The 115,343-nt window shown below is 42.8% G+C and carries 91 protein-coding genes, 1 other RNA gene, 1 pseudogene, 1 riboswitch and 1 other annotated feature (2 of these 95 only partly in view); of the genes and pseudogenes, 82 read left to right on the top strand and 11 right to left on the bottom strand.

All coding sequences use genetic code 11. The features are described from left to right. The 8 genes from flgF to DXB73_RS01810 all read left to right on the top strand — a co-directional run. Window positions 1-134, top strand: partial view of a flagellar basal-body rod protein FlgF gene (gene flgF / locus DXB73_RS01840; RefSeq protein WP_022024229.1) — the end only. It extends 640 nt beyond the left edge of the window; 134 of the gene's 774 nt are visible here — the last part of the coding sequence; its start codon lies beyond the left edge, outside the window; the stop codon is at window positions 132-134. 95 nt (window positions 135-229) lie between these two features. After that, complete coding sequence (gene flgG / locus DXB73_RS01835) at window positions 230-1,045, top strand: flagellar basal-body rod protein FlgG (RefSeq protein WP_022024228.1); 816 nt, start codon at window positions 230-232, stop codon at window positions 1,043-1,045. A 203-nt stretch (window positions 1,046-1,248) separates the two neighbouring features. Then, window positions 1,249-1,578: a rod-binding protein gene (locus DXB73_RS01830; protein ID WP_022024227.1), complete on the top strand. Its 330-nt coding sequence runs from the start codon at window positions 1,249-1,251 to the stop codon at window positions 1,576-1,578. A gap of 162 nt (window positions 1,579-1,740) precedes the next feature. After that, window positions 1,741-3,999: an ATP-dependent RecD-like DNA helicase gene (locus DXB73_RS01825; protein ID WP_118689949.1), complete on the top strand. Its 2,259-nt coding sequence runs from the start codon at window positions 1,741-1,743 to the stop codon at window positions 3,997-3,999. Further along, window positions 3,923-4,708, top strand: coding sequence for a ComF family protein (locus DXB73_RS14445; RefSeq protein WP_182448174.1), 786 nt, complete (start codon window positions 3,923-3,925; stop codon window positions 4,706-4,708). Before DXB73_RS01825 ends, DXB73_RS14445 begins: the two co-directional genes overlap by 77 nt. A gap of 12 nt (window positions 4,709-4,720) precedes the next feature. Further along, on the top strand, window positions 4,721-5,119 hold the full coding sequence (locus DXB73_RS01820) for a flagellar protein (protein ID WP_182448173.1): 399 nt from the start codon (window positions 4,721-4,723) through the stop codon (window positions 5,117-5,119). A gap of 30 nt (window positions 5,120-5,149) precedes the next feature. Beyond that, a complete protein-coding gene (locus tag DXB73_RS01815; RefSeq protein ID WP_118689948.1) occupies window positions 5,150-5,608 on the top strand; it encodes a hypothetical protein in 459 nt (152 codons plus the stop codon). Window positions 5,609-5,654: 46 nt separating this feature from the next. After that, window positions 5,655-6,020, top strand: coding sequence for a response regulator (locus DXB73_RS01810; protein ID WP_182448172.1), 366 nt, complete (start codon window positions 5,655-5,657; stop codon window positions 6,018-6,020). A gap of 109 nt (window positions 6,021-6,129) precedes the next feature. Here the strand turns inward: DXB73_RS01810 and DXB73_RS01805 are convergent, their stop codons facing one another. Next, complete coding sequence (locus tag DXB73_RS01805; protein ID WP_118689946.1) at window positions 6,130-7,410, bottom strand: putative ABC transporter permease; 1,281 nt, start codon at window positions 7,408-7,410, stop codon at window positions 6,130-6,132. 372 nt (window positions 7,411-7,782) lie between these two features. Between DXB73_RS01805 and DXB73_RS01800 the strand changes: the two genes are divergently transcribed. The 11 genes from DXB73_RS01800 (at window position 7,783) to DXB73_RS01750 (ending at window position 16,785) form a co-directional block, all read left to right on the top strand. Further along, the gene (locus tag DXB73_RS01800) at window positions 7,783-8,229 is read left to right on the top strand and encodes a MarR family transcriptional regulator (protein ID WP_118689945.1); all 447 of its coding nucleotides are present in this window, start codon (window positions 7,783-7,785) and stop codon (window positions 8,227-8,229) included. Window positions 8,230-8,263: 34 nt separating this feature from the next. After that, the gene (locus DXB73_RS01795; protein WP_118689944.1) at window positions 8,264-9,250 is read left to right on the top strand and encodes a beta-ketoacyl-ACP synthase III; all 987 of its coding nucleotides are present in this window, start codon (window positions 8,264-8,266) and stop codon (window positions 9,248-9,250) included. A 55-nt stretch (window positions 9,251-9,305) separates the two neighbouring features. After that, window positions 9,306-9,530, top strand: coding sequence for an acyl carrier protein (locus DXB73_RS01790; protein ID WP_022024218.1), 225 nt, complete (start codon window positions 9,306-9,308; stop codon window positions 9,528-9,530). Window positions 9,531-9,608: 78 nt separating this feature from the next. Continuing rightward, on the top strand, window positions 9,609-10,550 hold the full coding sequence (gene fabD, locus DXB73_RS01785) for an ACP S-malonyltransferase (protein ID WP_022024217.1): 942 nt from the start codon (window positions 9,609-9,611) through the stop codon (window positions 10,548-10,550). Window positions 10,551-10,574: 24 nt separating this feature from the next. Then, complete coding sequence (fabG, locus tag DXB73_RS01780) at window positions 10,575-11,303, top strand: 3-oxoacyl-[acyl-carrier-protein] reductase (protein ID WP_022024216.1); 729 nt, start codon at window positions 10,575-10,577, stop codon at window positions 11,301-11,303. 38 nt (window positions 11,304-11,341) lie between these two features. After that, window positions 11,342-12,583, top strand: a complete 1,242-nt coding sequence (fabF, locus tag DXB73_RS01775; RefSeq protein ID WP_118507012.1) for a beta-ketoacyl-ACP synthase II — start codon at window positions 11,342-11,344, stop codon at window positions 12,581-12,583. 46 nt (window positions 12,584-12,629) lie between these two features. Continuing rightward, window positions 12,630-13,094 carry an acetyl-CoA carboxylase biotin carboxyl carrier protein gene (accB, locus tag DXB73_RS01770; RefSeq protein ID WP_118689943.1) on the top strand — a complete coding sequence of 155 codons (465 nt, stop codon included), beginning with the start codon at window positions 12,630-12,632 and terminating at the stop codon, window positions 13,092-13,094. 135 nt (window positions 13,095-13,229) lie between these two features. Continuing rightward, window positions 13,230-13,649, top strand: a complete 420-nt coding sequence (fabZ, locus tag DXB73_RS01765) for a 3-hydroxyacyl-ACP dehydratase FabZ (RefSeq protein WP_118507023.1) — start codon at window positions 13,230-13,232, stop codon at window positions 13,647-13,649. Window positions 13,650-13,720: 71 nt separating this feature from the next. Continuing rightward, window positions 13,721-15,070 carry an acetyl-CoA carboxylase biotin carboxylase subunit gene (locus DXB73_RS01760; protein ID WP_118507010.1) on the top strand — a complete coding sequence of 450 codons (1,350 nt, stop codon included), beginning with the start codon at window positions 13,721-13,723 and terminating at the stop codon, window positions 15,068-15,070. 21 nt (window positions 15,071-15,091) lie between these two features. Further along, window positions 15,092-15,958, top strand: a complete 867-nt coding sequence (gene accD / locus DXB73_RS01755; protein ID WP_022024211.1) for an acetyl-CoA carboxylase, carboxyltransferase subunit beta — start codon at window positions 15,092-15,094, stop codon at window positions 15,956-15,958. 14 nt (window positions 15,959-15,972) lie between these two features. Further along, a complete protein-coding gene (locus DXB73_RS01750; protein ID WP_118690044.1) occupies window positions 15,973-16,785 on the top strand; it encodes an acetyl-CoA carboxylase carboxyltransferase subunit alpha in 813 nt (270 codons plus the stop codon). A 116-nt stretch (window positions 16,786-16,901) separates the two neighbouring features. On the opposite strand, the gene DXB73_RS01745 is transcribed toward DXB73_RS01750, so the two are convergent. After that, the gene (locus tag DXB73_RS01745) at window positions 16,902-17,750 is read right to left on the bottom strand and encodes a S1-like domain-containing RNA-binding protein (protein WP_022024209.1); all 849 of its coding nucleotides are present in this window, start codon (window positions 17,748-17,750) and stop codon (window positions 16,902-16,904) included. Between the two features lie 113 nt (window positions 17,751-17,863). Here DXB73_RS01745 and DXB73_RS01740 point away from each other — a divergent pair, with 113 nt between their 5' ends. From DXB73_RS01740 to DXB73_RS01650, 19 genes are all read left to right on the top strand, one after another. Next, on the top strand, window positions 17,864-18,244 hold the full coding sequence (locus tag DXB73_RS01740; RefSeq protein ID WP_022024208.1) for a RidA family protein: 381 nt from the start codon (window positions 17,864-17,866) through the stop codon (window positions 18,242-18,244). Between the two features lie 885 nt (window positions 18,245-19,129). Further along, on the top strand, window positions 19,130-20,551 hold the full coding sequence (locus DXB73_RS01735) for a C40 family peptidase (RefSeq protein ID WP_118689942.1): 1,422 nt from the start codon (window positions 19,130-19,132) through the stop codon (window positions 20,549-20,551). A 9-nt stretch (window positions 20,552-20,560) separates the two neighbouring features. Next, window positions 20,561-20,779 (top strand) — a binding site (T-box leader). A 111-nt stretch (window positions 20,780-20,890) separates the two neighbouring features. Continuing rightward, window positions 20,891-23,536, top strand: coding sequence for a valine--tRNA ligase (locus DXB73_RS01730; RefSeq protein WP_118689941.1), 2,646 nt, complete (start codon window positions 20,891-20,893; stop codon window positions 23,534-23,536). Window positions 23,537-23,726: 190 nt separating this feature from the next. Further along, complete coding sequence (locus DXB73_RS01725; protein ID WP_118689940.1) at window positions 23,727-25,124, top strand: FapA family protein; 1,398 nt, start codon at window positions 23,727-23,729, stop codon at window positions 25,122-25,124. 126 nt (window positions 25,125-25,250) lie between these two features. Continuing rightward, the gene (locus DXB73_RS14440; protein ID WP_022024613.1) at window positions 25,251-25,424 is read left to right on the top strand and encodes a hypothetical protein; all 174 of its coding nucleotides are present in this window, start codon (window positions 25,251-25,253) and stop codon (window positions 25,422-25,424) included. Then, complete coding sequence (locus DXB73_RS01720) at window positions 25,421-26,869, top strand: tetratricopeptide repeat protein (RefSeq protein ID WP_118689939.1); 1,449 nt, start codon at window positions 25,421-25,423, stop codon at window positions 26,867-26,869. The genes DXB73_RS14440 and DXB73_RS01720 overlap by 4 nt, the downstream gene beginning before the upstream one ends. A 108-nt stretch (window positions 26,870-26,977) precedes the next feature. Further along, window positions 26,978-27,316, top strand: coding sequence for an anti-sigma factor antagonist (locus DXB73_RS01715; RefSeq protein ID WP_022024615.1), 339 nt, complete (start codon window positions 26,978-26,980; stop codon window positions 27,314-27,316). A 147-nt stretch (window positions 27,317-27,463) separates the two neighbouring features. Continuing rightward, window positions 27,464-27,898 carry an anti-sigma F factor gene (spoIIAB, locus tag DXB73_RS01710; protein ID WP_022024616.1) on the top strand — a complete coding sequence of 145 codons (435 nt, stop codon included), beginning with the start codon at window positions 27,464-27,466 and terminating at the stop codon, window positions 27,896-27,898. After that, window positions 27,895-28,683, top strand: a complete 789-nt coding sequence (locus DXB73_RS01705; RefSeq protein ID WP_347474508.1) for a SigB/SigF/SigG family RNA polymerase sigma factor — start codon at window positions 27,895-27,897, stop codon at window positions 28,681-28,683. Before spoIIAB ends, DXB73_RS01705 begins: the two co-directional genes overlap by 4 nt. Window positions 28,684-28,995: 312 nt before the next feature. Then, window positions 28,996-29,619 carry a stage V sporulation protein AA gene (locus tag DXB73_RS01700; RefSeq protein WP_118689938.1) on the top strand — a complete coding sequence of 208 codons (624 nt, stop codon included), beginning with the start codon at window positions 28,996-28,998 and terminating at the stop codon, window positions 29,617-29,619. Further along, a complete protein-coding gene (locus tag DXB73_RS01695; protein WP_022024619.1) occupies window positions 29,616-30,017 on the top strand; it encodes a stage V sporulation protein AB in 402 nt (133 codons plus the stop codon). Before DXB73_RS01700 ends, DXB73_RS01695 begins: the two co-directional genes overlap by 4 nt. Window positions 30,018-30,698: 681 nt before the next feature. After that, window positions 30,699-31,199 (top strand): SpoVA/SpoVAEb family sporulation membrane protein, encoded by a 501-nt coding sequence (locus tag DXB73_RS01685; RefSeq protein ID WP_022025579.1) that lies wholly within the window; start codon window positions 30,699-30,701, stop codon window positions 31,197-31,199. Window positions 31,200-31,310: 111 nt separating this feature from the next. Then, window positions 31,311-31,937 (top strand): lactate utilization protein, encoded by a 627-nt coding sequence (locus tag DXB73_RS01680; protein WP_118689936.1) that lies wholly within the window; start codon window positions 31,311-31,313, stop codon window positions 31,935-31,937. A 211-nt stretch (window positions 31,938-32,148) separates the two neighbouring features. After that, window positions 32,149-34,554 (top strand): CotH kinase family protein, encoded by a 2,406-nt coding sequence (locus DXB73_RS01675; protein WP_182448171.1) that lies wholly within the window; start codon window positions 32,149-32,151, stop codon window positions 34,552-34,554. Between the two features lie 270 nt (window positions 34,555-34,824). Next, complete coding sequence (locus DXB73_RS01670) at window positions 34,825-36,588, top strand: C-GCAxxG-C-C family (seleno)protein (protein WP_118689934.1); 1,764 nt, start codon at window positions 34,825-34,827, stop codon at window positions 36,586-36,588. A 172-nt stretch (window positions 36,589-36,760) separates the two neighbouring features. Beyond that, entirely contained in the window at window positions 36,761-39,013 is a 2,253-nt protein-coding gene (gene pflB, locus DXB73_RS01665) for a formate C-acetyltransferase (RefSeq protein ID WP_118507000.1), read from the top strand. Between the two features lie 184 nt (window positions 39,014-39,197). Then, window positions 39,198-39,929, top strand: coding sequence for a pyruvate formate-lyase-activating protein (gene pflA / locus DXB73_RS01660; RefSeq protein WP_022025574.1), 732 nt, complete (start codon window positions 39,198-39,200; stop codon window positions 39,927-39,929). A 45-nt stretch (window positions 39,930-39,974) separates the two neighbouring features. Next, complete coding sequence (locus DXB73_RS01655; protein WP_347559504.1) at window positions 39,975-40,799, top strand: DNA/RNA non-specific endonuclease; 825 nt, start codon at window positions 39,975-39,977, stop codon at window positions 40,797-40,799. Window positions 40,800-40,988: 189 nt separating this feature from the next. After that, window positions 40,989-41,076, top strand: a riboswitch (NiCo riboswitch). 115 nt (window positions 41,077-41,191) lie between these two features. Then, complete coding sequence (locus tag DXB73_RS01650) at window positions 41,192-42,094, top strand: cation diffusion facilitator family transporter (RefSeq protein WP_182448170.1); 903 nt, start codon at window positions 41,192-41,194, stop codon at window positions 42,092-42,094. Between the two features lie 123 nt (window positions 42,095-42,217). Here DXB73_RS01650 and DXB73_RS01645 read toward each other — a convergent pair whose 3' ends face one another. Beyond that, window positions 42,218-43,621 (bottom strand): PLP-dependent aminotransferase family protein, encoded by a 1,404-nt coding sequence (locus DXB73_RS01645; protein WP_118689933.1) that lies wholly within the window; start codon window positions 43,619-43,621, stop codon window positions 42,218-42,220. Window positions 43,622-43,892: 271 nt separating this feature from the next. Between DXB73_RS01645 and pdxS the strand changes: the two genes are divergently transcribed. The 4 genes from pdxS (at window position 43,893) to DXB73_RS01625 (ending at window position 50,263) form a co-directional block, all read left to right on the top strand. Continuing rightward, a complete protein-coding gene (gene pdxS / locus DXB73_RS01640; protein ID WP_022025570.1) occupies window positions 43,893-44,765 on the top strand; it encodes a pyridoxal 5'-phosphate synthase lyase subunit PdxS in 873 nt (290 codons plus the stop codon). Window positions 44,766-45,440: 675 nt separating this feature from the next. After that, window positions 45,441-46,013: a pyridoxal 5'-phosphate synthase glutaminase subunit PdxT gene (gene pdxT, locus DXB73_RS01635; protein WP_118689932.1), complete on the top strand. Its 573-nt coding sequence runs from the start codon at window positions 45,441-45,443 to the stop codon at window positions 46,011-46,013. Between the two features lie 117 nt (window positions 46,014-46,130). Next, window positions 46,131-46,697 carry a hypothetical protein gene (locus DXB73_RS01630; protein WP_118689931.1) on the top strand — a complete coding sequence of 189 codons (567 nt, stop codon included), beginning with the start codon at window positions 46,131-46,133 and terminating at the stop codon, window positions 46,695-46,697. Between the two features lie 263 nt (window positions 46,698-46,960). After that, the gene (locus tag DXB73_RS01625; RefSeq protein WP_182448501.1) at window positions 46,961-50,263 is read left to right on the top strand and encodes a leucine-rich repeat protein; all 3,303 of its coding nucleotides are present in this window, start codon (window positions 46,961-46,963) and stop codon (window positions 50,261-50,263) included. A 625-nt stretch (window positions 50,264-50,888) separates the two neighbouring features. Here DXB73_RS01625 and DXB73_RS01615 read toward each other — a convergent pair. Then, window positions 50,889-51,461 (bottom strand): annotated as a pseudogene (locus tag DXB73_RS01615) (IS256 family transposase); the annotation flags it as partial. Next, complete coding sequence (locus DXB73_RS01610) at window positions 51,442-51,747, bottom strand: hypothetical protein (protein WP_147354451.1); 306 nt, start codon at window positions 51,745-51,747, stop codon at window positions 51,442-51,444. The gene DXB73_RS01610 and the pseudogene DXB73_RS01615, both read right to left, overlap by 20 nt. A gap of 601 nt (window positions 51,748-52,348) precedes the next feature. Here DXB73_RS01610 and fabF (DXB73_RS01605) point away from each other — a divergent pair. The 9 genes from fabF (DXB73_RS01605) (at window position 52,349) to DXB73_RS01565 (ending at window position 64,032) form a co-directional block, all read left to right on the top strand. Then, entirely contained in the window at window positions 52,349-53,584 is a 1,236-nt protein-coding gene (gene fabF / locus DXB73_RS01605) for a beta-ketoacyl-ACP synthase II (protein ID WP_118689928.1), read from the top strand. Window positions 53,585-53,601: 17 nt separating this feature from the next. Then, entirely contained in the window at window positions 53,602-53,970 is a 369-nt protein-coding gene (locus DXB73_RS01600) for a hypothetical protein (protein WP_118689927.1), read from the top strand. Further along, a complete protein-coding gene (locus DXB73_RS01595; protein ID WP_118689926.1) occupies window positions 53,967-54,989 on the top strand; it encodes a S66 peptidase family protein in 1,023 nt (340 codons plus the stop codon). The genes DXB73_RS01600 and DXB73_RS01595 overlap by 4 nt, the downstream gene beginning before the upstream one ends. 26 nt (window positions 54,990-55,015) lie before the next feature. Then, the gene (locus DXB73_RS01590) at window positions 55,016-59,104 is read left to right on the top strand and encodes an efflux RND transporter permease subunit (protein WP_118689925.1); all 4,089 of its coding nucleotides are present in this window, start codon (window positions 55,016-55,018) and stop codon (window positions 59,102-59,104) included. A gap of 107 nt (window positions 59,105-59,211) precedes the next feature. Continuing rightward, window positions 59,212-60,270 carry a stage V sporulation protein AD gene (gene spoVAD, locus DXB73_RS01585; protein ID WP_243104700.1) on the top strand — a complete coding sequence of 353 codons (1,059 nt, stop codon included), beginning with the start codon at window positions 59,212-59,214 and terminating at the stop codon, window positions 60,268-60,270. Between the two features lie 329 nt (window positions 60,271-60,599). Next, the gene (spoVAE, locus tag DXB73_RS01580) at window positions 60,600-60,956 is read left to right on the top strand and encodes a stage V sporulation protein AE (protein ID WP_118689924.1); all 357 of its coding nucleotides are present in this window, start codon (window positions 60,600-60,602) and stop codon (window positions 60,954-60,956) included. Between the two features lie 228 nt (window positions 60,957-61,184). Further along, on the top strand, window positions 61,185-61,649 hold the full coding sequence (locus DXB73_RS01575; protein WP_118689923.1) for a DUF6465 family protein: 465 nt from the start codon (window positions 61,185-61,187) through the stop codon (window positions 61,647-61,649). Between the two features lie 314 nt (window positions 61,650-61,963). After that, window positions 61,964-62,307: a transfer-messenger RNA gene (gene ssrA, locus DXB73_RS01570) on the top strand. Window positions 62,308-62,622: 315 nt separating this feature from the next. After that, window positions 62,623-64,032 carry an amidophosphoribosyltransferase gene (locus DXB73_RS01565; protein ID WP_118689922.1) on the top strand — a complete coding sequence of 470 codons (1,410 nt, stop codon included), beginning with the start codon at window positions 62,623-62,625 and terminating at the stop codon, window positions 64,030-64,032. Window positions 64,033-64,361: 329 nt separating this feature from the next. Here DXB73_RS01565 and DXB73_RS01560 read toward each other — a convergent pair whose 3' ends face one another. Beyond that, window positions 64,362-65,441 (bottom strand): type II CAAX endopeptidase family protein, encoded by a 1,080-nt coding sequence (locus DXB73_RS01560; RefSeq protein ID WP_182448168.1) that lies wholly within the window; start codon window positions 65,439-65,441, stop codon window positions 64,362-64,364. Between the two features lie 165 nt (window positions 65,442-65,606). Here DXB73_RS01560 and DXB73_RS01555 point away from each other — a divergent pair, with 165 nt between their 5' ends. The 19 genes from DXB73_RS01555 to DXB73_RS01460 all read left to right on the top strand — a co-directional run bounded on the left by DXB73_RS01555 (window position 65,607) and on the right by DXB73_RS01460 (window position 92,012). Continuing rightward, window positions 65,607-66,194 carry a ribonuclease H family protein gene (locus tag DXB73_RS01555; RefSeq protein ID WP_022025701.1) on the top strand — a complete coding sequence of 196 codons (588 nt, stop codon included), beginning with the start codon at window positions 65,607-65,609 and terminating at the stop codon, window positions 66,192-66,194. Window positions 66,195-66,615: 421 nt separating this feature from the next. Beyond that, window positions 66,616-68,379: a Na/Pi cotransporter family protein gene (locus tag DXB73_RS01550; RefSeq protein ID WP_118689920.1), complete on the top strand. Its 1,764-nt coding sequence runs from the start codon at window positions 66,616-66,618 to the stop codon at window positions 68,377-68,379. A 29-nt stretch (window positions 68,380-68,408) separates the two neighbouring features. Continuing rightward, window positions 68,409-69,083 (top strand): response regulator transcription factor, encoded by a 675-nt coding sequence (locus tag DXB73_RS01545; RefSeq protein ID WP_118689919.1) that lies wholly within the window; start codon window positions 68,409-68,411, stop codon window positions 69,081-69,083. Window positions 69,084-69,099: 16 nt separating this feature from the next. Then, window positions 69,100-70,431 carry an ATP-binding protein gene (locus DXB73_RS01540; RefSeq protein ID WP_118689918.1) on the top strand — a complete coding sequence of 444 codons (1,332 nt, stop codon included), beginning with the start codon at window positions 69,100-69,102 and terminating at the stop codon, window positions 70,429-70,431. A 249-nt stretch (window positions 70,432-70,680) separates the two neighbouring features. Further along, on the top strand, window positions 70,681-73,098 hold the full coding sequence (leuS, locus tag DXB73_RS01535) for a leucine--tRNA ligase (protein ID WP_118689917.1): 2,418 nt from the start codon (window positions 70,681-70,683) through the stop codon (window positions 73,096-73,098). A 126-nt stretch (window positions 73,099-73,224) separates the two neighbouring features. After that, on the top strand, window positions 73,225-74,328 hold the full coding sequence (locus DXB73_RS01530) for an asparaginase domain-containing protein (protein WP_182448167.1): 1,104 nt from the start codon (window positions 73,225-73,227) through the stop codon (window positions 74,326-74,328). Window positions 74,329-75,086: 758 nt separating this feature from the next. Further along, a complete protein-coding gene (gene htpG / locus DXB73_RS01525) occupies window positions 75,087-77,171 on the top strand; it encodes a molecular chaperone HtpG (protein ID WP_118689915.1) in 2,085 nt (694 codons plus the stop codon). 337 nt (window positions 77,172-77,508) lie between these two features. Continuing rightward, window positions 77,509-79,608, top strand: coding sequence for an efflux RND transporter permease subunit (locus DXB73_RS01520; RefSeq protein WP_118689914.1), 2,100 nt, complete (start codon window positions 77,509-77,511; stop codon window positions 79,606-79,608). A gap of 79 nt (window positions 79,609-79,687) precedes the next feature. Further along, on the top strand, window positions 79,688-81,970 hold the full coding sequence (locus DXB73_RS01515; protein WP_118689913.1) for a hypothetical protein: 2,283 nt from the start codon (window positions 79,688-79,690) through the stop codon (window positions 81,968-81,970). A gap of 20 nt (window positions 81,971-81,990) precedes the next feature. Next, complete coding sequence (locus DXB73_RS01510; RefSeq protein ID WP_118689912.1) at window positions 81,991-82,611, top strand: TetR/AcrR family transcriptional regulator; 621 nt, start codon at window positions 81,991-81,993, stop codon at window positions 82,609-82,611. Between the two features lie 46 nt (window positions 82,612-82,657). Further along, entirely contained in the window at window positions 82,658-83,704 is a 1,047-nt protein-coding gene (hydE, locus tag DXB73_RS01505) for a [FeFe] hydrogenase H-cluster radical SAM maturase HydE (RefSeq protein ID WP_118689911.1), read from the top strand. Between the two features lie 105 nt (window positions 83,705-83,809). Beyond that, on the top strand, window positions 83,810-84,538 hold the full coding sequence (locus DXB73_RS01500) for a winged helix family transcriptional regulator (RefSeq protein WP_118689910.1): 729 nt from the start codon (window positions 83,810-83,812) through the stop codon (window positions 84,536-84,538). Between the two features lie 130 nt (window positions 84,539-84,668). Next, window positions 84,669-85,097, top strand: coding sequence for a response regulator (locus DXB73_RS01495; RefSeq protein ID WP_118689909.1), 429 nt, complete (start codon window positions 84,669-84,671; stop codon window positions 85,095-85,097). Between the two features lie 93 nt (window positions 85,098-85,190). Next, complete coding sequence (locus DXB73_RS01490) at window positions 85,191-85,826, top strand: histidine kinase (protein WP_118689908.1); 636 nt, start codon at window positions 85,191-85,193, stop codon at window positions 85,824-85,826. Between the two features lie 56 nt (window positions 85,827-85,882). Continuing rightward, window positions 85,883-86,680, top strand: coding sequence for a response regulator (locus DXB73_RS01485; protein WP_118689907.1), 798 nt, complete (start codon window positions 85,883-85,885; stop codon window positions 86,678-86,680). A 718-nt stretch (window positions 86,681-87,398) separates the two neighbouring features. After that, on the top strand, window positions 87,399-88,301 hold the full coding sequence (locus DXB73_RS01475; protein ID WP_118689906.1) for a sporulation initiation factor Spo0A C-terminal domain-containing protein: 903 nt from the start codon (window positions 87,399-87,401) through the stop codon (window positions 88,299-88,301). 260 nt (window positions 88,302-88,561) lie between these two features. Beyond that, window positions 88,562-89,950, top strand: coding sequence for a citrate/2-methylcitrate synthase (locus DXB73_RS01470; RefSeq protein WP_118689905.1), 1,389 nt, complete (start codon window positions 88,562-88,564; stop codon window positions 89,948-89,950). Between the two features lie 46 nt (window positions 89,951-89,996). Continuing rightward, on the top strand, window positions 89,997-91,541 hold the full coding sequence (gene putP, locus DXB73_RS01465; RefSeq protein ID WP_022026192.1) for a sodium/proline symporter PutP: 1,545 nt from the start codon (window positions 89,997-89,999) through the stop codon (window positions 91,539-91,541). Between the two features lie 84 nt (window positions 91,542-91,625). Further along, window positions 91,626-92,012 carry a hypothetical protein gene (locus DXB73_RS01460; protein WP_147354450.1) on the top strand — a complete coding sequence of 129 codons (387 nt, stop codon included), beginning with the start codon at window positions 91,626-91,628 and terminating at the stop codon, window positions 92,010-92,012. A gap of 261 nt (window positions 92,013-92,273) precedes the next feature. On the opposite strand, the gene DXB73_RS01450 is transcribed toward DXB73_RS01460, so the two are convergent. Then, a complete protein-coding gene (locus DXB73_RS01450; protein WP_118689902.1) occupies window positions 92,274-93,491 on the bottom strand; it encodes a GNAT family N-acetyltransferase in 1,218 nt (405 codons plus the stop codon). A gap of 142 nt (window positions 93,492-93,633) precedes the next feature. Between DXB73_RS01450 and DXB73_RS01445 the strand changes: the two genes are divergently transcribed. From DXB73_RS01445 to DXB73_RS01425, 5 genes are read left to right on the top strand one after another with little or no spacing between them, the layout of a single operon-like run. Beyond that, window positions 93,634-94,869, top strand: a complete 1,236-nt coding sequence (locus DXB73_RS01445) for a DUF1015 domain-containing protein (protein WP_118689901.1) — start codon at window positions 93,634-93,636, stop codon at window positions 94,867-94,869. Window positions 94,870-94,921: 52 nt separating this feature from the next. Further along, window positions 94,922-95,551 carry a DUF624 domain-containing protein gene (locus tag DXB73_RS01440; RefSeq protein WP_118689900.1) on the top strand — a complete coding sequence of 210 codons (630 nt, stop codon included), beginning with the start codon at window positions 94,922-94,924 and terminating at the stop codon, window positions 95,549-95,551. Further along, window positions 95,548-97,893, top strand: a complete 2,346-nt coding sequence (gene glgB / locus DXB73_RS01435; RefSeq protein WP_118689899.1) for a 1,4-alpha-glucan branching protein GlgB — start codon at window positions 95,548-95,550, stop codon at window positions 97,891-97,893. Before DXB73_RS01440 ends, glgB begins: the two co-directional genes overlap by 4 nt. After that, complete coding sequence (locus DXB73_RS01430; protein ID WP_118689898.1) at window positions 97,894-98,808, top strand: mechanosensitive ion channel domain-containing protein; 915 nt, start codon at window positions 97,894-97,896, stop codon at window positions 98,806-98,808. Between the two features lie 29 nt (window positions 98,809-98,837). Next, the gene (locus DXB73_RS01425) at window positions 98,838-99,779 is read left to right on the top strand and encodes a magnesium transporter CorA family protein (protein WP_022026185.1); all 942 of its coding nucleotides are present in this window, start codon (window positions 98,838-98,840) and stop codon (window positions 99,777-99,779) included. 100 nt (window positions 99,780-99,879) lie between these two features. Here DXB73_RS01425 and argH read toward each other — a convergent pair whose 3' ends face one another. The 4 genes from argH to DXB73_RS01405 all read right to left on the bottom strand — a co-directional run bounded on the left by argH (window position 99,880) and on the right by DXB73_RS01405 (window position 105,081). After that, on the bottom strand, window positions 99,880-101,256 hold the full coding sequence (argH, locus tag DXB73_RS01420; protein WP_118507901.1) for an argininosuccinate lyase: 1,377 nt from the start codon (window positions 101,254-101,256) through the stop codon (window positions 99,880-99,882). Between the two features lie 148 nt (window positions 101,257-101,404). Beyond that, entirely contained in the window at window positions 101,405-101,671 is a 267-nt protein-coding gene (locus DXB73_RS01415; RefSeq protein WP_022026183.1) for a hypothetical protein, read from the bottom strand. Window positions 101,672-101,739: 68 nt separating this feature from the next. Beyond that, the gene (locus tag DXB73_RS01410) at window positions 101,740-104,196 is read right to left on the bottom strand and encodes a UvrD-helicase domain-containing protein (protein ID WP_118689896.1); all 2,457 of its coding nucleotides are present in this window, start codon (window positions 104,194-104,196) and stop codon (window positions 101,740-101,742) included. 18 nt (window positions 104,197-104,214) lie between these two features. Further along, window positions 104,215-105,081 (bottom strand): prephenate dehydrogenase/arogenate dehydrogenase family protein, encoded by an 867-nt coding sequence (locus DXB73_RS01405; protein WP_118689895.1) that lies wholly within the window; start codon window positions 105,079-105,081, stop codon window positions 104,215-104,217. A 238-nt stretch (window positions 105,082-105,319) separates the two neighbouring features. Here DXB73_RS01405 and DXB73_RS01400 point away from each other — a divergent pair, with 238 nt between their 5' ends. From DXB73_RS01400 to DXB73_RS01370, 7 genes are all read left to right on the top strand, one after another. Further along, window positions 105,320-108,118 carry a transglycosylase domain-containing protein gene (locus DXB73_RS01400; protein WP_118689894.1) on the top strand — a complete coding sequence of 933 codons (2,799 nt, stop codon included), beginning with the start codon at window positions 105,320-105,322 and terminating at the stop codon, window positions 108,116-108,118. 31 nt (window positions 108,119-108,149) lie between these two features. Continuing rightward, the gene (locus tag DXB73_RS01395) at window positions 108,150-109,034 is read left to right on the top strand and encodes a hypothetical protein (RefSeq protein WP_118689893.1); all 885 of its coding nucleotides are present in this window, start codon (window positions 108,150-108,152) and stop codon (window positions 109,032-109,034) included. Window positions 109,035-109,298: 264 nt separating this feature from the next. Further along, window positions 109,299-109,997, top strand: coding sequence for an ABC transporter ATP-binding protein (locus tag DXB73_RS01390; RefSeq protein ID WP_022026177.1), 699 nt, complete (start codon window positions 109,299-109,301; stop codon window positions 109,995-109,997). Window positions 109,998-110,012: 15 nt separating this feature from the next. Beyond that, window positions 110,013-112,355, top strand: coding sequence for an ABC transporter permease (locus tag DXB73_RS01385; protein ID WP_118689892.1), 2,343 nt, complete (start codon window positions 110,013-110,015; stop codon window positions 112,353-112,355). Between the two features lie 101 nt (window positions 112,356-112,456). Continuing rightward, on the top strand, window positions 112,457-113,527 hold the full coding sequence (locus DXB73_RS01380; protein ID WP_182448166.1) for a HAMP domain-containing sensor histidine kinase: 1,071 nt from the start codon (window positions 112,457-112,459) through the stop codon (window positions 113,525-113,527). A 2-nt stretch (window positions 113,528-113,529) separates the two neighbouring features. Beyond that, entirely contained in the window at window positions 113,530-114,840 is a 1,311-nt protein-coding gene (locus tag DXB73_RS01375; protein WP_118689890.1) for a recombinase family protein, read from the top strand. 23 nt (window positions 114,841-114,863) lie between these two features. Further along, window positions 114,864-115,343 carry the 5' end (the start) of a DNA methylase gene (locus DXB73_RS01370; protein WP_118689889.1) on the top strand. 1,038 nt of this gene lie beyond the right edge of the window, so the window shows 480 of its 1,518 coding nt (coding positions 1-480); its start codon is at window positions 114,864-114,866; its stop codon lies beyond the right edge, outside the window.

Here is a 115,343-nt window from a genome sequence, read left to right as displayed (position 1 = left end):
AGTCTAATGTCAATGTAATATCGGAGATGGTATCAATGATCAATATTACACGTGCATATGAAGCGGGACAGAAGATGATCCAGACACAGGATTCTCTGCTTCAGAAGTCTGCAAATGAAATTGGTAAAGTATAATTATTAGGAAAGAGTTACACTGGGATGTTTGTTGGTTAATATATATGAAAATTGACTGATGAATATAAGCAGTGTGGCAGATTGGAGCGTCTATCATGATGAGATCACTTTGGACTGCTGCTTCCGGCATGAAGGCACAGCAGACCGCAATGGACAATCTTTCAAACAATCTGGCAAATATTAATACGACCGGATACAAGAAAGAAAGACTAGAGTTTCAGTCTTTGTTGTATCAGACGATACAAAAAAAGACGACAGACAATGAGGGAAATCCAAAACCGATCGGAGCACAGGTTGGACTTGGTGTTAAGGTAGCTGCGATCAGCACCGAATTTGAGCAGGGAGAACTTACACATACAGAAGGCGATTTTGACTTCGCAATCCAGGGAAACGGATTTTTTATGATCCAAATGCCGGATGGCTCTACGGCATACACAAGAAACGGTCATTTTACAATGGCTGTAAATGGTACCGGTTATCAGTTGTCAACAGCAGAAGGTTATGCGGTTTTGGATTCTGAAGGTAATCCGATTACATTTGATGGTACGACAGATGTTACTAAATTATCGTTTGACAATTATGGACGCATCATGTTACGTGGAGCGGACAACAACCCGCATTTGACCGGGGTTACTATTGGAGCAGCTCAGTTTAATAACCCTGCCGGTCTTAATAAGATCGGGGATAGTTATTTTCAGGCAACAGCGGCCTCTGGTGATGCCCGTATCGAGGGGCAGGACACAGCGTTGAGCAGAAGTGTTATTAAGAATAAATATTTAGAAGCATCCAGTGTGCAGGCGGTTGATGAGATGGTGGATATGATCGTTACTCAAAGAGCGTATGAGATGAACTCGAAGGCGATCACTGCATCGGATGAAATGTTGCAGCAGGCAAATAATCTGAGATCATAATGTTTCAGATGTAATAATATAGACGAGGATGCCGGTTTTTAAGAGCAATGCGAGGCTTTTGAAACGGTTGTTTTTGGAATTACCATGAAATGCTTTAGAAAATTGCTTCTGAGAGAATGCGAAGTTTTTGAAAAGATTCTTTCGAAAAGAGGATGAGAGATCTTTTGAAAGATTTCTTCATGGGATGATGTGAGGTGTTAACAATGAGTTCTGTATATGATATTTCATCTATGTATGACAGCTATAAGCAGTCAGTGCAGTCTGCGACCGGCTCGAAGGCGCAAAGCGCATTGAATGCAGTAAATAGTGATTCGACAGATGAAGAGTTGATGGATGCCTGCAAAGGATTTGAAACCTATTTTGTACAAAAGATCATTGAACAGGCGCGCAAAATGGTAAAAAGCGAAGAAGATGACGGTGAATATATGCAGTATTTTGGGGATACTTTGAACCAAAGCTACGCGGAGGCGATTACAGAAAGTGGTCAGGTTGGTCTTGCTAAGCAGCTATATGACTCAATGAAGCGTAACTGATCGTATATGTGATCTGTCTAAATAGAGACAATGGGGCCACTGTGTTTACAGTGGCTTTTTCAAATGGATAGGAACTGATTATTTTATTGTGAAGGGTGGCGCATAGCAAGATGCTGGTATTGTTATGCTTGGCACTGTAGGAAACTTGACGAGGAGGTTATAGTGAGCGAGCAGATTGAATGGGAAGGATATGTTGAGCGTATTACTTTTCGAAATGAAGAAAATGGATATACCGTATTATTTTTGGTAGATGCAGAGGAAGAAGAGGAAGTGTGCTGCGTAGGACAGTTTTCTTATGTTGCCGAGGGGCTGTATTTGAAAGTAACCGGCAGAGAAGTGATACATAAAAATTATGGTCCGCAGATACAGGTGGATTCGTACGAAGAAAAACAACCAAAAGACTCAGTTGCTGTTGAGAGATATTTGGGATCAGGTGCGATAAAAGGTGTTGGACCTGCACTGGCAGCACGTATTGTGAAGCGGTTTGGAGAGGACACATTTACAATTATTGAACGTGAGCCGGAACGATTGGCAGAGGTCAAAGGCATCAGTGAGAAAATGGCGATACGCATAGCAGAACAGGTTAACGATAAGCGGCAGATGCGCCAGGCAATGCTTTTCCTGCAGGATTACGGTATTAGCATGAAAATGGCTGTTAAGATATATAAATATTATGGAGATGAAATGTATGAGATCCTGAAACGCAATCCTTATCGGTTGGCGGAAGATATTCAGGGAATTGGCTTTAAGATTGCCGATGAGATTGCGCGCCAGGCTGGATTTGCTTCTGATTCGGAGTTTCGGATCAATGCAGGCATTCTGTATGCTTTGCAGCAATCCGGAACACAGGGACATTGTTATTTGCCGGAGTCTTGGCTGATCAGAGAGGCATCAGAGCTTCTATTGGTCGATGAGGGGGTTGTTTCCGATGCCTTAGAGGGGATGATGTTGGATAAAGAATTAAAGGTCTGTGAACAGGATCAAGAGCGCTGTATTTATTTGAGTACGCTGTATTATATGGAACTTAATTGTGCACGCATGCTGTTAGATCTTAATATTTCCTATGAGCTATCTGAGAAAGAACTTGCTAAAATGGTGCGAAAGGTTGAAAAGGGGCAGGAGATAGAGTTAGATGAACTACAGAAAACAGCGGTGTATCAGGCTGTTCAAAATGGTGTAACAATTATAACCGGTGGGCCGGGTACCGGTAAAACGACGACGATCAATACTATTTTACAGGTATTTGAACAGGAAGGGTTAGATATTTTGCTGGCGGCACCAACCGGACGTGCCGCAAAAAGAATGTCTGAAACGACTGGATGGGAGGCGCAGACAATACATCGGCTGCTCGAGATCAATGGTGGCGTGAGTGAAGGGGATACGCAGGGAGCAATGCATTTTGAGCGTAATGAGAAACAGCCGTTGGAAGCGGATGTTGTGATCATAGATGAGTTTTCTATGGTCGATATCTATTTGATGAATGCGCTTCTTCGTGCTATTGTTCCGGGAACGCGCCTCATCATAGTTGGCGATGTGAATCAGCTGCCATCGGTAGGACCGGGTAATGTTTTAAAAGATATGATTCAGGCGGAATTTTGTTCTGTTGTGCGGCTGCATCGGATCTTTCGACAGGCTGCAGAAAGTCAGATCGTTATGAATGCGCATCGGATCAACAGCGGCGAAGAAATCTCGCTAGAGAATGCATCGCCGGATTTTATGCATCTGGAACGAAAAGACAGTGCGTCCGTGATCAATGTGGTCGTGCAGCTTATCATGCAGAAACTCCCTCCGCATGTAGATGCTTCTCCCTATGATATTCAGGTACTTACGCCGACTAGAAAGGGAGAGTTAGGTGTGGAACATTTGAATCAGGTGCTGCAGCAATATATGAATCCGGCAGATGCTGGCAAGGTGGAGCGAGAATTTCATGGGGTGTTATTCCGTGAGAAAGATAAAGTGATGCAGATCAAGAATGATTATCAGATACGCTGGACAAAGAAAACGTCCTTGGGCGATGTATATGAAGAGGGAACCGGTGTGTTTAATGGGGATACCGGAATCATTCGGGAAATCATACCGATAGCGGAGCAGGTGGTCGTTGAATTTGAAGAGGGAAAAATGGTGGAATATGAGTATAGCCAGATGGATGAAATGGAACTGGCTTATGCAATTACGATCCATAAATCCCAAGGCAGCGAGTATCCGGCTATTGTGCTTCCGGTGCTTGGCGGTCCTAAAATGCTGTTGGGACGCAACTTGCTATACACTGCGGTGACGAGAGCAAAGAAATGTGTAACGACAGTGGGAAGCAGCAGAGTTATACAGGGGATGATCCACAATGTGAATGAGCAGAAACGCTTTTCAAGTTTATGCCAGCGCATTAAAGAAATGGAGGAAGAAGACGCTGAACTTAATCATTGATAGTCTATTGCAGATCGTGTTTCCAACGAGGTGTCCGGGGTGCGACAAGGTGTTGGCGGTTGGTGAACGGGGGTTTTGCGGCGGATGTACAGAGCAGCTTCATTTTTTGCAGGAGCCTTTGTGCCCCTATTGTGGAAAACCGATCGATCGGGATCAGATGTGCTGCGCAGATTGTAGAGCACATCCACATAGCTTTACAGCGGGGGGAGCAGTACTTTTGTATACAGGGCAAATGCAGGAGTCAATGGCGAGATTTAAGCAGGGAGGCCGAGCAGAATACGGCAAAGTATATGGAAGGTTATTATGGGATGCTAAGAGAGAATGGCTGCAGCGTATCCGAGAACCGGTGCTCGTTCCGGTGCCGGTCCATAGCAAAAGATATCGGAAACGCGGTTACAATCAGGCAGAAGAGATAGCAAAAGAAATGGCGAGATTATCCGGTCTGCCAATGCAATCGGATCTGTTAGTGCGGGTGAAACATACGGCACCACAGAAAGAACTGTCGAAACGGGAGAGAAGTCGTAATTTACAGGGGGCGTTTCGTTGCAGAGCAGACTTTAGAAAGTTGTGTTTACAAGGAAAATGTGCTATAATAATTGATGATATTTATACGACAGGAAGTACGGTAGAAGCTTGCTCGCAGACACTTTTGCAGGCAGGGTTCGATAAAGTATATTTTTTATGTGTGTGTATAGGAAAAGGTGTGTAGAGGAGGCATAACATGGACGTTAGAAATTGCAAAATGTGTGGTCATTTATTTAACTATACAAATTCACCGCTTTGCCCTCAATGCAATAAGAAGTTAGAGGAACGCTTTCAGGATGTGAAAGAATACATTCGCGAGAATCCGGGGGCAGGCATGGCAACGGTAGCAGAAGATACAGGAGTACCGGTACAGCAGTTGAAAAAATGGGTTCGTGAGGAGCGTTTGGCCTTTACCAAGGATTCCGGAATCACGATAGAATGTGAGAAATGCGGTAGACCGATATTGACCGGAAGATACTGTAAGGAATGCAAGAACGCATTATCCAACTCGTTTTCCGGTTTATATCAGACGAGCAAACCGGTTGACAAGAAGGCGAGAGATGCATCTGCAAAGATGAGATTCTTGGGTGAATAGTACAGCCATGAGTTGAGAGGGGGTCGTACTATGGAAATGGATGTGGTGAGCAAGGCCTTTGAGCAGGCGTTCGTTTCTGTGAGTCAAAAATTGTTGGGGCTGCAATTACAGAGACGGAAACAGGACAAAGAAATATTCCTGCAGCAGCCCGTACGGCAGATCATGATCTGTACGAGTGGCTATCTTCGTATGGAAATTATTTGTGATATGCCGGAGTCAATGGTATTACAGATCGTTTCAAAAATGTATGGTGGTGGTTTGCCGCCGGATGAACAGATTCCATTGTATATCAAAGAATATATTAATATTGTTTGTGGACATGGTGTATCCAGTTTGAATAATACATTAAAAAAAGTTTCGCGCTTATCAGTGCCGTTTTATCAAAGTGAGATTCGGCATGAAGATGTTATGAAGGAACAGATGGACGTTATATTTGACACAGAGATTGGGACGATGCAGGTTGAGCTGCATTATTCCGGTGTTGAATGAGGCCAGAATGTGCTTATTGCGGAAAATGTGCAGAAAGGGGATCGAAATGGATAAAATAACAATAATGGTGGTAGATGATTCACCGTTCGCTTCCAAACAGATACAGGATGTAGTAGAAGAAAATGGATATGAAGTGGTAGCCTATGCAGCTAATGGAGAGGATGGCATCAAGCTTTATGATGAGATGCATCCGGATATTGTTATCATGGATATTATTATGCCTGGCTTGGATGGATTAGAAACGGCGCAGATTTTGATGAAGAAACATCCGGGTGTAAAGATCATGATGTTAAGTTCGTTGTGTGATGCAAGTACATTAGAAGAGGTTCGGGGAATTGGATTAAAATATTTGATTCCGAAGCCATGGGAAGATGATGTGCTGTTAGCAACGCTAGAGATGTTAAGTAGATAAGTAAAATATAAGACCATAGATGAAAAAGTAATCTATGGTCTTTTTACTTTGCTGCATGGGTGCACTTTGATCAAACATTACACGACTGGCATATGACTCGTTTACTTTGCTATTTTGCATTAGGATAGATCTTTCGCATTGTTTCGTCCGGGTAGTAATGATCCATTACCTCTTCCCAATGTGCTTTTGGTTTTGGAGAATGTTCCCTGGTATCGTATCGGATCAGAGCAAGCATGCTTACTATAATATTGCAGATCATGAACACAGCAATGACAGTTGTCAATAGATATTTGGATCTATGCAATATCCGTACGATCACATGGTGCAGGATGGGATACAGATTTTTGAACCAGATGACAGCGGCAAATCCCCAGAAAAAGCAGTATAACAGGTTGATGCGGCCGCCAAGATTAAACGGAATGTGACTGTAATCCCAAAAAACTTTTCCAAAAACAATTTCAGTAAATACACTGCAGCTATATTCATAAGCACCACCTAATAGCGTCCCAAGTATGAAAAGATGCCGGTCGGACTTGCCTTTACTCTTAAACAGAAGAGTGGTCACTAAAGCGATGGCAAGCCCCCATACAATGCTGAAGGGACCCCATACCACGCTGCTGCGACTCATCCAGACACCGACAGTCAGACGACAGAATATGGTTTCTACAATATCTCCTAAGAAAGCCCCTAATATGAACAGCCAGATAAATTCAGAAAATGGCAGTTTGGTAGCAGATGTCGAAATGACTTTATCCGTTGCAGTGGCCGGATAGGCTTTTTGGATACGACGCCGTATGTGTGCGGTAAGTGTCCTTCCGAAAGATGTCTTAAATAAAAAAAGTTCCCGATTCAGTCGGATCAGAGTGGGCGATTTATGCTCTAAATGTAGTATAGTCAGGACAGAAGCCGTTATATCCATGCAGCAGATGGCGGTTAACGTCCATAAAATAATATATGTAACAAAGGTGGGGATAAATTGCCATAACCATAGGATCAGAGTATTACCCCACTGGATCGCGATATATCCAAGTATACCCCACAGTATTGAATATTGCAGACAGATGTATCCGTCCAGATTCCAACGCTTCTTAGAATAATCCCACCATTTTTTGTGTCGAACCTGTTCTAAAAGACGGCCGGTCATCCATTCGATAAAGGTGGAAATGATCGCAGATCCCAAAAACAGAAAGAAAGGGGCAGATCGAAGCTCGTATAGAAATGTGCTGAGTACAATTCCGGAAAAGCCATAGATCAGACAAAAAGGACCGGATAGAAATCCGCGATTACGGTAACATTTGTGCTTTACACTGGCAACGCTCGTTTCAATGCCCCATCCCAAAAAGGAGTAGCAAAAAAACAGAATTGCCAAATTTGTTAAGTTATAGTGCATGAATACCTCCTGCTGTAAAATGATCAATCAATATTTAATGACGCTCACTGTGTCGAAATTACAGTTATGAGACGTCATGTCAAGCGTATGTACATTATAATATAGCTGTAATGTGGGTGCAATGAGAAAAATGTTTGATTATCCAAATTGTTTCAAGAAACAAAATGTTTGGTTTTATTTATCAGAAGAAAACATATTTATATTCATGAGACGTAGTTTTATATACTTAATAAAATTATGCACATTGCACAAAAAGAAAGGGGACATATTGTTAAAAATACTGCTAATCTACAGTTGACGAAATGGGTGAAAATGGAATATACTCTTTGTGGCGTTAAAAAAGTTTGATTTACAAAATAAAAAGGGAAGAAAATGGAAAAAGAAAAATATATGATCGGTCAAGAGCTGATCGAGATATTCGAAAAGGTTTTGAAGACAGAAAATATTTCGGTCGCGCGTAAGACGGGATGCGATTTATCTATGACAGAGATACATACAGTGGCTGCCATTGGCAAAAATACACTGTACCGTATGAGTGACATTGCAGGAATACTGCACATAACGGTGGGGACGCTGACTGTCATGGTTAATAATTTAGTGAAGAAGGGGTATGTGGAGCGCTATAAAAGTGAGCAGGATCGTCGTGTTGTGAAGATCGGTCTGACCAGAAAGGGGCGTACAATATACGATGCGCATGCAGCATTTCATGAAGATTTGGTCAATGCGCTGCTCAAAGGGATAGAAACTAAAGAGGAGCAACAGACAGTACGTTGTGCCTTGAGCAATTTGTGGGATTTTATAGATAAGCAGAATAATTAACAGGATTGCTGCATGAGAGAACATGGAGGAAATAATGATAAGAACAAGAATAATGGCAACAGGTGCTTGTGTACCGGAGCAGATTATAACAAATGATGATCTGTCAAAGATTGTTGACACCAGTGATGAATGGATATCACAGAGAACCGGGATCAGAGAGAGAAGGATCTCGGCAGGGGAGAACACTTCAGCTTTGGCAATAGGAACGGCAAAACAGGTGATCGAGCGTGCAGAAATCTCACCGGAAGATGTGGATCTGATCATTGTTGCATCAGTCACTCCGGATTATGGAACACCATCTCTTGCCTGCATGGTGCAAAAAGAACTTGGTATGGTGAACGCGGTTGCATTTGACGTTGTGGCTGCGTGCAGTGGTTTTATGTTTGCACTTAGTATTGCGGATAAATATATTAAAACGGGAGTGTACCGCAACGCTGTTGTCATCGGGGCGGAGACGCTATCAAAAATCGTCAACTGGGAAGACAGAACGACTTGTGTATTGTTTGGAGATGGTGCCGGTGGTGCTTATGTGGAAGCATCCGAAGAGGGTGGCATTATCGCAGAAGAACTTGGCAGCAAAGGGGAACTTTGTGATATACTGACAGAGGGACATACGGCGTGTGACAATGCATTTAATGATGAGTCTGGCGACCATGATCCAAAGTACTATATTTATATGGATGGACGTGCAGTATTTAAGTTTGCGACCAAAAAGGTTGTGGAGAGTACTCGAAATGTGTTAGCTAAAGCTGACATAGATATGGAAGATATGGAAGATATCGCTTATGTCATACCACACCAGGCAAATGCCAGAATTATAGACGTTGTTGCTCATAAGTTGAAGATGGATGACAGTAAATTTTATAAGAACATGGAGCATTATGGAAATACTTCATCGGCAAGTGTACCTATGGCGCTGAATGAACTCAACGAAAAAGGGCTTATCCAACGGGGGGACAAAATTATTTTAACCGGATTCGGCGGTGGAATGACTTGGGGCACAATGCTGGTAGAATGGTAGAAGCATATAACTGCGCAAGCAGTATATATAAAATAAAATATAGGAGGAAATCACTATGGTATTTGAGAAAATCAGAGAAATCATTGCAGAGCAGACAGGAAAGGATGTTGAGGAAATCACATTAGAGACTAATGTAAAAGAAGACCTTGATGCAGATTCTTTGGATTTATTCCAGATCATCAATGACATCGAAGATGAGTTTGATGTATCTGTAGAGGATCCTGAGTCTATCGTAACTGTTCAGGATGCGGTTGATTTTGTAGAGAAGAACCAGAAATAAGAAGCAGAGTATTTCGGCTTTGCCGGCGCCGAGACTTTCGGTGCCGACAGAGCCGGCTTTGCAACTATGGAGGAAGACATGAAAACAGTATTTATGTTTAGTGGCCAGGGCGCACAGTATGCTGGCATGGGCAAGGATTTGTATAAAAATTATCCGGTGGCAAAAGAAATTTTTGACCGGGCAGATAATGTACTTGGTTATTCCATTAAGGATATTTGTTTTGAAGATGAACAGAAATTAGGCGAGACAGAGTTTGCGCAGCCTGCCATCCTGACAATGAGTATTGCAGCGATGAAGGTGTTGGAAGAAGAGGGAGTTCGTGCAGATATGACAGCAGGTTTGAGCCTGGGTGAATATTCTGCGTATGTTGCCAGTGAAGCAATGGACTTCGAAGAGGCGGTTGCACTGGTACAAAAAAGAGGAAAGTTCATGGCAGAAGCAGTTCCTTCAGGAGAGGGAGCAATGTATGCTATTATTGGATTAGATACAGCATTAGTAGAAGAAGCTTGTGCAGAAGCAACTGCAGAGGGCGATGGCTTAGCGGTTCCGGCTAATTACAATGCACCGGGTCAGATCGTGATCGCCGGACATGCGCAGGCAGCGAAGAGAGCTGCAGCATTGGCGAAAGAGAAAGGCGCAAAACTAACAGTGCCTCTGAAAGTCAGTGGTCCGTTCCATACGGAATTACTTCAGCCGGCAGCAGAAAAGCTTGGTCCGGAATTGGACAAGATGCACATTTCACCGATGAAAATGCCGGTCTATACAAACGTAGATGCTTCGAAAGTGGCTTCTGAACAGGATATTATCCCTATTTTGAAAAAACAGATCGTTAGTCCGGTTCGCTGGGAACAGATCATCCGTAATATGGCGGCAGAAGGTGCAGATACTTTTATCGAGCTGGGACCGGGCAAAACTTTGAATGGTTTTGTGAAACGTACTTTGAAAGGCGTTGTAAATGTGAATGTTGAGGATAGCATATCCTTGCAGAAAACCATGAATAAACTTCATGACAGTGTGTGAATCACACAGAAAGGTATGGTAAACATGTTACAGGGAAAGACAGCAGTAGTTACAGGAGCAGCGAAAGGTATTGGAAAAGCAATTGCACTTGCATTTGCGAAGGAAGGCTGCAATATTGTATTGAATTATCACAGCAGCTTAGATGATGAAACGGTACAGGAGATTGAAGCATGTGGAGTGACTTGTATGCCGGTTCAAGGCGATGTGAGTGACTTTGCCTTTGCGGCAGATATGATGAAAAAAGTCAAAAAAGAGCTTGGTTCTGTGGACATACTGGTCAACAATGCCGGTATTACAAAAGATATGTTATTAATGCGTATGACAGAAGAACAGTTTGATAGTGTTATTCAGACAAACTTGAAAGGTACGTTTAATATGATCCGACATGCCAGCAGTATCATGCTGAAGCAACGGAGTGGAGCTATCATCAACATGTCTTCCGTTGTCGGAGTTATGGGCAATGTTGGACAGGCTAACTATGCGGCATCGAAAGCCGGAATTATCGGACTGACGAAGTCAACTGCGAAAGAGTTGGCTGCACGTGGCGTGACATGTAATGCAATCGCACCGGGATTCGTGGAGACGGATATGACGGCTGCACTTTCAGAAGATCTGCAGAAGCAGATGCTGGAAACAATTCCACTTAAACGTTACGGTCAGGTGGATGATATTGCGCAAGCAGCAGTATTTTTGGCAAAAAATACGTACATTACCGGTCAGGTACTCCATGTTGATGGCGGAATGTGCATGTAACCTATAGTGATCAAGACTTGGAAAGGTATGATTTAGAGATGGATAGAAGAGTAGTAGTAACAGGTATGGGAGCGGTCACCCCGCTTGGATGTACGGTAGATACATTTTGGGAAGGATTAAAAAATGGCAAATGTGGCATTGATCTGATTCAAAAGTTCGATACGACGGATTTTAAGGTTAAGGTTGGTGCTGAAGTAAAAGACTTTGATCCGGAACTGTATATGAGTAAGAAGGATGTAAAGAGAAATGACCCATATGCTGTGTATGCACTGGCTGCAGCTGTTCAGGCATTTGATGATAGCGGATTAGATATGGAGAAAGAGGATGCGGCTAAGGTCGGTGTGATCGTAGGTTCCGGTATTGGCGGCCTGATGACAATGCAGGAGCAGGTGATTCGTTTGCACGAAAAAGGACCTTCTCGTGTGTCTCCTTTGTTTATTCCGATGACGATCAGTAATATGGCGGCTGGTAATATTGCGATCCGTTTGGGAGCTAAGGGAGTATGTGAAAATATTGTCACTGCGTGCGCAACAGGAACAAATTGCATTGGCACTGCATTTAGGGATATTAAGCATGGCTATCTGGATGCTTGTATTGCCGGCGGTGCTGAGGCGTCGATCAGTGAGATCGGTGTGGCTGGATTTACGAACTTGACAGCACTTTCTACGACGGAAGATCCAAAAGATGCCTGTAAACCGTTTGACAAAGACCGAAATGGTTTTGTCATGGGAGACGGATCCGGAATACTCATTTTGGAAGAACTGGAACATGCTAAAGCAAGAGGAGCTAAGATTTACGGTGAAATAGTAGGTTATGGCGCTACAGGAGATGCCTATCATATGACAGCACCTTGTCCGGATGGCGATGGAGCTGCGAGAGCGATAAGATTAGCAATGGATGAGGCAGGGATTACGCCGGAGCAGGTGGATTATATTAATGCACATGGAACAAGTACCCATGCTAATGATGCCGGAGAAACGGCAGCGATCAAGCTGGCATTGGGGGATGCGGCAGCAAAAGTTGCGGTCAGCTCTACCAAATCTATGACAGGACATTTGCTTGGTGCAGCAGGTGCTATCGAGGCAATTGCTTGTGTGAAAGCATTGGAGGAAGGATTCCTGCCGCCGACGATCAATTATCATACACCGGATGAAGAATGTGATCTGGATTATATTCCAAATGAGGGAAGAGTAGTACCAGAGGCACAGTATGCATTGTCTAATTCTTTGGGATTTGGCGGACACAATGGAGTTCTCTGCTTTAAGAAGTGGGATGAGTAGTGTACAGACAGTGACAACAGATGGTTAAGAAAGGGATGGTAACACAATGCAGTATGATCAGATCAAAGAGTTGATTCAGATATTTGAACACTCAGATTTAAATAATATGGAAGTAACTTTAGGAGATGCCTCCGTAAAATTAGGACGCGGTATGGCAAATGCAGTCGAGGAAAGTCCAGAAGCACAGATGGTACAGACAGCAGTAAAAGTTGAGAATCCTGTCACAGATGCAGCACCGACTACAGTCGAAACCGGGAAGACCGAGCCTGCAGCCGGAGATAAGATCGTGACAGCTCCGATCGTAGGTACGTTTTATCGAGCAAGTGCACCGGATCAACCACCTTTTGTGAAGGTGGGGGATACGATTGCAAAAGGCGATGTCGTATGTATCATAGAGGCTATGAAATTTATGAATGAAGTCATAAGCGAAGTGGATGGAACAATCACAGAAATTTTAGTGGAAGATGCACAGTTTGTTGAGTTTGGACAGGAATTATTCCGTGTGAAATAGCAATACCAATATCGGGCGATGGTCTGCTGTTAAGCAGACGTTGTGTATCGGAATCTGAAAGATATACCTGTGGATAAAAAGGGAAGACACTTGTTGAGTCCGCAGGTTTAGAAAGGAATGTAAATTAATATGGGTATGGATATCAAAGAAATTATGAGTATCATCCCACATCGTCAGCCGTTTTTGCTGATCGATCGGGTTGAAGAAATCGTGGAAGGTGAAAAAGTTATTGCGACCAAAAATGTTTCCTATAATGAACCATTTTTTGCAGGACATTTTCCGCAGGAACCGGTGATGCCGGGTGTGTTGATCGTGGAAGCAATGGCGCAGGCCGGAGCGGTAGCTATTTTGTCTATGGATGAATTTAAGGGTAAGACGGCATATTTTGGCGGCATTAAAAATGCAAAGTTCAAAAAGAAAGTTGTACCTGGAGATGTACTTCGTTTGGAAGTTTCCATTGAAAAATTAAAACGTAATGCCGGAATAGGTGTTGGAACTGCATATGTTGGTGACAAGGTTGCTGCACAGGCAGAAATTATTTTTATGATTGGCTGATAGTTCGACAGAGAGAATGGATCAAAACTCGGATAATAGATCGTAGAAATGTTGAGTGATTGGAGGAGCAGATGTTTGATAAGATATTGATCGCAAACAGAGGAGAGATTGCGGTGCGGATAATTCGTGCCTGTCGGGAAATGGGCATCAAAACAGTTGCTGTTTTTTCGGAGCCTGACAGGGAGGCATTGCATACGCAGCTTGCAGATGAAGCAGTATGTATCGGTTCTGCCAAGGCGGCAGACAGTTATATAAATATGCCAAATATCATTACGGCTGCTGTAGAGACTAAGGCGCAGGCAATTCATCCGGGATTTGGTTTTCTGTCAGAGAACAGTACATTTGCGGCAATGTGCGAAGAATGTAATATTAAGTTTATAGGTCCGGCGCCATCGGTTATTGATGCATTGGGCAATAAATCCAATGCAAGAGAAATGATGATCCGTGCCGGCGTACCGGTTATTCCGGGAAGCGATGGTGTTGTTGCTGACAGAGAGCAGGCGCACGAGGTGGCAGGAAAGCTGGGATATCCGGTTATGGTCAAGGCATCTGCCGGCGGTGGCGGCAAGGGAATCCGCATCGTGCGTACTGAAGATGAACTGGATCAGGCATTTGAGGCAGCACAAAGCGAGACGAAAGCAGCTTTTGGTGACGATCAGATGTATATGGAAAAAGTGATCGAACATGCCAGACATATTGAAGTGCAGGTGCTTGGCGATCATTTTGGTAATGTGATCCATTTGGGAGAGAGAGACTGTTCATTGCAGCGCAAAAATCAAAAAGTATTAGAAGAAGCACCGTCTCCGGTATTGTCCGAAGAGACCAGAGAAAAGATGTGTAAATCTGCGGTCCTTGCTGCAAAGGCGGCAGGATACGAAAGTGCAGGAACAATTGAATTTTTGTATGATCATTCCGGACAGTATTACTTTATGGAGATGAATACCAGAATTCAGGTGGAACATCCGATCACGGAGATGATCACGGGAGTTGATATTGTGAAAGAACAGATCCGCGTGGCAGCCGGGGAGAAGTTATCATATGAACAATCGGATATTCATATTACAGGGCATGCTATAGAATGTCGAATCAATGCGGAGAATCCGGATCGAGGATTTGCACCATGCCCGGGGCTTGTTGACTATCTGATGCTGCCAAGCGGTGGCTTAGGTATTCGTGTGGATACGGCAATTTATGAAGGATATGAAATCCCACCGTTTTATGATTCTATGATTGCAAAGGTGATCGCCCATGGCAGGGATCGAGAGGAAGCGATCGCTAAAATGAATCGGGCCCTGTATGAGTTTATTATCAATGGCATTGATACGAATATTGAATTTCAGAGCCGCATCTTAAATAACCCGGATTATTTGGCAGGACAGTTTGATACTTCGTTTTTGGAAGATAATTTATTGCAGCAGTAGTGTAATGCATGGAGGAGCAGGATGAATTTATTTGGAAAGAAAAATTATATTTCTCTGGAAAAACCGGAGACACGCAGACCGGAAAGACGGATGAAGTCCAAAGAACCGTCAATTCCGGATGGAATGTGGATCAAGTGTAATTCCTGTAAAAATATTATATACAAAAAAGAGGTGACAAAATATAAACTTTGCCCGAATTGCGAAGCACATTTTCGAATGAGTCCAAAGGAACGTATTGCGATCACCTGCGACGAGGGGACCTTTGAAGAATTTGATGCTGCGATGCATCCTAAAAATCCGATGGGATATCCGGATTATGATAAGGTGATCGAGAAAGCACAAAAAAAGGCACAGATCACCGAGGGAGTTGTTACAGGACGTTGTCAGATAGAAGGACACGACACAGTTATTGCCATTATGGACAGCCATTTTATGATGGGGAGTATGGGGTCTGTGGTTGGTGAAAAGGTAACTAGAGCAGTGGAATACGCGACAGCACACGAACTGCCGATCATTATTTTTACGACGTCCGGTGGCGCCAGAATGCAGGAGGGGATCATCTCTCTGATGCAGATGGCAAAAGTATCGGAAGCGTTGGGACGGCATGATGCAGCGGGATTATTATATGTCACAGTACTGACAGATCCGACAACTGGTGGCGTGACGGCAAGCTTTGCAATGTTAGGAGACATTATATTGGCTGAACCGAAAGCTTTGATCGGATTTGCCGGACAGCGTGTGATCCAAGGGACGATCCATCAGAAATTGCCGGAGGGATTTCAGAGGGCAGAATTTCAACTTAAAAATGGTTTTGTGGACCGCATTGTTCATCGCGAAAAAATGCGGGAAGAGTTGGGAAGGATCTTAAAACTTCATAGTCGAAAATAATGGAGGTAGGCAGCATGAGCAGCAATACGGTAAGTGATACAATGAAAACAGTATCCATAGCTAGAAATATAAAGCGTCCAACGGCAAGAGAATTTATTGATCAATTATTTGATGAATTTATGGAATTTCATGGGGATCGTTATTATGCTGATGATGGAGCGATCGTTGGAGGCATTGCATCTTTTCGGGGAGAACCGGTTACGGTGATCGGTATTCAGAAAGGGCATACTCTCGAGGAGAACGTTGCCTGTAATTTTGGTCAGCCAAATCCGGAAGGATACCGCAAAGCACTTCGATTAATGAAACAGGCAGAAAAGTTTCATCGTCCGGTCATCACGTTGATCAACACGGCGGGTGCATACTGCGGTATTGGTGCAGAAGAACGTGGACAGGGTGAGGCGATCGCGCGGAATCTTATGGAAATGTCGCGTCTTAAAACGCCGATCATCAGTATCTTTGTGGGAGAAGGCGGTAGCGGCGGTGCACTTGCACTTGCAGTTGGAGATACGGTGTGGATGCTGGAGCATGGTATGTATTCGGTGTTATCACCGGAGGGCTTTGCCAGTATATTATGGAGAGATCCTTCCAGAGTCGATGAAGCTGCAGAGCTAATGCGCATGACAGCAGATCATTTGCTGCAAAACAACGTGATAGATCGCAAATTTACAGAGTCGCCAAATGGCATCGAAAAGGATCTGCCTTACACGACAGACCAGATTGCCAAGGCGTTGGCAGAGACGTTGCCTAAATTGCAATCTACACCTGTAGAAGAGTTGCTGGAAAAACGTTATCAGCGATTCCGTCAATATGGGGAATTTGAACAATAATAATGCAAACAATAAAACCGTCCGGACATATCAAAATGATATGGACCGGGCGGCTTTTTGTATATCTTGGTGTGTCAATATATAGGTTTTATAATTGCAATAGTATTCTGTATGGCTTAGGAAAGCATACGTATACCGTTTGATTCAATCTTAATCCTGCCGGCTTTTTGGAGATGGCCAATGGCTCGCTTAAATGCATTTTTGCTCATATGAAATTCACGCTTGATGACTTCAGGATCACTTTTGTCGTGATAAGGAAGGAATCCGCCTGCCGTTTCCAGACAATCGTAGATCACTTCCGCATCTTCATTCATTTGCTCAGGAATCTTTTTGCGGACGCTTAACGTCAGTCTGCCATCTTCTAACACCTGTGCAACGCGTGCATATACCGGTTGATTGATGCGGTAGGTTTCAAAGACTTCTTTGTGTGGTAACAGAGCAGAGTACATATCATCTACAGCGATAAACACGCCAAAATTCTCGCTGATCTCATAGACGCGTCCAAATACTTCGTCGTCTTTTTGATAAGAAGAATCGCTGCGCAGTGATTCATAAACTTTCATAGAAGCACAGAGACGGTCGCTTTTATCAATATAAAGGGTGACTAATACGGCATCGCCCTCTTTGACCGGATACAATTGCTCCTTAAAAGGAAGAAACAGATCTTTACTCAATCCCCATTCCAAAAAAGCGCCGATCGGAGTTACTTCTTTTACATAGAGTCTTGCAACACCGCCTAAGGTAATATCCGGCTCTAAGGTTGTTGCAATTGGTCTGTCTTCGGAATCTTTATACACAAATACATTTAGTACATCTTTAAGCTGTGTGCCTTGTGGTACATGGGCTTTTGGAAGAAGGATCTTGTCCTGCTCAGCTCCTGTCGGGGTATTGAGGAACACACCAAAGTCGGTCTGCTTGACAACGATCAATTCTTGAAATTTTCCAAGTTCTATTTTACTGGTCATAATTATCCTCCATGAATTTAATACTTTCAGTATACTGTTATCTGCAAAAAAATGCTAGTACAATTCATTAAATAGTGTTACCATGTAAAAAATGATAATTGGAGGTTTTTATTATGGCAAATGTAATTAGTACAGATAAGGCACCTGCGGCAATTGGACCGTATTCTCAGGCAATCGAGGTCAATGGTATGATCTACACATCCGGCATGATCCCGATCGATCCTTCAACAGGGGAGTTAGTTACCGGTAGTGTGGAAGCACAGGCAGAGCAGGCAATATCTAATTTGGAAGCACTGTTAGCAGCATCCGGTTCTTCTATAGAGAAGGCTGTTAAGACGGTTGTGTTTATCAGCAACATGGATGACTTTGGAAAGATCAATGAAGTATATGCGAAACATTTCAAAGAGCCATATCCGGCACGATCCTGTGTTCAGGTTGCCAGACTGCCAAAGGACGTAGCAATCGAGATCGAGGCTGTTGCCGTTAAAAACTAACAAAACGAGCTTCCCATACCGGAAGTTATTGCTCGAACCACATATTGCTTATTATGTCGATGTTTTTATCATATTTTGCAGCCACCATACAGTGAAATCTGCCATCAAGAAACTATAGCAATTGCCTTGTTGCAATTAGTTTTTACTGTGATTTCTAAATTTTGTTGTCTCTGATGATTGATTTACATGCCTTTCGGCAACTCGAAGTCCCGGAAGCAAGGTATTCATCATTTTTGAAAGGGACTTTGCGCTCGTCGTTACTTATGTCTCGTATTTCAGAGACATTAAGTAACGTAACGTAGCGCATCGTAGCGAAAGCGTCCCGTCCAAAAATGGATGATACCTTGCTTCCGGGACATCTCAGACATACCTTCAGGCATGTATTCATCAGAGACTTAACAAAATAAGAAATCACAAAAAAACTTTGCATACTGCAGCAATTGTCTTAGTTTTTGATGGCAGAATAATTTGCTTTATCGGCTGCAAAATAGTTATTGTTTTAGTGACATAATAAGCAATATGTGGTTGTGGGAGAGTTGGGGTATGGGAAGTTTGCGTTAAGAATATGACCGGGATGTCTGTGTAAAGTGTTTTTCGGATTTATGGAAAATGGGAGAAATATGAATGTGGACTATAAGAGTAGAATGCAAATTGTAACAAAATGTAACAATTTGGGATGAGTGAAAAAGCCATCTTATCAGTGGAAGATACTGGAAATACGTGTAAATTCCATTCGTATTCTTTTGTAGAACTATTGACAAGATGAATTTAGGTTGTTATAATGACAACTGTTATGTAATAAATTTGTAATAATTATTACATGAATAAGTGCTTGAAGAAACTTAGAATAGATTACAAAGGATTGTTTACAGTTTGGAGGCTTTTATGATTAAGACACATTGGGTCAAGACAGCCGCGGTTTGTGGAACGGCACTGACACTTGCATTAGCGGCAGGTTCAGTAAGAGTAGATACGAATGCTGCAACCATGTGTAAAGAGACAGAGATGGCAGGACTTTCTCTTTCTTTGGACAAGCATTATGCAGACGTTTATAATGAAGAGGAACAGGAAGAAAATATTGATGCAACTGAGGCGCCGGCAGCGACTGCGTCACCTGTAGCAACACAGGCAGCTGTGACACCTGCAGCGACAACAGCACCAACGGCAACGCCGGTACCGACACCACATGTTACAAAACAGTTTGTCGATACAGCGATCTCCATTGCAGATGATTATGTGAATGTTCGTAAGAAACCGAATACAGATTCCAAGATCCTTGGAAAGCTGTATGAAGGATGCGCAGCAAAGGTACTGTCTAATAAGAATGGCTGGGCTAAGATTGAGTCCGGTAAGGTGACAGGTTACATTAAGAGTGAATATTTGGCAACAGGTATTAAAGCACAGAAGCTTGCTGCTAAGTATGGTAAATATTATGCGAAGGTAAAACCGGGAACCGTTACATTAAATGTTCGTACGAAGCCAAATACTTCTTCTACGATCATGACACAGATCCCGGAAGATGAAAATTATGAAGTTGTCAAGATCGGTAAGGATTGGGTTAAGATCTCTATCGATGGTGAGGATGGTTTCGTAGCGAGAGAGTTTGTTTGTCTTCATGCGAACTTCAAGAAAGCAGTATCCATTGCAGAAGAGAAGGCTGAGGCAAGAAGAAAAGCAAGAGCAGAGAAGGCAGAGCAGGAGCGTTTGGCAGCATTGGCAGCAGAGCGTGCGCGTCAGCAGTCTGCAAGCAGTTCTTCCAGTTCATCTTCAAGCTCTTCCGGCAGCTCATCTTCTAGCAATAGAAGCAGTTCATCTAGCAGAAAGAGCAGCAGTTCTGTAACAAGAAGAAGTTCTTCCAGCAGAAAGAGCAGTTCATCTAGCAGAAAGAGCAGCTCCTCCAGCAAGAAGAGCAGTTCATCTAAGAGCTATAGTTCATATACGGGAAGCGGCAATGGTTCAGAAGTTGCAAGCTATGCACAGAACTTTGTTGGTAACCCATATGTATATGGTGGATCCAGTTTGACTAGAGGAACTGATTGTTCCGGATTTACAATGAGTGTTTATGCACAGTTTGGATATAGTCTTCCACATAGTGCAGCAGCACAGTCAGGATGTGGTTCTAAGGTAAGCCTGTCGAACGTACAGCCGGGAGATTTGATCTTCTATCGTAACGGTAGTCGTATCGGTCATGTGGCAATGTATATCGGTGGTGGACGTGTAGTACACGCCAGCAACCCAAGTGATGGTATTAAGATTTCCAATATGTACTACAGAAAGCCTTGCGGCGCTCGTAGAATTATTGGTTGATCATTAGGTATAATGACGTTGAAGAAGAGGAGTACGTTTTCGGAGTTCACAGAGAGAATGGTTCATTGGCTGAAAGACCATTTGAATAGAACGAAAGCAGAAGGTAGCTTCGGAGTCATGTCTCTGAACAGATAGTAAGAGACATCGGTTCATCTCGTTATCGATGCAAGAGGTAATGTGATTTTTACATTGCGATCAAAGGTGGTACCGCGTATAATCGCCCTTTGCACTATGTGCAGAGGGCGTTTTTTACTTTATAGGAAACCTCTCGTTTCCTATAAAGCAATAAACGCTCCGCGAGGATGCAAGTGTTGTATGTTAAGAGAAAGGAAAAAGATTATGGCAAAAGAGTTGGAAAAAAATTACAATCCTGCGGATATTGAGCAGAGAACGTATGACAAGTGGATTGCAAAGAAGTATTTTCATGCGGAGGTAGATCGTGACAAGAAACCATTCACGATCGTTATGCCACCTCCAAATATCACAGGACAGCTTCATATGGGACATGCCCTGGATAATACACTGCAGGATATTTTGATCCGTTTCAAGAGAATGCAGGGATATGAGGCTCTTTGGGTACCGGGTACCGATCATGCTTCGATCGCTACAGAGGCAAAAGTTGTAGAAAAGCTGCGTGCCGAGGGAATCAGCAAAGAAGATATTGGAAGAGAAAAGTTTCTGGAGCATGTTTGGGACTGGAAGAAGCAGTACGGTGGCCGCATTGTAGAACAGCTCAAGAAGATCGGCTCTTCCTGTGATTGGGATAGAGAACGCTTTACGATGGATGAGGGATGCTCTAAGGCAGTAAAAGAAGTGTTTGTAAAGTTATATAACAAAGACTTGATCTACCGTGGAGAGCGTATCATAAACTGGTGTCCAAAATGTCTGACTTCTATTTCTGATGCAGAGGTTGAGTATGAGGATCAGGCAGGTCATTTTTGGCATTTGCGTTATAAGACAACGGACGGAACCGGTTATATTGACTTGGCGACAACGCGTCCGGAGACATTACTTGGTGATACGGCAGTAGCAGTTAATCCAAATGATGATCGTTACAAAGATATGGTGGGTAAGACTTTGGATCTTCCAATTGTACATCGTCAGATCCCAATTATCGCAGATGATTATGTTGATATGGAATTTGGTACAGGTGTTGTAAAGATCACACCGGCACATGACCCGAACGACTTTGAGGTAGGACTTCGCCATAATCTGGAAGTGATCAATGTACTGACAGATGATGCCAAGATTGTAGAAGATTATCCGAAATATGCAGGTATGGATCGTTATGAGGCAAGAAAAGCGATCGTTGCTGACTTGGAGGCAGAAGGTGCTCTTCTGAAAGTAGAAGACCATGAGCACAATGTAGGTACCTGCTATCGTTGTCATACAACTGTAGAACCACGAGTATCAAAGCAGTGGTTTGTTGCTATGAAAGACCTGGCAAAGCCGGCGATTGATGCAGTGAAGAATGGAGATACAAAGTTTGTACCAACACATTTTGAAAAGACTTATTTTCATTGGTTAGAGAATATTCGTGATTGGTGTATTTCCCGTCAGCTTTGGTGGGGACATCAGATTCCGGCATTTTACTGCGATGATTGTGGTGAAATGGTTGTTACGAAAGAAGATACCTGCAACTGTCCAAAATGCGGCAAGCCAATGAGACAGGATCCGGACACGCTGGATACTTGGTTCTCCTCCGCACTTTGGCCTTTCAGTACACTGGGATGGCCGGATAACACTGAAGAGATGGATTATTTCTATCCGACAAGCACTCTGGTAACCGGTTATGATATCATTCCATTTTGGGTTATGCGTATGATGTTCTCCGGTTTGGAGCATACCGGAAAGGTGCCGTTTGATACAGTATTGATCCACGGACTGGTAAGAGACAGTCAGGGGCGTAAGATGAGTAAATCTCTTGGCAATGGTATTGATCCTTTGGAGGTCATTGATAAGTATGGTGCAGATGCGCTTCGTTTTACTTTGGTAACCAACAATGCACCGGGTAATGATATGCGTTTCTACTGGGAGCGTGTAGAGGCAAGCCGTAACTTTGCCAATAAAGTATGGAATGCTTCTCGTTTCATCATGATGCACTTAGGCGATAATGTGATCACAGAGCCGGCAAAAGAGGATCTGGAAGTGATCGACCGTTGGATCTTGTCTGCAGCAAATCATGTGGCAGCAGATGTCACAGAGAACATGGAGAAATATGAGTTAGGTGTGGCAGTACAGAAGATTTATGACTTTGTATGGACAGAGTTCTGTGACTGGTACATCGAGCTTGTTAAGCCAAGATTATTTGCTAAGGATGAAAATCCTGCTTCTGCAAATGCAGCTTTCTGGACATTAAAGACAGTATTGATCCAGTCCTTGAAACTGCTGCACCCATATATGCCGTTTATCACAGAGGAGATCTTCTGCACATTGCAGTCAGAGGAAGAATCCATCATGATCTCCAACTGGCCGGTTTACCGCAAGGAGTGGGAAGATGAGCAGTCTGAAGCAAAGGCGGAACTCATGAAAAATCTGATCCGTGGTATCCGAAATATCCGCACGGAAATGAATGTAGCACCTTCCCGTAAGGCAGTTGTATATCTCGTAGCAGATGACGAGGCGACAGGAGCAGCTTTAGAAGAGCTGATCCCGGCATATCAGCATATGATCTCTGCATCAGAGGTTCATGTACAGGCAGACAAGACTGGTATTGAGGATAATGCAGTATCTGTTGTGATCGATAAGGCAACTGCGTATATGCCCCTTGCTGATCTGGTTGACTTTGCCAAGGAAAAAGAGCGCCTCACCAAAGAAAAGAAGAAGTTGGAGGGCGAGTTGAAGCGTGTCAATGGAATGCTTGGAAATGAGAAATTTATGAGTAAGGCACCGGAGGCAAAGGTTGCGGAAGAACGCGCAAAACTTGAAAAATACACAGCTATGATGGCGAAAGTGGAAGAGGAATTAAAAGCCTTAGAAAAGTAAGAGAAAATTCATCGTTCCCTTTCTTGTAATATAAGAATCCTTATGCTAAAATCAAAAGAGGAGGCAGTATACACATAAGTGCGTACAGCGTCCTCTTTACAAAATGATAAAATGCTTATATAGCAGCCTGTAACACGACAGGTCGTAGTAGAGTAAGGCATATCTTGTAGGGGGAAGGGGGCGTTTGACTGTGACAGATTTTCAGACAGAGAACAATCAGGAATCAATTCAGATCATGGTTGCAGAGGATCAGCTTTCCGCGAGTGTGTGGATTCAACAAGGCGAGAGTCACTACACGGCAGCATTGTTGAAAAATCGGCTCAGTGAGGCAGGCGTCACCAGTGGACTGCAGGAGGAGACAATTCAGCAGCTGGCAAACGGATTGCTGTATGATCAATGGGTTGTTGTTGCGAAGGGAACGCCTTCCGTGAATGGAGAAGATGGCTGGTATGAGTATGCCTTTCAGCGGGAAACGGATCACAAACCCAAAATATTGGAAGACGGTTCGGTGGATTACAGCCAGTATGGCAATATCCCTTCCGTAGAAGAAGGAGATGTGATTGCCGTCTATCATCCGGCGACGGAGGCGAAGGATGGTATGGATGTACATGGTAATATTCTGGTCGCCCGCAAGGGAAAGAATCTTGCCAGATTATTCGGAAAAGGTTTTGCGTGTGCTGAAGATGGATGTACCTATATCGCTAATCGCAGCGGTAAGATCGTGGAGACCATGGATAAGATCTTTATCGATCAGGAGTTTGTGGTCGAGGGTGATCTAACCAATTCCACAGGCAGTATTTGTTTCCGAGGAGATATTCGCATCCGTGGAAATGTAGGATCCGGAGTATCGGTTGTTTCGGAGAAAGGATCCATCTTGGTTGATGGATTTGTGGAAGGAGCAGATTTGCAGGCAAACCGTGATATTACCTTGAAGAATGGTATGCAGGGGAATGGAAAGGGATTTATCCGGGCAAAAGGAAATGTCAACGCGAAGTTTTTTGAGCAGTGTACGATCTGTGCGGACGGATGTGTCAATGCGAATGCGATCATGAACTGTCAGATCGAGGCAGGAGAAGATGTGGTCGTGTCCGGTAGATTTGGCAGCATCATAGGTGGTCATATCAGCGCCCAAAGGCAGATCAAGGCAACCAATATCGGAAATGTAGCTGAAGTGGAAAATCAGGTTGAAGCAGGTGTTGCGGAAAATCTTGTGACGAAGATGAATCTGCTGACGGAGTCCAAGAAAAAAGCATTGGATGAATGGGAGCGGATCGCGCAGGGGATTGAACGCATAGATACTCTGATGGAGCAGACGAAAAATGCTGCTTTGATGGAGAAGAAGCGTGTCTTAATGCGTGGTAAAATAGAAAAAGATGCAGAAATTAGTGAACTAGAGAAAAAGATACAGGCGACTGTCCTGGCAATGGAAAAGGCAAATGTGGCGAAGGTTACAGTTGACCGTTATGTGCATCCGGGAACCTGCATTTCCGTCAATGGAATGAAAACACAGGTACAAGAGCTGGAGCAGCATGTAGAATATGCCCGCAGAGGCAATGGGATCATCGTATATCATATCGATGAAGCATAGCGGGGCGTCAATGCCGGGATGACGAAAGAATTAAGAAAACATCGTAAGACATGGGCATGAGAGCAGTTTTCATGCGATGTCGAAGTTTGCGTAGAAATAGCATTGCAGTAGAGCAGGAGGTAGAGTATGATTGATTTTGAGGCAGAATTAGCAAAGTTTCAGCCGAGTCTCGATGTGGAGCAGGCAGAAGATGCAATTTATGGAAATAATACAACGGATGTTACGGATTTGCTGCAGACGATCCTAAAAGGTAAGATGGAAGGTAACAAAGCTCCGGAGGAGTGGGTGGAAGAACGATGAATTGTCCAAGATGTAATGTGGCGGTAGCCTTTACGAAAAATCGATGTGATAATTGCGGACAGGAGCTTCGAAGTTATCGCAAAACCGTAAGCTTGTCTAACAGTTTTTATAATTTGGCATTAAGCCAGGCGAAAGTGCGGGACTTATCCGGTGCGATCGTTTCCTTGAAACAGAGTCTTCAGTTCAATAAATTAAATACCAGTGCTAGAAATCTGCTGGGTTTGATCTACTATGAGGAAGGCGAGATCGTAGCTGCGCTGAGTGAATGGGTTCTTAGCAAACATTATCAGGACAAAGATAATGATGCGGAAGAGTACATTCGTGAAGTTCAGTCTAATCCGAACAAGTTGGATACGTACAATCAGACGATCAAGAAGTACAACACAGCATTGCAGGCGGCAAAGCATGGGGATGACGATATGGCGATCATCCAGCTCAAAAAGGTTGTCAATCTCAACCCGAATTTTATACGTGCAAGCCAGCTTTTGGCATTGCTTTATATGAAGACCGAGCGTCGGGATAACCGTGCGAGAGCGTATCGTTTGATGCGTGCTGCACATAAGATTGATGTGACGAATACGACAACGATCCGCTATCTGAAAGAACTCTCAGATATGAAGAATAAGTCTTCGGATCCTGTAGTGAAAGCGGTAGAAAAAGAACAGGAAAATGCGAAGAAAGCTTCAAAATTGCCAAATGTGGAGATGGATGCGTACAAGACGATCACACCATACAAAGAAGAGCGGCCATCCGTTATGCCATTTGTTAATATTATCATTGGTGTGATCATCGGTCTGGCTGTGATGTATTTTTTGGTGATCCCGCATATGCGTGCCACGCTGGCAAGTAATGCAAACAAAAACTTCAAGCAGTACAGTGAAAATCAGGCGGCAAGTGACAGCGATCTGTCCACACTAAAAGATCAAAACAAGTCTTTACAGTCTCAGGTTGAGGAACTGCAGAGCAAGATCAAGGATCTTCAGGGCGGGGATCCTACACAGGTGTCTGGTGTTCAGGAAGTGTATGATGCGTTAATTGGCGCATACGATGACTATCAGAAAAACAAAAAGGCTGATGCTGCGGATAAATTGGTGAAGATCAATGCAGACAGACTGACTTCGGACGTTGCAAAATCTTGCTATGATAAGATCAAAAAGGCAACCTATGCGACTGCGACAAAGAAGTATTTTGAAGAGGGACGTGATGCCTATAATGGCACCGGTTCGTATTCGAAGAGAGATTATGACAAGTCCATTAAGTTGTTAGAGAAGTCATTATCTTTTGATGAAAATAACACAGATGCCATTTATTTCTTGGGCCGCTGTTATCAGCAGAAATCAGATGTCGAGAAGGCAAAGAGTTATTACAACAAGATTGTAGATAACTATCCGGATTCCAAGCGTGTCAGCGAAGCGAAGAGACGTTTGCGGGAACTTGGCGAATAAATTACCAACTGGATAAAATGATAGGTTTCCCTGTCAGAGTATACGAAGGAAAGAATACTCTGGCAGGGATTTTTGCGTTTAAAAATAAGGGAAGGAAGGCGATTAATAATGGAACAAGTACATTATGAGCTGCAAGGACAAAGTTTGATCGTATATGTTACCAAGGAATTAGATCATCATGCGGTGATCGATCTGCGGGCGACCTCGGACAAGCTGATCCAGGCAGGAAATGTGAAACATATTATTTTTGATTTTTCAGATGTTGATTTTATGGATAGCTCAGGGATTGGATTGATCATGGGAAGGCATAAAAAGGTTATGTTTCTGGGAGGTAAGACAGCTGTGACAGGTGTTGGCAAGAATATTGACCGGATCTTTCGAATGTCCGGTTTGTATCAGATCGTAGAGAAGTATGTCACACCGCAGGAGGCGGTGGAAAATTTGTGAGAGGGCAAAAGTTGTTATGCAGCAGGAACGGAAGCGTCAGACAGGAGGATCAATTATAGTAAGGTGAATGAAAAAGAGAGGTAACAAATTGACAGGGGTAGTCAGTAATTAGAAGGTATAGAGTGCAGGACAGGAGGAAGATAAGGCATGAAACGGGAAATGACATTAACAATCGATAGCGATTCGGCAAATGAAGCATTTGCGCGGACAGTAGTGGCAGCGTATGTGACGAGGCTGGATCCAACGTTAGAAGAACTGGCAGATATTAAAACAGCAGTATCGGAGGCGGTAACCAACAGCATTATTCATGGTTATGGTGGAAGAGAGGGAGAGATTACGATCGTCTGCAGGATCTGCGGCAAACAGATAGAAGTTACTGTGCGCGATGAAGGCATTGGTATCGAAGATATTCCAAAGGCGATGGAACCTTTGTATACGACGAAACCGGAATGGGAACGGTCCGGAATGGGCTTTGCTTTTATGGAAGCATTCATGGATGAGCTGCAAGTGATCTCAAAATTGGGGGAGGGGACAACCATTATTATGAGTAAAGAAATTGGAAAGGCGCAGGCAGAGGAATGAATCGCAATATGGACACGTTAGAACTGCTGAAAAAGGCACGTAGTGGAGATCGTGTTGCGAGGAACCAATTAGTAGAACAAAATGTCGGTCTGGTTTGGAATATTGTGAAAAGATTTCATGGCAGAGGATATGAAGCGGATGATATTTTTCAGATCGGCTGCATTGGACTGATCAAAGCAATTGATCACTTTGATCTTAGTTATGATGTGAAATTTTCAACGTACGCAGTGCCAATGATCACCGGGCAGATCAAGCGTTTTTTGCGGGATGATGGCATGATCAAAGTAAGCCGCACTCTTAAGGAAAATGGCTGGAAGATCCATCAGGCAGGAGAACGGCTGCATCATGAGTTAGGACGTAGTGCAACGGTAGATGAGATCGCTGCGGCAACAGAACTTGAGCGTGAAGAAATCGTTATGGCATTGGAAGCCAATCGCGAAGTCGGAACGATAGATCGGATGCTTTATCAGGAAAGTGGCAAAGAAATGCAGTTGATCGATCAGGTCGTACAGATGCCCGGAAATCGTATTGGCAGTCTCGTGAGTGGACAGGATATGACAGGAGTTCTTAATGACAGCGAGAAAGAACGAGTGCTTGATCATATGTTAGTAAAACAGTTATTGGAAAGCTTGGAAGAGCGGGAACGCCGATTGATCGAATATCGCTATTTTGATGATATGACGCAAAGTCAGGTTGCAGAAAAGCTACACATTAGTCAGGTACAGGTAAGTCGCTTAGAGAAAAAAATATTATTAAAACTGCGTGGAGAATCCGGACTTGCATAAAGCAAATACATATCGGTGTTGTTTTGCAAACACGTGCATAAAACGTGAGGAAGCGGGCAAGATAATAGTATTACAACGCACACTTTGCACATTTAAGCTTACTGCATGACTGCATAATATTATTATCAGTGTAAGATGTTTCATGGGCTCAAACTTCGCACATCCGAAACTGCCGGCGGGTCACATATTGCTTATTATATCAAGGGATACTAAGTATTTTACAGCCGCAACATAGCGATTTCTGCCGGCAGAGAACTGTAGTAATCCTGTGGATAATGAAATGTTTGGAAAGTGTGCAGAAATGAGGTTGATTTGAAAGATAATACGATTTATATGAAATTAGATCAGAGTGTGCAGGTTGTGAACAAAAAGGTAACGATCGGTGATATTGCACAGATTCAATGCAGTGATTATGCAGTAACCAAGCAGATCAATAAGATCATAGCATTGCAGGTAAAAGGCGATAAAAACCAAAAGAAAGTCATTTCGTCACTTAAGCTGATCGAACTGATCCGCAGGGAAATCCGAGAAGCACAAATTGTTCTGGTAGGTGAGACGGATGTTGTGGTTGAGTATCATATTCCCAAACAGGAAAATAAAGCGTTGGAATATTTAAAGTTGTTGGTGTTGACATGCATTGTCTTTTTTGGATCAGCTTTTACGATTATGACATTTGATACTGATGTTAGTGTTGGAGATCTGTTTAATCAGATCTATCTGCTGGTCATGGGACATGAAAAAAAAGGAGCATCTGCGTTAGAACTGTTTTATAGCATTGGAATTCCAATTGGGATCTTAGGTTTTTATAATCATTTTAGCGCTTCAAAAGTGAAAGAGGATCCGACGCCAATTCATATTGAAATGCGCAATTATGAAGAGGAGATGAATAAGGCGATCGTTGCGGATGCATCCAGGGAGGGAAGTGAGATCCAGTGACAATAGTATTAGCTTTTATTGGGTTGGCAGCAGGATTAGCTGTTGCCAGTGGAGTCTTTGCGCTGATCACCATTCTGGGAGTAATACCACGGATGACAGACCGCTTTGGGTTAGCCTCACGGACATATCCGATGGAAACGGTAATCATGCTTGGCGGGACAGCAGGAAATCTGTTGTTAATATATGAGCCGCATATTCCGTTTGGCGTTGTATTTTTGGCGGTCATAGGATTATTTTCCGGGGTATATATCGGCTGCTTGTCCATGGCATTGGCAGAGGTGCTAAAGGTTATTCCGATACTATGTACCCGTACGAAATTGCAGCATGGCATTGCCATCATCATTACCGCAATGGCGATAGGCAAATGCTTAGGAACACTATACCAAATGTGTTTATAAAGGGCATTCGCAAAATGTTATATACCAAAACTTCCCATACCTCAAATCCTCCACAACCACATATTGCTTATTATGTCGGTAATAAATAAACTATTTTGCAGCCAATATATTTAATTGTTCTGTCATCAGAGAACTAAGATAATTGCCGCAGAACGCAAAGTTTTTACGTGATTTCTTATTTTGTTAAGTCTCTGATGAATACATGCCCGAAGGATTGTCTGAGATGTCCCGGTTTAGCAAGGTATCATCCATTTTTGGACGGGACGCTTTCGCTACGATGCGCTACGTCACGTTACTTAATGTCTCTGAAATACGAGACATAAGTAACGACGAGCGCAAAGTCCCTTTCAAAAATGATGAATACCTTGCTTCCGGGACTTCGAGTTCTCCGAAGGGCATGTAAATCATCCATCAGAGACAACAAAATTTAGAAATCACTGTAAAAACGAAGTGCGGCAAGGCAATTACTATAGTTCTCTTATGGCAGAAATCGCTCTTTGGCGGCTGCAAAATGTCATATAGTTATTGACATAATAAGCAATATGTGGTTTTGCAATAACTTCGAGTATGGGAAGTTTTAGGTATGTATATTTTACGGCATAATAAAGCAATATGTGGATATGTAGTTGTTGGTGGTGTGGAAAATTTGATGGGAAATTTTGATTGGAAGGAGAGGAAAAGATGGAACAGAAAAAAGCTGCAAATCCTTCGATTGAGGAGGTATTGGCTGAGAAAGATGCGAATAAACAGAAAGAAATTTATAACGAATATGTTAGTAATATGACACCAAAACACAGTTGTTTTTGGAATTGTATTAAGGCTTTTCTTGTCGGTGGTTCGATTTGTCTGCTGGGAGAAATATTGATACAGTGGTATCAGTCTATGGGGAATGACAGAGAACTGGCAGGTTTATATGGAACACTTTCTTTGATACTGATCAGCATACTGCTTACCGGCTTTAATGTGTATCAAAAGCTTGGACAGTTTGGCGGTGCAGGAAGCATTGTTCCGATCACCGGATTTGCAAATTCTGTAGCATCGCCGGCTTTGGAGTTTGGCGTGGAAGGTGAAGTGTTTGGCAAAGGCTGCCAGATATTTAAGATTGCGGGACCGGTTATTTTGTATGGAATATTTTCAAGCTGGGTACTTGGCGTGATCTATTGGCTGTGGAAGATGATGTAACTATAATTAGCAAAATGTGTTATAATGAATAACAAACCGCTCCCTTGTGTCCCGGTACACCGGACACAAGGTTTGTTATATCGATAAATGTGTGCAGAAAAGAGGTTTATTATGAACGAGAATGTGAGAAAAAGAAATGCCGTATTGGCGCAGACTGTGATCAAAGGTCTCGAGTCAAGAAACATGACAGGGTATTATGCAAAAGACAAGGAAGAGGCATTAAAACAGGCATTAGATATTATTGGTGAGGGCAGTACCGTAGCTATGGGTGGTTGTCAGAGCGCCAATGAGATCGGTCTTATCCAAGCATTAAATGAAGGAAATTATCACTACATAGATCGTGCTAAGATGGAACCGCGCGAAAGTCTTCTGGCGGCATACGATGCAGATGTATTTTTGTCCAGCGCAAATGCGATGACAAATGATGGAATTATTGTAAATATAGACGGTAACTCGAATCGAGTTTCCTGCATTGCACAGGGACCTCACAAGGTAATATTTATTGTGGGAATGAATAAGGTATGTTCTGATCTTGATGAGGCGATGAAACGTGCCAGAAATGTTGCAGCTCCATCCAATGCGCAGCGATTTGACATCAAGACTCCTTGTCGCTTGACTGGTAAATGTGCCGATTGCAAGTCTCCGGATACGATCTGCTGTCAGTTTTTGATTACCAGATATTCGCATCATGCAGATAGGATCCATGTAATTCTTGTGAATGATGTACTCGGTTATTGATCTGTCAGGTGACAATGCCGAAGTATTTCTGAAATAAATGAAAAAAATATGTGGTAATTTATATGAAAAAGAGAGTGTAGGCGTACTCTCTTTTTCATTTTATACTGAATATATCACAAATTCACGGCGTAAGGGAGCTTGTTCACTTGCGCATGTTAGACATAGGATTACCGATAAGAGGAGAGCTGATCGGTAGAAAGGAGTAATGAGAATGAGGACACGAAACATGATGACGCCGATATTGGCAGCGGCACTTGGGTTGACGATTGCTTTTGCGGCACCTGCAGCGTATGGCTGGAGCCAGACTGCGTTGGCAGCTGAGGAGGAGCAGCAGCCGATCACAGTCAGTATGTCCGCCGGAAGTGGCATTTACGCAGAGGCATTTACGTTGACATTGACCAGTGAAGGAGCTAAGACAATCTATTACACATTGGATGGCAGTGATCCAAAGACCAGCAGTACAAGAGCAGAGTACACAGATGGTATTGCGATCAAGGATCGGAGTAAGGAAGCTAATTACGTATCCGCTGTAGATCCATTGTTATTTGACAATGCCAATGTAAGATGGAAGAAGAGGACAAAGTCGTACACGACAACACAGAAAGCACCGGCTGACGCTGACGTTGATAAGGGAACGGTTGTCAAAGCAGTGGCGGTAGATGCGAATGGCAATTTTGGAACTGTCGAGACGAATACATATTTCGTCGGTACTGTGGCAATGCATATTAAAAACGCTCAGAAGAGTGCGCAGGCAGCTGGAATCCCGCTATCTGTGATGTCAATTTCAATGAATTACGAAGATCTTTTCGATTATGAAAAAGGAATCTATGTAAAAGGCAAGATCTTTGATGAGGCAGTGGCAAAGTATTTGGAGGAGAATCCAAAAGCCACCACAGACACGATGAACGATCAGGCGAGACGTTTGCCGGCGAATTATAATCAAAAGGGTAAGGATTGGGAGCGTAATGCTCATATTGATTATTTCGAAACGGATGGAACAACGCTTGACTGTCAGTTGCAGCAGGATTGCGGTATCCGTATTCAGGGAAATTATTCCCGTTCGGATCTGATGAAAGGATTGCGCTTGTATGCACGTGCGGATTATGGCAAGAAAAACTTTAAATATCCATTCTTTGAGAATGCCAAAGATGATAGCGGAAAGACGATCACAAAGCACAAAAAGTTAGTGCTTCGCAATGGTGGAAATTATGCGTTTGCAGGTACAAAATACAATGATGCCTATTGGCAGAGTATGTTGTCAGATCTGGATTGCGAGACGCAAGGTTCCAGAGCATGTGTTGTTTACATCGATGGTGAATATTGGGGATTGTATATTTTACAGCAGGATTTTGATGACAGCTATTTTGAAGAGACACATGGTGTAAACAAAGATTCCGTCGTTGTTTATAAAGCTTCTGATGCAGATGCAGATGAGGAATATGGTTACAAATTGGATGAAGGGACACTTCCGGATGGAGAGACGGATGTAAACTATTTCTATCGTGATCTTATGAACTTTTTTGCAGAGCATAAGAACCTAAAGAATGATGCGGATTATGAGGCGTTTTGTAAGCTGGTAGATCCGCAGTCAGTGATGGATTATTTTGCTGCGCAGGTATGGATCAACAATAAATGGGACTGGCCGGGCAAGAATTGGTCAATGTGGCGCACAACAACCGTGGATCCTAATAATGCATACGCTGATGGAAGATTCCGTTTTTGTTTATATGACCTGGATTTTGGCGGATGTGGTGGATCAGGAGAGGCATACGCAAATACGATCCGCGATGACAATTACAATACGAATGTAGACGCCGAAGGAAATTATTACAATGATCGTGGACTGCTGGGACAGAACTTGAAAGAGGCAATGAATCCGAGCATTCAATGTTTCATTATGTTAATGTCGAATGAAAAATTCCGGAATGCATATAAGCAGGAATTATTGGATCTTTCTAAGAAAAACTTTGAATCTTCCAAAGCAACCACAGTATTGACACAGTTTAAAAATACATACGAGCCATTGTTTGCACAGTATTATACCCGTTACAATTGGAGTAATGATACAACAAACGGATATGCAGGTTACAACAGCTTGAAATCTTTTGTGGAGCAGCGTCCAAATGGCATTGCACAGATGAACACATGGATTGATAACTTTTATAAGACCGGTAAGGACGAAGAGGTGATCGTTATACCATCGCCGTCTCCGTCTGTGACACCTTCAACCGAACCGAGTGTAAAACCGAGTGCATCACCTTCGTCGAAACCGACACCGGCACCTACGGTGAGTCCGACGAAAAAGCCTGTACCAAATCCTGGACAGACGAAAAAAACTGCCAAGACAAAGAAGATCAAAAAGCTTAGTGTTAAAGCTAAGAAAAAGACAAAAGTGATCCGTGTAAGTACAGTTGGCAAGGCACAAGTAACGATTGTTGTTTCCAAGAAGATTATTGTGAAAGGCAAGAAGAAAGTTAAGAAGATAACTAAGAAAACTTCGGCAAAAGGAGTAGTTTCATTTAAGTTATCAAAGAAATTAACGAAAGGAACGAAGATTAAAGTTACTGTCCATAAAAAAGGATACAAAACGAAGAAAAAGAGTATTAAAATAAAATAGGATGAGTGCTCTATGCTATTATGTATGACAGAATAGCGTGAAATAAAAAAGTCGCCATAGTGTGTCCACAAAATCGGACACACCATGGCGACTTTTTTGTGGGATAGGAAATTGCTGTTGTGTAGCGTGACATCATCGCCAAGAATTGCTTTAGCAATTCTTGCAAAGCAAAGCGCTGGCTTTGCTTTTTTGTTTGCAGTTTTGCATTAGACCTGTTATGATAGATTATAGGTAAGAAGTTGGACGGAAAACGGCAAGGAGGGAGGAACTATGAGCCACGAGGAAAAGGTTTATACAAAGCTCAAACAGCATTATCATTGCGCACAGGCGATTTTTGCCACGTATGCTTCGGATTATGGTATGGATCAGGAAACGGCATATCGCACGATGGCATGTTTTGCAGCGGGAATGTATACGGGAAGTGTGTGTGGTTGTGTTACGGCGGCACTTGCTGTATTGGGGCTGGCCTATGGGTTTTCAGATACAAAAGATAGAGAACGGGAAATTTTTGGAACTAAGATCGCGGAGGAGTTTGTTGATCGTTTTCAGGAGCGGATGGAAGGCAAATTTAATTGTGCAGATATATTGGAAAATAATATTAGTACTGCAGAGGGGATGGCGTCGATCCGACGTGAGGGAATGATCAAGAAGAAATGTACGCAGGCTATACAGACCAGTATTGAGATTTTGGAAGATATGCTGCAGGCGTATCCGGATATGTTAGCAGGGAAACCGGCAGAACCGTCCTGTGACGAACAGGAGATAGAGAAAATAACATATTTGGTGAAACGTGCTCAAAAGATCCAGCATTTTGAATCGCATGTACGCGATCTGATCCTCCATTCCTCCAAAAGTATTGCATGTATTCAATTTGATATCAGTCGCTTTAAGATCATTAATGATATTTATGGAGAGCGGATGGGTGATCAGATATTGCAGTTTATCAAAGACAATCTTGCAGAAATATGCAATGAAACACAGTATTATCTCAATTTACGAAGCGATGTGTTTGTTGTGCTGAGCGAGTTTCAACATGAGAGTGAGTTAGATGAGTTGATCCGTCAGATTCAGACACGTTGCAAAATGTTCAAAAATATTAAATTGACATATTCCATTGGTGTATACATTGTAAATGATCGCAAGATGGATCTGCGTCAGATTGAAGATCGAGCCGCAATGGCGCGCAAAAAGGCAAAAGGTAATATGATGAACAATGTTCTTTATTATCAGGAAGAATTTAAGGAAATGTTGTATATCCGCAATTTTATTGAGGAAAGTCTTCCTTCTGCAATTGATGAAAAACAGTTTCAGATGTATTTGCAGCCGAAATATAGTATAGTACAGAATCATATTGTCGGGGCAGAGGCGTTGGTCCGTTGGCAGCATCCGGATCGCGGTATGATCTATCCGAATGAGTTCATTCCGGTCATTGAGGAAAATGGCTATATCAAGAAAGTGGATTACTATATTTGGAAAGAGGCATGCAATTTTTTGAAGCGGTGCGAACAAGCTGGTATTAAAAATTGCCCGGTTTCTGTGAATGTGTCCAGACTGCATTTGACAGACACTGTTTTTATGGATTATCTGGCGCAGACTATTCATGAGGCAGGTATTCCGAAAGAACAGCTGGAGTTAGAGATTACAGAAACCATTGGGGATGAGCAGATCAGCAATATGGCAGAGTTACTCAAACATCAGGGATATAAGTTGTTAATGGATGACTTTGGAAGTGGTTATTCTTCCTTAAATATTTTATTAGAGACACCATTTGATGTCATCAAATTAGACAAGAAATTTATGGAAAATATGATGGTTTCCGAAAAGGGTCGGTTGATCTTAGAATATGTTGTGGCGATGGCAGACAAGTTGGGACTGGAGCTGCTGGCAGAGGGCGTTGAAACGGAAGAGCAAGTTGAATTATTAAGAAAAATTGGCTGCGATAATGTGCAGGGATATTATTATGCAAAGCCTATGCCGGTGGAAGACTTTTTTGAACTGCTTCAAAAAGATCGACAGAGCATAAATTCTTTGTAAAAAGAAATGTTGTATTGTTGATAAAAGGTATCAATTTCCAGCTTGTAATAAACGATGATTCATGTTAGTATAACTTGCGGATAAATAAATACTTCGCATCTTCATATACATGAATAAAGTATGTTTGAAAGAATGCAAGTGAGACAAATGGCACAATAAGAAGGAGGTCAATATGGCAGACTTTAAGGAATGGGAAGGTTTTGAAGGAAGACTTTGGAAAGAGGGCATTGATGTACGCGACTTCATCCAAAACAATTACAAACCATATGATGGTGATGAGTCTTTCTTAGAGGGACCAACAGATGCAACAGATAAATTATGGGGCGAGCTCCAGAAACTCCAGAAAGAGGAGCGTGCAAAGGGCGGCGTTCTTGATATGGAGACAGAGGTTGTTTCAAGTATTACAGCATATGGTCCCGGATATATCAGCGATGAGTTTAAGGATTTAGAGCAAGTTGTTGGTTTGCAGACAGATAAGCCGCTGAAACGTGCGTTCATGCCTTATGGTGGTATTCGTATGGCAGAGCAGTCCTGTCAGATGTATGGTTATGAGCCAAGCCCGAAACTGCATGAGATCTTTACAAAATATCATAAAACGCACAGTGACGCTGTCTTTGAGGTATATACACCGGAGATGAAGCGTATGCGTCATAACAAGATCTTAACGGGTCTTCCGGATACGTATGGTCGTGGACGTATCGTTGGCGATTATCGTCGTGTTGCTCTTTACGGTATGGATTACCTGATTGAAGAGAAGCAGAAAGATTTTGCCGGTACAGAGCGTCGTGCAATGCGTAGTAAAGATTATCGTATCCGCGAAGAGCTGGCTGAGCAGATCAAATGCTTAAAAGATATGAAAGCTCTTGGTGAGATTTATGGTTTTGATATTTCAAGACCGGCTAAGAATGCAAAAGAAGCATTTCAGTGGTTATATTTTGCATATCTTGCAGCGATCAAGACACAGAACGGTGCAGCAATGTCCGTAGGTCGTGTATCTACTTTCTTGGATATTTATATTGAGAGAGATATGGCAAACGGTGTATTGACAGAGAAAGAGGCACAGGAATTAGTAGATCATATTACGATGAAATTCCGTATGGTTAAGTTCGCTCGTATTGAGTCTTATAACCAGTTGTTCTCCGGAGATCCTGTATGGGCTACTGTAGATGTAGCTGGTATTGGTATGGATGGACGTTCTCAGGTTACGAAGACATGTTTCCGTTTCCTGCATACGTTAGAGAACATGGGACCTTCTCCAGAGCCTAACTTAACAGTATTGTATTCCTCTAACTTGCCGGAAGCATTCAAGAAATATGCAGCTCATATTTCTATTGCAACAAGTTCCGTACAGTACGAGAATGATGATGTTATGCGTCCGGTATGGGGCGATGATTATTCTGTATGCTGCTGTGTATCTGCAACAGAGACAGGTAAAGAGATCCAGTTCTTCGGTGCTAGAGCAAACCTTGCTAAGTGCTTGCTTTATGCGATCAACGGTGGTGTTGATGAGAAGACCAAGGAGCAGGTTGGACCGAAGTATCGTCCGATCACATCCGAGTATCTTGATTACGATGAAGTTATGGAAAAATATGATGAGATGATGACATGGCTCGCACAGACTTATGTAGAGACATTGAACATGATCCATTATATGCATGATAAATATTACTACGAGGCATCTCAGATGGCACTTATCGATACCGATGTAAGAAGAACATTTGCTACCGGTATTGCAGGTTTCTCACACGTTGTAGATTCTCTGTCAGCTATCAAGTATGCTAAGGTAAAAGTGATCCGTGATGAGGATGGATTAGCCGTAGATTATGAGATCGATGGGGATTTCCCTAGATATGGTAACGATGATGAGCGTGCAGACGAGATCGCAGTATGGCTGCTTCGTGAGTTCATGAGAAAGCTTCGTAACTGCCACACTTACCGTGACTCTGAGCCTACCACATCAATCCTTACGATTACTTCTAACGTTGTATATGGTAAGGCAACCGGTTCCCTTCCGGATGGAAGAAAAGCAGGAGAGCCACTTTCACCAGGTGCTAACCCTGCATACGGTGCTGAGCAGAATGGTTTGCTGGCATCCTTGAACTCTGTAGCAAAATTGCCATATGAGGAAGCATTGGATGGTATTTCTAATACGCAGACGATCAACCCGGATGCATTGGGACACAATCCGGATGAGCGTATAAAGAATCTTGTTCAGGTTATGGATGGATACTTCGATCAGGGTGCACATCATCTGAATGTCAATGTGTTTGGCAAAGAGAAGCTGATCGACGCTATGGAGCATCCGGAGAAAGAAGAGTATGCAAACTTCACGATCCGCGTGTCCGGTTATGCAGTTAAGTTTATCGACTTGACAAGAGAGCAGCAGCTCGATGTAATTGCCAGAACATGTCATGAGTCTCTGTAAGTTGCAGCGAAGCACATTTTCAAAATGACTTGAGAATGCGACGGCATATGCGATTGAATATTCATCTTTGAGAATGTTTTCGGCATGTATGATCTGTATAAACCAAAGAAATATGGGGCAGTCTTTTCTATAAAGGGCTGCTCCTTTTCTGCTACAGAGGTGGACTTAGAAAGGAAAGAAAACGATGGAACAAACAAAAGGTTATGTACATTCATTAGAGAGTTTTGGATCTGCAGATGGTCCCGGTGTGCGATATATTATTTTTTTGAGTGGCTGCGCAATGCGTTGTCAGTTTTGCCATAATCCGGATACGTGGGATATGCAAAAGGGAACTCTATATACTGCCAAAGAATTAATTGATAAGGCTTGGCGCTATCGCAATTATTGGGGCAAAGACGGTGGGATCACCATTAGTGGCGGAGAACCGCTTTTGCAGATCGACTTTCTGACAGAGATATTTACTTTGGCGAAAGAAAAGGGGATTCATACGACGCTTGATACAAGTGGAAATCCGTTTACCAGAGAAGAGCCGTTTTATTCCAAGTGGAAAAAATTGATGGAAGTAACAGATCTTGTTATGCTGGATATTAAGCACATTGATGAGAAGGTACATCAGACACTTACCGGACAAACCGGGGAAAATATCAAAGAGATGGCAAGAGAGATGTCGGATATGGGGCAGCCAATGTGGATACGTCATGTGCTCATCCCGGGGGATAACAGTCAGGATAAATATCTGATCGAAATGCGGGAATTTATCCAAACATTAAAGACGGTAGAGCGCGTAGAAATTTTGCCGTATCATACACTGGGTGTATTTAAATGGGAACAGCTTGGAATTGATTATCCGCTGAAAGGCGTTAATCCACCGACCCAGGAAGAAGTGAAACACGCAGAAGAGTTATTAGGTATTTAAGAGATTTATAAGTGGTTGTAAAGTCTTACGGACGAGGTTACGGATATGGGAAATAGAACAAACAAAAGAATGCAGTGGGTGATTCGTTTTGGGTGTATTTTGGGACTGATGACAGCACTTTGCGGTTGCTCCTCTACAGAGGTTGTTAAGGTTGCTAAATATGCGGCGAAAGAGGCGTTAAAGACAACCGCGCCACAGCAGGATCGCTCAGAAGGAGAAAGTTCCTCGGCAAAAGATGCGGATGGGAAAGATTCCGACAGTGCAACGCAGTCTTTAGATAATTTAAAAGATTATGCGGCGTACAACGGGGAACCATATGTGGAACTGAATGATAATGTTCCGAATTTCACAACCCGTGAAAAAAACAACACCAAAGCATTTGAGAATTATCATCGTCTGGATGCATTGGGACGTTGTGGCACAGCTTATGCCAATATATGCAAAGAGCTTATGCCGACGGAGAAACGTGGTGCGATCGGTATGGTAAAGCCTAGTGGATGGAACACTGTTAAATACGATGTCGTGGATGGCAAATATTTGTATAACCGCTGTCATTTGATCGGATTTCAATTGGCAGGTGAAAATGCAAACAAAAAAAATCTGATCACGGGGACTAGATATTTAAATGTAGACGGAATGCTTCCTTTTGAGGATGAAGTGGCAGATTATGTTAAAGATACAGATCACCATGTTTTGTATCGTGTTACCCCTGTTTTTAAGGGTGATAATCTAGTGGCAGAAGGAGTCGAGATGGAAGCTTATTCTGTGGAAGATAAAGGTAAGGGAATATGTTTCCATGTATTCGTTTATAATGTGCAGCCGGGCGTTACGATCGACTACGCAACCGGAGAAAGCAGGCTGTCTAAATAATCGCAATCATACTAACTTCTCTCGTTTCGTCAAAGAACATTTTGGCGAGACGAGAGGGGTTTGTTTTATATAAGAAAGATTTGTTTTGTATAAGAAAGATTAGTGTTGACTTTTAATGATAACGTACATATAATATATAGAACTTCAATTATGGAGTGGCTACGAAAACTCTTTGCACTGCATTTAGCTACAGTACAAACTGAACAGGCCGGATATCTTATCTGGGGCCGGGTCACATCGTGACAGTGGAATGAATTGTTTCATCCGCGGGACAGTAGTATTACTGGTTCTTCGCGGATGTTTTTTAATTAATAGGAAATTGCTGTTGTGTAGCGTGGCATCATCGCAAAGCGCTGGCTTTGCTTTTTTTATTTTTTATTGGAGAGGTTATTATGAGCATTCAAAACAACAAAGACAATATGGAAACAGTAGCAATGCGGGTGTGCATTGTAAGTATTTTTGGCAATACAATATTGTCATTGATCAAATTGCTAGCCGGTGTGATCGCTCATTCCGGAGCGATGGTCAGTGATGCGGTTCATTCTGCATCGGATGTGTTTAGCAGTATTATTGTGATCGTTGGAGTGAAGTTGTCTGCACAGGCTTCTGATAAGGAGCATCCATATGGACATGAACGGTTGGAGTGTATTGCGGCACTTCTGCTTGCAAATATTTTGTGTCTTACCGGTATTGGAATTGGCTATGGAGCTGTCAAAAATATTATAGCGGGAGATTATGCACATTTGCAGACACCGGGACTGCTTGCAGCAGCTGCGGCAATATTGTCTATTATTTCGAAAGAAGCAATGTTTCAGTATACTAAATATCATGCGAAACGTGTGGATTCCGGAGCACTGATGGCGGATGCCTGGCATCATCGATCGGATGCATTTTCTTCTGTTGGTGCTTTGATTGGTATTGTTGGAGCACGTTTAGGATTTCCGGTTCTTGATTCTATTGCCAGTGTAGTAATCTGTTTGTTTATTGTAAAGGCAGCGTATGATATTTTTATGGACGCAACGGACAAAATGGTTGATCATGCCTGTGATGATGCATTGGAGAATGAGCTTCGGAAGTGTGCCTGTAGAGAAGAAGGTGTGCTTCATGTTGATATTATGCGTACTCGTGTGTTTGGAAATAAGATCTATGTTGATATTGAGATCAGTGCAGATGGCAACAAAACGTTATTTGAGGCACATGAGATCGCAGAACATGTACATGACGCGATAGAACGCAATTTCCCAAAGGTAAAGCATGTTATGGTGCACGTCAATCCGCATTTGCTGTCGGAGTAAGCAAGGTGTGGTGCACGTCAATCCGCATTTGCTGCCAGAGTAAGCAAGGTGTGGTGCAAATCAATCCGCATTTGCTGCCAGAGTAAAATGGCGGCAAAATAGCAAACCATCTTTTCAGATCCCTTAAGTGAGAATACACTTGGATAGCAGTGTGATCACTTGAGGGATTTTTTCGCTGGTCAGGCCGGAATAATTAATGATCAGTGTATGTGCCGGAATATTAGGGCTTCCTTTTTCATAATATTCGGACAAAAAAGATAGGTGAAGACCACATTCTTTTGCTTTTGCAGACAAAGCATCATCTGGGAGTGAGGTATCAATATGCAGCAGAAAGTGAAGTCCTGAATCTTCTTCTGCGATATTACAATGTGTGGCAAGTGCGCTATTAGCAATGGCATCCAGCAGTTCGTCACGTATTTTGCGATAATAAGTACGCATACGGTTAATATGTTTTTCGAAATAACGGTCTTCAATAAAACGTGCCAACGTATACTGCTCAAAGTTGGATACGGTACAAGAGTAAAAGGACAGGCGTTTTGCAAACTGTTCCAGCAAATGTTTAGGCAATACCATATAGCTGATTCGTATGGTTGAAGAAAGGCTTTTGGTAAAGGTGTTCATATAAATGACACGTTCTGATTGGTCGATACTTTGCAGCGTTGGGATAGGTTTGCCGGATAATCGAAATTCTGAATCATAATCATCTTCAATGATATACCGGCCCGGCTGCCTGGTTGCCCAAGCCAACAGTTCATAGCGGGTCCCGATCGGAGTGACGATGCCGGTCGGAAAATGGTGGGACGGTGACAGATGTACAATTTGTGCTCCGGAAGATTCTAATTCCAGTGCATCGATACCCTTAGCACTGATCGGTATATAGCAATATTTGACACGACTATTTTCATATATTTTCGCAATCTTATGGTAGCCGGGATTCTCAACTGCATAGACTTTGTCCTGACCGAATAATTGAATCAGAAGACCGTATAGATACTCGGTTCCGGCACCGATAATGATCTGCTCCGGTGTCACGTCCATACCTCGAAAATCTTTGAGCTGTGTGCAGATGGCGTGACGAAGATCCCATACGCCACCCCAAGGAGGTGTCTGCATCAGTTCCACGTGACGGTTGAGAAGAGTCTCGCGGATCAGTTTAGACCAGACAGAAAATGGAAATTGCTCCGGATTCATTTGGTTGCTGGCAAGATCCACCTTATATTTGTCGGGCATACGTAGACTGTTCGAAGTGGAAGATGTTGTTTGCGATATGGAGAGAGTAAGGTCAGATAAATTTCTGACATAAAACCCTTTCTTGGGAATGGAGTAAATGTATCCTTCGGCTTGAAGCTGGGCGTAGGCATTTTCTACGGTAATATTGCTAACCCCTAGATTTTTGGCAAAACTACGCTTTGATGGCAGCTTTGTCTCGGCGGTCAGATTACCGCATAAAATATCCTCGCGGATACATTGGTACAGATGGTGGTACAGGCTATCTGACCCTATATTAGTAAATGAATACGTAAGCATTGGTATTATATCCTCCAAACTGACTATACTGACTATGGTTAAATTGGATATTTTCACATGGTCAGATTATAGTATACTTTACTTCAGTTACATTTGCAAATAATTCCGATAAGTTTTGTCGGGATGCCTTATGTAAAGAAATCAAACTTCGCACAGCCGGAGCTGTTGTCTGAAGCTTGAGTAAAGAAAATGGTGTTATGAGAATATTGTGTCTGTGCACACTTGATACAATATTGAAACGCTTGAAAATGTGTGCAGAAATGAGGATAGTATGAGCAGACAGTATGAATTAAACAAAGAATTGGCACAGATGTTAAAAGGTGGCGTGATCATGGATGTTACGACTCCGGAGCAGGCAAAGATCGCTGAGGCAGCAGGTGCGTGTGCTGTTATGGCATTGGAGAGAATCCCGGCAGATATTCGTGCAGCCGGAGGTGTATCACGTATGAGTGATCCGAAAATGATCCGTGGTATTCAGGAAGCAGTATCTATTCCGGTTATGGCGAAATGCCGTATCGGTCATTTTGTAGAGGCGCAGTTATTAGAGGCAATTGAAATTGATTACATTGATGAGAGTGAGGTACTTTCTCCGGCAGATGATGTTTACCATATTGACAAGACAAAGTTCCGCGTTCCGTTTGTATGTGGCGCTAAGGATTTAGGAGAGGCACTTCGCCGTATCAACGAGGGAGCTTCCATGATCCGTACCAAGGGTGAGCCGGGAACCGGTGATGTTGTTCAGGCAGTGCGTCATATGCGTATGATGAACAGTGCAATTGCTAAGATTTCCGCTATGCGTGAGGATGAACTGTTTGATGAAGCCAAACAACTTCGTGTACCATATGAGCTGGTTCAGTATGTACATGAGCACAAGAGACTGCCGGTTGTAAACTTTGCAGCAGGTGGTGTTGCAACTCCTGCAGATGCCGCATTGATGATGCAGCTTGGTGCAGAAGGTGTCTTTGTAGGATCCGGTATCTTCAAGTCCGGTAATCCGGAGAAGCGTGCAAATGCGATCGTAAAAGCAGTTACAAATTATACCGATGCGAAGATGATCGCAGAACTTTCTGAGGATCTTGGAGAAGCTATGGTTGGTATTAATGAAGACGAGATTGAATTATTAATGGCTGAGCGAGGCAAATAATATACTTGGCTCAAACTTCCCACACATCAAAGTCTCACAGCCATATATTGCATATTATGTCGGCAATAAATAGAACATTTTGCAGATGACAAACTAAATTGTTCTGTCATCCGCGAACTAAGATAATTGCCGCAGAACGCAACGTTTTTACGTGATTTCTTATTTTGTTAAGTCTCTGATGCATACATGCCTGAAGGAGTGTCTGAGTTGTCCCGGTTTAGCAAGGTATCATCCATTTTTGGACGGGACGCTTTCGCTACAATTCGCTACGTCACGTTACTTAATGTCTCTGAAGTACGAGACATAAGTAACGACGAGCGCAAAGTCCCTTTCAAAAATGATGAATACCTTGCTTCCGGGACTTCGAGTTCTCCGTAAGGCATGTAAATCATCCATCAGAGACAACAAAATTTAGAAATCACTGTAAAAACAAAATGCGGCAAGGCAATTACTATAGTTCCCGGATGGCAGAAACCACCCTTTGGTGGCTGCAAAATGTAATATAGTCATTGACATAATAAGCAATATATGGTTCGGGTAATAACTTCCGGTATGGGAAGTTTGAGTACTTAAACTTCTCATTATAAGTAATATGTAGTTTGATCATATTTTTCAGTATGGGAGGTTTGGGTTATATACTCACTGATAGTGCAGAGAAAGGAATGTAAGATTAGTATGAAAGTTGCAGTGTTGGCAGTACAGGGTGCGTTTGAGGAACATGAAAAAGTGTTGCAGGAGCTTGGGGCGCAGACGATCCAATTACGTCAGGCAAAAGATTTAGAGGAGTCGTTTGATGCATTGGTGCTTCCGGGCGGTGAGAGTACCGTTCAGGGTAAACTTTTACGGGAGTTAGATATGTATGAGCCGCTGCGCGCAGAGATCGCAGCAGGACTTCCGGTATTGGCAACCTGTGCCGGTCTGATCCTTTTGGCAGAACATATCGTTGGAGACGATACCGTTCATTTTGGAACATTACCGGTGACGGTGAAGAGAAATGCATATGGAAGACAGCTTGGAAGCTTTCATTATGCGGAAGGCGAGTTTGTCGGGATCGGAACCTTTCCGATGGAATTTATTCGTGCACCATATGTGGAGAGTGTTAGTGATGGAGTAGAGGTGCTCGCTGAGGTGGATGGCCGCATTGTCGGTGTTCGCTATGGCAAGCAGCTTGCAGTAGCTTTTCATCCGGAACTGGGTGGAGATCACCGCATTCATCAGTGGTTCTTAGAGGAGTTTATAAAGCAGTAATTTTTAGTGTGATGATACCTGTTCTTAAGGAATAGACGGAAATAGCCGATATCAATATTGCGTGGAAGATCACGCGGTATTGGTATCGGTTATTTTTTGATGGGGAGGATTTTTTCGATGATTACGAATAGTAAAGAAATTTTGTCGCAGGATGAGAAGACGGCATTGCGGGAACGCATTCAGGATATATGTAAAAAGGCAGTGTCGGAATTGATGGATCCAACATCTCAGATGAGCGATGAAGAGAGGGCACAATACGAGCAGAAGATTTTTCAAAAGCTAAAACAGGGGAAACGCTTGTCTTCGGCAGAGATGAATTATTTGCAGATTCATAATCCAACGATGTATCAAAAGGCATTGCGGGTTCAGAATGCTAAGGAACGTTTGCAGACACGTTTGGAACATTGTCGTTCCAAAGAGGAAGCAAACGATGTGATCGCAATGGAAATGAGTGCAGTTAGTGATAAAGATCCGGACAGAGAATATATGCTGGCAGGATTACAGGAGACGGCCAAAGAATATCGTCAGGACAGCCACTACAGCAGACTTCCGGATACGAGGGAACAGGCTAAAAAAACGAAGAATCGTGCTTATCATTTTGAAGAGGACGATTCAAAGAATACCGTGTATTCGCCAATTATTGAGGTGATGGAAAGTCTGCCCGTGTTTGATCAAATATCATAGCGATTTCTGCCGGACAGAGAAATACCCATCATAAGAAGACCCCACTTTTTAAGACTCTCTGTTTCTCATTTTCCTAATGTTTGTGTGATCATATTCAAAATCTGCTCTTTGTCAGCCGGTTTCAAAATATATCCCGCCGGCTGTAGCTGCAAAACGCTGGTTTTGCTCTTTTTTTCTTTGAACTTGGTTTAAAAATTTGGAAAATTATGCTGATTAGTGGTACAATTGAAACATCATATCATCATGCAGAGGAGGAAATGAAAATGAACAGACAGAACAAGAAACGAATGTCATTGTTATTGGTGTTTTGTTTATTAATAACAATGGGTGGCTTTGGAAACCTTAAATGGGCAAATGCAGCGGATACCACTATGGCTGTGGCAGATGCAGAAGCAACGGAAGAGCCTGTGCCTACAGGTGTTCCGAATTATACTGCAGAACCACAAGCTACGGGAACTGATGACGATTTCCGCGTTGGCATTTCTTATGTGTCTAAGGATTGGAAAGAGTCGCATATGACAGATTTTACTACCAATCAGGTGATGCAGATTACGGCAGAAGGAAATTATTCTATTAGCTATACTGTGGGAAGCGATTACAACATGGATATGCTGTGGTTGGATACAAATCTATACCAGGGGTCAAAGGTAGAAGTGGATGTCACAGGTGTGACAATTACATCTGCAGATGGTACTTCTAAGAGCTACACCGTTGACAATGGTGGATTGAAGACCCCGGGAAGCCTGTGGGGATATCGAGATTCTAGCAATTATAACAATTATGCGGCTACAATCGTAAATCAGTATTTGCATTATTACAATTATACTACCAATGGACATAGCAATTATAATGAAAAATACACAGAGTATGGTTTCAATGATACAGATACGATCAATATGTTTGATCAGACACCGATAGAAACAAAAACCGGATCTAAGGTTACCCTTGATTTTACTGTTGTAAAAGAGGAAGATCCTATAGTGCATGGTACACCAAATTATAGTGCCGAGCCACAGACGAAAGGAACAGATGAGGATTTTCGTGTAGGCTTGACATATATATCGTCAAATTGGACAGAGCAAAATTTTACAGACTTTGCAACAGAGCAGACAATGCAGATTACAAAAACAGGAGATTATACTATTTCTTATACGACAGCAGCAAATGATGATATGCTGATGTTTTGGCTAGACACCAACTTGTATAAGGGAAGCAATCGAAGAGTTGATGTTACGGGCGTGACAATTAGTTCTGCAGATGGTGAGACGGTTAATGAGTATACTTTGGCAAATGGTGGGATTCAAAATCCGGGAAGTCTGTGGGGTTATCGCAATGGTGATTATTCTGAAAATTATGCAGCTATGGTGTTAAATCCTTACATGAAATATGCTTCCTATATTCTGCCTTCGAGCACGAATTATAGAGATGAATATAAAAATTGTGGATTTACATACAGTGATCCTATTAATATGTTTGCGCAGAATGTGAAGACATTAGGGGAAGGAACCAAAATTACGGTAGCGTTTACGGTACGTGCAGACAAAACTACAGGAACACCGATTGCTTCTCCAGAGGTTTCGGAAGAGCCAACTAAAGCACCAGTCGTTTCGGCGAATCCAACGGAATCGACAAAAGATCCGGAAGCTACTAAGAATCCATCAGTTACACCGATTGCTCCAACAGAACCGACTGACGGCAAGAATGCCAATGATGTTGCAGCAATTAATAAGATCATTGCGGATCAGAGAGCAAAAGGGGCGACTGTAAGTGAAAATTTGGATGATACCAATCAGTATACTTGGAAAGACGGAAGACTGGTAGAAATAAAATGGATTTCCAAATTGGATACAACAATAGACTATAAGTTGACAGGGGATATATCTTTTAATGACTTAACAGCATTAGAAACTATTGATTGTAGTGTAAGTTATGGATTAACTTCAATAGAAGTAACAGATTGTAAAGCGTTAAAGGCGCTTAAGATATCGCATTCTCAGATAACGACACTGAATATAGAAAACAATGTGGTACTTCAGAAGTTGGACTGTTCATGTACAGAGATCTCTGATTTGGATGTCAGTCATAACCCGGAGTTAGAAGAATTGGATTGTAGCAGTATTCCGATTAACTGTTTGGATGTCAGTCATAACCCGGAGCTGAAGAAAGTGGATTGTGGCTATATCCAGATTAAGCATTTAGATGTGAGCAAGTTGGCAAATTTGCAAAGTCTTTCCTGCAATAGTTTGGAGATTGAAAGTTTGGATTTGAGTAGTAATAAGAAGTTGGAGGTGTTATCATTTGACTTCTGCGAACATATTAGCAACATTGATTTATCCAATAATGTAATGCTAAGGGAGGTGTCATGTGTTTATTCTTCCATTAATGTTTTGGATGTCAGTAAAAATGTGGCATTGGAAAAACTTGAATGTTATAATACGAATATCCAAAGTTTAGATGTCAGTAAAAATGTAGAATTACAATTTTTGATATGCGATTCAACTAAATTGACAACTTTGGATGTTACTTGCAATACTAAATTAGAGTATTTGTCTTGTTCGTGTACGGACATTCTGTATGTAGACATCAGGAAATGTAGCAAAATGACGAAAGAGGATGTATACTGTGATTATGAAATGTTAATTGTGTACAATGAAGAAACCGCACAAATAGTTCCCGAGTGTGTTGCACTTCACAAAATCGTTACAGAGCAGAGAGCGTTAGGGGCTCAGATTGATGATTACTGGGATGGTGAAGATTATGACTGGGAAAACGGTCATTTGACAAGGATTGACTGGTTGCAGCGAGGCTTGAAAGGAAAGATTTCATTTGCAGGATTACCGGCATTGGAAATAATCGCTATCAGCGGAAATGAGATAACGGAATTGGATGTTAGCAACATCCCTGATTTGAAGTGCTTGGAATGTGAGGACAATAAGATTACCAGATTGGATATACGAAATAATAAGAAGCTGACAAAATTTACCTATGATGATGGTGTTAAGGTGATTCGTACAGATGATGATCTGGAGCCAAGTGTAAAGCCGAGTGCAGCACCAAGTGTGACACCGAGTGTGGCACCAATTGCCCGTCCAACGAACAAGCCTCAAAAGACTACTGCTCCGGCGGCAGTGGGTACGACACTGAAGGATAAAAACGGTTCGTATAAGGTAGTATCTTCTAATAAGAAGCAACCAACGATTTCCTATGTACAATCAGCAAAGACAAAGGCGGCAAGCGTTACAGTGCCGGATAAAGTGACGATCGGTGGCGTGACATACAAAGTAACAGCCATCGCACCAAAAGCTTTTGCGAATAACAAAAAGCTGAAAAAAGTAACGATCAGTAAAAACATTACATCCATCGGCAAAAATGCGTTTGCCGGATGCAAGAAGTTGAAGAAGATCACGATCAAATCAACGAAACTAAAGAGCAGTTCTATTGGCAAAAATGCCTTTAAGGGAACTGCAAAAAAACTGATTGTTAAAGTGCCTAAGAAACAATACAAGGCATACAAAAAGTTCCTGAAGAAAAAGGGAAATAAGACGATCAAGGTAAGGAAATCATAATTTAAATATGCAAAAAGATGGAATAATGTGGAGATGATTCGCATTGTAACGATCGGGCTATAAAAATATGTCCCGAACCAAAAAATCGCTTAGACTTGAGGTTTAAGCGATTTTTTGACTTTTTTGAAAAAAATTACGAAAAAAGTTACCAAAGTTTTCCTCAGGGTTTTGTGGATAATATACAAAAAAGTAGCCTGCCAGCAATTCCGAAGTTGCCTGTTGATACAATCTTTCAAAATCATCGGGTGACATATAATCGCAATGACTATGAATTCGTTTGGTATTATAAAACGTTTCCAAGTATTCAAATACCAGGCGGTATGCATGTTTGTAATTGCTGATCTTAAAGCGGTTCAGCCATTCTCGTTTTATCAGCGAATGAAAGGATTCGATACAGGCATTATCCCAAGGAAAAGCTTTCTTGGAATAGCTTCGATTCATTTTTGAGACTATGAGAAAAAGTCTGTAAATAAGATTCTTCTATGATAATGAAGGGCAAAAAATTCTTTGTCAGAGCTTTTTGCCCTTTAGTTATATATAACAGTTGAAAAATGACATGTCAAGAGCAGGCGGAGTTTCCGTCTGCTCTTGGTTTACAATGTAATGTACTATTTCAGCAAATGTACTATTCCGGTAATCGTCCTTCATACATAATACTCAATTCGCCGTAGACCTGCCCCCAATTTCGGATTCTTGTCGTCCACTTTTTCGTTGCTTCAAACGTAGCCAGATACAGGGCTTTCAGCAGGGCTGTATCGCTCGGAAATACGCTTCTCTGGCGGTTCAGTTTGCGGTAGGTGGAATTCAGGGATTCAATCGCGTTGGTCGTATAAATGACCTTTCTGACGGTTGTTGAGAACTTGAAAATCGGGGATATGGCATCCCAGTTTTCTTTCCAGCGTTTCATAGAATTCGGATATTTCGGAGTCCATTTTTCTGTCACATGATCTAAGGCGGCCAGTGCTTTCTTTTCATCAGCAGCCTGATAGATAGTTTTTAGATCCGTTGCAAAAGATTTTCTATCTTTATCCGGAACATATTTCAGGGTGTTCCTTACCTGATGCACGATACAACGCTGATACTCTGTTTTAGGAAATGCTGTAGCGATTGCTTCCTTGATGCCGGTCAGTCCATCGGCGCATATGATCAAAACATCTTTTACTCCTCGATTTTTCAGTTCATTCATGACAGAAATGTAATTTCATCAAAGGAAACTGTTCCACGTATTGACAAAACTCTTCGGCCTGCTTCAGATCCCCATAAATTGCACAGATCAATGCAGCAGCTGTTGCCAAATAGGGCGTTTGCTGTATTTCTTCCACCGAAAATACTTTCAAATATTTACGGCAATGTTTAAATCCGTTCAAGCAACATGGACATGCCAAAATACGTACCATTTGATCTCTCAGTGTATCAAGATCCCTATTTTTCACCAATTCGTCTAATTTTTGCTGGTCAAAAAATTCATTATCACGATTTTTCATAAAAATCATCCACTCCCTTCCCGTCACGATATAAACTGCATTTGCCTTGTACATCTATCATATGGAGATTCTATCCATTCGTAAACTACCCGAAAGGGTAGGACTTCTTCCTTTTGTTATGACTTCCAATTTGTAGCATCGTGGATCTGCCTGTATATTGTGGATTGAAGGTTATTAAACTCGCAAATCCGCTCCTTCAGAGCTTATTCGCTTGTTACACAAGCTTATTTGCTCGTTAATGAGCCCAGTGTGCTCATTATATCATAATAATTGCGCATGTTTTCTGCGCATAATAGAGTTTCGAAGACACTCCTAAGATGAGCCCAGTGTGCTCATTATATCATAGTTCGTGTAGGAACATGAGAGATGACGATAAGTTTGAGTTATTAAGATTCTATAAAAATAACGTGAAATGCGTTGCATTTCAAAGAATAAATCCACTATAATGAGTAAGGTCCTCGTTATAGTGGATTTATATACATGAATAAGAAACTGCTGTTATGTAGTGTGTTATCACCAAGAATTGCTTTAGCAATTCTTGTAAAGCAAAGCGCCTGCTTTGCCTTTTTGTATAATAAATATAGGAAGGGTTGGTTATGAAATGAAGCGAGTAGTAGTAACAGGTATGGGTGCTGTGACGCCAATTGGAATTACGGTAGAGAAATTTTGGGAGTCTGTTTTGGAAGGAAAGGTTGGTATAGGACCGATCCAAAACTTTGATACGACACAGTATAAAGCAAAGTTATCGGCAGAAGTAATAGATTTTGATCCAAAAGCGTATATTGAACCAAAAGCTGCCAAACGAATGGATCGTTTTAGTCAGATGGCAGTGACAGCTTCCATTGAGGCGATGCAGGATAGTGGTCTTAACATAGAGGAAGAAGACTCCTACAGACTGGGCGTTTGTGTTGGATCCGGCGTGGGAAGTCTCATGGGAATTGAACGTGAATACGATAAGATGTTAGCCAAGGGACCGGGAAGGATACATCCGCTTACAGCCCCATTGGTCTTGGGAAATATGGCAGCAGCCAGTGTCGCTATGTATCATGGCTTTCAGGGAAAATGCATTGATGTAGTGACTGCCTGTGCAACCGGAACCAACTCGATCGGAGAGGCGTTTCGCTCTATACAGCATGGAGAGGCAGACGTGATCCTAGCGGGAGGCGTTGATAGTTCGGTAAGTCGCTTTGGTGTTGCGGCATTTCAGGCACTCACTGCATTGACCGATTCCGAAGATCCGACAGCTGCATCCATTCCGTTTGACAAGCGTCGTAATGGATTTGTTACCGGAGAAGGTGCCGGTATTTTTGTATTAGAAGAATTAGAGCATGCCAAAGCAAGAGGCGCACATATTTATGCAGAGATTGGCGGATACGGAGCAACTTGTGATGCGCATCATGTTACGACTCCGCTGGAGGATGGTTCTGCAGCCGCACGTGCAATGACGCTGGCGATGCAGGATGCCGGTGTGGCTCCGGAAGAAGTGGATTATATTAATGCACATGGAACAAGCACAAAATACAATGACTTATTCGAGACGAGAGCAATTAAGCTCGCTTTTGGAGATAGTGCATATAAAGTACACATTAATTCCACGAAATCCATGATCGGCCATATGTTTGCAGGCGGTGGTGCCGTAGAATTGATCACCTGTGTCAAATCGATCAATGAAGGATATATTCATCCGACGGTCGGTCTGCTCGAGGATGACCCGGAGTGCGATCTGGATTATACAAAGGGTGAAGGCATTCATACGCCGGTGCATATTGCGATCAGCAATTCATTAGGATTTGGTGGGCATAATGCAACAGTACTGGTGAAAGAATATCAGGGTTAAAGCAGGGAGGCTTTGCGATGGAACAGCGAATTATACAATATGTCTCTTATCTGAAAGGTATTTACCTCAAAGAATACGATGATGAAGAACGGAAAAAAATATGTGAGCAGGTGCTTGTGCAGATTGGATTTTTTCAGCATGAACGACTGATTCATTTGATCGTCACGGTCACTTTTGCGCTATTGGCGGTAGTGACCTTTGGTATATGCGCAGTGGCCCCTTCTGTGCCATTTTTTGGACTGGAGTGTCTCCTGCTTGTGCTGCTGATCCCTTATATCAGACATTATTATATTTTGGAAAATTCTGTACAGACGATGTATCGTTGTTATGATAAATTAAGCAAAGAAGCGTTTCATGAAATTCCGAAAAAGGGAGAGAACAAATGAGAATACCGAAATTTTTGGACGCGTCCGGGACGATTGGTTTTGTTGCACCGGCCTTTGGCTGTAATATGGAACCTTACCGGAGTGGTTTTGATGCTGCGCAGAAAACGTTTGCGGCATTGGGACATACCATGATACTAGGCCCGAACTGCTACGAAGGCAGTGGAATTGGGATTAGCAATACACCGCCAAAATGTGGAGAGGAGATCAATACATTTTTTGCAAAGCAGGAAGTAGATGTGCTGCTTTCCTGTGGTGGTGGCGAATTAATGTGTGAAGTGTTGGATTATATTGACTTTGAACGGATCGCTGCATTGCCGCCTAAGTGGTATATGGGATATTCGGACAATACGAATCTTACATTTTTGCTTCCAACGCTTTGTGATACTGCCGCGATTTACGGACCTTGTGCACCGGCGTTTGGAATGAGAACATGGCATCCGGCAATACAGGATGCGTATGATCTGTTACGTGGCAACAAGCAGGAAATACATAGTTATCCATTGTGGGAAAAGGAATCCTTAAAGACGGAGGATAATCCGCTGGAGCCGTATCATGTTACGGAACCGGTCGTATTGCACTGTGAACCTGCAGAGCAGCCGATCCGTATGGAAGGGCGTTTGATCGGTGGATGTTTAGACTGCTTAGGAAATTTAGTCGGTACCAAGTACGATATGGTAAAAGAATTTGCGGACAGATATCAGGAGGACGGATTGATCTGGTTTATGGAAGCGTGTGATCTGAATGTTATGAGCATACGTCGAACATTGTGGCAATTATCGCATGCCGGCTGGTTCCGGCACGTAAAAGGATTTTTGATCGGGAGACCGTTATCCTTTGGGGAAGAGGCTTTTGGTATGGATCAGTATGAAGCTGTAGTTTCTATGCTTCGTCAATATGAAGTGCCGATCGTTATGGATGTCGATATCGGACATTTACCGCCGATGCTGCCGATTATTAGTGGTGGCAAAGCGAGCGTGACGGTCGCAGATGGTGCGTTGGATATTCAGTATAAATTTTAATCTTACAGTAATAGAAAGGCGGAGATATGCCTAAATTTAGTGTGAAAAGACCATTTTTGATCTTGGTCGGTGTTATTATTGTATTGGTACTTGGAGGTGTCAGCTATTCTAAAATGACAACGGACCTTCTGCCAAACATGAATATGCCATATATGATGGTGATTACGACCTATGTGGGGGCTGCCCCGGAAAAGGTAGAAAAGGACATTACAGAACCGATGGAAAGTGCAGTTGGTACTGTGAATGGTGTAAAAAAAGTAACCAGTAATTCTGCAGAAAATTCCAGTATGGTCATGCTGCAGTTTCAGGATGATACGAATATGGATGCTGCCATGGTAAAAGTGTCTTCGGCGGTCAATCAGTTGGAACTACCGGATACAGCGGGACAGCCGATGATCATGGAAATCTCGATGGACATGATGTCAACGGTTATGGCAAGTGTCGATTATGAGGGCAAAGACCGTGTGGAACTTGCCAAGTTTGTGGATGATAATATTTTGCCGGCGCTGGAGCGCGGTGATGGTGTGGCAAGTGTTTCGACAAATGGTATGGTTGAGGAATCAATTGAGGTTGTATTAAACCAGGATAAGATTGATGACGTCAATGCCCGTGTGTTGGAAAAGACAGACAAGGCACTCGCAGAAGCCAAAAAGAAAATTGATGATGGCAGCAAAAAGCTTCAAGAGGGGAAAAAACAGTTAGAGTCTCAGCAGAAGAAACTGTCGCAGCAACAGGGAAAACAATCTGCACAGCTTGCAAAGTTCAGCAAGATGATGAATCAGGCAATTGCGACAAAAGTTGCGTACGAATCCCAGCTTGCAAGCTTAAAGGCGAGTCAGTCGGCGTTAAATGGTGAGAAGAAAGCCTATACGACAAATAAAGTAGTATCCTCGTATGAGCAGATGAACAAAGGATTTGCGACAATTCAGAATAGTTTTGCCAAGGGTGGAACTGCTTATCAGGCAATGTATACGACGATTTACAAGCAGATCTTAAATACAATGGTACAGGAAACGCTGAAACAGACCGGTCTTAATGTGACAGTGACGGACAGCAATGTAGACACGTATTTGAAACAGCTTGGTAATGCTGCAGATACTCTAAAAGAAGCAGCTGGAACACAGGCAGAAAGTGCGACGGCAACACAGGCAGTGAAGCAGAAAGCCGCATTGCCAACCAGTGTCAAGGATGCGATCGACAATCCGTCCAAATTGACGGCTTACAAAAACATGCTCAAAACACAGGGACAGAGTAAGATTGCCAAGTCGATGACAAAGAAGAGTCTGAAATCCCTGTACGATATTGTAGAAACTCGTATCCCGCAGATCGATACAGAGCTTGCGAACTTAAAGACTGAGATCGCAGCCGCACAGGCGGTCGTAAAGCAAGTGACAAAGTCTATCAGTAAGGCGGAGAGTCAATACGAGAAAGTTGAAACCGGTAAGATCACAGCGGCCGCGGCGTTTGGTTCTGCCAATGCACAGATGGCGTCCGCAAAGTCGACTTTGGAAAATAGTGAAAAGGAGTTAGATAATGCGAAGAAATCCTTCCATAACTCCAAGAAAGAGGCGCTCAAAAAAGCGAATCTTGATCAGATGTTGACGAAGGAGACACTGGCAGGTATTTTGACGGCGGAAAACTTTTCGATGCCGGCAGGATACATTAATGAAGATAAGACACAGTATTTGCTCAAAGTAGGAGATCAGTATAAGAGCATTGATGCCCTCAAAAAGACGCTGCTCTGCCATATGAAAGATATCGGAAATGTTCGCCTGCAGGATGTGGCGGATATAACAGTAGTAAACAATAGTGCAGATTCTTATGCAAAATTAAATGGTAACGATGCGATCATTATTGGTGTTTCCAAAGCGAGTACAGCAGGAACGTCTACGGTGTCCAAAAACTGTGCCAAGAGCATGAAAGAACTGGAAGAAAAATATGATGGTCTGCACTTCACAAAGTTAATGGATCAAGGTGATTATATCAAAATGATCGTTGACTCCGTTATTTCTAACTTGTTGTGGGGAGCATTATTAGCAATCGTAGTATTATTCCTGTTCTTACAGGATATCCGTCCTACGGTAGTCGTTGCTTTCAGCATTCCGCTTAGCGTACTGTTTGCCATTGTGCTTATGTACTTTACGAACATAACGCTGAATATGATCTCTTTGTCCGGTTTGGCATTGGGTGTTGGTATGCTGGTTGATAACTCGATCGTCGTCATTGAAAATATCTATCGATTACGAGGAAAAGGAGTTTCAGCAGCACGTGCAGCAGTGATGGGAGCCAATCAAGTGGCAGGGGCTATTTTTGCATCAACGCTTACGACAATCTGCGTATTCCTGCCGATCATCTTTACGGATGGTATTACTCGTCAGATCATGCAGGATATGTGTTTGACGATCGCTTACAGTTTGAGTGCAAGTTTGATCGTTGCGTTGACTGTTGTACCAACAATGGGTGCGACACTTTTGCGTAAGGAGCCAAATCGAAAGCATCGATTCTTCCATGCTGTTCAGGTGGCTTATGAAAAGATTTTGCGGTTCTGTTTGAAATGGAAAGCGGTTCCAATCTTGATCGCCGTATTTTTACTTGGTTTTTCTGTTTGGAAAGTGACACAGATGGGAATTGTATTTATGCCGGAAATGGGCAGTGAGCAGATGTCCTATTCCTATACGATGCCGGAAAAAACATCGACCGAGCAGGATTACGCATTGTCAGATGAGATTGCCGGAGAAGTGCGTAAGATCAAAGGTGTTAAGACGGTTGGAGCGTTGATGGGAGATAATTCTTCCATGATGGGACTTTCGACGGGCGGCGGAACCAGCAAGTCTTTTAATGCAATGATCATTTTGGATGAAGAGTATGCTGATCAAAATAAAGAGATAGCAGCTAAGATCGAAAAGATCCTGAGCAAGAAGAAGTTGGATGATTATTCTGTATCCGAATCAAATATGGATATGTCGAGTATGATGGCATCTGGTGTGCAGGTCGATATTTACGGCAAGGACACAACGAAGTTAGAAAAGATCAGCGAAGATGTGATGAAAATGCTCGAGAAAACTGACAAGTACGAGGATATTACCAATGGGCAGGAAGAGGGCAAAAAAGAACTTGTTGTCAGTGTGAATAAAGATAAGGCGATGCGCTATGGACTTACGGTAGCGCAGGTCTTCCAAGAGCTGTCCGGTAAATTATCCACGGATAAAGAAGCGACAACGATCACGGTAGATGATCAGGATTACAAGGTCAAACTTGTCGATGATCGTGATGAATTAAAGACGAACAACCTACTGTCTTATAAGTTTGAAACGACAGTAACGGACGATCAGGGCAAGCAGAAGAAAGAGACTCATAAGCTGAAAGAATTTGCGGATGTGAAAGAGGCGAAGAGCCTGACAACGTTAAAACGTGAAAACCTTTCAAACATGATCTCGGTAACGGCATCGGTTAAGGATGGCGAAAATGCAACATTGCTTAGCCGTGATCTGCAGAAGCAGCTTGACAAATACGAAACACCGGATGGCTACGATGTGAAGATTTCCGGTGAGAGCGAGACAAATAATGAGATGATGAAAAACATGCTCCTTATGATCTCGCTTGCTATCTTATTCATTTATCTGATCATGGTAGCGCAGTTTCAAGGACTTTTGTCGCCGTTTATCGTGTTGCTTACAATACCGCTTGCATTCACCGGTGGATTGCTTGGTCTTTTGATCGCAGGCGAGGAATTGTCTGTTATGTCAATGATGGGATTCTTGGTATTGGCCGGTGTCGTTGTAAACAATGGTATTGTGTTTGTAGATTATGTCAACCAGCTTCGTCTGGATGGCGTATCCAAAAAAGACGCATTGGTGGAGACAGGGGTTACCCGTATGCGCCCGATCTTAATGACGGCGCTTACGACAGTTCTTGCTATGTCAACGATGGTATTTAGCACAGACACCAGTGCACAGATGTCTCGTGGTATGGCGATCGTAACGATCGGAGGATTGCTGTATGCAACGCTTATGACATTGTTTATTGTTCCGGTATTCTACGATATCTTCTATCGCAGAAAGATGAAAAAGATTGACCTTGGAGACGAGAGCAATTTGATGGATGAGGATAAATAAAGGGACAAAAAAGCGCGTGTTGTTAGCAAAACTCGAATAAAAAAAACTATATCGGAAATACTTTCTTGTAAAGAGCTGGGTATCTGCAATTGTAAGGCAATACTGCATTGAGCGAAAACAGAGAAAGGTGTGATGTAGGTTTGAAGAAACAGCAGGGAATACAAAGTGTGAAATTTGAAGAGCCACCGATCATTTGCGCTGCTGCATCTGTAGTAGGGCAAAAGGAAGGGGATGGCCCATTTGGTGATGTATTTGACCAGATCGAGTCAGACCCTAAGGTTGGTGGAGATACATGGGAAGACGCAGAAGGCAGACTTCAGGAGCGTGCCGCAGAACTTGCTATTCAAAAAGCAGGCTGTGGTAAAGAGGCGATCCGTTACATTGTGGCGGGCGATCTCCTGGGACAGCTTATGGCGTCTTCTTTTGGTTTAGCAGGATTTGATAAACCGTTGTTTGGGGTGTATGGAGCCTGCTCGACGATGGGAGAATCCATCGGGATCGGTTCTATGCTTGTAGAAGGTGGATTCGCAGATTATGTACTTGCAATGACTTCCAGCCATTTTGCCAGTGCTGAAAAACAATTTCGTTTTCCGCTAGGCTATGCAAATCAGCGTCCTAAAGCCTCGACTTGGACGGTGACAGGAAGTGGAGCCGTTGTGATATGTAAAGGGGATCAGAAACAGGGAATGGCCAAAATTACCGGGATTACGACCGGAAAGATCGTTGATTATGGTGTGAAAGATACGATGAACATGGGTGCCTGTATGGCCCCTGCAGCCGCATCGGTGGTCGCAGCACATTTCAAAGATTTCGGAACAGATCCGTCAGAGTATGACCAGATCATTACAGGAGATCTGGGGATGGTTGGCAAAGATATTTTAATCGACATTTTGCGGTCAGAAGGGTATGATATTGCAGATCGTTATATTGATTGTGGTATTGAGATATATGGCAGGGATGCACAAGCACAGGCAGGCGGCAGCGGCTGTGGATGCAGTGCGGTCATGCTTGCCGGGTATGTGTTGAAACAGTTGGAGATCGGAGAATGGAAACGAGTGTTGTTTGTTCCAACGGGAGCATTGCTGTCAGTCGTCAGTTTTAACGAAGGTAATAGCATTCCGGGAATTGCACACGCCGTAAGATTGGAAACCCTTATTTCTAATTAACATGACTCAAACTTCCCATAACGAAAATACGGCAAGGCAATTGCTATAGATCTCTTACGGCAGAAGTCAATCTTTAGTAACTGCAAAATGTTTAGTGGTCATTGACATAATCAGTAATAGGTGGTTGTGGACAAGTTAAGGCATGGGAAGTTTGAGTAACATTACAATAAATTAATGATAATTATTTGATAAAAAGGGTCAAAAATAACAAATAATTAAAGGAGAAGATCCCGGTTGTAAAGTGGAAAAATAGGAAATAAAAAATAGACAAAAAAATCATTATTTTTGATGATCTTGAATGCAAAATTAGTGGAAAGAGGTGTATCACATTGGATTATATATTGGCGTTTATTGTTGGCGGTCTGATATGTGTTATTGTGCAAATATTAATGGATAATACAAAGCTATTACCTGGACGGATTATGGTACTGTTGGTATGCAGTGGTGCTGTACTTGGGGCAATCGGTGTGTACGAGCCATTTGCTAAATGGGCAGGAGCAGGGGCGACAGTCCCTTTGCTTGGCTTTGGAAATGTCCTATATCAAGGAGTAAAAAAAGCGGTAGATGCAGAAGGATTTATTGGTTTATTTAAGGGAGGATTTAGTGCATGTGCAGTAGGAGTATCTGCAGCGTTAATTTTTGGATATTTGGGTTCTCTCATATTCAAACCGAAGATGAAAGATTAGTGAAATGTTAAGGTTTTAACGGGTGCTTTGGAAAAATGTTTCTTAATTCGTTATTTTTGTGTTGCAAATTGAATAAAAAAAAACAAAAATAAGTAAAAAAATATACAGAACTAACAAAATTTTAAAAATCCCTTGCAACTGCGCTCTATTGGGTATAAACTTGCCATTGTAAGCGTTAGTAAATGTATAAATTCTTTGATTGATTTATTTATGAAAGGGAGAAGAAAAATGGCTAAGACAATTAAGAAAGCAACACAGACCAAAGCACCAGCAAAAAACACATCTGTAGAGACTGCAATGAAGGCAGTAGCAGCTAAGAAACCTGAGGTGAAAGCTGCAGCACCGGCACCTGTTAAGAAGACAGAGGAAAAACCTGCTGCTAAGGCAGAAGTTAAGCCGGCTGTGAAAGAGACAGTAAAGAAGGCAGAAGAGAAAGTGGCAGAGAAGAAGACAAGAAAGCCTAGAAAGAAAACTGTTAAGAAACCGGTAGAGAAAATACAGGAAGTATTTGTTGAGTTTGATGGTGAGCAGTTTAAGACAGCTTCCATTATTGAGAAGATCCATGAGGTATATAAGGCTGAGGGACATCGTGTTGGAGCTATCAAATCCCTGCGTGTTTATATTGATCCGGTAGAGCGTAAAGCATACTATGTTATCAATGATAAAGCAGAAGGAAAATATGTTGAGTTTTAATTTGGTCATTCATTTATAGAAATTGAATAGTGTACGAAATGTTGTACATAGTAAACGACAGAGATAAGCGGTAAACAACTTGTTTCTGTCGTTTTTTTATTTATAACTCAAACTTCGCACACCCGAATGTGTGCCAAAGTTCCATAATAATTATTACGCGACACATTAATTAATATATATGCAGCCTCATAGTCCCAAATTCTGTCCGGTGTATTCTTGACAGATGGTATAAAAAGTGTTATATTTGCATAACGTAATGTTAGCAGAAACATTTTGGTGAGCGTTTTATATAACGCATCTACCGGTTACAACAAGGGGTTGTACTGGTTTCGACGGGCTCACTGCAGATGGAGAAGCTGTCCGTGGTCGGACACCACGTAAAAAGTTCGATTTAAAATTAAACGCTGAAGATAATTTAGCATTAGCTGCCTAAGCGCAGCTCATCGGTCTTAGCGCCCCGCCGCTAAGGTAGCCGGTGTCATACCTGCGGGACACTCCGTTGTCAAAGCTTTGCGATGACGGAAAATCTATGAAGCTACCAAAGAGCATAGCCTGTTAGTGGGCGCTGCTTGGAGGGAATGTTAAAACACTGACTATGACAGTAGAAGTACATTGAATCTGGGTTCGGACCGGGGTTCGACTCCCCGCAGCTCCACTCAAGCTAAACAAGTCGAACTCTCCGTTCGATATTATCGTATATAGGAATATATTTTGTTTAGTATATCGCTGGAAGTAAAAATAACGGCACTGTATATTGCGAAAGCAATATACAGTGCCGTTATTTTTATGGAATAGGAAATCTGCATATTTGATAGGATCGGTTAGGATAGTGCTTCTTAAAAATAGGTCTTGCAACTGACTATATGAATTGATAAAATAATGAGTGCTGTGTGTGGTATCAAAAGATGCCAGCAATGAAAATAAGGAATCGGTACTAAAGTACACAAGACGTGTTTAGAAATGGAGGCATTTTATGGGCGGATTTTTTGGTGTGGTGTCCAAAGAAGATTGTTTGTTTGACCTGTTTTTTGGAACAGATTATCATTCGCATTTAGGTACGAGACGAGGCGGCTTAGCGGTATACGGAGAGAATGGATTTGATCGTTCAATCCATAATATCGAGAACTCCCCATTTCGTACAAAGTTTGACAAAGATGTGCAGGAAATGAAAGGAAATATGGGAATTGGCTGTATTTCTGATTATGAGCCACAGCCGCTGATCGTGCGTTCTCATCATGGAACGTATGCAATTACAACGGTAAGTAAGATCAATAATATGGATGAGATCGTTCAGGATATTTTTGATACGGGACATGCACATTTCTTGGAGATGAGTGGCGGTGACATTAATGCAACAGAGTTGGTAGCTGCGCTGATCAATCAAAAAGAGAACCTGATCGATGGTATTCGTTATGCGCTTGAGACGATCGATGGATCCTTGACTTTGATGCTGCTGACGCCGAAAGGAATTTATGCGGCCAGAGATAAGTATGGACGTACACCAATCGTAATTGGACAAAAGGAAAATGCGTATTGTGTGACGTTTGAAGACTTTGCATATCGCAATTTGGGCTATCATGATTATAAAGAACTTGGTCCTGGGGAGATTGACGTCATTACCACAGAGGGCGTCAAAACGTTAGTTGCTCCGGGCAAAGATATGAAGATCTGCACCTTCTTATGGGTATACTATGGTTATCCGTCCAGTTCCTATGAGGGAGTCAGCGTTGAGGAAATGCGCTATCGTTGTGGTGCCTGTCTGGCAAAACGTGATAATGTCAAACCGGATATTGTAGCAGGTGTACCGGATTCTGGAATCGCGCATGCGGTCGGTTACTCCAATGAGTCCGGCATTCCATTTTCCAGACCATTTATTAAATACACTCCTACATGGCCACGTTCATTTATGCCAACGATCCAGAGCCAGCGTAATTTGATCGCCAAGATGAAACTGATCGCTGTTCATGAATTGATCAAGGATAAAAAGCTGCTGCTGATCGATGATTCTATTGTGCGTGGAACACAGCTTCGTGAGACAACGGAATTTTTATATGAAAGTGGTGCGAAAGAAGTACACATCCGTCCGGCGTGTCCACCGTTAGTATATGGCTGCAAGTATTTGAACTTTTCGCGTTCCTCTTCCGAAATGGATCTGATCACACGACGTGTGATCGCAAAATTGGAGGGAACGGACGAGGTGCCAAATGAGGTATTGCAGCAATATACCGATCCAAACTCTGAGAAGTATGATCAGATGATCGAGGAAATTCGTAAAGAATTGAAATTTACTTCACTGCAGTATAATCGTTTGGATGATATGCTGGAATCTGTTGGTATTCCGGTAGAAAATCTCTGCACATACTGCTGGGACGGCAAAGAATAATCGACTGTCCAGACAACAAAAAATCGAAACATAATGAAAAGGCATTACAGTTTCCACGTAGGATCCTGTAATGCCCTTTTGAATGTCAGAAAAATGCCTAACTAAAGCTTCCCATACCTCGAGTTGTCCGAAAGGCATGTAAATCATACATCAGAGACAACAAAATTTAGAAATCACTAAAAACGTAAATGCGGCAAGGCAATTTCTATAGATCCCTTATGGCAGAATTGAGTCTCTGGGAACTGCAAAATGTATAGCAGCTTTTGACATAATAAGCAATATGTGTCCGTGTGAGATAGTGGGGTATGGGAAGCTTGAATGCCTTGATCTTAAAAGAATAGGCACATGGCCAGGTAACCGATGCTCCAGTGTAGGAAGAAGCAGCCCCAGATTGTTTTTTGCTGTTCGAAGAGGATTCCGAGCGCAATGCTTAGCAAAAAAGCACCCATCATGAAAATAAAACCATAAGGAAGATGCATTAACGTAAAGAGCATTGACGTCAAAAAGATGCTGACCGGGATCTGGTGTTTGACACGCATTAAGTTTTTGACGCTGGTTTGAATGACACCACGTGCTAAAAATTCCTGCAGCAGTGCAGTGAATAAATACGTGACGGCACCATGCACAGAGCCACCCATAAAGTTTTGTTTGACCGGAGCACCAAGAACACGTAAAAATAATTTACCCACAAGCAGCACGGCTATTGCAAAAAGACAGATCGTTGCCGTTTGCTTTATATTGGAAAGAATATTTTTTCTTCGCGGTATCAGACCGACATCTTTTAGAGAAAAACTCGTAAAAAAGATGATCTCCAAAAACAAGATCAATGTCATTGCCTCGATCATTAGTGTATAAAAGGAGGCTTTTAGTGGAATATGTAAGGTGAAGCGGATGAGGCTCCAAGCGGAAAGATACAGCGTAATGCATATCACGATACCGGCAAACAGAAGTGCACAGTCGCGTTCGTGCTGCTTAAGATTTTCGGCATCGGAAATATCTTCAACAAGTATAAGCATACCATATTCAGAATCTGCACTTGTTGATTGTTTGACCAGACTGATAGTAATGCGCAGATGCTTTTGACCTTCTGGGGTTGTGTATGTTGCCGTTTCTTTGGAGGAAGGGCAGTTCTTTTTGGAACATTTTTTGAACAGTCGGTTAAATGCCTTGTTTTTGCGGGAAGAGAGCAGTGTTTCTGCAAAGGATTGTCCTACCAGTGACTCTTCCGACAGATCAAAGATCTGTGTTGCGGCAGAATTGACATAATTGATCAAACCGTCTGCGGTTACGGTAATGATGCCGTCGCTCATATTTTCAAAGATGGTTTGCTTTTGCGTTTTCGTGACTCCATCGGATTGTACCAGATTGTTCGATAAACCGGGTGTCAATCGATTATTTTGTGTAGTCATATATTTATACATCACCTTTCTTTTTGTTGCACAAAGTAAGTGCACTTTCTATTTTACGATATTATTGCCCGTTTGAAAAGATGAATCAAAATTGCATCCGTTTAGATAGTATGCTACAGTAAATGAAAATGTGTAAAGATATATGTGTCAGAAAGGGGATTTTGCATGGCAAAAAAGTTTTATGCGGTAAAGACAGGACGAACACCGGGAGTTTATGGAACGTGGGCTGATTGTAAAGCACAAGTGGATGGCTATTCCGGTGCCGTTTATAAAAGCTTTCCGACGGCGGCAGAGGCGCTTGCCTTTGTGACAGGAGAGACGAAACAGGTCGAAAGATCCGGCGTGGTTGCCTATGTAGATGGCAGTTATCACAGCGGGACCGGGGAATTTTCTTATGGCGTTGTGATCTTACGGGATGGGAAAGAACTCTGTTTTCAGGAGAAGTTAAATGATCCGTCGCTTGCAGCAATGCATAATGTCGCAGGGGAGATCAAGGGTGCAGAATGTGCGATGCGATACGCAGTTGCCGAGGGGCTGTCAGAGATCACGATCGTGCACGACTATGAGGGGATCGCAAAATGGTGTCTGGGCGAATGGAAAGCTGGCAAAGAAGGGACACAGGCTTATAAAGCATTTTATGATAGTATCAAGTCCCAGGTACATGTGACTTTTCAGAAAGTAAAGGGGCACTCAGGGGATCACTATAACGATATGGCAGATATGCTGGCAAAACAGGCATTAGGGATTGTCTGATCTTACAGATCATGTAAGGTACTCAAACTTCGCACATCCAAAGCTACTGCCAGGTCACAGATTGCTTATTATGTCAGAATACTAAGTATTTTGCAGCCACAACATAGCGATTTCTGCCAGCAGAGAACTATAGTAATTGCCTTGCCGCAATTACGTTTTAGGTGATTTCTAGATTTTGTTGTCTCTGATGATTGATTTACATGCCCTTCGGGAACTCGAAGTCCCGGAAGCAAGGTATTGATAATTTTTGATGTGCGAAGTTTGAGTAGGGTATACAATACAGCCAAAAATTGTGAATGTAAAAAAACTTTACATAGATTTTACATAAGATTTATTTGGACTTTGCAACTACTATGTAAAATGTATGTAAAAATAACGCACCAGAACCAGATAACTTGTGTGCGTGGAAATGAGGATAAGCATGGATATATTTGGCGTATTGACAATGATAGGCGGGCTTGCTTTGTTTTTGTATGGAATGCATGTGATGGGAGATGGGCTTGCCAAGACTTCCGGTGGTAAACTGGAACAGATTTTGGAAAAATTTACCAGTTCACCGATGAGAGCGGTGCTTTTGGGTGCCGGTGTGACGGCGGTGATCCAGTCGTCATCGGCAACAACCGTTATGGTGGTTGGATTTGTCAACTCCGGGATCATGAAACTCAATCAGGCGGTTGGCATTATTATGGGAGCCAATATCGGTACCACGGTGACATCATGGCTGCTTAGTCTTACCGGTATTCAAGGTGACAATTTATTCGTAGAATTGCTCAAACCAAGTTCGTTTACACCGATTTTAGCAATCGTTGGTGTTAGCATGATCTTATTTGCCAAGTCGAGCAGACCGAAAGATATTGGAACGATCATGATTGGTTTTTCGGTATTGATGTTTGGTATGGACACGATGAGTGAAGCAGTGAAACCACTTGCAGATGTGCCAGAGTTTACAAGACTGTTTACGGTATTTGAGAATCCGATCTTAGGAGTGATCGCCGGAACGATATTAACGGCTGTGATCCAAAGTTCTTCCGCATCGGTAGGTATTTTACAGGCATTGTGTCTGACGGGAGCGGTCAGCTATTCCTCGGCCATTCCGATCATCATGGGTCAGAACATTGGAACTTGTATTACTGCATTGCTTTCCGCGGTAGGAGCCAACAGAAATGCAAAGCGAGCAGCGTTAGTACATTTTTACTTTAATTTAATTGGTACGATTTTGTTTATGGTGTTGTTTTATCTGTTAAATGCGTTCATCGGATTTTCCTTTATGGGTCAGGCAGCAGGTGTCATGGGTATTGCCATCGTGCATACGTGCTTTAACGTATTAGCAACTTCATTGCTGCTTCCATTTCGGAGTATCCTGGTGCGCCTGGCAACTTGGACGATCCCGGAAAGTGCCGAAGAGAAGCAGATGGAGACAACGTTACATGTGTTGGATGAGCGTTTCTTAGAAAAACCGTCTTTTGCAGTTGCACAGGCCAAAACAGCGGCATTGCAGATGGCAGAGGATGCCAGAAATTCAATCAGATATGCGATCGACCTGTTTGAACAGTATGATGAAGAACAGGCAAAAAAAGTGGCAGAGCTTGAGTCGACCGTGGATCATTACGAGGACGAGATCGGAACCTATTTGATGAAGATCGGAAATGCGGAGCTGTCGGATGAGGATTCACAGTCGGTATCGCTTATATTGCACTGTATCGGTGATTTCGAGCGTATTTCCGATCATGCCTATAATATTATGGAATCGGCAGAGCAGTTCCATAATATGAAGAAAAAGTTTTCCGATAAGGCAAAAAAGGAGCTGCGTGTTTATGAAGCCGCAGTAAAAGATATTGTAGATATAACTTTTGATGCGTATGATCGGTCAGATATTATCAAGGCGAGTCGGGTAGAACCGTTAGAAGAAGTGATCGATCGCTTGAATGATGAGATCAAGAAAAAGCATATAAAACGTCTGCGTAAAGGCAAATGCACGATCGAACTTGGTTTTGTATTATCGGATCTTACGACTAATTTTGAACGTGTGGCAGACCATTGCTCCAACATTGCGGTATGTTTGATACAGACGCAGGCAGACGGTTATGAAATGCATGAGTATTTGGATAAATTGAAAGAGGATGAAGATCCGTTCTTTGAACAGATGTTTGAAGAGTACTGCAAAGAATATCGGTTGCCATCATAGCGCACAAAGGAAAGGTTTGGTGAAAGACAATGGCACATATTTATATTGTAGAAGATGATGTGAACATTCGGGAGATCGAGGCGTTTTCCCTCAAAAATTCCGGATATACCGTAGAGGAATTTGGTTCTGCCAAGGAGTTTTGGAGCCGCATTTATGAAAAGGTACCGGATCTGATCGTGTTAGACGTGATGTTGCCGGATGAGGACGGATTATCTATTGTCAAAAAGCTGCGTCAATGGGCAGAATCCCGTTATGTTCCCATCATTATGGTGACGGCCAAAACAACAGAATTAGATCGTGTCAAGGGGCTGGATCGTGGTGCAGATGATTATCTTACAAAACCGTTTGGCGTGATGGAGTTGATCTCCCGTGTAAAGGCATTATTACGTCGAAGCATGCAAAATCATGAGATCAGGCAGATGAAGGTTGGCGAGATCGAACTTAACGATGAGAAACGTCAGGTTAAAGTGTCGGGGGAGCCGATCACGCTGACTTATAAGGAATATGAACTATTAAAAATGTTAATGAGCAATACAGGGATCGTGCTGCAGAGAGAGGATATTATGGTGCGTATTTGGGGCATGGATTACGAGGGAGAATCCCGCACCTTAGATATGCATATCAAAACACTGCGCCACAAACTGGGGGATGCAGGTAAAAAGATCCGAACGGTGCGTAACGTAGGATATCAATTGGAAGAGTGATAGGAGATAATGAACCATGCGAAAACGAATTAATTGGCTTTTCGTATTGTTGACGATAGTGGCAATCATAGTAACGACTTTGCTTGCCACTATTGTCAATTATACAGTACTGAAACAGGAAGTGATCGATGATCTGCGTATTTATGCACAGACCTTAAAAAAGACGGTGTACGCAGATCAAAAAGCGGAAAACGGTCAGGTTAAGATCGCAACGCCTCTTCGTATTACTCTAGTAGATACAGACGGAGCGGTATTGTATGATTCTGAGGCAGATGAAGCATCGATGGGGAATCATAAAAACCGCGAGGAGATCAAGGAAGCTCTCAAATATGGCGAGGGAAATACGATACGTCATTCAGAGACGATCGGAGACAATACGATTTATTATGCGGTGCGTTTGGACAATGGTAATATACTTCGTCTGGCTAAGAATAGCAGTAGTATTATAGGAATTTTAATGTCAGCACTGCCGATCATGTTATCGTTTATATGTATCGTTATCATTGTATGTATTTTCGTGGCGCATTTTCTCACGAAAAGTATTGTGGCGCCGATCGATGAACTTGCACAGCATATTAACGATTCGGATGTAACGAGTGTGTATAAGGAACTTCGACCGTTTGTGCGAAAAATACAAAAGCAGCACAAAGAGATATTGCAGACAGCAGAGATCAGACAGGAATTTACGGCAAATGTCTCGCATGAGTTGAAAACACCGCTTACTGCAATTTCCGGTTATGCGGAGTTGATCAGTCATGGGATGGTGCAGGGAGATGATGTACTCGCTTTTGCTGCTAAGATCCATAAAAATGCAAATCGGCTGTTGTCGTTAATTAATGATATTATCCGTTTGTCGGAGCTTGACTCGACCGGACCGGAACTTCTGTTAGAAGACGTTGATCTGCAGACGGCAGCAGGGCGTTGTGTGGAGCTGCTGCAGATGAGTGCACAGAAGCATCAGGTGCAATTGACGACGCAGACGGAAAGCTGTGTGATCCGAACAAACCTGCAGATGATCGATGAATTGATGTACAATTTGGTGGACAATGCGATCCGATACAACAAAAAGGATGGATCGGTGTGCCTGAACGTTGGAATGGCAGATGAGTATACCGCATATTTGGAAGTGAAAGATACCGGTATAGGTATTCCAAAAGAGCATCAGACTCGCGTGTTTGAACGTTTTTACCGAGTGGATAAGAGCCGATCAAAGTCAACAGGCGGTACGGGTTTAGGCTTGGCGATCGTAAAACATATTGTTGTGCAGCTTCATGGTACTTTGTCTCTCAAGAGTGAACCGCAGGTTGGTACACAGATACGAATAGAATTACCAAAGTCGCTGAGTTGATTACAGGATTGCCGGAGTTGCTGGGTTCATAAATTGCCGAAGTCGCCGGGTTAATTATTGACAAATTTACGCAATATAGTACAATGAAAGGTACTGTGGCAATTTTGCACAGTACCTTTATGAATTATTAGATATGTCGGGCGTACGGACAGCAGTGATTTGGTTGTCAGTGAGACTTTAGGCATAAGCCGGCAGTGATCAGTTTGTGAACAGTCTTTGCAGAAAGTACGCACAGGAACGGAGGAAGTTATGGCAGAAATGTACAACCATCACACAGTGGAAAAGAAATGGCAGAAGGTATGGGATGATGAGAAAGCGTTCCATACACCAAACGATTATACGAAACCAAAGTTTTATGCGTTGGTAGAGTTCCCATATCCATCCGGACAGGGACTTCACGTAGGACATCCAAGACCATATACGGCATTGGATATCGTCGCAAGAAAACGTCGTATGCAGGGCTACAATGTACTTTACCCAATGGGATGGGATGCTTTTGGTCTTCCAACAGAGAACTATGCGATCAAAAATAAGATTCACCCTAAGATCGTAACGAAGAATAATGTAGCTCGTTTTAAGGAGCAGTTACACTCTTTGGGATATTCTTTCGATTGGGATCGTGAGATCAATACGACAGATCCGGAATATTATAAATGGACACAGTGGATCTTCTTAAAGTTATTCAAAGAGGGTCTTGCTTATAAGAAGGAAATGCCGATCAACTGGTGTACCTCCTGTAAGGTTGGTCTTGCTAACGAAGAGGTAGTAAATGGCGTATGTGAGCGCTGTGGTTCTGAAGTTGTCCGCAAAGTAAAGAGTGAGTGGATGCTTAAGATCACAAATTACGCTGATAAGTTATTAGAGGGATTGAATCACGTAGACTACATTGACCGCGTTAAGACTTCCCAGAGAAACTGGATCGGACGTTCCGAAGGTGCAGAGGTTGACTTTAGTATTGCCGGCAAAGAAGATAAACTCCGTGTTTATACGACCAGACCGGATACGTTATTTGGTGCTACTTATATGGTAGTATCTCCAGAGCATCCGATCATTGATAAATACAAGGATGAGATCACAAACTGGGATGACATTGTTGCGTATCGCGAGATGGCAGCCAAGAAGTCTGACTTTGAGCGTACAGAGCTTGCTAAGGATAAGACCGGTGTTGTGTTAGGTGGTTTCAAGGCAATTAATCCGATCAACAATACAGAGATCCCAATCTGGATTTCTGATTATGTATTGATGACTTATGGTACCGGTGCGATCATGGCAGTGCCTGCACACGATGACCGTGACTGGGAGTTTGCGAAGAAGTTCGGACTTCCAATGATTCAGGTAGTAGAGGGCAAAGAAGGTCCTGTTGATATCAATGAAGCAGCATTTACGGATGTAGCAACCGGACAGATGGTAAATTCAGGATTTCTGACCGGATTAAGCGTAGAAGAAGCGAAGGAAAAGGTAAAAGATTTCCTGACAGAGAATAAGATCGGTAACCGTAAAGTAAACTATAAATTGCGTGACTGGGTATTCTCCCGCCAGAGATATTGGGGAGAGCCTATTCCAATCGTACACTGCGAGAAATGTGGGTACGTTCCACTTGATGAGAGTGAGCTTCCACTGCTGCTTCCGGAGGTAGACAGTTATATGCCAACAGACAACGGTGAGTCGCCACTTGCGGCAATGACGGATTGGGTAAATACAACATGCCCATGCTGTGGTGGACCGGCAAAGCGTGAAACAGACACGATGCCGCAGTGGGCAGGATCATCCTGGTATTTCCTGCGTTATACGGATCCACACAATACAGAAGCACTTGCCAGTCCGGAAGCATTGAAATATTGGCTGCCGGTTGACTGGTACAATGGTGGTATGGAGCATACGACCCTGCATTTGTTGTATTCCCGTTTCTGGCACAAATTCCTGTATGATCAGAAAGTTGTACCGACACCGGAACCATATCAGAAGCGTACGTCTCACGGCATGATCCTTGGTGAAAACGGTGAGAAGATGAGTAAGTCCAGAGGAAACGTTGTAAATCCGGATGATATTGTACGTGATTACGGTGCAGATACACTGCGTACGTATGAGATGTTTATCGGTGCGTTTGACTTGAGCGCTTCCTGGTCTGAAGATGGTGTGAAAGGATGCCGCCGTTTCTTAGAGAGAGTTTGGAAGCTGCAGACACTCTTGACAGAAGGTGATGAGTATTCCGCAGATATGGAGATCAAGATGCATCAGACGATCAAGAAAGTCAGCGGTGATTTCGAGAATCTGAAGTTTAACACAGCGATCGCGGCAATGATGTCATTGATCAATGACTTCTATAAGAAGAATTCGATCAATAAGGCAGAATATAAGACACTTATTACATTGCTCAATCCGGTTGCACCGCATATTACCGAAGAACTTTGGGAAATCGTTGGGGGACAGGGCAGATTGTACCAGCAGTCTTGGCCGGAGTATGTCGAAGAGAAGACCGTAGAGTCTACTGTGGAGATCGCTGTTCAGATCAACGGTAAGACCAAAGCAACAATTTCTATTGGCAAAGAAGATCTGAAAGACGATGTGCTTGCTAAGGCAAAAGAAGCTTTGGGTGATAAATTGAGTGGTAACATTATCAAAGAGATTTATGTGCCGGGGCGTATCGTTAATATTGTAGCAAAATAACATGCAGCAATGAAACGGTCGTTGCGAAATAGTATTTTATGATGTTAATAGTCCATTTCCTTGGCGGAACGGTGGTTAATGTTTTGCCTTGGAAATGGGCTTTTCATGTTTGGAAGGAGGAGCGTTATGAATATCGCTGTATTATTTACCGGAGGGACGATCGGGAGTACGTTAGCCGGAGATGTGATCGGTACGAAAACCGGAGCAGCGGATGGTCTGTTAGACACGTTGCCTTGTGTAGAACGAGATGGTCGTGTGGAAGAAATCACCTATCAGGTATATCATCCGTATACACTTCTCAGTGAAAATAGTACCGGATTAACGATCGCACAGTTGGCTCAGAGCATTCGAGAGGTGGTCAGTGAGGCGAAGTATACAGGCAGTGCAAAGGTGACTTTAGAGAAAAAAGAAGCAGCAGAAGATAGTGCTGCTATGTATTCCGGGTTAGATGGAGTGATCATTATGCATGGCACAGATACGTTGGCATATTCAGCGGCTGCGATGGGCTATCTGTTTGGCGATTGTGACATTCCGATGGTTTTTGTGTCCAGCAACTATGTATTGACAGATCCAAGAGCAAATGGTGCTTATAATTTTCAATATGCTGTGCAGTTCTTAGCATTTGACTGCAAGCAAAAAGGTGTGTATGTTTCGTATCAGAATGGGGATGGGATCCCAAGGATTCACTTAGGAACAGCGATCATTGGACATCAGCCTTACAGTGATGAAGTGTATAGTGTTGGTGGTATGGAATACGGTCATTATGAAAAAGGCACCAAGTGTTTCGTCGCCGGAAAAGTGTACTATGCATGGAACAATGCAGAGAGGCTTACCGATAGACCTTCCCTGCAGGCACCGGATCAATGGGATGCACCGATCGGGTTGATCTACCCACATCCGGGGATGCGTTATCCGATGAACTTTGACGGAATACAGGCAATTTTGCATCATACGTATCATGCCGGCACGATCTGCAGTGAAACACCAGAAGCGGATAAATTCTTTTATGAGGTGGCAAACCGGAAAATCCCCATTTTTTTATGCGGCATGGATGCGGACATGGTTTACGAAAGCACATACGTCTATGAAAAATACGGAATGATCGTATTACCGATGGCATCGCCGGTAGCAATGTATATGAAACTGTGGCTTCTGCTATGCAGCGGATACTCAGCAAAAGAATGGATGACCAAACCGATTCCGGGCGATCTCCCCAATTTTAGTATATGACGCAAACTTCGCATACCCTCAACGGTCTTTCACCCACATATTGCTTATTATGTCAAAAGCTGCTATACATTTTGCAGTTCCCAGAGACTCAATTCTGCCATAAGGGATCTATAGAAATTGCCTTGCCGCATTTACGTTTTTAGTGATTTCTAGATTTTGTTGTCTCTGATGTATGATTTACATGCCTTACGGACAACTCGATGTCCCGGAAGCAAGGTATTCATCATTTTTGAAAGGGACTTTGCGCTCGTCGTTACTTATGTCTCGTACTTCAGAGACATTAAGTAACGTGACGTAGCGCATCGTAGCGAAAGCGTCCCGTCCAAAAATGGATGATACCTTGCTTCCGGGACTTCTCAGACAATCCTTCAGGCATGTATTCATCAGAGACTTAACAAAATAAGAAATCACATAAAAACTCTGCGTTCTGCGGCAATTTTCTTAGATCTCTTATGGCAGAACAATTAAGTTTATCGACTGCAAAACTGCTAATTTGCTGCTGACATAATAAGCAATATGTGGTTAGAACATGACAGTGGGTATGCGAAGTTTGGGGATGAGATTTGTAAAATGTTATGTTTGCTCTTGACATTTTGGTAGAATGATACTAATATATTTTCTGGATGTTGTTAGCAGTCGTAAGAGTAGAGTGCTAACAAGGACGGACGCATCTGGCGGTGATGCGGCGGATCAGTGTCTCGGCGCACTTGACACAGGGTTCGTTTTTTATAGGAAAGTGTGCAGAAACGAGGATTATTATGCAGAGCAGAACAGGTAGCTTATCAATTGAATCTGAAAATATGTTTCCGATCATTAAGAAATGGTTGTATTCTGACCATGACATTTTTCTTCGTGAGTTAGTTTCAAATGGCTGCGACGCCATTACTAAGTTGAAGAAGTTAGAAATTATGGGCGAATATGATATGCCGGAGGATTACAAGGCACAAATACAGGTCGTTGTTGATCCGGATGCTAAGACAATTTCTCTGACCGATACCGGTCTTGGTATGACGGCAGATGAAGTAGACGAGTACATCAATCAGGTTGCCTTTTCCGGTGCAACGGATTTCTTGGAGAAATATAAGGATAAAACGAACGAAGAGCAGATCATAGGTCACTTTGGACTGGGATTTTATTCTGCGTTTATGGTATCTGACAAAGTTACGATCGACACGTTGTCTTGGCAGAAGGATGCTACACCGGTTCGCTGGGAATCGGAAGGCGGTATCAATTTTGAAATGTCAGACGGCACAAAAGATACTGTTGGTACAACGATCACCCTGTACCTTTCCGAGGACAGCTTAGAGTTTGCGAATGAGTATCGTGTCAGAGAGATTTTGGACAAATATTGTTCCTTTATGCCGGTTGAGATCTTCCTTTCCAAAGCAAACGCAGAGCAGGAATATGAAACGATCGATGCAGCCGATGTTCGTGAAGATGATGTTGTTGTAGAGACGATCGTAGAGGAAGCGAAGACTGAAGAACGCGAAAATGAAAATGGAGAGAAAGAGATGGTCGAGGTCAGCCCTCGTAAAGAAAAGGCAAAGATCAATAAACGTCCGGTTTCTATTAGCGATACGAACCCACTTTGGATGAAACATCCAAATGAGTGTACCGATGACGAGTACAAGGACTTTTACCGCAAGGTATTTAACGATTACAAGGAGCCGTTGTTCTGGATTCATTTAAATATGGATTATCCATTTAACCTCAAAGGTATTTTGTACTTCCCGAAGGTTAATACAGAATATGATAATTTAGAGGGTGTTATCAAGCTTTACAACAATCAGGTATTTATTGCAGATAATATTAAGGAAGTGATCCCGGAGTTTTTGATGCTTCTCAAAGGTGTGATCGATTGTCCGGATCTGCCGCTTAATGTATCCAGAAGTGCATTGCAGAATGACGGATTTGTAAAGAAGATTTCGGATTATATTACGAAGAAAGTAGCCGATAAGTTGTCCGGTATGTTCAAAGTAGACCGTGAGAATTATGAGAAATATTGGGATGATATCAGCCCATTTATCAAGTATGGCTGCTTAAAAGATCAGAAATTCCGCGAAAAAATGACGGATTATCTGATATTTAAGGATTTGGACGGTAAGTACATCACCTTGCCGGATTATATCGAAGAGGCTAAGAAAAACGAGCCTGTAAAAGAAGAGACAGAGAGTACAGAAGCAAAGAGCGATGAAACAGCAGATGCCGAGAATGGTGCGGATGCTGATAATGCAGACAAGGAAGAAGAACCGACAACGGTATACTACGCAACAGATCTGCAGCAGCAGAGCCAGTATGTCAATCTGTTCAAGGAGCAGGGATTGAATGCGGTCGTATTAACACATACGATCGATCAGCCGTTTATTTCACAGTTAGAACAGGGAGATCTGAAGGTGAAATTCCAGCGTATTGATGCAGATCTGACGGATACGATGAAAGATGAGGAAGACGAGGATACATTAAAAGCGCAGACGGATGCGTTGTCTGAAATCTTCAAAAGAGCATTGGGTAAGGATCAGCTTGAAGTAAAAGTACAAAAACTCAAGAATGAAAAGATCTCCTCAATGATTACATTGTCAGAAGAAATGCGTCGTATGCAGGATATGATGAAAATGTACAGCATGGGCGGCATGGGTGGCCTCGGAGGAGGAGAGACATTAGTGCTCAATTCATCGAATGCATTAGTGCAGTATATTTTGGAGCACAAAGATGGCGAGAATGTGGATATGTTCTGCAAACAGTTGTATGATCTGGCGATGTTAGCGCATAAGCCGCTTGCAGCAGATGAAATGACAGAATTTGTAGCACGCAGCAACGAGATCATGATGCTGCTTGCTAAATAAAAGGGACCATGATGTTGGTCGGCAGCTAATAGAAGAATGTAGTAACAATGGGGACGGCGTGTATGCGTTGTCCCTTTTTTATTTTATAGGAAACTTCTCGTTTCCTATAAAGTAAAAAACGCTCCGCGAGGATGCTTTGCCACCTTACTCCTAAAATCTAAAATATTTATAAATTTAAAATAAAAAGATTGACTACTGGTCATTTTTGTAGTAGTATACAGCAAGAGTTAAAAATGACTGTCAGTCATTTTTGATATTTATTCTCAATAAGGACCGGATTGTCATGGTATCCAGATGCTTTTGACAGCATGGTTTATTAAGATTTAGGAGGGATTGGATGATTAACATTGGCAAGTGGATCACAAAACACAAGAATATCATTCTTGTTATTGCGTTTATCCTGCTGATTCCGGCTGGAATCGGATATGTCAGTACACGTGTGAATTATGATGTACTTAGTTATCTGCCGGAGAGCTTGGAGACGATCAAGGGACAGGATATTCTGGTGGATGAGTTCGGTATGGGAGCGTTTTCCATGGTAGTCGTGGAAGATATGCCGATGAAAGATGCAGCAAAGTTAGAGAAACAATTAGAAAGTATCGATCATGTCAAAGATGTTTTATGGTATGACGATGCAGTGGATATTTCGGTGCCGACCGAAATGATTCCGGAAGATCTGCGAAAAGCATTCTTTAACGGAAAAGCGACGATGATGATCGCGTTGTTTGACGATACGACATCAGCAGATGATACGATGGATGCGATCACGCAGATACGTAAAGTCGTAGGCAAGAATGTTTATGCAAGCGGAATGTCCGGTGTAGTTACTGATATTAAGAACCTGGCATTGCAGGAAATGCCGATCTACGTCGTGATTGCAGGTTTGCTGTCACTGGTAGTCTTGTTCTTGACAATGACTTCCTTTGTGACACCATTGATCTTCTTGTTGAATATAGGAATGGCAATCGTATTTAACTTAGGAAGTAATGTTTTCTTAGGAGAAATATCCTATATCACGCAGGCGTTAGCCGCGGTGCTTCAGTTGGCGGTGACGATGGATTATTCCATCTTCCTGTTAGAGAGTTACGAAGCGAACAAGGAACGATATGAAGGCGACAAGAAACGCGCCATGGCACATGCGATCAGCAATACGTTTACATCGATCACGGCAAGTTCGATCACAACGGTTGCAGGATTCGTAGCACTTTGTTTTATGACGTTTAAGCTTGGCGCTAATATCGGTATTGTAATGTCTAAGGGTGTTGTTATTGGTGTGATTGCTTGTGTAACGGTACTTCCGGCAATGATCCTTACCTGTGATAAAGCGATTGAGAAGACGACGCACAGATCACTGATCCCATCCTTGGATAAACTATCACATGGCATTGTCAAGGGACGTTATGTAGCATTGCTGTTGTTCCTGATCGTGTTAGTACCGGCAATACACGGTAATAATAATTACAAGATTTACTATAATATTGATCAGTCTTTGCCGAAGAACATTCCAAGTAATGAGGCGAATGAGAAATTAAAGAAGGAGTTTAATATGAGTAACATGCATATGATCCTTCTGAAAGATGGTCTTTCTGCCAAAGAAAAGAGTGCGATGAGCAAGGAAATTGAAAAGGTAGATGGTGTGAAATGGGTGATCGGTTTGAACTCGTTAGTAGGTTCCAATGTACCGGAGTCTATGATACCGAACAATATCAAGAAGATGCTCAAGACAGACAATTATGAACTGGAATTTGTAAGCTCTGATTACAGTTCTGCTACTGATGAGGTAAATTCTCAATTAGCAAAGATTGACAAGATTGTCAAAAAATACCAAAATGATGGTATGGTGATCGGCGAGGCGCCAATGATGAAAGATTTGCAGGATGTAACGGATGTCGATCTCAAGACAGTAAATAATATTTCCATCCTGGCGATCTTTGTTATCATCTTGATCACGTTTAAGTCGATTTCCATTCCGGTGATCTTGATCTCGGTCATCGAATTTGCGATTGCATGTAATATGGCAGTACCGTTTTATACGAATACGTCGCTTCCGTTTGTGGCGAGTATCGTTATCGGTACGATCCAGCTTGGAGCGACCGTAGATTATGCGATTTTGATGACAAGTCGATATCATAAAGAGCGAACGGAACGTGGACAGAGTAAGAAGGATGCAATCCGCATTGCGCATGAGACATCGATCAAGTCGATCCTTACCAGTGGATTGTGCTTCTTTGCCGCAACCTTTGGTGTATCGGTATATTCGCAGGTAGATATGATCGGATCGATCTGTACACTGCTTTCACGTGGTGCGATCATCAGTATGATCGTTGTTATCTGCGTTCTGCCGGCAATGCTTTGGATCTTTGATGGTGTGATCAAACGCACATCTTGGAACATGATCAAGGCAAATGTAGCAAAGAGAGATGCAGAGAAGAAATGATGGAAACAGATATCAAACATTTTGGAATGAATGATATCGAGATGCAGGAAAATGCAAACAGCAAATAAGGAGGAGCATTATGCGACAAATGAGTGGAAAGAAACGTGTAGTAATGACAGGAATCAGTAGTTTATTGGTTGCCGGGCTGGTTGTCGGAAATATAGAATATGCGACACATACGTATCGATACGACAGCAAGGTGCAGGCAATGGCTGCTAACAATAAAGTAGTAGAGCAGACAGCAAGTTTTGCGTCATCTAAGAAAAAGAGTACCGTTAGCAAAGAGGAAACCGTATACGCAACCTTGGATGCAAACGGTGGTGTGACGGATGTCATTGTATCCGACTGGCTCAAAAATTCCGGACAGGTAGATGGTGTCAAAGATAGCTCTACATTGAAGGATATTACAAATACAAAGGGCGATGAGAAGTTTACACAGAGTGGTGACAGTCTTACCTGGGATACTTCCAAAAACGACATTTATTATCAGGGAACAGCAGAAAATAGCGAGCTTCCGGTTGGTATGCAGATCACTTATAAACTGGATGGTGAGAAAGTAGCTCCAAAAGATATCGTTGGCAAGAGCGGTAAGTTAGAGATGACGATCAAGTATTCTAACACATCTAAGAAACAGGTTACGGTAGCAGGTGAGAAGAAAGATATTTACACACCATTTTTGATGGCAACCGGTATGATCCTTCCGGTCGATAAATTCGACAATATTGATATTGACAATGGTAAGGTATTATCTGAGGGAGAAAACAACATTGTGATCGCATATGGTATGCCGGGTCTGTCTGAGAGCTTGGACTTGAAAAATGTTGATCTTGGAGATGATGTGGATGTCGATACCGATGAGTTAAACGACAAGATTACGGACTCTGTTAAGATTACAGCCGATGTCAAAGATTTCTCTATGAGCCAGACTTATACGGTAGCAACGGCAGACTTATTTAAGGATATCGATATTGACAGTGTGGACGATCTTGATAAATTGGATGACAAGATCGATGACATGAAAGATGCCGGCGAGCAGCTGGTAGATGGCACTAAGTCTTTGAAAGACGGATTAAATACATTGAATAAGAACTTTGCAACGTATGCGAAGGGGATTAAGTCTGCCAATAAGGGAGCAAAGACATTGAACAAAGGTGCTAAATCTTTGAAGAAAGGAACCAATGCGTATACAAAAGGAACCGATCAGTTGTTAAAGGGTGTCAACTCTTATGTGAAAGGTTCCAAGTCACTTGGTCAGGGTGTAAATTCCTATACCGACGGTGCAAAACAGATTGCCGATGGATTAAATACACTGGACAAATCAACCAAGACATTTCCGAAACAGTACAAGACATTCGGTGATGGCGTACAGACCTTCGTTGGTGCAGTAAGCAAGATGATGACCGAGGAAAACATGAAGCAGCTTACCGATGGAACCGCAGCATTAAAAGCCGGTGTGAAATCTGTGGATGATGGTGTAGGGCAGTTACAGGCGGGCATGAAACAGGTGAATGGACTGGTAGAGAATGCATTGCAGCAGCAAAATGAGCTGAAAGCACTTCTTGCTAATGACAGCCTGACAGCAGAGCAGAAAGCAGCGGTCAAAGAAGCACTCACAGCATTGAGCAGCGTAGATATCGTCACAAATGGTAAGGCAGATGGCGAATATGATAAAGATGGCAAAGCAGATCTTGCAGCCGGTCTTGCAAGTATCAAGGCTGCTACAGACACAAAATCCAAGGAGCAGAACCTATACAACGGTGCAGCAGCATTAGATACAACAGCACAGACGATGTCCGGATATGCTGCACAGCTTAGAGGAAGTGCAACACAGCTTTTGGATGGTGAGAAAACTGTCCGTGATGCAATTACTCAGATCAGCACCAATATTACAAAGCTTTCAAAGGGTGGCAAGACACTTACAGCGAACAACAAGAAGTTAAAGAGTGGTGCAGCTGCGATCGTAAAGAATTCATCAACGATCACGACGAACAGCAAGAAATTAACGAAGAACAGTTCTGTATTGCGCAAGGGTGTCAAACAATTGGCAGCAGGAACCAAATCCTTATTTGCAGGCACAAAGCAGCTTGACAAGGCTACAGGAACGGTATCGAGTGGTATTTCCAAGCTGTATAAAGGTTCTGATAAATTGAATGACGGAATGAATACCTTCAAGAAAGATGCCATTGATAAGTTGGCAACAACGATCACGGATGTAACAGATGGCCTGGACGGAACAATTGACCGTATAAAAGGTATTCAGAAAGCTTCTGAGGATTACCAGAGTTTCTCCGGAATTGACAACGACATGAACGGAAGTGTAAAGTTTGTATTGTCAACACAGGAAGTTAAGAAAGATGAGTAATATATTAAGGGGGTGGACGCATGAGTAAGATCGATCAAAAAAAGCGAGAGAAGAAAGAAGCACTTCTGCTCTCTGCATTTGAATTGTTCACAGAAAAAGGAATTCAAAATACGTCCATCTCTGAAATTGTAAAACGGGCAAAGATGGCGAAAGGTACTTTTTATCTTTATTTCAAAGATAAATTTGACATTCGCGATCAGTTGATCGCAAGACAGGCGAGTGCATTGTTTGACCGAGCTAATGAAGAACTCAAATTGAATGATGAGTCCAATTGGGTCAGCTTAGAGGAGTGTATTGTAGCACTTGCAACACATATTGTTGATCAGCTCAATGAGAGCCCTGTATTATTACGATTTATTTCTAAAAACTTAAGCTGGGGTGTTTTTTCAAATATTCGTATTGCCGGCATGTCCAATCGGAACTGCATGGATATCTTCGAGGAGCTGCTAAAGCAGTCCGGGCGCAAATTTCGACAGCAGAATTTAATGATCTTTATGATTGTTGAATTGGTAAATGCAACCTGTTATAATGTTATTCTACAGAAGCAACCGGTCACCCTGGAAGAGTTAAAGCCGGAGTTAAATACGGCGATCTGTGGCATTATCAGCCAATTTGAGATCGCGGATACGGAACAGGAGTAGTGGCTCCTTAGAATAAAGTGGTATTGTATTTGGCGAGGCACTGGAAATGGAGAAAATAATGGGCGAGATAATGCAGGAGCATGTAGATCGTCTGATGATGCTTGGAACGTTATCAGCAGACGAATTTACAGAACTGTTGCGATATCGCAATGCGGAGACAACCGAGTATCTGTTTCAAAAGGCAGAAGAGGTTCGAAAACAGCAATTTGATAAGGAAGTCTATCTGTGGGGTAGACTTCCTTTTTCTAATTACTGCAAAAATGATTGCAACTACTGTGGGTTAAGACGCAGTAATCGTTTTGTGAAGCGGTATCGTATGAATATGAAAGAAATATTACAGTATTGTCACGAGGGTTATAGGCAGGGAATTCGCAATTTTTTGCTGGAAAGTGGGACAGATTTTTATTTTTCGGAGGCAAATTTTGCAGAAATTGTGGATGCGGTACATAAGCATTTCCCGGACTGTACGATCATATTGAATGTGGGGGATCATACCAAAGCGGCATATTTACATTGGATGCATTTAGGTGCCGGAGCAGCTATGCTTAGCCATGATGCCTCGAATGAATTACAATTCAAGAGGCTGCACTCTGCTAATATGTCGTTACTTCGGCGCAAGCAGGGAATGTGGGAACTGCAGGAGATGGGATATCATACAGGAACAGGATTTTTGGTCGGAACACCTTATCAGACGATAGAGAATGTATCTGAAGATCTGCTGTTTATGAAGCAGTTTATGCCACAGATGATACAGATCGCACCATTTTTGGCAGCAAAACATACGCCATTTGAACGGGAACGCGGTGGTAATGCGGATATGGTATTATACTTGATGGCAATTGCAAGATTGATGTTTCGGGGAAGTATTCTTATTGCAGATCCGAGTTTGGAACAGGCGATGCACGATGGACGGAAGAAGGCACTGCAGGCAGGGGCTAACGTTGTTGTTGTTGATATTGTTGACGAGGCATTGCGCGGTGCATACGCCGTTTATGATGAGCACACTATTCATCGTCAGCAGGAGACGATTAAGTCTTTCGAACAGCAGATACGGGAAAAAGGTTATGAAGTCGTCCGAAAGGCCATCATGTAATTCCCAAAAGTAAGGTAGAAGACAGCAGCGAGTGAAGAACGAAGATGGAAACATCTAATGTCAATTATCGAAAATATAAGAAACAGATCGTGGTGAGAGAGAAATATGAGAAAGAGAAAGATGATTGTTTGCGCATTAGAGGAAGAGTGGATCGCAAGATTGTTGGAGCGATTGAGCCAGGAAGAATGGCAGACTCAGATGATCGATCATGCAGAGACGTTATGGGAGGTGCAGGCTCCGTGCTCGGCCATTATGATACAGGAAGAAGAGTTGACGGAGGCGTATCGATGGAGAACGAAAGATGCAGGTGACAGTATATGTCTGCAGGCTTTTCAAGAATTTGCGGAATGGCAGAAGGTACCAATTATCGTGATTTTACAGCAAAGAGATGATCGGTTGGAAGAACAGCTTTTGCGAGCCGGAGCTGCAGAATGTGTCTGCCCGGAGCAGTCGACCGATCTGGCAGCCTGTCGTATAGCACGGGCGGTGTCGAAAAATGTCGTATCAGATGTGCCGATGACGGAATGGGAACGTGTTATAGTGGATAGCGAGGGTGGACAAGTTCAGATTGACGGGTATCCTATTCATATGTCGAGAGAGGAATGTATATTGTTGAAGCGGTTGCTGCAGGCAGAGGGAGCTGTGGTATATCGGGATGAATTGGTGGAGAATTTATGGAGCGAAGTATCTGTGCACAGCCGGAGAAGATTGGATGGTGTTGTGCAGCGGGTGCGCAAACGTTTATATGGAACAAGGCTTTTTATTGTGTCCAAATATGGAAAAGGGTATTATCTGCAGTATCATAAAGAGGAAAATGGTTCTTGTTTTGTATGATTTCAGAGTCGCGTTAAGTATCGTATCTATTGTGGATGATTTGAGGAGAACAGCTTAAAGCATACAAAGGGCATGATTGACGGATTTTTTGAGAAGGAGTAAAATAGATGATATCAGGAGGAATAGGATCATGAATATATTGACTTGGGATGGTCTTGCTGACATTGATTCGTTCCATGGAGAAAGAGTTATGATCATTGATGACAATGAAATTAATCTGGAAGTCATGCAGACAATATTTAATGATTTTGGATTGCATACAGATGCGTTTGTGAGTGGACAGAAAGCATTAGAAAGCTATCAGAATAGTGAACCGTTTTCATATCAGTTTATATTGATCGATCTGAATCTATACGGTATGGATGGTTATGATATAGCAAAGTTCATTCGTAGTGCAGACAGGCAGGATAGTAAAGAGATTCCAATATATGCTGTTACTGCTAATTTACTTCCCTCAGCGAAAATGAAAGCAACTGAATGTGAGATGAATGGATATGTTGACAAACCGGTAAATTATGCAGCATTGTTAGAGATGATCCATAGCGTGTTGGGCGTATAAATTTACTCACACTTCACACATCCAAAGATGCTGTCGGATTATATATTGCTTACGATATCAAGGAATATTGAGGATTTGGAGGACAAATAAAAAGTGAGAAAAACTGGACCATTACGTGTGATTATTGATGTCAAAGGAATGGCAGAGGTGGATGAGGAAGATCTGAAGCAGCAAATTGTCGTACTGCAGGAACATTTTCTCTTTAATACGTTAAATGCGATCAAAGGGGCTGCGATATTAGAGAAGGTATTGCTGCCGGAGCTGCTGGATGGTTTTTCGGACTGCCTGCGTTATCAGTTTCAATGTTTTCGCGTCAATAAAACAGTATCTTTTCGTGAGGAAAGAAAGTTCATGCGAACGTATTTGTCCATGGAAAACTATCGGTTTCAGGGGATGACGATACTGTGGGATGTTGGTGCCTGCAATCTGAAAGTGCCGCCGATGGGGATTGCATTATATGCGTCGCGTGCTGTCAATGAGTGTATGTCGACCAGAAGACGTCAAATTGAAATTCTTGGTGGGGTTTGTCAAAATAAGTATATTCTTACCATTCGCAATTCGTATGAGGAGTTATCAAAAAAGGAAGCGGACGAAGGTGAGCTGATACGTCAAAAATTGAGAATATGGTGGAGCTTTTCGGTAGAAGGAGATATTAGCTGGGAGATTGAAGGTGATGAAATGGTTGTAACATTTGCATTACCGATAGAGGCGGAAGGTCAGAATACCTAAACATCTCGGATCGATGGATCTTGATTAAAATTTGATGGAAGGAATGTAGGGATGGTATGAAAACGATCATTGTCGATGATGAGATCATGGCGATCAAATTAGTGCGTAACTATTTAGAGCGTGACAAGCGTGTAGAGATTGTCGGAGAGTGTCTTGATGCAGGGGAGGCACTGCAGTGTGTTCGGGAGCGTGCCGTCGAGGCGGCATTCTTAGATATATGTATACATGGTTGTATGGATGGTGTTGAATTGGGTAAAAAGTTAAAGGAACTCAATCCACAGATCGTGTTGATCTATACAACAGGTAATGCACAGTACGTTGACAATGCAATTGATGTAGAAGCGGACTTTTATTTGATGAAGCCATTAAATGCGGCAGAACTCACTTTTGTCGTCAAGAAGGCGAATGAACTTGCTTTACAGAGAAATAAAAGAATCTTTGCAAGAACGTTTGGACATTTTGATCTGTATATTGATGGGAGTCCGGTTATGTTTCGCAGTGCGAAAGCAAAAGAGCTGTTGGCTCTTTTGGTGGATCGAGAAGGAGGTACTGTGACGACAGATCAGATCATTGGAACATTGTGGGAGAACCGTCCGAACGATGAAGCAACGCAGAGCTTATGCAGCAAGATCGGTAAAACATTGATCAATGAATTAAAACAGTATGGTGTAGAGGATATTATCGTGTCAGGAAGAGGCATCAAACGTCTTAATACGGATCTGCTGGAATGCGATTTGTACCGTCTATTACAGCGTGAACAGGATGCGCAGGACGCATTTGCGGGAGATTATATGCTGGAATATAGCTGGGCAGAAGATCGAATGGCGTCATTAAGCCGATTTTTACAAAATTAAATATCCCAACTTCCCATACCTCAAATCCTACACAACCACATATTGCTTATTATGTCGATGGTTTAATTATATTTTGCAGCTGATATATAGTGGGTCCTGCCATCAAAAAACTATAGAAATTGCCTTGCCGCAATTAGTTTTATAGTGATTTCTAAATTTTGTTGTCTCTGATGATTGATTTACATGCCTTTCGGAAACTCGAAGTCCCGGAAGCAAGGTAATCATCATTTTTGAAAGGGACTTTGCGCTCGTCGTTACTTATGTCTCGTATTTCAGAGACATTAAGTAACGTGACGTAGCGCATCGTAGCGAAAGCGTCCCGTCCAAAAATGGATGATACCTTGCTAAACCGGGACATCTCAGACAATCCTTCAGGCATGTATTCATCAGAGACTTAACAAAATAAGAAATCAACTAAAAACTCTGCGTTCTTCGGCAATTGTCTTAGTTTTTTTGATAGCAGGATAATTTATGTTATCGGCTGCAAAATAGCTATTATTTTATCGACATAATAAGCAATATGTGGTTTTGGAATAACTTTCGGTATGGGAAGTTTGCGTTAAATATACATTTTTTTTCAAAAAACCCCTCTAATTCCATTTCAATTCCATTTGAAATCCATAGTAATGCTAATTCAGGTTCTATAATTAGACATGGAAACTGAAAAAAAGCAATGGGATGTCGATTCTAAACAATTGATAGGGACTAGGAGGACAAAATGAAAGATGATATCCGTGTTATACTGGCAGACAACAACGTACAGGACAGAGAAAGCAAAAAACGATTATTAAATGAACAGGGAATCCAAGTAGTGTACGAAACAGGAGACGGAAAAAAAGCGCTGGAAAACATTAAAAAGTTAAAGCCGGATGTTGTAGTCATGGATATGATCTTACCGGGAGTAGACGGTTTGGAAATATTAGAAGAATGCAGAGAATTTACAGAGTACAAGCCTTTGTTTATCATTGCCACGGCACTTCGACGCGAGGGATTGATCGAACAGGCATTAGCACAGGGAGCAAACTATTATATGATGAAACCGTTATCAGCAACGATGTTGATCAAACGGATCAGACAGATCGCAGCCAGTGTAGGCGAAGGGGAAGAGGGACAAGCTGCAGTACATAACAGCGAAGAAAAGCAGCTTGTATCCGCGCCGGAGTATACGGATACTGTGAAGGAAGATTCAAAGAAAACGATAAGACAGGTTGTGAAACCTACAGAACATTTGATCAAAGATCCGTCGGATAAATACACCGGCAATCTGGAGATTGACATTACGAATATATTGCTGGAGATCGGAATGCCGGCACATATCAAGGGTTACCAATATATTCGTGAAGGCATTATGATGTCTTTTGCAGATCAAAATATGTTGCACTATATTACAAAATTTTTGTATCCAACCATTGCAAAAAAATATCATACTTCTTCCAGTAGTGTAGAACGGACGATCCGTCATGCGATAGAAGTTGCATGGCGCAGAGGGAATATGGAGACATTAGAGCACGTGTTTGGAAATACGATCTCTGCAAATCGCGGCAAACCGACCAACTCAGAATTTATGGCACTTTTGACGGATAAACTGCGTTTAGAGTATCGTATGCGTGAGGCTTGCTGATCGATCCGAATGTGAAAGACACACGATCTGTAAATCCTGCTGAGCGTGTTATGCGGCAGGAAATGGCAGTATAATAGGTACAAACTTGACGGAATAGCGTAAAATAAGGTATAGTAATAGAGTTGTCGTTAATAGATGACTCTATTACTTTTTTGCGTATACACGTATGCACGGGTACGATGACACGACCCTCTGTTTGGTTGGATATACATAGGATAGCTGAGTGCTCGGAGGGGAATTATAGAAGGAGGTACTAGCAAATGAAAACAAATTCAATGATGTCGATAGATGATGCATTAGATGCAAAATTTAATGAACTTGTTGTAAGTTGTATGAAATCAGGAGCGATCGACCTAAACTTATATCAGGAATATGATGTAAAGCGGGGATTGCGTGACAGCAATGGAAAAGGTGTATTGACCGGATTGACTGAAATTTCAGATGTAACAGGATACCGTGTTGTAGATGGTGTCAAGGAGCCGGCTGATGGTATGCTGTACTATCAGGGGTATGATGTCAAAAATTTAGTTGGAGATGGCATTGATAAACGATTTGCCTTTGAGGAAACAACATATTTGCTATTGTTCGGTTATCTGCCTAATAAAGAGCAATTGGAAGTTTTCCATGGGATCATTGCGGGCTTGCAAGAACTGTCCGGACAATTTGTGCGTGATGTTATTATGAAGGCGCCAAGTGCAAATCTGATGAACGGATTGCAAAAAAGTGTCTTGACTTTGTACTCTTACGATGCTAATCCGGATGATATTTCGGTATCCAACGTACTTCGTCAGTCATTGCAGTTAATTGCGAAACTGCCATTGATCGCAGTTTACAATTACCATGCATACAGACATTTTCACTTCTTTGACAGTTTGGTGATCAAGCCTGCTAAACCGGAGCTTTCGACGGCAGAAAACATTTTGCAGATGTTACGTCCAAATGGAAAGTATACTCCATTAGAAGCACGTGTACTCGATGCTGCTCTTGTGCTTCATGCAGAGCATGGTGGTGGTAATAACTCGACATTTACCAATCACGTAGTAACGTCTTCGGGTACAGATACCTATTCGGCAGTCGCAGCATCCATTGCATCTTTGAAAGGACCGCGTCATGGTGGAGCTAATTTGAAAGTGCAGCAGATGTTTGCAGATCTTCATGAGCATGTTACGGATCTGGAAGATGACGATCAGATTCAGGAATATTTGCAGGCAGTACTTCGTGGAGATGCTTTTGATCATTCCGGTCTGATCTATGGTATGGGGCATGCGGTTTACACGTTGTCCGATCCGCGAGAGGTGATCCTGAAGGATTATGCACAGAAATTAGCCGAAAGTAAAGGAATGCTCAAAGAGTACAGTCTTTATGATAGAGTAGAACGCATTGGAACGCAGTTGCTATCTCATAGAAATCATGTGGTCAAACCGATCTGCGCAAATGTGGACTTCTATTCAGGCTTTATTTATACAATGCTTGGTATTCCGGAGGAGTTATTTACACCGATCTTTGCAATTTCTCGTATTGCAGGATGGAGTGCGCATCGTCTGGAAGAACTTGTAAATCGAGGTAAGATCATTCGTCCGGCATACAAATATGTTGGACATCACAGATCGTTTGTTGATGCCAAAGACCGTGGGACAACAGAGGAGTAATCTCTATAGGGATACAGGAAAAAGATAAGAAAGGTATGGTAATTGTATGACAACAGTATCAAGTTCCAGCATTGCTGCAATATTAGTGGCGTTTGCTGCCTATTTGTTATTCATGATCGTGATCGGTGCAATCTGTATGCGCCGCACCAATAGTTCAGAGGATTATTTCCTCGGAGGCAGAGGCTTAAATGCATGGGTCGCAGCACTCTCAGCGCAGGCGTCTGACATGAGCGGATGGCTGCTAATGGGTCTGCCGGGTTCGATTTATGCGTTAGGTACCGGCCAGGCCTGGATCGCCATAGGGTTATTTTTAGGAACCGTTTGTAACTGGCTGCTGATTTCCAAAAGACTTCGCCGCTATACGATCGTAGCAGGTAATTCTATGACACTGCCGGAATTTTTGGAGAATCGTTTTCATGACAAAAAGAAAGTGCTGCTTTCCATCTCATCTGTCGTGATCATTATTTTCTTTTTAGTATATACAGCGTCAGCCCTTGCTTCGGGAGGTAAATTATTTCATACGATCTTTGGTATTGACTATCATATCGCGCTGATCATTGGCGCAGCGGTTATTTTAACTTATACGTTTATGGGTGGATTTTTGGCCGTATGTACGACAGACTTTGTGCAGGGAATGCTGATGCTAGTTGGATTGCTGACTGTACCGATCATTGCTTTTGCGTTAGTCAGCGGCAAGTTTGCAGCCAACATTGACCACACACAGGTAGCTGGCGGTTATGATGCATATATGAATCTGTTCATGAACGGCGGCAGACCATATAAATTTGTGGAAATCTTATCGCAGCTTGCATGGGGATTAGGATATTGCGGAATGCCTCATATCTTGATACGTTTCATGGCGGTAAAAGATGAGAAAGAGTTGAAAAAATCCAGCGTGATCGCAATTTCATGGTGCTTTTTATCTTTGGTAGCTGCCTGTTTTATTGGCATTGTCGGAAGAGCTTATCTGGTCGATAATGTACTGACAGGCGGACAGACAGAGAGTGTCTTTATCACAATGATTGAACGCGTATTCACCAAAAATATAGGAATTCCATTTGTTGGCGGATTGTTCTTGTGTGGAATTTTGGCGGCAATCATGTCAACGGCAGATTCACAGCTGTTGGTTTGTGCATCTTCGGTATCAAAAGATATTTACAAAAGTTTTATCCGTAAAGATGCAGACGATAAACGCATCATGAAAGTGACTCGAATCACAGTCATCGTTGTTGCATTGATCGCGATCGTAATTGCTTGGGATCCGGAGAGTAGTATTATGGGTCTGGTATCCGATGCATGGGCTGGTCTCGGATCGGCTTTTGGACCGGCGATCGTGTTGGCATTATTTTGGAAACGCGCTAATATGCCGGGAACGGTTGTCGGAATTATTACCGGTGGATTGACGGTTCTTATATGGGACTACATCCCATTGATGGGTGGCAAGACGCTTGCAGTGACGACTGGTATTTATTCTCTGTTAATTGGATTTATTTTGAGCCTTTTTGTTAATGTGATCGTTAGTCTTGCAACAAAAGCACCGAGTGCTGAAATTGTTGCAGAATTTGAAAAAGTCGATGCATATAGCGAATAAAAATACAAAGCATATTCCATACTAAGGAATGCAATAGATTCTATTTCGTGTCATACGAAATTTCAGAAAGGTATGGTGAATGCTTTGAAAAAGAAAATGTTAGGTTTTGCGGTGGTTACAGTCTTGGCGGCAGCATTGATGGTTGGATGCGGTAATAAATCCAAAAATAATTCTGCTACATCACCTTCTTCCGGTAATGGTGCAACGGATATGCCAAATGAGACAGAACTTCCAGAGAGTACCAATAATGCTGCAGATGATGCGGGAAATGCCGTGGATGATGCTGTAGATGGTGCGGGAAATGCTGTGAAAGATGCCACGGATGGTGTAGAAGATGCTGTAGATGACGCTGTAGATGGTACAGAAGATGCAGTTGATGATCTGACAGGTAATGAAAAAGACAAGACAAATGATCATGCAAATTCTAAAACAGATGATACAAAGAGCAAAAAAAACGATAATAAACGTTAGAATAGACGGCATAACACGATATGATATCGGAATGTCGTAATAGAATTAAAAAAAACGCACAGGATGCTAAAGCAGAATGCTTCCTGTGCATTTTTTTATTTCTTTATAGGAAACGTCTCGTTTCCTATAAAGCAAAGAACGTTCCGCGAGGATGCGCATCTCGCGGAGAAGAAGTTAGCTGTAAACAGCACCGCTCGAGCGCGAAAGAGTCGCAAGCGACTCTTTGTTCTGTTGTGTGACGTCGCATCGCAAAGAATGGCTTTAGCGATTCTTGCCCTTTTGAGATGATTCCTCCGTGAGATGGATGCGGTAAAGAACGGCATCGCGATTTTTGTATATAAGATCTTTTTCCGGTTTCATGCCAAGATTTTTTGCAGTATGCAGTGATCGTACATTTTCTTTATCAATGACTGCAACAATATTGTCAATATCCAGAGCTTGATAGGCATACTGAAATACTGCACGGCAACATTCCAGCGCATAGCCGTAGCCCCAATGATTACTATCTAACAAATAGGACAACATGATCTCATCCTGTCCGTCAACAACATGGTTCTCAATTCCACAACGTCCAATGAGCCCACCGGAAGTTTTACTGAATACGCCCCATAATCCGTAGCCGTAGAAATTGTATACATTACGGATATAGGCAGCCTGTTTTGCCATCTCCATTTCTTTATAATCGTCGATGTCATCAATGAATTTGGCAACCTCGGGATCCTTATAAATCGGATATAAATCCGGAATATCCGCAACGGTCAGTTCGCGAATGATCAGACGCCTTGTATTTGCAATGGTTACCGGTATTTTTTGTTTGCGCTGCCAAACATGCAGAAAAAACGAAGGAGTAAGTCCTTCGAAACTTTCCAACAAAACATCGGCACGTGATAGATCCTGCTTGCCGGAATGTGGATTGTCGTATCCGACGCAGGCGATTCCGGCGGCGATCGCCGCTTCGACACCATAAGAGGAGTCTTCAACGACAATGGCTTCCTCTGCGGATACGCCAAGCTTTTTAAGTGCTAGTTGAAATGTGTCAGGAGCAGGCTTTGGATGGGCAACATTTGAACTGGAAACGAGCTGATCAAAATATTTGCGGATGCCTAATGAACTGACAACAGCGTTGATCTCAGCAGGATTAGAGGAGGAGGCAATCGCTAACTTCCAGCCACTGGTAGCAAGCTTCGGGATCAGCTCGCAGATGCCGGGCAGGGAAGGATACCCCTCTTCTTTGTGGATTTCGCGTTTGGCTTGATTTAATTCCGCCAAAAGCTCTTCCGGAGATAAAGAAAGAGAAAAGTCTGAGATAACTTTTTGTGCCATATTTGCAGTGGAACTGCCAATAAACTGTTCATGATAGGACATGTCGGCATCTGCACCATATTTGTGCAGTACTTTCAGTGCTGCTCTGCCATGCTGTGGTTCGCTGTCGATAATGACACCGTCCATATCAAAAATAATCGCTTTTAATGTTCGCATTGTATAGAACACCTCCCCGTAAATTCGCTATTGAACCTTTATTATAGCAGAAAAATCATTGTGCCACAATCTCAGTCATGGTATAATTATAAAGGTGATTTATATATATGCCCCCGAGGAAATAGAGAAAGGACGAAAGAAGATGGCAGTGATCAGACCGTTTTGTGCAGTGCGCCCGGCAGTAGAATATGCCGATAAAGTAGCCGCATTGCCATATGATGTATATAATCGTGCAGAAGCGAAGAAGGAAGTGGAGAGAGAACCGTTATCCTTTTTGGCGATAGACCGCGCAGAGACACAATTTGAGGATAGTGTATCCGTATATGCACCCGAGGTGTATGCCAAGGCAAAAGAACTGTTCGAGGAACGTATCTCTCAGGGGATTTTTGTAGAGGATAAGCAAAGTGCTTACTATATTTATCAGTTGGAGATGAATGGACGCACTCAGACGGGTATCGCAGCGTGTGCCAGTGTAGACGATTATCTGGATGGCACGATCAAGAAGCATGAAAATACAAGAGAAGAGAAGGAACAGGATCGTATTCGGCATGTAGACACTTTGTCTGCACAGACCGGACCGATCTTTTTGGCATATCGTTCCCAGGCAACGATCAACCAATTGGTGTCTAAGATCATGGAAACGCAGGAACCGTTGTATGATTTTACGGCAGCGGATGGTATTGCACACCGTATGTGGAAAGTGACAGAAGAAGCGGTTACCACATTACAGGAGGCTTTTGCCGGAATACAGGAGATTTATATTGCAGATGGGCATCATCGTGCAGCATCCGCAGTCAAAGTCGGCTTGAAACGCCGTAAAGAACATCCGGATTATGATGGAACAGAAGAGTTTAATTATTTCCTTTCCGTACTATTTCCGGACGATCAGTTAATGATCATGGATTATAACCGCTGTGTGAAAGATTTGCATGGACTTACGAAAGAAGCATTTTTGAAGGCTGTGGAAGAGTGCTTTGATGTTACTGTCTTGGATGGTGCGAAGCATCCGCAGGTAAAGGGACAGATCACCATGTATTTGGAAAATCGCTGGTATTTGCTGCAGGCAAAGCAGGAACTGCTTGCTATCACGGATCCGGTTGCCGCATTGGATGTGTCATTGCTACAGGAATATCTGTTAAAACCGGTGCTTGGTATCGAGGATCCAAGGACAGATGAGCGTATTGATTTCATTGGAGGAATCCGAGGCTTGGAGGAATTGGAACGTCGTGTGCAGACGGACATGACGGTCGCATTTGCGATGTATCCGACTTCGATCGGAGAGCTGTTTGCTGTGGCTGACGCGGGGCTGCTTATGCCGCCGAAGTCGACTTGGTTCGAGCCAAAGCTTCGCAGCGGATTGTTGATGCACCGCATTTGATCCGGCCTAAAATCAATGTTTGCGGCTCGAACAGAGCCATGGAGATTTGCATATGAAAGAATTTTTTTCTATTGAAGGACCGTTTATGCAGTTTTTTGGAAAACTGTGGGATATTATATTATTAAGTGTTGTATTTTGTGTGTGCAGTATTCCGATCATTACGTTTGGGATGAATTGTATTGCACTGTATTATACGGTTGTAAAGGTGGTTCTGCCCGGGGAGAGACATGCTGTGCGGACGTTTTTAAAAATGGTTCCCCGCAATGCAAGACAGGGACTGCCGCTTGGAATATTGTTTGAAATAATTATCGCTGTTTTGACGTATTCGCTTATAGTGATCCTGCATAACGATATGGGAGCACTCGGTGTGTTTTTTGGTGTTGTGTTTGTTATGTTGTTTATGATCGTGTTAGTAGTTATGGCGTATGCATTTCCAATGTCTGCACGTTTTGAAAATACGATCGGAGAAATTGTTGCTAACAGTGCTTTTATGGCATTGGAACACTGGAAAGAGACAACATCTTTGCTGATCCTGCAGGCGGCATTTCTTGTTGGAATGATATTGATCGTGTATATTCCACCGATCATACTGATCTTGCCGGGAGCAATTATGTGGATGCAGGCAAAATTGTTGGAGCCGGTGTTTGACAGCTACTTAAAAGAGGGGGGGAGCAAATCATGAAACAGAGACTATATGATCTGATGGATTGGGAAGCCATTGAAGCAATCGTTTATTCGGAAGAGGATCATCCTCAGCGTGTACTTGGACCGCAGAAGGTAAAGGGCGGTATTTTAGTGCAGGTATTTGTGCCGGGAGCAGTTAAGGCAAAGCTTCGTCTTAAAAGTACAGGTAGAAATTATACAATGGATCAGTCAGACGATGCAGGCATGTTTGCAGTTCTTTTGCCGGGAAAGACAATCACAGAATATACGATCATTGCTTCCTATGAAGATGGTTCTAAAGTGGAGTTAGAGGATCCGTATCTATATCAGGATTTATTCGGGGCGAATCACATTGAGCGTTTTGAAAAAGGGATTCACCGGGAAATATATCGTTATATGGGTGCGCATCCGGCTGCAGTACGCGGCTGTATGGATGACACAGACATTCTTTGGGATGTAACGGAAGATGATGTGAAAGACGATGCAGCACTGTTATATGGAACACACTTTGCGGTGTGGGCACCGAATGCAATGCGTGTCAGTGTTGTTGGGGATTTTAACGGCTGGGATGGCAGAAGACATCCTATGATGCGTCAGGGAGATTCCGGTGTATTTTCGCTTTTTATTCCGGGGATCGGACCGGGTGAATTATATAAATATGAGATTAAATCAGCACCGCAGAAAGTGACGATGAAGACAGATCCATATGGGTTTGCCTGTGAAAAGAGGCCGGCTAATGCCAGCATTGTGACGAATCTGCAGGAGTACCGCTGGAACGATGATAAATGGCTTGCAAAGCGTTCTAAAAGGGATTACACCAAGGAGCCTATGAATATCTATGAAGTTCATTTGGGATCTTGGAAAAGGCAGCAGGGAACAGAAGATGGATTTGTCAATTACCGGGAGCTGGCACGACAGCTTGTGCAGTATGTTCAGAAAATGGGATATACACATGTGGAGTTACTGCCGGTCATGGAGCATCCATTAGACGAGTCTTGGGGTTATCAGGTGACTTCGTATTATGCACCGACTTCCAGACATGGTTCGCCGCAGGATTTTATGTATTTTATGGATACGATGCATCAGGCCGGGATCGGTGTTATTTTGGACTGGGTACCGGCACATTTTCCAAAAGACGAGAATGGATTGGCGAGGTTTGATGGAACTTGTCTGTATGAGCATGCGGATCCGAGACAGGGAGAGCATCCACATTGGGGGACATTGATCTACAATTATGGAAGACCGGAAGTTGCCAATTTCCTGACGGCCAATGCATTGTTTTGGATCGAGCAGTATCATGCAGATGGAATCCGTATGGACGCTGTAGCATCAATGTTGTATCTGGACTATGGCAAACAGGACGGGGAATGGGTTGCTAATATGTACGGCGGCAATGAGAATCTTGAGGCAATAGCCTTTTTGAGGGATTTAAGCGATGTGATGCATGAGAGAAACAAAGGTGCATTACTGATCGCAGAGGAATCGACGGCATGGCCGAAAGTGACAGAGCCTTCGACAGTTGACGGTTTAGGTTTTGATCTGAAATGGAATATGGGCTGGATGAATGATTTTACAACGTATATGCAGACGGACCCGCTGTTTCGCAAGGGCCGACACGGCATGCTTACGTTTAGTATGATCTATGCATACAGCGAAAAGTTTGTGCTTGTATTCTCGCACGATGAAGTGGTGCATCTGAAAGGCTCTATGTTTGCAAAAATGCCTGGTGAGCCGGAAGAAAAATATGCGAATCTTCGTGTGGCATACGGTTTTATGATGGCACATCCCGGCAAGAAGCTGCTCTTTATGGGGCAGGAGTTTGCACAGGAGACCGAATGGAATGAGAAGCAGGAATTGCCTTGGGAGCAGGCAGAGGAGCCGGATCACAAGGCATTGCAGCAATATGTAAAGGCATTGAATACGTTTTATCAAGAGCATCCGGCTTGGTACGAGACGGATTTTGATGCAGAGGGTTTTGAATGGCTTAGCAGTATGGATGCCGATCACAGTATTATTACCTTTATGCGGTATGATGCGAAGAAAGAGGAGCGGCTTCTGGTGGTGTGTAATTTCACTCCGGTTACGTATGAGAATTTTAAGATTGGAGTGCCTGTTGCCGGAAAATATAAGGAAATCTTTAATAGCGATCAAATTTCCTTTGGTGGAACAGGTTGCATTAACGCAAGGCAAAAGAGTGCGAAGAAGATACCTTGGGATGGCAGGGAGTATTCGCTGACGATTTCCGTGCCGCCGTTAGGAATGAGCGTATATCGCTGTGTGCCGACCGACACGATGACAGCGACCGTTCCGTCGAAACGTGGAAGCGCTAGAACAGGAAAAACAGTAAAAAAGAGGAAATAAATGATGTTGTATGATAAAATGGGAATAGGCATGATGGAACTGCAAAATGCAATGCTTGCAGTGCAGGATAATACAACCGTCAAGGAGCTGACCAAGGTAATGGGGGATGACTCTGTTTCCAATGAAAAAAAGACCAGCTTTTTATTACAGTATTTATTAGATCAGCGAGAGCCGCTGCTTCGCTTCGGTCAGACGTTGCTGATCGCTTTGATTGTGTTTGTGATCGGCCGTAAAATGGTGAAGCTGTTACTTCGTTTTACGGATCGCTGGATGGAGCGGCGCAATGTAGAGGTTAGTGTCCGCAAGTTTGTGATGTCATTAGCCGGCGTTATCTATAATGTGCTATTGATCTTTGTGGTTGCAGGTATACTTGGTGTAGGAACCAGTTCTATTGTGGCTATGGTCGGATCGGCAGGATTGGCGATCGGCCTTGCTCTTCAGGGCAGTTTGGCCAATTTGGCGGGTGGGGTTTTGATCTTACTTCTCAAGCCGTTTCAGGTTGGAGATTATATTATTACGCCACAATCGGAGGGAACCGTACAGAGTATTGATATTTTTTACACACGATTGACGACAACGGATAATCGGGTGATCGTGATACCGAATGGAACGATTTCTAATTCGGATATTACCAATACAACGAAGCAGGATAGGCGTTTGCTTGTTTTGGAGTTCTCTGTCAGTTATGATGCAGATGTTGCATTGATCCGAGACATTTTACTCAAAGAGATGAAACACAGTAGTGACATTTTGGTGACAGAGCCAATGAGAGTTGTTGTGACCAGATTAAGCCCTGTGAAACTGCGTATGAATGCGAAATGCTGGGTAGAAACATCAAAATACTGGGATGTTTATTATGATATGTTGGAGAGGATCAAAACATTGTTACAGGAACAAAATATCTCCATAGGATAAGAAATTAGCAGAAATAAGAGGTGACGATAATGATCAAGTTTTATCGAACAGATGACCGTAAAATTCATGAGGAGGGTGGAATTGTTCCGGGAGGATGGATTGATATGGTCAATCCAACAGTAGCAGAGGGTGAGTTGATCGCCAAAAGACTGCAAATTGATATTCAAGATCTGTTGGCCGCTTTGGATGAGGAAGAAAGTTCTCGTGTGGAATTGGAGGATGGATATACGTTAATTCTGGTGGATATTCCAACAATTGAGATTCGTCATGATAAAGAAGCATATACGACAATCCCACTGGGTATTATCTTGACGCAGGATATTATCATCACCATTTGTACAGAGGAAACTCCGGTGCTGCAAGCGTTTGTCAATGGTCGCGTGAAAGAATTCAGTACCAAGAAGAAAATGCGTTTTGTGTATCAGATTCTGTTCCGTGTGGCTGCGTTATATCAGAATGACCTTCGTGTTATTGATAAGAAACGAACCGAGATTGAGGAACGCATTGATGATGATACCGAAGACGTAGATCTGATCGATCTGCATGCATTAGAATCAACATTGGTATACTTTGCGACATCTTTGCGTGCAAATGGTGTTGTCTTAGATCGCTTGACACGTTATAAGCGATTGGAACAGTATCCGGATGACACGGATCTGTTAGATGATGTCATTGTCGAGAACCGGCAGGCGATCGAAATGACAACGATATATAGAGATATTATCAACGGAACGCGTGAGCTGATGTCTTCTGTGCTTGATAATCGTTTGAATAATGTCATGAAAATACTGACGATTGTAACACTGGTTATGGGTATTCCGACTCTGATCTCAGGAATTTACGGTATGAATGTTTCCAGTAAGTGGATGCCGTTAGCAGATACACCGCATGGTTTTTCCATTATCTGTCTGCTCATCGTGTTTATTTGTATGATTGCAATGTTCTTATTAAAGAAAAAGAAAATGTTTTAGCCGGTTAGGCTTACATGACAGTAATGTATCAGGAAATAAAAAAGCAAAGCCAGCGCTGGCTTTGCTTTTTTGTTCCTAGAAAATTGCCACCCTGTACAATTTATTCTTCAGCGAGATAAGCTTCATATTTAGCGATCACTTCTTTCATAGCCTGTGGTCCCGGAGCACCGATCGTATTACGCTTAGCAACACAGGTTTCCATGCTGATCGCATCATAAATATCTTCTTCGAATACCGGGCTGATCGCCTTATACTCTTCCAAAGACATCTGACCCAGTGAAATATTCTTGTCAATGCAGTACAAAACGAGCTGTCCGACAATGCCGTGTGCATCGCGGAATGGAACACCATGATTTACCAAATAATCCGCTGCGTCAGTCGCATTTGTAAATCCACCCTCAGCGCTTGCACGCATACGGTCTTTGCGGAAGGTGATCGTGTCTAGCATACCATTAAATAATACGATACATCCTTTCGTGGTATCAATAGCATCAAAGACAAATTCCTTATCTTCCTGCATATCTTTGTTGTAGGCCAAAGACAGTCCCTTCATCGTAGTCAACAGAGAGATAAGAGAACCGTATACACGACCTGTCTTACCGCGGACAAGCTCTGCAATGTCCGGATTCTTCTTCTGTGGCATGATACTGCTTCCGGTAGAATAGGAGTCATCAATATCAATGAACTGATATTCGTTCGTGTTCCAAATGATGATCTCTTCGCAGAAACGGCTCAAATGCATCATAATGATGGACATAGCTGCACTAAATTCGATCAGATAATCACGGTCAGATACAGAATCCATACTGTTTAACGTTGGACCGGTAAATCCAAGCAATTCTGCGGTGCGTTCACGATTGAGCGGATAGGTTGTTCCGGCAAGTGCACCGGAGCCGAGAGGGCAGTAATTCATGCGCTTATAAATATCCTGCAGACGGGAACGGTCACGGTAGAACATTTCGAAATAAGCACCCATATGATGTGCTAAGGTGATCGGCTGTGCTTTCTGCAAATGAGTAAAGCCCGGCATGATCGTATCAATATTTTCCTTCATGATCTTTAACAGGCTTTGCAATAAACCGAACAACAGGTGCTCCATTTCCTTGATCTCTTTGCGGGTATATAATTTCATATCCAAAGCAACCTGATCGTTACGGCTGCGTCCGGTGTGCAGGCGTTTGCCGGCATCGCCAATGCGCTCGATCAAATGTGCCTCCACAAAACTATGAATATCTTCGTGCTCTTCGGTAAAAACAAGTTTGCCATCACGAATATCATCGCGGATCGACTGCAGACCTCCGATGATCGCTTCTTTGTCTTCGTTGGTCAAAATTCCCTGCTCAGCTAACATTGTGACGTGTGCAATGCTGCCTTCAATATCTTCCTCATAAAACTTCTGGTCAAAAGAAAGAGAAGCATTAAAGTTATGTACTAATTGATTGGTTTCTTTCGTGAAGCGTCCGCCCCAAAGTTTCATAGTGGTAATCCTCCATTTTATGTAGTAAATTATGCTTTACGGTGAAATGTGCTTTACATAGTTAAATCTGCAGAAACAATGGAAGAAAAACATTCTGCCATCCGGTTACTGCAGATTTAACGGTAATTTTTACGCTTAGTTGTTAAAATTAGTCCTCTGCTTCTGGTGTTGTATCTGAGAACTCAATAAAGTCATCATCAAAATTGTCACCAAAATCATCCGCATCAAAGTCATCCAGATAATCGCGTTCCAGATGGCGGAAAACAGCATAAGCAATAGCTGCAACTGCTGCAACTGCGCCTATGATAGCGAGTGCAATGATGATGCCGTTTTTGTTTTTCTCCTCTAACTCTTTCTTGTGGAGAAGTTCGTTAATCTTTGCTGTATTCATTAATTCTTCGAGCTTATTTGACATAGCGCCACATCCTTTCCCTGATTGGTCAATTGTTATACGAATAGTATAACACATCACACGTGCAATATCTATATTTTTTTAAGTTTCGCAAAGGAAGCCATCATGCGCCTGGTTGAGCCATTATCGAAGTCGACAGTCACTTCGTGATCCCCATTTTTTTCCTTGAGAGCAATTACGGTTCCCTCACCAAATTTTTTGTGTTTGATGCGGTCACCCTCACCGTAGGACAGTGTGCCGGATGTGGTCTTGCCGCTATTTCCTTTGTCAAATATCGAGCTGTCCCGCAGAGAGGATCCTTTGGAGCGATAAATATCTCCAGCCTGGGAAGAGCTTCCGATCCCTTTGCGGATCAATGGATTGCCGGCAAACAGGTCAGCTCCGGAACTGCGTCTGACTGCCTGTTTGGCACTTCGTTCTGCCATAGGATCCCAAGTAGATGACGCATTTGTGCGTACATTTGGAAGTTCGTTCATGCGAACCTGATGATACGACTGCCTGCGGCTTTCAGTAAAGGAATTGCCGCTAAAAGGAGAGGAAGCAGTTCGGGAACTATCCTGAAAAGCATCTCCATTTTGCTTGAGCAGATACCGCGGGATTTCATTCAGGAATGAAGATGGACGGTTGTATTGCTGCTCACCATTGCGAAAACGGCTTCGTGCACAGCTTAGCGATAATTTCTGTTTGGCGCGGGTAATACCGACATAACATAAGCGGCGCTCTTCCTCCATTTCCTCCGGGTCATCGCCCATGACAGCAGCATATCCCGGGAAAATACCGTCTTCCATGCCGACCAGATATACATAAGGAAATTCCAATCCTTTCGCGCTATGTAATGTCATAAGTAACACCATGTTGTTGTCATCGTCTACCGTGTCAATATCTGCAACAAGAGCAACTTCCTCCAAAAATCCGCTGAGCGTTGGCTCCTCTTCACAGTTTTCCTCATAAGTGACCACTTTATTAATGAACTCTTCGATATTTTCAATACGTCCGTTGGCTTCTTCGGTATCCTCTTCCTCCAGCAGGCGGACATAACCGGTTTCTTCAATGATCTCACGGATCAGATCTTCCAAGCTATACTCGGGAGATGCTAAATGTCGCTTGAACGATTCGATCAGACTGACAAAACTGCCCAGCTTGCCGGCGCTGCGTTTGATGCCGTCAATGTATTCGTAGTTTTGCAAAGCACCGTAAAAACTGGTCTCGTGCGTGAGTGCATAGTCGGCTACCCGGTCGATCGTCGTAAGACCAATGCCGCGCTTCGGTACATTGATGATTCGTTTTACGGAAATATCATCTAAACCGTTTTCCACCGTGCGCAAATATGCCAACAGATCCTTGATCTCACGGCGCTGGTAGAAGTTTACCGCACCGACAATACGATATGGGATATTGGCCGTCACCAGTTTTTCCTCCAGTACACGAGACTGTGCATTCGTACGATACAAAATGGCAAAGTCCTTGTAGTCTGCGTCGCCGGTCTGTACAGCGTAAGAGATACCGTCGGTAACAGCCTCCGCTTCTTCGTATTCATTACCATATTGTGCAAAATAGATCGGATCACCTTTTTCCTGGTCTGTCCAAAGCGCTTTATCCTTACGCATGGAGTTATGACTGATCACAGCGTTTGCCGCATCCAAAATATTTTGGGTGCTTCGATAGTTTTTCTCCAGCTTGATCACTTTAGCGTCAGGATATTCGGTCTCAAAGTTCAGGATATTATATATATTGGCACCACGGAATTTGTAGATAGACTGGTCATCGTCACCGACAACACACAGATTCTGCTCGCGTCTGCCATCTTCTCCGGTAGAGTCAGCCAACAGGCGTACAAGCTCAAATTGAGCTGTGTTAGTATCCTGATACTCATCGACCATAATATAGCGGAAACGGTTTTGGTAATAGTCCAGGATTTCCGGGTTATCCTGCAATAGCTGAATAGTCTTCACGATGAGATCATCGAAATCCAATGCATTTGAGTCGCGAAGACGTTTTTCGTATTCCCGATAAGCTCTGGCATATATTTCTTTGAGATAGTCACCGGCAGCACGGCGTTCATATTCTTCCGGAGTGATCATCTCATCTTTGGCAGATGAGATAGCACCGAGTACACTACGTTCTTTGAACTTTTTGGGGTCTAACTGCAGATATTTCAAAATATCCCGCATTAATGTCCGTTGGTCGTCTGCGTCATAGATCGTGAAACTTCTCGAATAACCGAGAGCTTCAATATGGCGGCGCAGTATGCGCACACATGCGGAGTGGAAGGTGCTGACCCATATGTATTCTGCACCGGAAGTAACAATATTATCAACTCGCTCACGCATTTCTCCGGCAGCTTTATTGGTAAAGGTAATGGCAAGGATGTTCCAAGGGTTGACGCCATATTCCTCGATCAAATAGGCGATACGGTGTGTCAATACACGGGTTTTGCCGGACCCGGCACCTGCTAAGATCAGAAGTGGTCCCTTAAAATGTTTAACTGCTTGCTCCTGCTCAGGATTTAATCCTTCTAATACGTTCATTCGTCACCAAGCCTTTCTTTAGAATCGAATATGATCGCGGTAATTCTTTGCCGCTTCAAAAAAATGCATTAGTCCATCTTTGTCGCCGTCAGCGATCTGTTGTTTGGCAGCGGTCAAAATTTCTATATATTTGTCTAAAAAACTGCATATTTTGTCGGAGTTGGTCAGACAGATATTCTGCCACATTTCCGGAGAAGAGGAAGAGATTCGCGTCGTTGTGTGAAATCCTCCTGCCGCAAGTGTGCCGTAGGTACCGTCTTCATCAAGGGCAGCAACCGCATTGACCAGTGCCGCAGATATTACATGTGGACCGTGGCTGATACCGGCTACTACGGCATCGTGGTAATCCGGGTCGAGCAAAATACAGTGTGATCCGATGTCGTGAATGAATTGTTCCATCCATGCAACATATTCCGGTCTGCTCTCTGCAAACGGTGTTAAAATATAGTATTTATCACGGAAAAATGCAGATTCAGAATGTTCATAACCGGTCTTTTCAGAGCCGGTCATTGGGTGCCCGCCTACAAACTGCTCACAGAGACCATGTTCTCTGACTGCAGCAAGAATATCGCTTTTGACACTGCCAACGTCTGTCAGCAGGCAGTCTTTGGAAAGATAAGGAAGCAGCTTGTCCAAATAGGCGATATTTTTGATGACAGGTGCGCATAGAAAAATACAGTCACAGTCAGCAAACTCAGCGAGATCTGTTGTGATCTTGTCTAAAATCCCATCCATTGCAGCCAATTCGAGGCGTGGGTGTGGTTTGGTAATATAGTAATTGTATGCCATAAGTTCACTGTCCGGATACTGCTCGCGCAGTGCATGTGCCACGGAGCCGCCAATTAATCCGAAACCAATAAATCCAAAACGATGCATCGTTGTCATAATAATTTTTACATTCCTTTCAATAGAAACATATGTTTGCGTTCTGTTCTATTTTATATGACGATAGTGAGCGTGTCAACTTGAATTATTGCATAAAAGCAAGTATAATGTTTCTTGTCATGCTCTGTCCTAAAATTTGGATAGCATAGGATGGACTGTCTTGTGATCTGAATGGAAAGACGATACTGCAGACTGAGACAGCAGAGTAAAGAATATACTTGGAAAGGCAAGGAAATTTATGAAGCAACTAAAGAAATATATCGGTGGAGCCGGCGATGTGTTGGGCATAATCGGAAAGACTTTAGGAAGTTATTTAGGAGTTGTTTCCAATATAGCGGGGACGATCATCGGCATTTTTGCGACGGTATTGGTAATTGCCGGCATTGTGGGATTATGCTTGTATGTGAAGTTTTTGCCGATGTTTACCGAAGCCAGAGAGACGGTATTCGACAAGTTAGTCAATATGAGCGAAGATGACTTTGTGATGAAAGAAGATACCGTTGTTTACGACAAAGACGGTAAACTGGTCGGTTCTGTAAACGCAGGAAGATATAAATACGCGGAGATCAAAAGTATTTCTCCATATTTGTATAATGGTTATATCGCTGTGGAAGATAAGCGTTTTAAGACGCACGGCGGTGTGGATCTGCTTGCAACGATGCGTGCCGGCGTTGCGTTAGTCAAAAATGGCGGAGACATCAAGCAGGGCGGTAGTACGATCACACAGCAGGTGATCAAAAACAATTTATTGACACAGGAAAAGAGTTATACACGTAAAATGATCGAAATTATGCTGGCACCAACGGTGGAACAAAAGTTCACCAAAGACAAGATCATGGAATTTTACTGTAATAGTAATTATTACGGGAACCGCTGTTATGGTGTAGGGGCAGCGAGTGAATATTATTTTGGAAAATCAGCAGCAGATCTCGAGCCGTATGAGGCAGCAATTCTGATCGGTCTGTCCAATAATCCATCTGCCTATGACCCGGTGAATAAACCGGAAGCGGCATTAAAGAAACGGAACGAAGTACTTAAAAAGATGTACGATGAACAGGTGATTACACAGAAGCAGTATGATAGTTCTGTCAAAAAGAAGATCAAGATCCAGCAGTTGACCAAAGACGGTACGAATGAAAGTTATGTGGTAAGTTATGCAATCCACTGTGCTGCGCTGGCTCTGATGGAAAAGGAAGATTTCAAATTCCAGTATACGTTTAAGAACAAAGAGGACTATGAGAGTTACAACGAGAAATACAGCAATCTGTACAGCCAGAAGACCAACGACATCCGTGAGGGTGGATACAAACTGTATACGGCAATTGATATGAAAAAGCAGAAAAAGCTGCAAAAAGCTGTTGATAAGGGACTTGCCTACAGCAAAGAGAAAAACTCGGACAAGACAAAGTATGCACTGCAGGGAGCAGCGGTCTGTGTAGATAACTCCACCAATTATGTTGTGGCGATCGTCGGTGGCCGTGGCACGAAGGATTCCTATAACCGTGCTTATTTATCAGCACGACAGTCCGGTAGTTCGATCAAACCATTGATCGATTATACGCCTGCCTTTGAAACAGGAGCCTATTCACCATCTACTGTTGTAAATGACCAGCCGATTGAAAACGGACCGAAGAATTCCGGTGGCGGTTATCGTGGCAGCCTGCATTTGCGTGAGGCGGTACAGCGTTCGATCAATACGATTGCATGGCAGGTATTAGAAAAGATCACACCGAAATATGGTATGTCTTTCTTAGATAAAATGCATTTTCATAATTTGAGTTATGTGGATAATGACAATTTATCGTTATCGCTCGGCGGATTTACCGAAGGTGTCCGCGTAGTCGATATGGCAAAGGGCTTTTCAACACTTGCCAACAACGGAAGTTATAGTGAAAAAACCTGTATTCAAAAAATAGAACATGTATCAGACGGAACGGTATATAAGAGCTCTAATGATACGACACAGGTATATACTGAAGATGCGGCTTGGATGATGACAGATGTATTGAAAGGTGTTTTGAATGAGCCGTATGGTACCGGACGTTCTCTCAAATTAGACAATGGTCAGATCGCAGCCGGTAAGACCGGAACGACCAACTCCAGCAAAGATGTATGGTTCTGTGGATATACCAAATATTATACAACTGTAGTATGGGCCGGCTATGACACGCCGAGAGCTATGCCGGGCGTATATGGTGCATCTGTTCCGGGAGGTATTTGGAAGAACTTCATGAATCAGATCCATAAAAATAAGAAGCCACAGGATTTTACGGCACCATCGGGTATTTGTCTTGCAAAGTATGACGGCAAGGGAAATATGATCAAAGGAACAGAAAGCACGGATCTGAAGCGTACATCGGGCAGAGACTTCTTCTCGATAACGATCCTGAAAGCAAAGGCAGCGTATGCGGACAACTTGGAAGAGGCATCCTATGAGAAAAAAGTTCGTCGTAAGCTGGAAACATTTGAAAAGCTGACAATTCAGAGTATGGCAGATTACTATACGTTAGAAATCAGTTATCAGGAGCTTCGCGATATGATCTCTTCAATTGAGGATGATGATATCCGCAAATCATATGCGACGCGTGCGAAGAACAAATATGATTCGCTGAAAGACGAGACTGTAAAGTGGAAAGATGTTGTGAAAGCATATGAAGAGCAGCAGAAGGAGTCTAATGCAGAACTGGCCCGTGAAAAGAAAACGGCGTCAAAGAATGCAAGAAATAAACAGCTTCGCAAAACCAGGGTTGCGCTTGCTAATACAAGATTGAAGGCATTACGTGGCTATGATTATCAGCCGGACAACATGGCGACTCTGTTAGAAAAAGCCAAGAGTGCGGTAGAGGCATGCAGGGGATATTCAGAATATGCAAGCTTAAACAGCAAATACCAGACTTACCGTACCGAATTATATATGTTGCCAACGAAAGCGGAATATGATGCACAGAATAATCACCATACTCCGGGAACCACAAGTATACCACAAGCGACAGCAACACCAATGCCGACAGTAACGGCTCAGGCTGGTGCACAGTAGAAATTGGAAATCGGAAGAAAAGAGGACATATATGGCAGAAGATAGAAGAGAGCAGGAATTGCGTGCGGCGGCAAAACAGCTTGCCGGGGTACAGAGACAACATCGGCCGGATCAGACAGCAGCCGCACAATCACAGGCGGGTCAGAAAGCACAGCCACAGAGAGCAGCGCAGCAGGCGACAGCCCAGACAGCAGCCGCACGATCACAGGCGGGCCAGAAAGCACAGCCGCAGAGAACAGCGCAGCAGGCGACAGCTCAGACAGCAAATTCCAACGGTAGCGGAAAGGCTCTGTCCGGGCAGCAGATACAGCAGATGCGGACGACAAATACACCTGCGAAAGAATCCATGTCACAGACAAAGCAGATCCAACATCAGTTGGAACAAGAAGTCGCAGATATTATGGATGCAGAATCCTTTGCGGATCTCGTCTTTATCGATCCGGATCCTTTGCCGGAAACGTCCAAGAAGGAAGAAGGTCGTACCGGTTTCTTTGCAAAGAGAAACAAAGAGACAGATGCAGCCACAAAAGCACAGACACCACAGGAAAAAGATAAGGAGACAGTCGTTTCTGCAGGACATACCGGATATAAGGAGACAGCTGTAGACAAGACGACGGAACAGGCGCAAGAATCGGATAAACAGGAAGAACAGATCGAGAAACTTCAGAAATGGGGCAGGATCGGTCAGTGGTTTCAGACTTTTTGCTGGATGCATATTCCGATTTTTGGATTCTGGTATATGGTTGTACTGGCTGTTCGTAAGCGGACGCCGGAAGAAAAGAAAACCTTCGCCCGAGCCTATGTATTGTACCGAGTGCTTGTGATGCTGTTGGCGCTTACCATTTTGTATGTGTTCTATCGAATGGGACTGAGTTTCGTAGAACAGATCCTTGCCTACATTGATATGCACTCCTAAAAATTGCTATAGTTTTTTGGAAGGCAGGATAATTTACTTTACAATATATTTTAAGTAGCAGACGTTTATTGAGAAAAAACATCAATAAGCGTCTGTACTTTTTTATAGAAAACCGTTATTCTATAGTATGGTTAGTATAAACTAACCAGCTTGAGTCTTACCGGTCATACAATATGAAGAGGTCATAAGCAATATATGATCTCGGTATATCAGGGAGGTTTTGCGTGACTGGTGCTGTATAGAAGAAAGGTATGGTAAACGAATATGTTTTTGGAAATTCATGATCTGAGAAAGGGATTTGGCGAGGGAGAAAATCGAACAGAGGTATTAAAAGGGATTTCTTTTGAAGTAGAGCGTGGAGAAATCTGTGTACTGCTCGGACCCTCCGGATCCGGAAAGTCCACTTTGCTCAATATTATAGGCGGGATCGATAATGCGGATGCAGGATATGTTGCTATTGACGGAGAGCGAACTGCAGACATGTCCGAGAAAGTATTGACATCATATCGGCGTAAACACTTGGGCTATGTGTTCCAAATGTATAATCTGATCCCGAATCTGAATGTCAAGGAAAATATAGAAGTGGGAGCTTATTTGAGTGACTCGCCGTTAGATATTGATGATCTTTTAAGGACATTGGGGTTGTATGAGCATCGTCATAAAGTGCCAAATCAGCTTTCCGGTGGTCAGCAGCAGAGAACGGCAATTGGCCGAGCAATTGTGAAAAACCCGGATATCCTTCTTTGTGATGAGCCGACAGGTGCCCTTGATTATAAAACGTCTAAGGAAATCCTCAAATTATTAGAGGACGTCAATCAGAAATACGGCAATACGATCATTATGGTTACTCATAACGATGCAATCAAGCAGATGGCAGACCGTGTGATCCGTTTTAAAGATGGGCAGATCCGCAAGGATTATCATAACGAAATAAAGATTCCGGCAGAAGAGCTTGATTGGTAAGAGAGGTGGGACGAGATGAAAAATCCATTAAACAAGCGTTTGCCAAGGGAGTTTAAAGGAGAAATGGGAAAATATATGGTAATTTTCCTGTTTATGATAATGACGATTGGATTCACATCCGGGTACTTTGTGGCAAACAGCAGTATGCTGCAGGCAAGTGACGAAAGTTATGACAAATATAATATTGAAGATGGACATTTTGTTGTAAAGGATGAGATTTCAGCATCTTTACAGCGCAAATTGGAACAGGAAGATGTCAAAATATACAAGGATTTCTATAAGGAAGAAGCTGTCGATACGGATAATGATGGGAAGAGTGACGGATCGATCCGCGTGTTTGCAGAGCGGGAGAAGGTCAATCTTATCTGCGTGATGAAGGGAAGTATGCCAAAGGGTAAGGCTGAGATCGCTGTAGACCGCATGTATGCAGATAATAATGATATTGCCGTTGGAGACACGATCTGCATTGGTAACAGTAAAAAGAAAGTAAGCGGCTATGTTGCCTTGTCGGATTATAGTGCTCTTTTTTCGGATAACAGTGATATGATGTTTGACGCGACCAAGTTTGGTGTGGCGGTTATGACAAAGCAAGGCTATGATTCTCTCGCTAAAGAGCATGAAAATTATCAGTATGACTGGAAATATAATACGGCACCAAAAGATAAGAAACAGGAGCAGAAACAGTCGGAAGATTTTATTAATGCATTGGCCGAAAAAACATTTCAGGCAGGTGTTACGATTTCCTTAGCATTACCGGCATACGCTAATCAGGCGATTCATTTTGCAAGTGATGATATCGGTGGTGATATGGGAATGATGATCGCGTTATTGTATATACTGATCGCTATTATGGCGTTCGTCTTTTCGGTAACGATCCGTCATACGATCACACGGGAGTCCGCAGTCATCGGTACATTACGCGCCTCCGGATACACCAAAGGAGAACTGATGCGTCATTACTTAGCGGTTCCGATGACTGTCACGTTTCTTGCCTGTGCACTTGGAAATGTACTTGGATACACGTATTTTAAGGGCATAGTAGCAGATATGTATTACGGCAGTTACAGTCTGCCGACTTATGTGACGATTTGGAATGCAAAGGCGTTCGTTATCACGACAGTGGTTCCGCTGATCATTATGCTGATCGTGAACGTGCTGTCACTGCAGAATAAATTGCAATTATCTCCGTTGCGTTTCCTGCGCCGAGACCTTGACCGCAAAAAGAAAAAGAAAGCGATGCGTTTGCCGAAGTGGTCGTTTTTTAACCGTTTCCGTATTCGCGTGATCACACAAAACCGTTCCAGTTACATTACGTTGTTTGCCGGAATGTTATTTGCCAGTCTTCTGCTGTTGTTTGGTATGATGATGATTCCACTATTGTCTCATTACAAAAATGAAGTGGTAAACGGAATGCTTGCGGATTATCAATATGTTTTGAAAGCGCCCGTACGGACTTCAGATGATCAGGCAGAAAAATATTGCATGACCTCTCTGATATATAAAGGTTCCAAAGATGAGTCGATCAGCATTATGGGATTAGAACAAAACAGCAAATACTTTAAGCATAGGCTGCCCGAAGATGGAGTTATGATTTCGGATAGTTTTGCGGAAAAATACGGTGTGAAAAAGGGAGACACCTTACAATTGCAGGATGAATATTCCGGTAAAAAGTATCGTTTACGTGTAAAGGAAACCGTTGCCTACGCAGCGGGTCTGTCCGTATTTATGGACATTGACAAGTACCGTGATACGTTTGATGAAGAAGTGGATATGATGCAGCTTGCGATGAGTTATCCGGAAGTGCTGTTGGCGCAGCTTTCCACACCGGAAGAAAGTAAATATTTTACCGGGTATTTGTCGGATCGCAAATTGACGGATATTGACGAAAAATATGTGGATAGCTGCATTACTGTTGACGATATGACAAAGTTATCCAGACAGTTGGATGTTTCCATGGGATCTATGTTTCAAATGATCAATGTATTTGCGGTATTGTTGGCGGTACTCCTGATCTATCTGCTCACCAAATTGATCTTGGAACGGAATACTACGTCCATTTCGATGGTTAAAATTCTCGGTTATGAAAATAAGGAGATCGCAAGGCTGTACCTGTTAGCAACCAGCTGGGTCGTAGCTCTCAGTACTCTGGTTGGTTTTGCCATGGCAACGTTATTTATGACCGTGATCTATAAAGCAATCATGATGGAATTTAACGGCTGGCTTACCTTATATTATTCACCGGATATTTATCCGAAAATGTTTGTTATGATCATGGTTTCTTATGCAGTTGTTGCAGCGACACAATATCATAAGATACAGAAGATCCCAATGGACGAAGCGTTGAAAAATGTCGAATAAAATGGATTATTTGCAACGGGTTGTTGACTTTATCCTTGTCACAGAGTATCCTAATGAAATAGATGATCATTAATACATGGATCAATAAAGGAGGACACTCAGTGCAAGAATTTGATATTAATATTTTTGCCAACAGCAGTCAGGCTTTCTGCATTGTCCGTGTTGATCTGGATGAAGGTGGAAAGCCTTTCTCATATACTCCGGTATTTTTCAATCAAGCTTTGATGAATCTGGTTCGTGTTGAAGAGGGACGAACAATAGAAGAACAGTGTCCTATGCTATTTCAAAATATGAATCCGCGGTGGCTGCGTATATTTTATAATGCAGCGTATGAAAATCATAAAAGTGAGATAGAGGATATTTCAGAAGAATATGGCAGATATATTCGTGTGCAATGTTTTTCTGCAGGCCTTGGATACTGTGCCTGCATCGTCAATGATATTTCCAAGCAGATGTTGACAGAACGTTTCAAAAGTGAATTATATGCGAATATTTCCCACGAAATCAGGACGCCTATGAATGCAATAGCGGGGATGTTATCTCTTATGTATATTCATTTGGAGGAACCGGATAAACTGGAACAATATCTGGAAAAGATTGCAGACTACGGCGATGACTTATTGAATATATTGGACAAAGTATTGGATATGAGCCAGATCGAACTCGGCAAAGTAACATTGGCAGATCAATTGTTTGATATGACAGAAATGATAGAATATGTTGCTGCACAATTACAGCCGGAAAGTACGGCGAAACGACAGCAGGTCAAGATCATAAGTGACGGACTGGTACATAAAAAAGTTGTTGGTGACAGGGGAAGAATACAGCAGATATTGCAGTATCTGATGGAGAATAGCGTGAAATTCACCCCGGAGCAGGGAATGATCACTGTTACCCTGACAGAACGTGCTGCACAGGATGGGAAATCCTGTTACGTTATGGAAGTAAAGGATAACGGAATGGGGATAGAGCCTGAATTTATGGAATATCTGTACGAACCGTTCTGCCGCTCGGAACGTGTGAAAAAGGCGCATATTCCGGGATGTGGTCTAGGATTAAAAATCGTGAATAGTATAGTAAAAATGATGCGGGGCAGTATTGATGTAGAAACGGACATTCAGCATGGTACGAGTGTAACCGTCATGATCGAGCTGCCGTATATGGATGAATAGAGATGGAAAATTTGGATGCAGGAGACAGACAGATTGCGATGTATTTGCGCATTTCTAAACAGGATCGAACCGGTTCCAAAGAAGGCAGTATTGAGCATCAGAAAAAAATGATCTTAAATTGGCTGCATGACCAACAATTTCTACAGGAAGAGGAAAATGTTCCACAAAAAAGTTATTTGACAGATAATAAATGCAATCCAACGAATAAATATACGATAATTGAATATAAAGACGAGGGGTACAGTGGAATGACACAACGACGGCCCGCATATGAAAGGTTGTTGGCAGCAGTGTTGATGGGACGTGTGAAAGTGCTAGTGGTCAAGGATTTTTCTCGTTTATCCAGAGAATATTTAGTATTGGCAAGACTGCGTGAACAGGTAATGCCGGAATATCAGGTACGGTTGGTTTCATTAGGAGACGGATATGATAGTGATGACTATAAGTCCGCCGGATTTTGTGGAGGACTGGACATTTCCTTTCGAGAACTGTTTTATGAATATTATTGTCATGATATTTCCAGGAAAGTAAAAGGTGCACTTTGGGCTAAAAACGAGAGAGGGGATTATGTGTCCGCTAAAGTGCCATATGGATATCGAAAAGTAAACGGAATCTTAAAAATACAACCGGAGGAAGCAAAAGTCCTTCGGTTTTTATTTGAGCAGATCGCGGAGGGAATGACTTACAAAAATGCGGGGAAAATAGTAGGTATGGAGGCTGCAAGAGTATGGTATCTTGTGCATAATCCGGTTTACACCGGTTGTCATGTATGGCATCGTTATGAAAATCATATTGACCAGATCCGACGCACGGTCGTTGTGCCAAAAGAACAGTATTGTGTCCGTAAAAACGGACATGAGCCGATCGTATCCGAAGAATTGTTTCATGCAGTTGCCGGGCGTCAGTATTCCACAACGTCAAAGAAACGTCATATCTTCCATGGAATTACGAAATGCGGTCATTGTCAACGGGCTCTAGTGCGCAGACGGAGACATCCCGAAATGCTTTGCTGTCGTCATTGCGGTGAGGGAGAAAGCGAGCGGATCGATATTCAAACCCTATTACAACTATGTGGAGAGCAGTTATGTAAAGAATATAAAGATGATCCGGATTTTTGCGGTTGGGCTCGTATGATCTTGGGGGTCGGAACGGAGGCAGACGCGTTATCACACGCACCGGGGACCGATGGGACTATGTGGGAGAGGGAAGAACTGCGGAGAATTCTCTTAGAGGAAATGATCCAGAAGATTGAAGTGTGGCAGGACAAAAAAGTGTGCATTTATTGGAATTTCTGCTACAATAAACAAGAATGAGAAATGGAACGGAGGTGCTTGGTATGGCGGCAAAACGAACGTATATTGCAATTGATCTTAAGTCCTTTTATGCATCTGTGGAATGTGTCGAGAGAGGACTAAATCCATTGACTACCAATCTTGTTGTGGCTGACAAGAGCCGTACAGAGAAGACAATCTGTCTTGCGGTGTCACCGCCATTGAAAGCACATGGCATTTCCGGCAGAGCCAGATTATTTGAAGTGGTGCAGCGCGTCAAAGAGGTGAATGCCTTGCGCAGAAGGCAGGCACCGGGTCATAAGTTTACCGGGAAATCTGCACAGGCAGAGGAACTTCGTGAGTCACCGGAATTAGAACTGGATTACATTGTGGCGCCTCCGCGAATGGCATATTATTTAGAATACAGTACCAAAATTTATCAGATATATTTAAAATATGTAGCCCCGGAAGATATACATGTATATTCCATTGATGAAGTTTTTATGGATGTAACACATTATTTGAAAACGTATCAAAAGACATCG

Source organism: Clostridium sp. OM05-6BH (genome assembly GCF_003481635.1).
In the GTDB taxonomy this organism is placed as follows: Bacteria; Bacillota; Clostridia; order Lachnospirales; family Lachnospiraceae; genus Butyribacter.
Note: the sequence above shows the minus strand (reverse complement) of the source record. Positions and strands in the feature narration are given on the sequence as shown.

What these genes read in the sequence shown, in the direction of transcription:
- DXB73_RS01745 (WP_022024209.1), bottom strand. Translation starts at nt 17,750, where the DNA reads ATGACCAGTAAAATAGAACTTGGAAAATTTCAAGAATTGATCGTTGTC.
- DXB73_RS01515 (WP_118689913.1), top strand. Translation starts at nt 79,688, where the DNA reads ATGCGACAAATGAGTGGAAAGAAACGTGTAGTAATGACAGGAATCAGT.
- DXB73_RS01575 (WP_118689923.1), top strand. Translation starts at nt 61,185, where the DNA reads ATGGCTAAGACAATTAAGAAAGCAACACAGACCAAAGCACCAGCAAAA.
- DXB73_RS01485 (WP_118689907.1), top strand. Translation starts at nt 85,883, where the DNA reads ATGAAAACGATCATTGTCGATGATGAGATCATGGCGATCAAATTAGTG.
- DXB73_RS01730 (WP_118689941.1), top strand. Translation starts at nt 20,891, where the DNA reads ATGGCAAAAGAGTTGGAAAAAAATTACAATCCTGCGGATATTGAGCAG.
- htpG (WP_118689915.1), top strand. Translation starts at nt 75,087, where the DNA reads ATGCAGAGCAGAACAGGTAGCTTATCAATTGAATCTGAAAATATGTTT.
- pdxS (WP_022025570.1), top strand. Translation starts at nt 43,893, where the DNA reads ATGAGCAGACAGTATGAATTAAACAAAGAATTGGCACAGATGTTAAAA.
- accD (WP_022024211.1), top strand. Translation starts at nt 15,092, where the DNA reads ATGAATTTATTTGGAAAGAAAAATTATATTTCTCTGGAAAAACCGGAG.
- putP (WP_022026192.1), top strand. Translation starts at nt 89,997, where the DNA reads ATGACAACAGTATCAAGTTCCAGCATTGCTGCAATATTAGTGGCGTTT.
- DXB73_RS01440 (WP_118689900.1), top strand. Translation starts at nt 94,922, where the DNA reads ATGAAAGAATTTTTTTCTATTGAAGGACCGTTTATGCAGTTTTTTGGA.
- DXB73_RS01830 (WP_022024227.1), top strand. Translation starts at nt 1,249, where the DNA reads ATGAGTTCTGTATATGATATTTCATCTATGTATGACAGCTATAAGCAG.
- DXB73_RS01670 (WP_118689934.1), top strand. Translation starts at nt 34,825, where the DNA reads ATGAGCCACGAGGAAAAGGTTTATACAAAGCTCAAACAGCATTATCAT.
- glgB (WP_118689899.1), top strand. Translation starts at nt 95,548, where the DNA reads ATGAAACAGAGACTATATGATCTGATGGATTGGGAAGCCATTGAAGCA.
- DXB73_RS01735 (WP_118689942.1), top strand. Translation starts at nt 19,130, where the DNA reads ATGATTAAGACACATTGGGTCAAGACAGCCGCGGTTTGTGGAACGGCA.
- fabG (WP_022024216.1), top strand. Translation starts at nt 10,575, where the DNA reads ATGTTACAGGGAAAGACAGCAGTAGTTACAGGAGCAGCGAAAGGTATT.
- DXB73_RS01510 (WP_118689912.1), top strand. Translation starts at nt 81,991, where the DNA reads ATGAGTAAGATCGATCAAAAAAAGCGAGAGAAGAAAGAAGCACTTCTG.
- DXB73_RS01495 (WP_118689909.1), top strand. Translation starts at nt 84,669, where the DNA reads ATGAATATATTGACTTGGGATGGTCTTGCTGACATTGATTCGTTCCAT.
- pflB (WP_118507000.1), top strand. Translation starts at nt 36,761, where the DNA reads ATGGCAGACTTTAAGGAATGGGAAGGTTTTGAAGGAAGACTTTGGAAA.
- DXB73_RS01705 (WP_347474508.1), top strand. Translation starts at nt 27,895, where the DNA reads ATGAATCGCAATATGGACACGTTAGAACTGCTGAAAAAGGCACGTAGT.
- DXB73_RS01410 (WP_118689896.1), bottom strand. Translation starts at nt 104,196, where the DNA reads ATGAACGTATTAGAAGGATTAAATCCTGAGCAGGAGCAAGCAGTTAAA.
- DXB73_RS01445 (WP_118689901.1), top strand. Translation starts at nt 93,634, where the DNA reads ATGGCAGTGATCAGACCGTTTTGTGCAGTGCGCCCGGCAGTAGAATAT.
- DXB73_RS01375 (WP_118689890.1), top strand. Translation starts at nt 113,530, where the DNA reads ATGGAAAATTTGGATGCAGGAGACAGACAGATTGCGATGTATTTGCGC.
- DXB73_RS01450 (WP_118689902.1), bottom strand. Translation starts at nt 93,491, where the DNA reads ATGCGAACATTAAAAGCGATTATTTTTGATATGGACGGTGTCATTATC.
- DXB73_RS01800 (WP_118689945.1), top strand. Translation starts at nt 7,783, where the DNA reads ATGGAAAAAGAAAAATATATGATCGGTCAAGAGCTGATCGAGATATTC.
- fabF (WP_118689928.1), top strand. Translation starts at nt 52,349, where the DNA reads ATGAAGCGAGTAGTAGTAACAGGTATGGGTGCTGTGACGCCAATTGGA.
- DXB73_RS01590 (WP_118689925.1), top strand. Translation starts at nt 55,016, where the DNA reads ATGCCTAAATTTAGTGTGAAAAGACCATTTTTGATCTTGGTCGGTGTT.
- DXB73_RS14440 (WP_022024613.1), top strand. Translation starts at nt 25,251, where the DNA reads ATGATTGATTTTGAGGCAGAATTAGCAAAGTTTCAGCCGAGTCTCGAT.
- flgG (WP_022024228.1), top strand. Translation starts at nt 230, where the DNA reads ATGATGAGATCACTTTGGACTGCTGCTTCCGGCATGAAGGCACAGCAG.
- fabZ (WP_118507023.1), top strand. Translation starts at nt 13,230, where the DNA reads ATGGATATCAAAGAAATTATGAGTATCATCCCACATCGTCAGCCGTTT.
- DXB73_RS01715 (WP_022024615.1), top strand. Translation starts at nt 26,978, where the DNA reads ATGGAACAAGTACATTATGAGCTGCAAGGACAAAGTTTGATCGTATAT.
- spoIIAB (WP_022024616.1), top strand. Translation starts at nt 27,464, where the DNA reads ATGAAACGGGAAATGACATTAACAATCGATAGCGATTCGGCAAATGAA.
- DXB73_RS01820 (WP_182448173.1), top strand. Translation starts at nt 4,721, where the DNA reads ATGGACGTTAGAAATTGCAAAATGTGTGGTCATTTATTTAACTATACA.
- leuS (WP_118689917.1), top strand. Translation starts at nt 70,681, where the DNA reads ATGGCAGAAATGTACAACCATCACACAGTGGAAAAGAAATGGCAGAAG.
- pdxT (WP_118689932.1), top strand. Translation starts at nt 45,441, where the DNA reads ATGAAAGTTGCAGTGTTGGCAGTACAGGGTGCGTTTGAGGAACATGAA.
- DXB73_RS01530 (WP_182448167.1), top strand. Translation starts at nt 73,225, where the DNA reads ATGAATATCGCTGTATTATTTACCGGAGGGACGATCGGGAGTACGTTA.
- DXB73_RS01595 (WP_118689926.1), top strand. Translation starts at nt 53,967, where the DNA reads ATGAGAATACCGAAATTTTTGGACGCGTCCGGGACGATTGGTTTTGTT.
- DXB73_RS01740 (WP_022024208.1), top strand. Translation starts at nt 17,864, where the DNA reads ATGGCAAATGTAATTAGTACAGATAAGGCACCTGCGGCAATTGGACCG.
- DXB73_RS01565 (WP_118689922.1), top strand. Translation starts at nt 62,623, where the DNA reads ATGGGCGGATTTTTTGGTGTGGTGTCCAAAGAAGATTGTTTGTTTGAC.
- DXB73_RS01540 (WP_118689918.1), top strand. Translation starts at nt 69,100, where the DNA reads ATGCGAAAACGAATTAATTGGCTTTTCGTATTGTTGACGATAGTGGCA.
- hydE (WP_118689911.1), top strand. Translation starts at nt 82,658, where the DNA reads ATGGAGAAAATAATGGGCGAGATAATGCAGGAGCATGTAGATCGTCTG.
- DXB73_RS01425 (WP_022026185.1), top strand. Translation starts at nt 98,838, where the DNA reads ATGATCAAGTTTTATCGAACAGATGACCGTAAAATTCATGAGGAGGGT.
- DXB73_RS01810 (WP_182448172.1), top strand. Translation starts at nt 5,655, where the DNA reads ATGGATAAAATAACAATAATGGTGGTAGATGATTCACCGTTCGCTTCC.
- DXB73_RS01750 (WP_118690044.1), top strand. Translation starts at nt 15,973, where the DNA reads ATGAGCAGCAATACGGTAAGTGATACAATGAAAACAGTATCCATAGCT.
- DXB73_RS01545 (WP_118689919.1), top strand. Translation starts at nt 68,409, where the DNA reads ATGGCACATATTTATATTGTAGAAGATGATGTGAACATTCGGGAGATC.
- pflA (WP_022025574.1), top strand. Translation starts at nt 39,198, where the DNA reads ATGGAACAAACAAAAGGTTATGTACATTCATTAGAGAGTTTTGGATCT.
- fabF (WP_118507012.1), top strand. Translation starts at nt 11,342, where the DNA reads ATGGATAGAAGAGTAGTAGTAACAGGTATGGGAGCGGTCACCCCGCTT.
- DXB73_RS01470 (WP_118689905.1), top strand. Translation starts at nt 88,562, where the DNA reads ATGAAAACAAATTCAATGATGTCGATAGATGATGCATTAGATGCAAAA.
- DXB73_RS01650 (WP_182448170.1), top strand. Translation starts at nt 41,192, where the DNA reads ATGAGCATTCAAAACAACAAAGACAATATGGAAACAGTAGCAATGCGG.
- DXB73_RS01415 (WP_022026183.1), bottom strand. Translation starts at nt 101,671, where the DNA reads ATGTCAAATAAGCTCGAAGAATTAATGAATACAGCAAAGATTAACGAA.
- DXB73_RS01390 (WP_022026177.1), top strand. Translation starts at nt 109,299, where the DNA reads ATGTTTTTGGAAATTCATGATCTGAGAAAGGGATTTGGCGAGGGAGAA.
- DXB73_RS01400 (WP_118689894.1), top strand. Translation starts at nt 105,320, where the DNA reads ATGAAGCAACTAAAGAAATATATCGGTGGAGCCGGCGATGTGTTGGGC.
- DXB73_RS01520 (WP_118689914.1), top strand. Translation starts at nt 77,509, where the DNA reads ATGATTAACATTGGCAAGTGGATCACAAAACACAAGAATATCATTCTT.
- DXB73_RS01790 (WP_022024218.1), top strand. Translation starts at nt 9,306, where the DNA reads ATGGTATTTGAGAAAATCAGAGAAATCATTGCAGAGCAGACAGGAAAG.
- fabD (WP_022024217.1), top strand. Translation starts at nt 9,609, where the DNA reads ATGAAAACAGTATTTATGTTTAGTGGCCAGGGCGCACAGTATGCTGGC.
- DXB73_RS01630 (WP_118689931.1), top strand. Translation starts at nt 46,131, where the DNA reads ATGATTACGAATAGTAAAGAAATTTTGTCGCAGGATGAGAAGACGGCA.
- accB (WP_118689943.1), top strand. Translation starts at nt 12,630, where the DNA reads ATGCAGTATGATCAGATCAAAGAGTTGATTCAGATATTTGAACACTCA.
- DXB73_RS01685 (WP_022025579.1), top strand. Translation starts at nt 30,699, where the DNA reads ATGGAACAGAAAAAAGCTGCAAATCCTTCGATTGAGGAGGTATTGGCT.
- DXB73_RS14445 (WP_182448174.1), top strand. Translation starts at nt 3,923, where the DNA reads ATGAGCAGAAACGCTTTTCAAGTTTATGCCAGCGCATTAAAGAAATGG.
- DXB73_RS01675 (WP_182448171.1), top strand. Translation starts at nt 32,149, where the DNA reads ATGAGGACACGAAACATGATGACGCCGATATTGGCAGCGGCACTTGGG.
- DXB73_RS01405 (WP_118689895.1), bottom strand. Translation starts at nt 105,081, where the DNA reads ATGACAACGATGCATCGTTTTGGATTTATTGGTTTCGGATTAATTGGC.
- DXB73_RS01760 (WP_118507010.1), top strand. Translation starts at nt 13,721, where the DNA reads ATGTTTGATAAGATATTGATCGCAAACAGAGGAGAGATTGCGGTGCGG.
- argH (WP_118507901.1), bottom strand. Translation starts at nt 101,256, where the DNA reads ATGAAACTTTGGGGCGGACGCTTCACGAAAGAAACCAATCAATTAGTA.
- DXB73_RS01600 (WP_118689927.1), top strand. Translation starts at nt 53,602, where the DNA reads ATGGAACAGCGAATTATACAATATGTCTCTTATCTGAAAGGTATTTAC.
- DXB73_RS01655 (WP_347559504.1), top strand. Translation starts at nt 39,975, where the DNA reads ATGGGAAATAGAACAAACAAAAGAATGCAGTGGGTGATTCGTTTTGGG.
- DXB73_RS01555 (WP_022025701.1), top strand. Translation starts at nt 65,607, where the DNA reads ATGGCAAAAAAGTTTTATGCGGTAAAGACAGGACGAACACCGGGAGTT.
- DXB73_RS01625 (WP_182448501.1), top strand. Translation starts at nt 46,961, where the DNA reads ATGAACAGACAGAACAAGAAACGAATGTCATTGTTATTGGTGTTTTGT.
- DXB73_RS01550 (WP_118689920.1), top strand. Translation starts at nt 66,616, where the DNA reads ATGGATATATTTGGCGTATTGACAATGATAGGCGGGCTTGCTTTGTTT.
- DXB73_RS01385 (WP_118689892.1), top strand. Translation starts at nt 110,013, where the DNA reads ATGAAAAATCCATTAAACAAGCGTTTGCCAAGGGAGTTTAAAGGAGAA.
- DXB73_RS01560 (WP_182448168.1), bottom strand. Translation starts at nt 65,441, where the DNA reads ATGACTACACAAAATAATCGATTGACACCCGGTTTATCGAACAATCTG.
- DXB73_RS01805 (WP_118689946.1), bottom strand. Translation starts at nt 7,410, where the DNA reads ATGCACTATAACTTAACAAATTTGGCAATTCTGTTTTTTTGCTACTCC.
- DXB73_RS01815 (WP_118689948.1), top strand. Translation starts at nt 5,150, where the DNA reads ATGGAAATGGATGTGGTGAGCAAGGCCTTTGAGCAGGCGTTCGTTTCT.
- DXB73_RS01680 (WP_118689936.1), top strand. Translation starts at nt 31,311, where the DNA reads ATGAACGAGAATGTGAGAAAAAGAAATGCCGTATTGGCGCAGACTGTG.
- DXB73_RS01720 (WP_118689939.1), top strand. Translation starts at nt 25,421, where the DNA reads ATGAATTGTCCAAGATGTAATGTGGCGGTAGCCTTTACGAAAAATCGA.
- DXB73_RS01795 (WP_118689944.1), top strand. Translation starts at nt 8,264, where the DNA reads ATGATAAGAACAAGAATAATGGCAACAGGTGCTTGTGTACCGGAGCAG.
- DXB73_RS01475 (WP_118689906.1), top strand. Translation starts at nt 87,399, where the DNA reads ATGAAAGATGATATCCGTGTTATACTGGCAGACAACAACGTACAGGAC.
- DXB73_RS01610 (WP_147354451.1), bottom strand. Translation starts at nt 51,747, where the DNA reads ATGAAAAATCGTGATAATGAATTTTTTGACCAGCAAAAATTAGACGAA.
- DXB73_RS01395 (WP_118689893.1), top strand. Translation starts at nt 108,150, where the DNA reads ATGGCAGAAGATAGAAGAGAGCAGGAATTGCGTGCGGCGGCAAAACAG.
- DXB73_RS01645 (WP_118689933.1), bottom strand. Translation starts at nt 43,621, where the DNA reads ATGCTTACGTATTCATTTACTAATATAGGGTCAGATAGCCTGTACCAC.
- DXB73_RS01500 (WP_118689910.1), top strand. Translation starts at nt 83,810, where the DNA reads ATGAGAAAGAGAAAGATGATTGTTTGCGCATTAGAGGAAGAGTGGATC.
- DXB73_RS01430 (WP_118689898.1), top strand. Translation starts at nt 97,894, where the DNA reads ATGATGTTGTATGATAAAATGGGAATAGGCATGATGGAACTGCAAAAT.